Annotated in this window: 103 protein-coding genes (2 of these 103 running past the window's edge); 51 read left to right on the forward strand and 52 right to left on the reverse strand. The window is 67.0% G+C overall.

Annotated elements, in window-relative coordinates:
* The 4 genes in view from QFZ83_RS06635 to QFZ83_RS06650 are tightly spaced (at most 45 nt apart) and all read right to left on the reverse strand, a layout consistent with a single transcriptional unit that may run on beyond the window.
* Positions 1-654 carry the 5' portion of a sensor histidine kinase gene (locus QFZ83_RS06635; RefSeq protein WP_307504113.1) on the reverse strand. It extends 435 nt beyond the left edge of the window, so only the first 654 of its 1,089 coding nucleotides appear in the window; its start codon is at positions 652-654; its stop codon lies beyond the left edge, outside the window.
* The gene (locus QFZ83_RS06640) at positions 651-947 is read right to left on the reverse strand and encodes a 2TM domain-containing protein (RefSeq protein WP_307504116.1); all 297 of its coding nucleotides are present in this window, start codon (positions 945-947) and stop codon (positions 651-653) included. The genes QFZ83_RS06635 and QFZ83_RS06640 overlap by 4 nt, the downstream gene beginning before the upstream one ends.
* Complete coding sequence (locus QFZ83_RS06645; RefSeq protein WP_307504119.1) at positions 944-1,891, reverse strand: sterol desaturase family protein; 948 nt, start codon at positions 1,889-1,891, stop codon at positions 944-946. Before QFZ83_RS06645 ends, QFZ83_RS06640 begins: the two co-directional genes overlap by 4 nt.
* Positions 1,892-1,936: 45 nt before the next feature.
* On the reverse strand, positions 1,937-2,458 hold the full coding sequence (locus QFZ83_RS06650; RefSeq protein WP_307504122.1) for a DUF6622 family protein: 522 nt from the start codon (positions 2,456-2,458) through the stop codon (positions 1,937-1,939).
* A 268-nt stretch (positions 2,459-2,726) separates the two neighbouring features.
* On the opposite strand from QFZ83_RS06650, the gene QFZ83_RS06655 reads away from it, so the two are divergent.
* The 4 genes from QFZ83_RS06655 to QFZ83_RS06670 all read left to right on the forward strand — a co-directional run bounded on the left by QFZ83_RS06655 (position 2,727) and on the right by QFZ83_RS06670 (position 12,537).
* Positions 2,727-4,331: an efflux RND transporter periplasmic adaptor subunit gene (locus QFZ83_RS06655; protein ID WP_307504125.1), complete on the forward strand. Its 1,605-nt coding sequence runs from the start codon at positions 2,727-2,729 to the stop codon at positions 4,329-4,331.
* A gap of 136 nt (positions 4,332-4,467) precedes the next feature.
* Positions 4,468-7,677 carry an efflux RND transporter permease subunit gene (locus tag QFZ83_RS06660; RefSeq protein ID WP_307504128.1) on the forward strand — a complete coding sequence of 1,070 codons (3,210 nt, stop codon included), beginning with the start codon at positions 4,468-4,470 and terminating at the stop codon, positions 7,675-7,677.
* A 67-nt stretch (positions 7,678-7,744) separates the two neighbouring features.
* Complete coding sequence (locus QFZ83_RS06665; protein WP_307504132.1) at positions 7,745-11,017, forward strand: efflux RND transporter permease subunit; 3,273 nt, start codon at positions 7,745-7,747, stop codon at positions 11,015-11,017.
* A 14-nt stretch (positions 11,018-11,031) separates the two neighbouring features.
* A complete protein-coding gene (locus QFZ83_RS06670; protein WP_307504135.1) occupies positions 11,032-12,537 on the forward strand; it encodes an efflux transporter outer membrane subunit in 1,506 nt (501 codons plus the stop codon).
* A 115-nt stretch (positions 12,538-12,652) separates the two neighbouring features.
* On the opposite strand, the gene QFZ83_RS06675 is transcribed toward QFZ83_RS06670, so the two are convergent.
* On the reverse strand, positions 12,653-13,018 hold the full coding sequence (locus QFZ83_RS06675; RefSeq protein WP_306879015.1) for an SPW repeat protein: 366 nt from the start codon (positions 13,016-13,018) through the stop codon (positions 12,653-12,655).
* Positions 13,019-13,193: 175 nt separating this feature from the next.
* Here QFZ83_RS06675 and QFZ83_RS06680 point away from each other — a divergent pair, with 175 nt between their 5' ends.
* Positions 13,194-15,461, forward strand: coding sequence for a xanthine dehydrogenase family protein molybdopterin-binding subunit (locus tag QFZ83_RS06680; RefSeq protein ID WP_307504138.1), 2,268 nt, complete (start codon positions 13,194-13,196; stop codon positions 15,459-15,461).
* 28 nt (positions 15,462-15,489) lie between these two features.
* On the forward strand, positions 15,490-15,954 hold the full coding sequence (locus QFZ83_RS06685) for a (2Fe-2S)-binding protein (protein ID WP_307504143.1): 465 nt from the start codon (positions 15,490-15,492) through the stop codon (positions 15,952-15,954).
* On the opposite strand, the gene QFZ83_RS06690 is transcribed toward QFZ83_RS06685, so the two are convergent.
* Positions 15,951-16,817 carry a MurR/RpiR family transcriptional regulator gene (locus tag QFZ83_RS06690; RefSeq protein WP_307504145.1) on the reverse strand — a complete coding sequence of 289 codons (867 nt, stop codon included), beginning with the start codon at positions 16,815-16,817 and terminating at the stop codon, positions 15,951-15,953. The two genes, QFZ83_RS06685 and QFZ83_RS06690, sit on opposite strands and share 4 nt — an antisense overlap.
* A gap of 137 nt (positions 16,818-16,954) precedes the next feature.
* Between QFZ83_RS06690 and QFZ83_RS06695 the strand changes: the two genes are divergently transcribed.
* The 3 genes from QFZ83_RS06695 to QFZ83_RS06705 are packed head-to-tail and all read left to right on the forward strand — an operon-like array spanning position 16,955 to position 19,936.
* Positions 16,955-18,289 carry an aspartate aminotransferase family protein gene (locus tag QFZ83_RS06695; RefSeq protein WP_307504148.1) on the forward strand — a complete coding sequence of 445 codons (1,335 nt, stop codon included), beginning with the start codon at positions 16,955-16,957 and terminating at the stop codon, positions 18,287-18,289.
* 58 nt (positions 18,290-18,347) lie between these two features.
* Entirely contained in the window at positions 18,348-19,259 is a 912-nt protein-coding gene (locus QFZ83_RS06700; RefSeq protein ID WP_307504151.1) for a transporter substrate-binding domain-containing protein, read from the forward strand.
* Between the two features lie 17 nt (positions 19,260-19,276).
* On the forward strand, positions 19,277-19,936 hold the full coding sequence (locus tag QFZ83_RS06705) for an aspartate/glutamate racemase family protein (RefSeq protein ID WP_307504154.1): 660 nt from the start codon (positions 19,277-19,279) through the stop codon (positions 19,934-19,936).
* Here QFZ83_RS06705 and QFZ83_RS06710 read toward each other — a convergent pair.
* The gene (locus QFZ83_RS06710) at positions 19,928-20,800 is read right to left on the reverse strand and encodes a hypothetical protein (RefSeq protein ID WP_307504157.1); all 873 of its coding nucleotides are present in this window, start codon (positions 20,798-20,800) and stop codon (positions 19,928-19,930) included. The genes QFZ83_RS06705 and QFZ83_RS06710 overlap by 9 nt on opposite strands.
* 168 nt (positions 20,801-20,968) lie before the next feature.
* Here QFZ83_RS06710 and QFZ83_RS06715 point away from each other — a divergent pair, with 168 nt between their 5' ends.
* Complete coding sequence (locus QFZ83_RS06715) at positions 20,969-21,796, forward strand: undecaprenyl-diphosphate phosphatase (RefSeq protein ID WP_306879008.1); 828 nt, start codon at positions 20,969-20,971, stop codon at positions 21,794-21,796.
* A gap of 54 nt (positions 21,797-21,850) precedes the next feature.
* Here QFZ83_RS06715 and QFZ83_RS06720 read toward each other — a convergent pair whose 3' ends face one another.
* On the reverse strand, positions 21,851-22,558 hold the full coding sequence (locus tag QFZ83_RS06720; protein ID WP_307504159.1) for a response regulator transcription factor: 708 nt from the start codon (positions 22,556-22,558) through the stop codon (positions 21,851-21,853).
* Positions 22,559-22,985: 427 nt separating this feature from the next.
* Here QFZ83_RS06720 and QFZ83_RS06725 point away from each other — a divergent pair, with 427 nt between their 5' ends.
* Positions 22,986-23,501, forward strand: coding sequence for an MOSC domain-containing protein (locus tag QFZ83_RS06725; RefSeq protein ID WP_307504162.1), 516 nt, complete (start codon positions 22,986-22,988; stop codon positions 23,499-23,501).
* An 18-nt stretch (positions 23,502-23,519) separates the two neighbouring features.
* Here the strand turns inward: QFZ83_RS06725 and QFZ83_RS06730 are convergent, their stop codons facing one another.
* The 3 genes from QFZ83_RS06730 to mutS are packed head-to-tail and all read right to left on the reverse strand — an operon-like array spanning position 23,520 to position 27,818.
* Positions 23,520-24,338, reverse strand: a complete 819-nt coding sequence (locus QFZ83_RS06730) for an alpha/beta fold hydrolase (RefSeq protein WP_307504166.1) — start codon at positions 24,336-24,338, stop codon at positions 23,520-23,522.
* A 14-nt stretch (positions 24,339-24,352) separates the two neighbouring features.
* Positions 24,353-25,192 carry a proteasome-type protease gene (locus QFZ83_RS06735; protein WP_013542517.1) on the reverse strand — a complete coding sequence of 280 codons (840 nt, stop codon included), beginning with the start codon at positions 25,190-25,192 and terminating at the stop codon, positions 24,353-24,355.
* Between the two features lie 28 nt (positions 25,193-25,220).
* Positions 25,221-27,818: a DNA mismatch repair protein MutS gene (gene mutS / locus QFZ83_RS06740; RefSeq protein ID WP_307512642.1), complete on the reverse strand. Its 2,598-nt coding sequence runs from the start codon at positions 27,816-27,818 to the stop codon at positions 25,221-25,223.
* A 153-nt stretch (positions 27,819-27,971) separates the two neighbouring features.
* On the opposite strand from mutS, the gene QFZ83_RS06745 reads away from it, so the two are divergent.
* Both QFZ83_RS06745 and corA read left to right on the forward strand, forming a co-directional pair.
* On the forward strand, positions 27,972-28,595 hold the full coding sequence (locus tag QFZ83_RS06745; protein WP_307504168.1) for a hypothetical protein: 624 nt from the start codon (positions 27,972-27,974) through the stop codon (positions 28,593-28,595).
* A 43-nt stretch (positions 28,596-28,638) separates the two neighbouring features.
* Positions 28,639-29,616 (forward strand): magnesium/cobalt transporter CorA, encoded by a 978-nt coding sequence (gene corA, locus QFZ83_RS06750; RefSeq protein WP_013542514.1) that lies wholly within the window; start codon positions 28,639-28,641, stop codon positions 29,614-29,616.
* A gap of 135 nt (positions 29,617-29,751) precedes the next feature.
* Here the strand turns inward: corA and QFZ83_RS06755 are convergent, their stop codons facing one another.
* Together QFZ83_RS06755 and QFZ83_RS06760 are read right to left on the reverse strand one after the other, a co-directional pair.
* Positions 29,752-30,594, reverse strand: coding sequence for a siderophore-interacting protein (locus QFZ83_RS06755; RefSeq protein ID WP_307504173.1), 843 nt, complete (start codon positions 30,592-30,594; stop codon positions 29,752-29,754).
* Positions 30,595-30,609: 15 nt separating this feature from the next.
* Positions 30,610-31,239: a PadR family transcriptional regulator gene (locus tag QFZ83_RS06760; RefSeq protein WP_307504176.1), complete on the reverse strand. Its 630-nt coding sequence runs from the start codon at positions 31,237-31,239 to the stop codon at positions 30,610-30,612.
* A 411-nt stretch (positions 31,240-31,650) separates the two neighbouring features.
* Between QFZ83_RS06760 and QFZ83_RS06765 the strand changes: the two genes are divergently transcribed.
* Together QFZ83_RS06765 and QFZ83_RS06770 are read left to right on the forward strand one after the other, a co-directional pair.
* Positions 31,651-33,339, forward strand: coding sequence for an ATP-dependent endonuclease (locus tag QFZ83_RS06765; RefSeq protein ID WP_307504178.1), 1,689 nt, complete (start codon positions 31,651-31,653; stop codon positions 33,337-33,339).
* Entirely contained in the window at positions 33,336-34,208 is an 873-nt protein-coding gene (locus QFZ83_RS06770) for a hypothetical protein (protein ID WP_307504181.1), read from the forward strand. The genes QFZ83_RS06765 and QFZ83_RS06770 overlap by 4 nt, the downstream gene beginning before the upstream one ends.
* A gap of 21 nt (positions 34,209-34,229) precedes the next feature.
* On the opposite strand, the gene QFZ83_RS06775 is transcribed toward QFZ83_RS06770, so the two are convergent.
* The 7 genes from QFZ83_RS06775 to QFZ83_RS06805 all read right to left on the reverse strand — a co-directional run bounded on the left by QFZ83_RS06775 (position 34,230) and on the right by QFZ83_RS06805 (position 42,873).
* Entirely contained in the window at positions 34,230-35,270 is a 1,041-nt protein-coding gene (locus QFZ83_RS06775) for an SLAC1 anion channel family protein (protein WP_307504184.1), read from the reverse strand.
* 127 nt (positions 35,271-35,397) lie between these two features.
* On the reverse strand, positions 35,398-36,807 hold the full coding sequence (locus QFZ83_RS06780) for an ABC transporter ATP-binding protein (RefSeq protein ID WP_307504188.1): 1,410 nt from the start codon (positions 36,805-36,807) through the stop codon (positions 35,398-35,400).
* A complete protein-coding gene (locus tag QFZ83_RS06785) occupies positions 36,804-37,646 on the reverse strand; it encodes an ABC transporter permease (protein ID WP_307504192.1) in 843 nt (280 codons plus the stop codon). Before QFZ83_RS06785 ends, QFZ83_RS06780 begins: the two co-directional genes overlap by 4 nt.
* Positions 37,643-38,635: an ABC transporter permease gene (locus QFZ83_RS06790; protein ID WP_307504195.1), complete on the reverse strand. Its 993-nt coding sequence runs from the start codon at positions 38,633-38,635 to the stop codon at positions 37,643-37,645. The genes QFZ83_RS06785 and QFZ83_RS06790 overlap by 4 nt, the downstream gene beginning before the upstream one ends.
* Positions 38,632-40,194, reverse strand: coding sequence for an ABC transporter substrate-binding protein (locus tag QFZ83_RS06795; RefSeq protein WP_307504198.1), 1,563 nt, complete (start codon positions 40,192-40,194; stop codon positions 38,632-38,634). The genes QFZ83_RS06790 and QFZ83_RS06795 overlap by 4 nt, the downstream gene beginning before the upstream one ends.
* A gap of 1 nt (position 40,195) precedes the next feature.
* Complete coding sequence (locus tag QFZ83_RS06800; protein ID WP_307504201.1) at positions 40,196-42,382, reverse strand: TonB-dependent siderophore receptor; 2,187 nt, start codon at positions 42,380-42,382, stop codon at positions 40,196-40,198.
* A 101-nt stretch (positions 42,383-42,483) separates the two neighbouring features.
* Complete coding sequence (locus tag QFZ83_RS06805) at positions 42,484-42,873, reverse strand: DUF2946 family protein (protein WP_307504203.1); 390 nt, start codon at positions 42,871-42,873, stop codon at positions 42,484-42,486.
* 202 nt (positions 42,874-43,075) lie between these two features.
* On the opposite strand from QFZ83_RS06805, the gene QFZ83_RS06810 reads away from it, so the two are divergent.
* Positions 43,076-43,813, forward strand: a complete 738-nt coding sequence (locus QFZ83_RS06810; protein ID WP_307504205.1) for a type IV toxin-antitoxin system AbiEi family antitoxin domain-containing protein — start codon at positions 43,076-43,078, stop codon at positions 43,811-43,813.
* Positions 43,810-44,742 carry a nucleotidyl transferase AbiEii/AbiGii toxin family protein gene (locus tag QFZ83_RS06815; protein ID WP_307504208.1) on the forward strand — a complete coding sequence of 311 codons (933 nt, stop codon included), beginning with the start codon at positions 43,810-43,812 and terminating at the stop codon, positions 44,740-44,742. Before QFZ83_RS06810 ends, QFZ83_RS06815 begins: the two co-directional genes overlap by 4 nt.
* Positions 44,743-44,762: 20 nt before the next feature.
* Here the strand turns inward: QFZ83_RS06815 and QFZ83_RS06820 are convergent, their stop codons facing one another.
* Genes QFZ83_RS06820 through QFZ83_RS06830 form a run of 3 tightly spaced genes read right to left on the reverse strand, consistent with a single transcriptional unit; the run spans position 44,763 to position 48,158 of the window.
* Complete coding sequence (locus QFZ83_RS06820) at positions 44,763-46,082, reverse strand: sulfatase (RefSeq protein WP_307504211.1); 1,320 nt, start codon at positions 46,080-46,082, stop codon at positions 44,763-44,765.
* 16 nt (positions 46,083-46,098) lie between these two features.
* Positions 46,099-47,109 carry a Bug family tripartite tricarboxylate transporter substrate binding protein gene (locus QFZ83_RS06825; RefSeq protein WP_307504214.1) on the reverse strand — a complete coding sequence of 337 codons (1,011 nt, stop codon included), beginning with the start codon at positions 47,107-47,109 and terminating at the stop codon, positions 46,099-46,101.
* Between the two features lie 47 nt (positions 47,110-47,156).
* Positions 47,157-48,158, reverse strand: coding sequence for a tripartite tricarboxylate transporter substrate binding protein (locus QFZ83_RS06830; RefSeq protein ID WP_307504217.1), 1,002 nt, complete (start codon positions 48,156-48,158; stop codon positions 47,157-47,159).
* Positions 48,159-48,250: 92 nt separating this feature from the next.
* Between QFZ83_RS06830 and QFZ83_RS06835 the strand changes: the two genes are divergently transcribed.
* Positions 48,251-48,796, forward strand: coding sequence for a MarR family winged helix-turn-helix transcriptional regulator (locus QFZ83_RS06835; RefSeq protein ID WP_307504219.1), 546 nt, complete (start codon positions 48,251-48,253; stop codon positions 48,794-48,796).
* 32 nt (positions 48,797-48,828) lie between these two features.
* Here the strand turns inward: QFZ83_RS06835 and QFZ83_RS06840 are convergent, their stop codons facing one another.
* Positions 48,829-49,605, reverse strand: a complete 777-nt coding sequence (locus tag QFZ83_RS06840) for a YoaK family protein (RefSeq protein ID WP_307504222.1) — start codon at positions 49,603-49,605, stop codon at positions 48,829-48,831.
* A 121-nt stretch (positions 49,606-49,726) separates the two neighbouring features.
* On the opposite strand from QFZ83_RS06840, the gene QFZ83_RS06845 reads away from it, so the two are divergent.
* Entirely contained in the window at positions 49,727-50,389 is a 663-nt protein-coding gene (locus tag QFZ83_RS06845; protein ID WP_307504223.1) for a suppressor of fused domain protein, read from the forward strand.
* Between the two features lie 51 nt (positions 50,390-50,440).
* On the opposite strand, the gene QFZ83_RS06850 is transcribed toward QFZ83_RS06845, so the two are convergent.
* Genes QFZ83_RS06850 through QFZ83_RS06860 form a run of 3 tightly spaced genes read right to left on the reverse strand, consistent with a single transcriptional unit; the run spans position 50,441 to position 52,334 of the window.
* The gene (locus QFZ83_RS06850; RefSeq protein ID WP_307504225.1) at positions 50,441-51,148 is read right to left on the reverse strand and encodes an MOSC domain-containing protein; all 708 of its coding nucleotides are present in this window, start codon (positions 51,146-51,148) and stop codon (positions 50,441-50,443) included.
* A 14-nt stretch (positions 51,149-51,162) separates the two neighbouring features.
* A complete protein-coding gene (locus QFZ83_RS06855) occupies positions 51,163-51,732 on the reverse strand; it encodes a redoxin family protein (protein WP_307504227.1) in 570 nt (189 codons plus the stop codon).
* A 56-nt stretch (positions 51,733-51,788) separates the two neighbouring features.
* Complete coding sequence (locus QFZ83_RS06860) at positions 51,789-52,334, reverse strand: carboxymuconolactone decarboxylase family protein (protein ID WP_013542492.1); 546 nt, start codon at positions 52,332-52,334, stop codon at positions 51,789-51,791.
* Between the two features lie 95 nt (positions 52,335-52,429).
* On the opposite strand from QFZ83_RS06860, the gene QFZ83_RS06865 reads away from it, so the two are divergent.
* Positions 52,430-53,308, forward strand: coding sequence for an AraC family transcriptional regulator (locus QFZ83_RS06865; protein WP_307504230.1), 879 nt, complete (start codon positions 52,430-52,432; stop codon positions 53,306-53,308).
* 33 nt (positions 53,309-53,341) lie between these two features.
* On the opposite strand, the gene QFZ83_RS06870 is transcribed toward QFZ83_RS06865, so the two are convergent.
* The 6 genes from QFZ83_RS06870 to QFZ83_RS06895 all read right to left on the reverse strand — a co-directional run bounded on the left by QFZ83_RS06870 (position 53,342) and on the right by QFZ83_RS06895 (position 61,135).
* Complete coding sequence (locus tag QFZ83_RS06870; protein WP_307504233.1) at positions 53,342-55,747, reverse strand: excinuclease ABC subunit UvrA; 2,406 nt, start codon at positions 55,745-55,747, stop codon at positions 53,342-53,344.
* 33 nt (positions 55,748-55,780) lie between these two features.
* Positions 55,781-56,191 (reverse strand): VOC family protein, encoded by a 411-nt coding sequence (locus QFZ83_RS06875; RefSeq protein ID WP_307504235.1) that lies wholly within the window; start codon positions 56,189-56,191, stop codon positions 55,781-55,783.
* 10 nt (positions 56,192-56,201) lie between these two features.
* Positions 56,202-56,669 carry a helix-turn-helix transcriptional regulator gene (locus QFZ83_RS06880; protein ID WP_307504238.1) on the reverse strand — a complete coding sequence of 156 codons (468 nt, stop codon included), beginning with the start codon at positions 56,667-56,669 and terminating at the stop codon, positions 56,202-56,204.
* Between the two features lie 76 nt (positions 56,670-56,745).
* Positions 56,746-57,831 carry a mechanosensitive ion channel family protein gene (locus QFZ83_RS06885; RefSeq protein WP_307504241.1) on the reverse strand — a complete coding sequence of 362 codons (1,086 nt, stop codon included), beginning with the start codon at positions 57,829-57,831 and terminating at the stop codon, positions 56,746-56,748.
* Positions 57,831-60,080, reverse strand: coding sequence for an FUSC family membrane protein (locus QFZ83_RS06890; RefSeq protein WP_307504243.1), 2,250 nt, complete (start codon positions 60,078-60,080; stop codon positions 57,831-57,833). Before QFZ83_RS06890 ends, QFZ83_RS06885 begins: the two co-directional genes overlap by 1 nt.
* Positions 60,080-61,135 (reverse strand): inositol monophosphatase family protein, encoded by a 1,056-nt coding sequence (locus QFZ83_RS06895; protein ID WP_307504247.1) that lies wholly within the window; start codon positions 61,133-61,135, stop codon positions 60,080-60,082. The genes QFZ83_RS06890 and QFZ83_RS06895 overlap by 1 nt, the downstream gene beginning before the upstream one ends.
* 132 nt (positions 61,136-61,267) lie before the next feature.
* On the opposite strand from QFZ83_RS06895, the gene QFZ83_RS06900 reads away from it, so the two are divergent.
* From QFZ83_RS06900 to QFZ83_RS06910, 3 genes are all read left to right on the forward strand, one after another.
* The gene (locus QFZ83_RS06900; protein ID WP_307512644.1) at positions 61,268-62,011 is read left to right on the forward strand and encodes an RNA methyltransferase; all 744 of its coding nucleotides are present in this window, start codon (positions 61,268-61,270) and stop codon (positions 62,009-62,011) included.
* Between the two features lie 57 nt (positions 62,012-62,068).
* Entirely contained in the window at positions 62,069-62,860 is a 792-nt protein-coding gene (gene cysE, locus QFZ83_RS06905; RefSeq protein ID WP_307512645.1) for a serine O-acetyltransferase, read from the forward strand.
* A 123-nt stretch (positions 62,861-62,983) separates the two neighbouring features.
* On the forward strand, positions 62,984-64,231 hold the full coding sequence (locus QFZ83_RS06910) for an MFS transporter (protein WP_307504250.1): 1,248 nt from the start codon (positions 62,984-62,986) through the stop codon (positions 64,229-64,231).
* Between the two features lie 54 nt (positions 64,232-64,285).
* Here the strand turns inward: QFZ83_RS06910 and QFZ83_RS06915 are convergent, their stop codons facing one another.
* Positions 64,286-65,161, reverse strand: coding sequence for a LysR family transcriptional regulator (locus QFZ83_RS06915; RefSeq protein ID WP_307504253.1), 876 nt, complete (start codon positions 65,159-65,161; stop codon positions 64,286-64,288).
* A gap of 102 nt (positions 65,162-65,263) precedes the next feature.
* Between QFZ83_RS06915 and QFZ83_RS06920 the strand changes: the two genes are divergently transcribed.
* Positions 65,264-66,217 (forward strand): NADP-dependent oxidoreductase, encoded by a 954-nt coding sequence (locus QFZ83_RS06920; RefSeq protein WP_307504256.1) that lies wholly within the window; start codon positions 65,264-65,266, stop codon positions 66,215-66,217.
* Positions 66,218-66,287: 70 nt separating this feature from the next.
* Complete coding sequence (locus QFZ83_RS06925) at positions 66,288-67,157, forward strand: NmrA/HSCARG family protein (RefSeq protein ID WP_307504259.1); 870 nt, start codon at positions 66,288-66,290, stop codon at positions 67,155-67,157.
* A 72-nt stretch (positions 67,158-67,229) separates the two neighbouring features.
* Here the strand turns inward: QFZ83_RS06925 and cadR are convergent, their stop codons facing one another.
* Positions 67,230-67,703, reverse strand: coding sequence for a Cd(II)/Pb(II)-responsive transcriptional regulator (gene cadR / locus QFZ83_RS06930; protein ID WP_307504262.1), 474 nt, complete (start codon positions 67,701-67,703; stop codon positions 67,230-67,232).
* Positions 67,704-67,774: 71 nt separating this feature from the next.
* On the opposite strand from cadR, the gene QFZ83_RS06935 reads away from it, so the two are divergent.
* Complete coding sequence (locus QFZ83_RS06935) at positions 67,775-70,069, forward strand: cation-translocating P-type ATPase (protein ID WP_307504265.1); 2,295 nt, start codon at positions 67,775-67,777, stop codon at positions 70,067-70,069.
* Positions 70,070-70,073: 4 nt separating this feature from the next.
* Here QFZ83_RS06935 and QFZ83_RS06940 read toward each other — a convergent pair whose 3' ends face one another.
* Positions 70,074-70,652 (reverse strand): carboxymuconolactone decarboxylase family protein, encoded by a 579-nt coding sequence (locus QFZ83_RS06940; RefSeq protein WP_307504267.1) that lies wholly within the window; start codon positions 70,650-70,652, stop codon positions 70,074-70,076.
* A 118-nt stretch (positions 70,653-70,770) separates the two neighbouring features.
* Here QFZ83_RS06940 and QFZ83_RS06945 point away from each other — a divergent pair, with 118 nt between their 5' ends.
* The 4 genes from QFZ83_RS06945 (at position 70,771) to QFZ83_RS06960 (ending at position 73,752) form a co-directional block, all read left to right on the forward strand.
* Positions 70,771-71,103, forward strand: a complete 333-nt coding sequence (locus QFZ83_RS06945; RefSeq protein WP_307504270.1) for a helix-turn-helix domain-containing protein — start codon at positions 70,771-70,773, stop codon at positions 71,101-71,103.
* 236 nt (positions 71,104-71,339) lie between these two features.
* Entirely contained in the window at positions 71,340-71,822 is a 483-nt protein-coding gene (locus QFZ83_RS06950; RefSeq protein ID WP_307504273.1) for a hypothetical protein, read from the forward strand.
* A complete protein-coding gene (locus QFZ83_RS06955; protein ID WP_307504276.1) occupies positions 71,819-72,298 on the forward strand; it encodes a DUF305 domain-containing protein in 480 nt (159 codons plus the stop codon). The genes QFZ83_RS06950 and QFZ83_RS06955 overlap by 4 nt, the downstream gene beginning before the upstream one ends.
* Positions 72,295-73,752 (forward strand): YncE family protein, encoded by a 1,458-nt coding sequence (locus QFZ83_RS06960; RefSeq protein WP_307504278.1) that lies wholly within the window; start codon positions 72,295-72,297, stop codon positions 73,750-73,752. The genes QFZ83_RS06955 and QFZ83_RS06960 overlap by 4 nt, the downstream gene beginning before the upstream one ends.
* 10 nt (positions 73,753-73,762) lie before the next feature.
* Here QFZ83_RS06960 and QFZ83_RS06965 read toward each other — a convergent pair whose 3' ends face one another.
* Positions 73,763-74,503 (reverse strand): response regulator, encoded by a 741-nt coding sequence (locus QFZ83_RS06965; RefSeq protein ID WP_307504282.1) that lies wholly within the window; start codon positions 74,501-74,503, stop codon positions 73,763-73,765.
* Between the two features lie 192 nt (positions 74,504-74,695).
* Here QFZ83_RS06965 and QFZ83_RS06970 point away from each other — a divergent pair, with 192 nt between their 5' ends.
* The 3 genes from QFZ83_RS06970 (at position 74,696) to QFZ83_RS06980 (ending at position 78,904) form a co-directional block, all read left to right on the forward strand.
* Positions 74,696-75,022 (forward strand): response regulator, encoded by a 327-nt coding sequence (locus QFZ83_RS06970; RefSeq protein ID WP_307504284.1) that lies wholly within the window; start codon positions 74,696-74,698, stop codon positions 75,020-75,022.
* Between the two features lie 8 nt (positions 75,023-75,030).
* Positions 75,031-77,559, forward strand: a complete 2,529-nt coding sequence (locus QFZ83_RS06975; protein WP_307504286.1) for an ATP-binding protein — start codon at positions 75,031-75,033, stop codon at positions 77,557-77,559.
* Between the two features lie 70 nt (positions 77,560-77,629).
* Positions 77,630-78,904, forward strand: coding sequence for a cation:proton antiporter (locus tag QFZ83_RS06980; RefSeq protein ID WP_307504289.1), 1,275 nt, complete (start codon positions 77,630-77,632; stop codon positions 78,902-78,904).
* A 159-nt stretch (positions 78,905-79,063) separates the two neighbouring features.
* Here QFZ83_RS06980 and QFZ83_RS06985 read toward each other — a convergent pair whose 3' ends face one another.
* A complete protein-coding gene (locus tag QFZ83_RS06985) occupies positions 79,064-80,386 on the reverse strand; it encodes a heavy metal sensor histidine kinase (protein WP_307504292.1) in 1,323 nt (440 codons plus the stop codon).
* Complete coding sequence (locus QFZ83_RS06990; protein ID WP_013542466.1) at positions 80,383-81,060, reverse strand: heavy metal response regulator transcription factor; 678 nt, start codon at positions 81,058-81,060, stop codon at positions 80,383-80,385. Before QFZ83_RS06990 ends, QFZ83_RS06985 begins: the two co-directional genes overlap by 4 nt.
* Before the next feature lie 160 nt (positions 81,061-81,220).
* Here QFZ83_RS06990 and QFZ83_RS06995 point away from each other — a divergent pair, with 160 nt between their 5' ends.
* The 6 genes from QFZ83_RS06995 (at position 81,221) to QFZ83_RS07020 (ending at position 88,967) form a co-directional block, all read left to right on the forward strand.
* Positions 81,221-81,595: a hypothetical protein gene (locus QFZ83_RS06995; RefSeq protein ID WP_307504295.1), complete on the forward strand. Its 375-nt coding sequence runs from the start codon at positions 81,221-81,223 to the stop codon at positions 81,593-81,595.
* Between the two features lie 95 nt (positions 81,596-81,690).
* Positions 81,691-83,034, forward strand: coding sequence for a TolC family protein (locus QFZ83_RS07000; RefSeq protein ID WP_307504296.1), 1,344 nt, complete (start codon positions 81,691-81,693; stop codon positions 83,032-83,034).
* 17 nt (positions 83,035-83,051) lie between these two features.
* On the forward strand, positions 83,052-84,416 hold the full coding sequence (locus QFZ83_RS07005; RefSeq protein WP_307504299.1) for an efflux RND transporter periplasmic adaptor subunit: 1,365 nt from the start codon (positions 83,052-83,054) through the stop codon (positions 84,414-84,416).
* A 9-nt stretch (positions 84,417-84,425) separates the two neighbouring features.
* Entirely contained in the window at positions 84,426-87,617 is a 3,192-nt protein-coding gene (locus tag QFZ83_RS07010; RefSeq protein ID WP_307504301.1) for a CusA/CzcA family heavy metal efflux RND transporter, read from the forward strand.
* Between the two features lie 123 nt (positions 87,618-87,740).
* Positions 87,741-88,493, forward strand: a complete 753-nt coding sequence (locus QFZ83_RS07015; RefSeq protein WP_307504304.1) for an SDR family oxidoreductase — start codon at positions 87,741-87,743, stop codon at positions 88,491-88,493.
* 66 nt (positions 88,494-88,559) lie between these two features.
* Positions 88,560-88,967, forward strand: a complete 408-nt coding sequence (locus tag QFZ83_RS07020; protein WP_307504307.1) for a cupin domain-containing protein — start codon at positions 88,560-88,562, stop codon at positions 88,965-88,967.
* Positions 88,968-88,982: 15 nt separating this feature from the next.
* On the opposite strand, the gene mog is transcribed toward QFZ83_RS07020, so the two are convergent.
* A complete protein-coding gene (gene mog, locus QFZ83_RS07025; protein WP_307504310.1) occupies positions 88,983-89,579 on the reverse strand; it encodes a molybdopterin adenylyltransferase in 597 nt (198 codons plus the stop codon).
* A complete protein-coding gene (gene yjgA / locus QFZ83_RS07030) occupies positions 89,576-90,232 on the reverse strand; it encodes a ribosome biogenesis factor YjgA (RefSeq protein WP_013542458.1) in 657 nt (218 codons plus the stop codon). The genes mog and yjgA overlap by 4 nt, the downstream gene beginning before the upstream one ends.
* 117 nt (positions 90,233-90,349) lie before the next feature.
* Here yjgA and pmbA point away from each other — a divergent pair, with 117 nt between their 5' ends.
* The gene (pmbA, locus tag QFZ83_RS07035; RefSeq protein WP_307504314.1) at positions 90,350-91,720 is read left to right on the forward strand and encodes a metalloprotease PmbA; all 1,371 of its coding nucleotides are present in this window, start codon (positions 90,350-90,352) and stop codon (positions 91,718-91,720) included.
* A gap of 63 nt (positions 91,721-91,783) precedes the next feature.
* Positions 91,784-92,737 (forward strand): AraC family transcriptional regulator, encoded by a 954-nt coding sequence (locus QFZ83_RS07040; RefSeq protein ID WP_306878922.1) that lies wholly within the window; start codon positions 91,784-91,786, stop codon positions 92,735-92,737.
* Between the two features lie 4 nt (positions 92,738-92,741).
* Here QFZ83_RS07040 and QFZ83_RS07045 read toward each other — a convergent pair whose 3' ends face one another.
* Positions 92,742-93,998: an MFS transporter gene (locus QFZ83_RS07045; RefSeq protein WP_307504317.1), complete on the reverse strand. Its 1,257-nt coding sequence runs from the start codon at positions 93,996-93,998 to the stop codon at positions 92,742-92,744.
* Between the two features lie 332 nt (positions 93,999-94,330).
* Between QFZ83_RS07045 and QFZ83_RS07050 the strand changes: the two genes are divergently transcribed.
* The 9 genes from QFZ83_RS07050 (at position 94,331) to QFZ83_RS07090 (ending at position 103,729) form a co-directional block, all read left to right on the forward strand.
* Entirely contained in the window at positions 94,331-95,611 is a 1,281-nt protein-coding gene (locus QFZ83_RS07050) for a sugar ABC transporter substrate-binding protein (protein WP_307504320.1), read from the forward strand.
* Positions 95,608-96,492, forward strand: a complete 885-nt coding sequence (locus tag QFZ83_RS07055; RefSeq protein ID WP_307504322.1) for a carbohydrate ABC transporter permease — start codon at positions 95,608-95,610, stop codon at positions 96,490-96,492. The genes QFZ83_RS07050 and QFZ83_RS07055 overlap by 4 nt, the downstream gene beginning before the upstream one ends.
* 20 nt (positions 96,493-96,512) lie before the next feature.
* Positions 96,513-97,325 carry a carbohydrate ABC transporter permease gene (locus QFZ83_RS07060; RefSeq protein WP_307512647.1) on the forward strand — a complete coding sequence of 271 codons (813 nt, stop codon included), beginning with the start codon at positions 96,513-96,515 and terminating at the stop codon, positions 97,323-97,325.
* A gap of 32 nt (positions 97,326-97,357) precedes the next feature.
* A complete protein-coding gene (locus QFZ83_RS07065; RefSeq protein ID WP_307504325.1) occupies positions 97,358-98,461 on the forward strand; it encodes an ABC transporter ATP-binding protein in 1,104 nt (367 codons plus the stop codon).
* 38 nt (positions 98,462-98,499) lie between these two features.
* On the forward strand, positions 98,500-99,549 hold the full coding sequence (locus QFZ83_RS07070; protein ID WP_307512649.1) for an NAD(P)-dependent alcohol dehydrogenase: 1,050 nt from the start codon (positions 98,500-98,502) through the stop codon (positions 99,547-99,549).
* A 127-nt stretch (positions 99,550-99,676) separates the two neighbouring features.
* The gene (locus QFZ83_RS07075) at positions 99,677-100,498 is read left to right on the forward strand and encodes an SDR family oxidoreductase (protein WP_307504329.1); all 822 of its coding nucleotides are present in this window, start codon (positions 99,677-99,679) and stop codon (positions 100,496-100,498) included.
* On the forward strand, positions 100,498-101,835 hold the full coding sequence (locus QFZ83_RS07080; RefSeq protein ID WP_307504332.1) for an NAD(P)/FAD-dependent oxidoreductase: 1,338 nt from the start codon (positions 100,498-100,500) through the stop codon (positions 101,833-101,835). The genes QFZ83_RS07075 and QFZ83_RS07080 overlap by 1 nt, the downstream gene beginning before the upstream one ends.
* Positions 101,836-101,852: 17 nt before the next feature.
* Positions 101,853-102,755, forward strand: coding sequence for a bile acid:sodium symporter family protein (locus QFZ83_RS07085; protein WP_307504335.1), 903 nt, complete (start codon positions 101,853-101,855; stop codon positions 102,753-102,755).
* Positions 102,752-103,729: an SDR family oxidoreductase gene (locus tag QFZ83_RS07090; RefSeq protein ID WP_307504338.1), complete on the forward strand. Its 978-nt coding sequence runs from the start codon at positions 102,752-102,754 to the stop codon at positions 103,727-103,729. The genes QFZ83_RS07085 and QFZ83_RS07090 overlap by 4 nt, the downstream gene beginning before the upstream one ends.
* On the opposite strand, the gene QFZ83_RS07095 is transcribed toward QFZ83_RS07090, so the two are convergent.
* The gene (locus QFZ83_RS07095) at positions 103,716-104,621 is read right to left on the reverse strand and encodes a LysR family transcriptional regulator (protein ID WP_307504342.1); all 906 of its coding nucleotides are present in this window, start codon (positions 104,619-104,621) and stop codon (positions 103,716-103,718) included. The genes QFZ83_RS07090 and QFZ83_RS07095 overlap by 14 nt on opposite strands.
* A gap of 101 nt (positions 104,622-104,722) precedes the next feature.
* Here QFZ83_RS07095 and QFZ83_RS07100 point away from each other — a divergent pair, with 101 nt between their 5' ends.
* Positions 104,723-105,484, forward strand: a complete 762-nt coding sequence (locus QFZ83_RS07100; RefSeq protein WP_307504344.1) for a sulfite exporter TauE/SafE family protein — start codon at positions 104,723-104,725, stop codon at positions 105,482-105,484.
* Between the two features lie 19 nt (positions 105,485-105,503).
* Here QFZ83_RS07100 and QFZ83_RS07105 read toward each other — a convergent pair whose 3' ends face one another.
* From QFZ83_RS07105 to QFZ83_RS07145, 9 genes are all read right to left on the reverse strand, one after another.
* Positions 105,504-105,980 (reverse strand): NUDIX domain-containing protein, encoded by a 477-nt coding sequence (locus QFZ83_RS07105; protein ID WP_307504347.1) that lies wholly within the window; start codon positions 105,978-105,980, stop codon positions 105,504-105,506.
* Positions 105,980-106,429, reverse strand: coding sequence for a GatB/YqeY domain-containing protein (locus tag QFZ83_RS07110; protein WP_013542442.1), 450 nt, complete (start codon positions 106,427-106,429; stop codon positions 105,980-105,982). The genes QFZ83_RS07105 and QFZ83_RS07110 overlap by 1 nt, the downstream gene beginning before the upstream one ends.
* Before the next feature lie 109 nt (positions 106,430-106,538).
* Entirely contained in the window at positions 106,539-106,751 is a 213-nt protein-coding gene (rpsU, locus tag QFZ83_RS07115) for a 30S ribosomal protein S21 (protein ID WP_007833691.1), read from the reverse strand.
* A 110-nt stretch (positions 106,752-106,861) separates the two neighbouring features.
* Entirely contained in the window at positions 106,862-108,094 is a 1,233-nt protein-coding gene (locus tag QFZ83_RS07120) for an NAD(P)/FAD-dependent oxidoreductase (RefSeq protein ID WP_307504352.1), read from the reverse strand.
* A gap of 5 nt (positions 108,095-108,099) precedes the next feature.
* Positions 108,100-108,879 carry a YaeF family permuted papain-like enzyme gene (locus tag QFZ83_RS07125; RefSeq protein ID WP_373457493.1) on the reverse strand — a complete coding sequence of 260 codons (780 nt, stop codon included), beginning with the start codon at positions 108,877-108,879 and terminating at the stop codon, positions 108,100-108,102.
* On the reverse strand, positions 108,876-110,000 hold the full coding sequence (locus QFZ83_RS07130) for a sterol desaturase family protein (RefSeq protein WP_013542439.1): 1,125 nt from the start codon (positions 109,998-110,000) through the stop codon (positions 108,876-108,878). Before QFZ83_RS07130 ends, QFZ83_RS07125 begins: the two co-directional genes overlap by 4 nt.
* 65 nt (positions 110,001-110,065) lie before the next feature.
* Complete coding sequence (locus tag QFZ83_RS07135) at positions 110,066-110,956, reverse strand: ABC transporter permease (protein ID WP_307504360.1); 891 nt, start codon at positions 110,954-110,956, stop codon at positions 110,066-110,068.
* Position 110,957: 1 nt separating this feature from the next.
* Positions 110,958-111,875, reverse strand: a complete 918-nt coding sequence (locus QFZ83_RS07140) for an ABC transporter permease (RefSeq protein ID WP_307504365.1) — start codon at positions 111,873-111,875, stop codon at positions 110,958-110,960.
* 16 nt (positions 111,876-111,891) lie between these two features.
* Positions 111,892-112,148, reverse strand: the final stretch of a protein-coding gene (locus QFZ83_RS07145; protein ID WP_306878862.1) for a PotD/PotF family extracellular solute-binding protein. Its footprint extends 1,012 nt past the window's final position; only the last 257 of its 1,269 coding nucleotides appear in the window; its start codon lies beyond the right edge, outside the window; the stop codon is at positions 111,892-111,894.

Genomic DNA, 112,148 nt, shown 5'->3' on the forward strand with positions numbered 1-112,148 from the left:
GAGCGGATGCGCGAGCGCGCGCGAGCCGCTCAGCGTCATGCGCAGATAGCTGTTGAGGCGGTCGAGCATCGCCACCGCGCGCGGCGGATCGGCGGTGATCAGCACGCGCAGGTTCGCCAGCGTGTTGAACAGCATGTGCGGCTCGAGCTGCGTCTCCAGCAGCTTGAGCCGTGCTTCGGTGGCGTTGCGCTGCGCCAGGTCGAGCTGGCCCTGCATGTGCTTGCTCTTGCCGAGGCTGAAGAAGAAGTAACACATGCCGATGGTGGCAACCAGGGTGATGACGATGGTCGACGTCATCTTGCGCGTGGCGAGATTGCGGAATTCCATCGGCGGCACACCGACCCAGGCGTCGCCTATTGCATTGCCGGCAAGAAAGCCGACGGTGACGCCCAGCGCCACCAGGCCGTAGCCCCAGAGCCCGTGCGGCCACAGCACCTCCTTGCTGCCGCTCAGGATCAGCCGGCCGGTGTCGATGACGAGCCAGCTGATCGTTCCGATCGACAGCGAATACACCATCTGAGATTCCCAACTGCCGTTGCCCGAGATGGCCAACGCCGAGCCGATGAGGCAACAGAAGGCGACGGTGATCAGGCCATGCCGCAGCATGTTGCGGAAGTTCTCCGCGCGAAACCGGGGCAGCGCTTCAGGGGTCACCCGTGCTCCCCGGCGCCCAGTGCACGGCGCTCGCGTGCCACGAGCCGGTCGTAGAAGCCGCCGCCGGGCGCGAGGAACCAGATCACCGCGCCGTGGATGAGGAGGCCGAGGCCCCAGCCCATCAGCGGATACATCGCCCAGCTGTGTCCCTTGGCGGCCGAGAGCCCGACCAGCCCGATGTTGACCAGCACATAGACGAAGGCGTGGATGTACCAGCCCATCTTGGCGCCGGCGCGGCGGCGGGCGAGCTTTTCGAGGTCGGGACGCGAAGCATTGGAGGTGGTGGTGTTCATGACAACTCCTTGATCTGAACGGGAATGAAATCGGGTGCGGAAGGCGGCATTGTGGGCCGGAGGGCCGCGCGCTGCCGCAGTTCCTCGGTGGTGTCGCCGGGCCCATCCGGACGCCAGCCCGGCGGCTTGACGAGGTATCCCACGAACGCACGCACCGAGCGAGCCGAACGCAGGTCGCGCAACAGCGCGCGCCAGTGGGTGAACTCGATCTCCAGGATGTTGTGCGAGGTGATCGGGTTCACCAGCCCGTAGCGGCAGGGCAGGTCGGCGCGTTCGGGAATGTAGGTGCCGAAGAGCCGGTCGAACACGATCAGCACGCCGCCGTAGTTGCCGTCCAGGTATTCGAGATTCGAGGCGTGGTGCACCCGGTGCGCCGAGGGCGTGTTGAGCAACCATTCGAGAGGCCCGAGGCGCGGAATCCACGCCGCATGAATCCAGAACTGGTAGAGCAGGTTCAGCGTGAGCATCAGCAGGATCACCTTGGGCGGCATGCCCAGCAGCGGCGCCAGCATGAAGAACAGCAGCGTGCCGGTGAGCTTGCCGGTCCAGCCGAAGCGGTAGGCGGCCGACAGGTTCAGCTGGTTCGGCGAATGATGGATGGCGTGGGTGCACCAGAACCAGCGCACCCGGTGGGCGGCGCGGTGGTACCAGTAGTAGCAGAACTCCTGGCCGATGAAGCAGGCGACCCAGCCGCTCCAGTGGTCCATCGGCAGGGTGAAGAGGCGGTGGCTCCAGAACCAGTCCATCGCGCCGGTCCAGAAGGCCACCGGCAGCAGCCAGCGCAGCGGGTATTCGCGCACCAGGAAGTCGAACACGGAGACGCCGGCCGCCTTCCAGTCGTAGCTTGCCCAGCCGTTGCGCCAGGAGAGCACCAGCGCCTCGAGGACCGAGGCCACGAGCACCACCGTGACGGAAATCTTGAGGAGCAGAAAGAGCACGGTCATGGCGGTTCCTGGCTGGGCGGGGCGCTCGGGGCTGGGGCTCGGATCTTAGGCCGCGCGGACGCCGGTGGCGACAGCGTCGGTGGCGATGGCCAGCTTCCACAGGCGCACCGCGCGGGCCGCGAAGATGCCGCTGAAGGCGCCGTACAGCGTGGGGATCGCCAGGGCGAAGACCGCCTGATGGCGCAGTTCGGGGTGCATGGCCAGCGCCACGCCCACCACGTACTTGGTGCAGAAGATGCCCATCATCAGCGCGAGCGGCACGGCGCTGCCGGCCAGGTGGAACTGGCGGTTTGCCGCGTCGTAGCGGGTGGTGGCGGGCAGGGGGCGCTGCAGCACCAGCGCGATCAGCACCGCCGCTGCCGCCGCCCAGCCGAGCAGGGCGCCCAGCGAATCGCCAAAGGCCGAGATCACGCCGAAGACCGACAGGCCGCCCATGAGGATGGGCATCAGCGTGACCCGGCTGAGGCTCACGCTGTTCGACAGCAATTGCTTGGCGCCGAGCCAGACGAGCAGCACGAAGACGGCGAACACCCACTTGGGTGTGTGAAGAAGGATCTGCAGCAGCATGGTGGTTCTCCGGTGAAAGGTATGGGTGTTGTGAACGGGGAATCGATGGGCGGACTGTGCCGGCGCTGCCTCTCCCCGGCCACCGCGATGCGACGAAATGCGGGAACGCGGCGCGAGGCGCATCCGGCCGGCGCGAACCGCAGGCGCCCGGTCTCGATCGATCGGGCGGCCCGTCAGCTTTACCGTCGCTTTACGGCGCAGCAAACAGCGGTACTACCATTCGGCGCTGTACTCTAGGCCGCAACCCTGCACCTCCCCACGCATCCCCATGGACCCCAAAACTCCCCCCGAGCCCCTGCCGCCCATCGTGTCGCCGACACATCCTCCGGCACAGAGGCGGCGCTGGCTGGGGTGGTTGCTGACCCTGGCGCTGCTGGTGGCCCTGGGAGGCGGTGCCTGGTACCTGATACAGCGTTCGAAAGCCCCCGCGGCGGGACCGGGCGGTCCCGGTGGTCCAGGTGCCGGGCGTCCGGGTGGCGGGCCGGGCGGACGGGGCGGCGGCGGTGCGTCCGCCAACACGGTCGGTGTCGCCACCGCGCGGCAGGCCGACATTCCGGTGCAGCTCGAGGCGCTGGGCACGGTCACTCCGCTGGCCAACGTCACCGTGCAGCCGCAGGTCTCGGGCGTGCTCACCGAGGTGCTCTTCAAGGAAGGGCAGATGGTCAAGAAGGGCGACGTGCTCGCCACCATCGATCCGGCGCCGTTCCAGAACGCGCTGGCGCAGGCCTCGGGTGCACGCCAGCGCGACGAGGCCCAGTTGGCCGCCGCGCGCGTTACGTTGCAGCGCTACCAGACGCTGCTGACGCAGGACTCCATCGCGCGGCAGGACGTCGACACGCAGGCCGCGCTGGTCAAGCAACTCGAAGGCACGGTTGCCATCGACCGCGCCAACGAAGGCACCGCAAAGCTCAACCTCACTTGGAGCCGCATCACCGCGCCGGTGAGCGGGCGCATCGGCCTCCGGCCGGTGGACGCGGGCAACTACATCTCGACCGGCACGACCGGCGGCGTCGCGGTCATCACGCAGATCGCGCCCATCGACGTCGAGTTCTCCGTGCCGCAAGACCGCGTGCCCGAAGTGCAGGAGCGTCTTGCGCAGGGCGCGCAGCTCGAGGCAACGGCCTTCGACCGCACCCGCACGCGCCAGCTCGCCAAGGGCATGTTCTCCACGCTCGACAACCTCGTTGACACGCAGACCGGCACCGTCAAGTCGAAGGCGCGCTTCTCGAACGCCGACGGCGCGCTGTTCCCGAACCAGTTCGTCAACCTGCGGCTCCTCTTGCGTACCGTGAGCAGCGCGGTGGTGGTGCCGGTGACGGCGCTGCGCCACGGGCCCAACGGCGACTACGTGTACGTGATCAACGAAGACAACACGGTGTCGCAGCGCCCGGTAACGCGCGGCGAATCGAGCGTGGACAACGTGGCCGTCATGTCGGGCCTGAAGGCTGGCGAGCAGGTCGTGACCGAAGGCGGCGACCGGCTGAAGGACGGCGCGCGCGTGCAGACCCAGGCCGACCGGCCGGCCACGCCGGCTTCGGGCGCCGCATCGGGTGCCCATCGGCGCCGTCAGGGTGGCGGCAGCGGCGCGAGGGCGGGAGGCCAAGCGCCTGCTGCCGCTGCGACCGCGCCTGCCACGGCCGCAGCGCCCGCCGGTGTAGCCGCAGCGCCACCGGCCGCAGCAGCAACATCAGCGCCCGCAGCCGCAGCCAAGCCCCCCACCGCCGAGCAGCGCCAGCGCATGCTCGATTCGGTGAAGGACAACCCCGAACAGCTCGAACGCCGCAAGCGTTTCCTCGAAGCGCTCGACAAGGGCGATCCGGCGGCGCTGGAGCGCTGGCAGCGGATGTCGGAACGTCAGGGAAAAACGGAATGAGCGCGTGGGCGGACTTTTCCCTCCCCCGCTGGGGGAGGGTTAGGGTGGGGGCACGGCGGCCGTTGAACAGCCATGGCGTGTTTGGCGCCGCTTGCCCCCATCCCAACCTTCCCCCGGAAGGGGAAGGAGTAAGAGCATGAGTCCCTCACGCCCCTTCATCCTGCGACCGGTGGCGACCTCGCTGCTGATGGTCGCGATCGTGCTGGCCGGCATGGTCGGGTTCCGCTTCCTGCCGCTGTCGGCGCTGCCGCAGGTCGACTACCCCACCATCCAGGTGCAGACGCTCTACCCCGGCGCCAGCCCCGAGGTGATGAGCAACACCGTCACCGCGCCGCTGGAGCGCCAGTTCGGCCAGATGTCGGGCCTGGACCGCATGAGCTCGACCAGCGCGGCGGGCGTGTCGATCATCACGCTGCAGTTCTCGCTCGGACAGACGCTCGACGTCGCCGAGCAGGAAGTGCAGGCCGCCATCAACGCCGGCGGTTCGCTGCTGCCGGCCGATCTGCCCGCGCCGCCGGTGTACGCCAAGGTCAACCCGGCCGACGCGCCGGTGCTCACACTCGCCATCACTTCCGATACGCTGCCGCTCACCGAGGTGCAGAACCTCGTGAACACCCGGCTCGCGCAGAAGATCAGCCAGGTCTCGGGCGTGGGGCTGGTGTCGCTCAGCGGCGGACAGCGCCCGGCCGTGCGCATCCAGGCCAACACGCAGGCGCTCGCTGCCAACGGCATCGGGCTCGATACGCTGCGCACCGCCATCAGCGCGGCCAATTCGAATGGCGCCAAGGGCAGCTTCGACGGCCCCAAGCGCGCCTACACCATCAACTCGAACGACCAGCTGCTCACGGTCGAGGACTACAAGAACCTCATCGTCAGCTACAAGAACGGCGCGCCGATCCGCATGGTCGATGTGGCGCAGGTGGTCAACAGCGCAGAGAACACGCAGCTCGGCGCGTGGGCCGGAACAAAGTGCTCCCCCGAGGTTGCTTCGCAACCTCCCCCCCAGGGGGGCGGCTGCCTTGGGGCGGCCCGGCGGCAGCCTGGGACCGCCGAGAACGGCGAAAGCGCCGAGCCCAAGCTCACGCCCGCCATCATCCTGAACGTGCAGCGCCAGCCCGGCGCGAACGTGATCGCCACCGTCAACGCCATCAAGAAGCAGCTGCCCGAGCTGCAGGCCGGCTTTCCGGCGGGGCTGAAGATCGAGGTGCTCAGCGACCGCACCGCCGGCATCCGCGCCTCGGTGCAGCACGTGGAGATGGAACTGGTGCTGGCCGTGGTGCTGGTGGTGCTGGTGATCTTCGCGTTCCTCGGCAGCCTGCGCGCCACCGTCATCGCGAGCATCGCGGTGCCGATCTCGCTCATCGGCACGCTGGGCTTGATGTACCTCCTGGGCTACAGCCTCAACAACCTGAGCCTGATGGCGCTGACCATCGCCACCGGCTTCGTGGTGGACGACGCGATCGTGATGATCGAAAACATCGCCCGCTACATCGAGGAGGGCGAAAAGCCCTTGCAGGCCGCGTTCAAGGGCGCGACGCAGATCGGCTTCACCATCATCTCGTTGACGGTGTCGCTCATCGCGGTGCTGATTCCGCTGCTCTTCATGGGCGATGTGGTCGGGCGCCTGTTCCGCGAGTTCGCGGTGACGCTGGCGATCACCATCCTGATCTCGGCGGTGGTCTCGCTCACGCTGGTGCCGATGATGTCGGCGCGCTGGCTCAAGCACGAGCCCAAGAAGGAGCCCGGCGGCACGGGTTTCGGCGCACGCGCGCAGCGTTTCTTCGACGGTGTGATGGTGCGCTACGACCGCTCGCTGCACTGGGTGATCGACCACCAGCCGCTCACGCTGCTGGTCGCGCTGCTCACCATGGTGCTCACGGTGGTGCTGTACCTCACGATCCCCAAGGGCCTGTTTCCCACGCAGGACACCGGCCAGCTGCAGGCGCGCATCCAGGCCGCGCAGGACGTGTCGTTCGATCGCATGGCGCAGCTGCAACTGCAGGCGGCACGCGCGGTTCTCGAAGACCCGGACGTGGAGAACCTCAGTTCCTTCGTCGGCGTCGATGCTGCCAACAACACCATGCTGCACACCGGCAGCATGCTCATCAACCTGAAGGGCAGCCACGACAGCCAGCAGGAAGTGATGGACCGGTTGCGCGAACGCGTGCGCCAGGTGGCCGGCGTCACGCTGTACCTGCAGCCCACGCAGGACCTGACCATCGATGCCGAGACCGGCCCGACCGAATACCGCGTGTCGCTCGAAGGCGTGAACAGCGCGCTCATCACCGAGTGGATGCAGAAGCTGGTGGCCAAGCTGCAGGAGTCGGACAAGGTGCGCAACGTGAGCAGCGATGCCGGCGCGCAGGGGCTCGCTGCATTCGTCAACGTGAACCGCGACACGGCGGCGCGGCTGTCGATCACCGCGAGCACGGTGGACGATGCGCTCTACAGCGCCTTCGGCCAGCGCATCGTGTCGACCATTTTTACCGAGACGAACCAGTACCGCGTGATTCTCGAAGCGCGGCCCGGCATGGTGAACACGCCGCAGACGCTGGGGCAGCTGAACCTGATCGCCGGATCGGGCACGGCGACGCCGCTCGCTGCAATCGCAGACATCTCCGAGCAGCCGGCGCCCTTGCAGATCACGCACGTGGCGCAGTACCCGGCGAGCACCTTGAACTTCGACACCGCGCCTGGCGTGTCGCTCGGCCAGTCGGTCGATGCGATTCGGGCGGCGGCCAAGGAGATCGGCATGCCGGGGAGCGTGACGATGACTTTCCTTGGCGCATCGGGTGCCTACGAACGGTCGCTGTCGAATCAGTTGTGGCTGATTCTTGCGGCGGTTGTCTGCGTGTACATCGTGCTGGGGGTGCTGTACGAGAGCTATGTGCATCCGCTGACGATCTTGTCGACGCTGCCTTCTGCGGGGGTGGGGGCGCTGCTTGCCCTGATGCTGACGGGCAATGACCTGGGAGTGATTGGGATCATCGGGATCATTCTGCTGATCGGCATCGTCAAGAAGAACGCGATCATGATGATTGACTTTGCTATTGATGCGGAGCGGACTGAAGGGAAGTCGGCTCGGGAGGCAATTCATCAGGCTGCTCTGTTGCGATTCAGGCCTATCTTGATGACGACTTTGGCTGCTCTGTTTGCAGCTGTGCCTCTGATGCTGAGCTTTGGTGAAGGTGCCGAGTTGCGGCGGCCGCTGGGGCTTGCGATTTTTGGTGGGTTGATCGTTAGCCAACTGCTGACTTTGTTCACTACGCCTGTTATCTATCTGGCGTTTGATCGGCTTGGTGGGGGTAGTTCGCGTCGGGCTGCGGTTGAGGAGGAAGCGGCTTGATCGGTTTTGCTTCCTGTTCTTTGTTTTTTTCCCGAGGCCGGGTCTCGCCCCGGCAGGGGAAGCAGCGATGAACCTCTCGCTCCCCTTCGTCAGAAGACCCATAGGCACAGTCCTGCTGACCATCGGCATCGCGCTGGCCGGCATAGCAGCCTTCTTCGTGCTGCCCGTATCGCCACTGCCGCAGGTCGACTACCCAGTCATCTCCGTAAGAGCCTCGATTCCGGGAGCAAGCCCCGAAACGATGGCCACGAGTGTCGCCACGCCACTCGAACGCCACCTCGGCACCATCGCTGGCGTCAACGAAATGACGTCCACCAGCTCGGTGGGCTCCTCCCGAGTAACTCTGCAATTCGACCTGAGCCGCAACATCGACGGCGCGGCAAGAGAGGTCCAAGCCGCCATCAACGCCAGCCGAGTCGACCTGCCAGCGACCCTCCGAAGCAACCCAACCTACCGCAAGGCCAACCCGGCCGCCTCACCAGTCATCATCCTGGCCCTCACGTCCAAGACGAAGACCCCAGGCCAGATCTACGACGCGGTATCGAACATCGTCAGCCAGCGCCTCTCGCAAGTAGACGGCGTAGGCGACGTGGAAATCGGCGGCGGCTCGCTCCCCGCCGTCCGCATCGAACTGCTCCCGTTCGCCCTCAACCGCTACGGCATCAGCACCGAAGACGTGCGCGCCGCCATCCAGGCCTCCAACGCCAACCGCCCCAAGGGCATGGTGCAGGGCGACGGTCGCAAGCTGCAGATCTACACGCAGACGCCGGCCCTGCGCGCCAGCGACTACGCCTCGATGGTCGTGGCCTGGCGCAACGGCGCGGCGGTGCGGCTGCAGGACGTGGCCGAAGTCATCGACGGCGTGGAAGATACGCGCACGCTGGGCCTCTTCAACGGCGAGCCGGCCATCGTCATCCTCATCACGCGGCAGCCTTCGGCCAACATCATCGAGACCGTCAACAGCGTGCGCGCGCTGCTGCCCGAACTGCAGGCCCAACTGCCGCCCGACGTGACGTTGCAGGTCGCCTCGGACAGCACCAACTCCATCCGCGGCTCGCTGCACGAAGTCGAGCTCACGCTGGTCATTTCGGTGCTGCTCGTGGTGCTGGTGGTCAGCCTCTTCCTGCGCAGCGTGCGGGCGACCATCGTGCCGGCCGTGGCCACGGTGGTCGCACTGCTCGGCACTTTCGGCGTGATGCACTTGCTGGGCTTCAGCCTCAACAACCTGAGTTTGATGGCGCTCACGGTGGCGACCGGCTTCGTGGTGGACGACGCCATCGTGGTGCTGGAGAACACCAGCCGGCACATCGAGGCGGGCATGTCGCGCATGAAGGCGGCGCTGCTGGGGGCCAAGGAGGTGGGCTTCACCGTGCTGTCGATCAGCGTGTCGCTGGTGGCGGTGTTCATTCCGCTGCTCTTCATGGGCGGGCAGGTGGGGCGGCTCTTCCGCGAGTTCGCGATCACGCTGTCGGCGGCGGTGATGATTTCGCTGGTCATCTCGCTGACCACCACGCCGATGATGTGCGCGTGGCTGCTCAAGCCTGGCGGCGAGCACGACAAGAACAAGCCGCAAGGACGCCTGGGGCGCATGGCCGCGCGCAGCTACGACTGGGTGCTCAAGCGCTACGAATACAGCCTCGACTGGGCGCTGGACAGCAAGGCGCTGGTCATGCTGATCCTGGTGGCGGTGGTGGGGCTCAATGTCTATCTCTTCAGCGCCGCGCCCAAGGGGTTCTTTCCGCAGCAGGACAGCGGCCAGCTCAACGGGGGCCTGCGCGCCGACCAGAGCATCTCGTCGCAGGCGCTGGCGGCCAAGCTGCGGCAGGTGATCGACATCATCCGCAAGGACCCGGCGGTAGACACGGTGATCGGCTTCACCGGCGGCTCGCGCGCGGGCGGCGGCTTCATGTTCGTCAACTTGAAGCCGGCCAACCAGCGCACCGAGAGCGGCCTGGCCGTGATCGCGCGCTTGCGGCCCCAGCTCAACGAGGTGACGGGCCTGCGCGTGTTCCTCGGCACCGTGCAGGACGTGCGCTCGGGCGGGCGCTCGAGCAACTCCACCTACCAGTACACGCTCAAGAGCGACAACCTCGCGGACCTGCGCAGCTGGGCCACGAAGCTGTCGGACGAACTGAAGCTGCAGCCGCTGCTCACCGACGTGGACACCGACCAGGACCAGAACGGCGTGGAGACGGTGGCCAAGGTCGACCCCGACAGCGCACGGCGCCTGGGCCTCACCTCCACCGCCATCGACAACGCGCTCTACAACGCCTTCGGCCAGCGGCAGGTGGCGACCATCTACACCGAGCTCAACCAGTACCACGTGGTGATGGAGTGGGCACCGCGCTACACGCGCAGTCCCAATTCGCTGAGCGACGTGTACGTGCCGGCCACCCGCACCTCGGTGATCGGTGGGCAGACGGTGACCACGCAGGTCGCGGCGACAGCCACCACCACCTCGACCACCGGCGGGGCCGCATCGACCGCGACCGCCGCGAGCACCGCCGTGCCGGTCTCGGCCAACGCGGGCCTGCGCGGTGCATCGACCGGCAATGTGCTGAGCAACACGCCCACCACGCTGGTGCCGCTGTCGGCGGTGGCGAAGTTCGAGGAGCAGTCGGTCGCCACCTCGGTGAGCCATGACGACGGCGAGCTCGCGACCACGATCTCGTTCAACCTCGCCGAGGGCGCGAACCTCGGCGATGCGCGCGAAGCCATCGCCAAGGCCGAGGCCAACATCGCGATGCCGACCAACGTGCGCGGCGCGTTCGCCGGTACTGCCGCCAGCGCGCAGCAGTCGCAGGGACAGCAGTTCATGCTGATCCTGGCCGCGCTGGTCGTGATCTACATCGTGCTGGGCATCCTGTACGAAAGCCTGGTGCACCCGATCACGGTGCTGTCGACGCTGCCTTCGGCCGGCGTGGGCGCGGTGCTGGCATTGCTGATGTTCCGCATGGAGTTCTCGATCATTGCGCTGATCGGCGTGTTCCTCTTGATCGGCATCGTGAAGAAGAACGCCATCCTGATCATCGACTTCGCGCTGGAGGCCGAGCGCTCGCGCGGGCTCACGCCGCTGGAGGCGGTGCGCGAGGCATGCCTGCTGCGCTTCCGGCCCATCCTGATGACGACGCTGGCCGCCGCGCTGGGCGCACTGCCGCTGGCCATCGGTTTCGGCGAGGGCGCGGAGCTGCGCCGGCCGCTGGGGGTGGCCATCATCGGCGGGCTGATCGCGAGCCAGCTGCTCACCTTGCTGACAACGCCGGTCGTCTATCTCCTGCTCGACAAGTTGCGCCGCCGTGGCAAGAACGAACACGAACTCAGTCGGATCACGCCCGCTTGAGAGAGAACAACACCATGAACGCACTGCTTTCCCCCTTCCGATCGAGGCGCTTTGCGCTCACGTCGCTCGCGCTTGCCGCGCTGCTCTCAGGGTGCGCGGTCGGTCCGGCCTACAAGGTGCCGAGCTCCGTGGCGTCCACCGCATGGAAGGAGCAGAAGACCGCCGAAGGCTGGCTGCCCGCCGCACCGGCCGATGCGCTCGACCGCGGCGAGTGGTGGAAGCTCTTCGCCGATCCCACGCTCGACGAACTGGCCGGCCGCGTGCAGGTGTCGAACCAGAACATCGCCGCCGCCGTGGCCAACTACACGCAGGCCCAGGCGCTGGTGCGCGGCGAGCGCGCGGCGCTGTTTCCCTCGGTGTCGTTCAGCGGCAGCGGGCGGCGCAGCGGCAACGTGAACAGCAACAGCGAAACGACGAGTCCTTCAAACAGTTTCTCCGCCTCGCTCAATGCCAGCTGGACGCCCGATGTCTGGGGGCGCCTGCGCGAAGCGGTGAGCAGCGCGCAGGCCAATGCGCAAGCGAGCGAGGCCGACCTCGCCGCGGCGCGGCTCTCGGCCATCGGCGATCTCGCGACCAACTACTTTTCGCTGCGCGAGGCCGATGCCGAGATCGTGCTGCTCGACGAAACCATCGCGGGCTACCAGCGCGCCTTCGAGATCACGAGCAACCGCTATGCGGCCGGCATCGCCGCTCAGACCGACGTGCTGCAGGCGCAGACGCAACTGGTCAACGCCAAGGCCGACCGCGTGGGCCTTACGCGCACGCGCGCCACGCTCGAACATGCCATCGCGATGCTGGTGGGCGTGGCGCCCGCCGACTTCACCTTGCCGGCCGCGAAATGGACCCCCACGGTGCCCGGCGTGCCGACCGGCGTGCCCTCGACGCTGCTGCAGCGCCGCCCCGACATAGCGGCGGCGGAGCGCTCGGTCGCGTCCGCCAATGCGCAGATCGGCATCGCACGCGCCGCGTACTTCCCGAACATCCCGCTGACCGCATCGGTCGGCAGCACCAATGCGAGCCGCGTGAAGGACCTGTTCAGTTCGGCCAACACGCTGTGGTCGCTCGGCTTCTCCGTGGCGCAGGTGGTGTTCGATGCGGGCGCGATCAGCGCGAGCGTCGATGCCGCGAAGGCCGGCCACGAAGCCGCCGTGGCGCGCTATCGCCAGACGGTGCTCACCGCGTTCCAGGCGGTCGAAGACCAGTTGACGACGGGCGCCACGCTCGCGCAGCAAGAGGGCTTCCGCCGCGAAGCGACGCTCGCGGCCGACAAGACCGAGCAGCAGTTGCTCAACCGCTATCGCGCGGCGCAGGTGAGCTACACCGAGGTGGTGACGGCGCAGGCCGCTGCCCTCAACGCGCGGCGCGCGCTGGTGCAGCTGCAGGTCAACCGCCAGGCTTCGGCGATCGCGCTCATCCAGGCGATGGGCGGTGGCTGGCAGGCCGACTGGATGAACAACAACCCGGACAGCACCGCGGCCACGGCGCAGCAACAACAACCCACCGCCCCTCGCGCGCAATAAGAAGAAGAACGCGGCGAGGGCGGTTTCGCGGATGGGCATCGTGCCCATCCAGTCGGCTCGCCGCCGGCGTCAAGCCGGACGCGGCGGGCTTCGTTTCACGGCGCAGTGGTTTCGTTCAATGCGCCGGGCGGTTCAGCGAGCTGCCAAGGTAGTCCTTGTCGGTCACCAGCACCCAAAGGGCGAGCACCAGGATCAGCGCGGCCACGAGCACCGCGTTGACCATCGCCGTTTCCATCGCGGCGAAACCGACCAGCCACGGCGATGCGGCAAGCCACACCGCGAGGGCCACTTCGGTCCACTCTTCCCACTGCTTGGGCACGAAGGTCGCGCCCAGTGCCACGGCGCCCAGCACGATGCCGGTCGCCACCATGGTCCACATGGCGGGCGCGATGCCCTGAAAGCCCAGGACCCAGGGCGAGACGATCAGCCAGGCGCCGGCGACGGCGTTGACCGGGTCTTGCCAATGCTTCACTTGCTTCATGGTCATTACCTCCTGTCGCGACAAGGCGCCGCGACAGGGGTTGGACACCCGTCGTCGGGCGCGGTTCCGTCTTGCGGCAGTGCAGCACAGGGGCGCAGCGGTGCGGCCTTCTATCATCGGCCGTCCGGAAATAGCCCCCGATGACCCCGACGTCATCGGTCACAAGAACCCCACCATGCCCCAACTCAAGCGCCGCCACTTCGTTCTCGGCACCCTCGGGGCCGTCGGCGCCCTCGTGGTCGGCTGGTCCGCCACGCCGGCCGCATCGCGCCTTGTGGGTTCCGAGCCGCTGCCCGCGGGTGCGGGTGAGGTCGCGCTCAATGGCTGGGTCAAGGTGGGCAGCGACAACACCGTCACGCTGATGATGTCGCAGTCGGAGATGGGGCAGGGCACGCACACCGGCCTCGCGATGCTGCTGGCCGAGGAGATGGATGCCACGCTCGATCAGGTCCGCATCGAAAGCGCGGGCGCCGACGCCATCTACAACAACCAGGCCGTGATCCTCGATGCGCTGCCTTTCAAGCCCGGTGACGAAGGCAGGGTCAAGCGAGCGACCGAGCACGTGGTGGGCAAGCTGCTGCGTTCGATCCCGGGGCTCTCGGGCACGGGCGGCTCGTCGAGCATCACCGACCAGTGGCTGCCCGTGCGCGAAGCGGGCGCCTCCGCGCGGGCCATGCTGATCGGCGCCGCTGCTGCCGCGTGGAGCGTGCCGGCCGGCGAATGCCGCACCGACGGCGGCCGCGTGCTGCATCCGAATGGCAAGAGCGCGAGCTTCGGCGAACTGGCGGTGCGTGCCGCGCAGCAGCCGCTGGCCACGAACGTCGCGCTGAAGAAGCCGGCCGACTTCAAGCTGATCGGCCAGCCCTCGCGCCGCATCGAGAACAAGGCCAAGCTCGATGGCACAGCGAAGTTCGGCATGGACACGCTGCCGCCCGGCCTGCTGTACGCGAGCATCGCCATGTGCCCGACCATCGGCGGCAAAGTCGCGCGCTTCGACGGCGCTGCCGCGCAGAAGCTGCCCGGTGTGCGCAAGGTGGTGGCGCTGGCGCCGGTGGGCGCGACGCTCATCGGCACCGGCAGCACCTCGGGCGGCGTGGCGGTGATCGCCGACACGCCGTACCACGCGATGCGCGCGCTGAAGGCGGTCGAGGTCGATTGGGACCACGGCCCCGCGGCCAGCCTGTCGAGCAGCGAGATGATCGGGCGCCTCTCGCAGACCCTGCGCACGAGCGCAGGCAACGCGCAGCTCGATGAAGGCGACGTGGCGGCCGCGCTGAAGTCGGCCGCGAAGACGCTCGATGTCGAGTACCGCGTGCCCTTTCTCGCGCACGCCACGATGGAACCGATGAACTGCACGGCGCAGCTCAAGGACGGCGTGGCCACCGTCTGGGCGCCCACGCAGGCGCCGGGCTTCGCGCGCGGCGCGGTGGCTTCGGCGCTGGGCATCGACGCGAAGAAGGTCGACCTGCATGTGACCTTTCTGGGCGGCGGGTTCGGCCGCCGCTATTCCACCGACTTCGTCACGCAGGCCGCGATGCTGGCGCGCGAGGCCGATGGCGCGCCGGTGCAACTGATCTGGTCGCGCGAGGAAGACATGGTGCACGACTACTACCGGCCTGCCTACGTGGCGCGCTGCAAGGCAGGCTTCGATGCGAACGGTGCGCTGGTCGCATGGCAGACCACCACGGCCGGCTCCAGCCTGGGCGCGCCGTCGTTCATGGACACCTCGACCGATGGTGCATGGAACACGGCCTACGACTTCCCCAACGCCCGCGTGGCGCACGAACCCGTCGAATCCGCCATGACCACCGGCGTGTGGCGCTCGGTGGCGCATTCGCAGAACGGCTTCTTCGTCGAGAGCTTCATCGACGAGTGCGCAGCCGCGGCCGGTAAGGACCCGGTCGCCTTCCGCGCCACGTTGCTCGCGAAAGACCCGCGCCATCTGCATGTGCTGAAGCGCGCAGCCGAGTTGTCGGGCTGGGGCCAACCGCTGGCCGCGGGACCCGATGGCGCGAAGCGTGCGCGCGGCATTGCGATCCATCGCGCGTTCGGCAGCATCGTCGCGCAGGTGGCCGAGGTGTCGGTCGATGCGGAGAAAAAGATCCGCGTGCACCGCGTGGTCTGCGTCATCGACTGCGGCGTGCCGGTCAACCCCAACCTCATCCGCCAGCAGATGGAGGGTGGCATCGTCTACGGCCTCTCGGCGGCGCTGCACGGCGAGATCACGATCGAAAAGGGCCAGGTGCAGCAGAGCAATTTCCACGACTACATGCCGCTGCGCATGAACGAGTGCCCGGTCATCGAGACCGAGATCGTCGCGGGCAGCGACCGCCCCGGCGGCGTCGGCGAACCGGGCACGCCGCCCATTGCGCCGGCGGTGGCGAATGCGCTGTTCGCGCTGACTGGCCAGCGACTGCGCAGCCTGCCGCTGAAGCTGGCCTGAACGACAAAAAAAGAAGGAACGCAACCTCATGACCACCACGATCAGGATCAACGGCAAGACCTCCACCGTCAACGCCGAGCCCGATACGCCGCTGCTGTGGGTGCTGCGCGGCGAGATGCAGCTCGTCGGCACCAAGTTCGGCTGCGGCAAGGCGCTGTGCGGCGCCTGCACCGTGCACCTGGACGGCGAGGCGGTGCGCTCCTGCGTCACGCCGCTCGAATCGGTGGGTGTGCGCGAGGTCACCACCATCGAGGGCCTGCAGGGCAAGGAGGCCGATGCGCTGCGCCATGCGTGGACCGAGGTCGATGTCGTGCAGTGCGGCTACTGCCAGAGCGGGCAGTTGATGTCGGCCTGCGCGCTGCTCAAGAAGGTGCCGCAGCCCAGCGACGACGATGTGACGAATGCGATGAGCGGCAACATCTGCCGATGCGGCACCTACCCGCGCATCCGTGCCGCAATCCACATGGCGGCGGGCAGCAAGCCGGCCGCTTAACCGCCGCGCGCGACGGGCGGCAGCAGGTAGGCGCCCGACTCGAACAACTGCGCCTCCGCCTGGTCGATGCGCTTGATGCCCGATTTTCCCGCGCGGCTCGCGAGCAGTTCGACCAGCGCCTCCGTCACCGCCACGCCGGCCGCGACCGAGGGAAAGAACGAGGGGCTGTTGATCGTGAAGAGCAGCGTTTCGTCGGCCAATAGCGAGAGCGGCGAGGTCACGCTGTCGGTGATCGCGACGATGCGGCAGCCGGCCGCCTTGGCGGCTTCGGCGACCTGCAGCGCCTCGCGCGAGTAGGGCGCGAAGCTCGCCACCACCAGCGCATCGCCCTTGGCAAAAGCGCGCTGCTGCATCTCGAGCGATCCGCCCTGGCCATCGACCAGGTGCACGCTGGCGCGGAAGAGCCGGTACACATAGACGAACGAGAACGCGATCGGAAAGCACGCGCGAAACCCCGCGGCATGCACGGCCGGCGCTTTCTCGATCAGCGCGCACGCCTTCTGCAGCGCCTGCTCGCTCTGCTGGTGCGTGGCTTCGAGGTTGCGGCGCTGCACCTCGAACATTTCGCCGGTGAGGCCGCGGTCCTGCGAGCGGCCGACCAGTTGCTTGGCGCGCCCGCCGTAGGTTTCGGTGCCCAGGCCCATGTCGCCCGCGAAGGCCTCCTTGAGCTGCGGCCAGCCCGCGTAGCCGAGGTTCTGCGCGAAACGCACCAGCGTGGCGGGCGTGCTCTGCGAGCGCGTGCCGACGTTGCGCATCGAGGCGGTGACGACTTCGTTGGGGTGGTCGAGCACGTAGCGCGCGACCTGCTGCAGGGCGGGGCTCAGTTCGTTGAAACGCTGGCGGATCTGGTCTCTGGCGCCCATGGCGGTGTCTCTCTTCTGGCTGCTGTTGGAACGAATGTACCGGAGGCGGAACGTCGAAACAGTTGACGGAACAAATGTTCCAAACAATAATCCGGAGGAAACGTTAGTTCCAGAAACTGTTCCAGGTTTTCGCCCCCATGACGCACGTCTTCCATCGCCATCTTCGCCAGACCCCGCCCGTTGCCGCCAGTTCGCAGGGCATGTTCATCCGCGACGCCGAAGGGCGTGAATACCTCGATGCCTCGGGCGGCGCAGCCGTCTCGTCGCTGGGCCATGCGCACCCCGAGGTGCTGGCCGCCATGCACGCGCAGCTCGACAAGCTGGCCTATGCGCACACCAGCTTCTTCACGAGCGAAGTGGCCGAGCAACTGGCCGACGAACTCATCGCCTCCGCCCCCGAAGGCATGAGCCATGTGTACCTGGTGAGCGGCGGTTCGGAAGCGGTGGAGTCGGCGCTCAAGATGGCGCGGCAGTACTTCGTCGAGATCGGCCAGCCGCAGCGCACCCACTTCATCGCGCGCCGCCAGAGCTACCACGGCAACACGCTGGGCGCGCTCGCGGTGGGCGGCAACGCATGGCGCCGCGAGCCGTTCGCGCCGATCCTCGTGCCGGCCACGCACGTGTCGCCGTGCTATCCGTACCGCGAGCAGTGCGACGGCGAAAGCGCTGAGCAATACGGCTTGCGCCTTGCGGCCGAGCTCGAAGCGGCCATCGTCGCGCAGGGGGCGGATCGCGTGATCGCCTTCGTCGCGGAGACGGTGGGCGGCGCCACGGCCGGCGTGTTGACGCCAGTGCCCGGCTACTTCAAGGCGGTGCGCGCCGTGTGCGACAAGTACGGCGTGCTGCTGATCCTCGACGAGGTGATGTGCGGCATGGGCCGCACCGGCTCGCTGCATGCGTGCGAGCAGGAGGGCATCGCGCCCGACCTGATCACCATCGCCAAAGGCCTGGGCGGCGGCTACCAGCCGATCGGCGCGGTTCTGGCGCAGCAGAAGATCGTCGAGGCCATGTCCAAGGGCAGCGGCTTCTTCCAGCACGGCCACACCTACCTCGGCCACCCGATGGCCTGCGCGGCGGCGCTCGCGGTGCAGCAGGTGATCCGCCGCGACGGCCTCGTTGCCAAGGTGCGCGAAGACGGCGTGGCTTTCGGCGCGATGCTGGCCGAGGCGCTGGGCAAGCACGCGCATGTGGGCGACATCCGCGGCCGCGGTTTCTTCTGGGGCATCGAGCTGGTCGCCGACCGCGCGAGCAAGACGCCCTTCGATCCGTCGCTCAAGGTCAACGCGCTCATCAAGAAGGACGCGATGTCGCGCGGCCTCTTGTGCTACCCCTTCGGCGGCACCGTCGATGGCCGCCAGGGCGACCACGTGCTGCTCGCGCCGCCCTTCATCGCGACGCGGCAGGACCTGCAGGAAATCGCCGCCCGTCTCGCGGCCTCCATCGATGCGGTGACGAGCGCCGCCGCGCGCTGACCGCGACCCCGTATTCCTTCGCTGTTTTCTTCAACCCGCCGTTCCGAGGAGCGCTTCCATGCCCAAGCTTCGTCTGCCGATTTCCTTCGGTGCTGCCGCTCTCGCGGTGGCCTGCACCCTGTTGCCGTTCGCCGCCGCGCATGCGCAGGAGAACGACACGCTCGCCAAGATCAAGGCGAGCGGCGCCATCACCTTCGGGTATCGCGAGTCGTCGTTCGGCTTCTCGTACCTGGACGGCAATCTGAAGCCGGTGGGCTACAGCATCGAGATCTGCAACCGCATCGTCGAGGCGGTGAAGGCCGAGCTCAAGCTACCTGCCATCGAGATCAAGTACCAGGCCGTCACCTCGGCCAACCGCATGCCGCTGGTGCAGAACGGCACGGTGGACATCGAGTGCGGCTCCACCACCAACCTGGTCGACCGGCAGAAGCAGGTGGCGTTCTCGCCCGACATCTTTCGCTACAACGTGCGCATGCTGGTGAAGGCCGATTCGGGCATCAGGAGCATCGCCGACCTGCAGGGAAAGACGGTCGCCACCACCAGCGGCACCACCTCGTTCCGCCTCTTGCGCGAGGCCGACCGCGGCCGCAGCCTCGAAGTGACGAATCTCGCCGGCAAGGACCACAGCGACTCGTTCCTGCTGGTGGAAAGCGGCCGCGCGCAGGCCTTCGTGCTCGACGACATCCTGCTGGCCGGGCAGATCGCGAATGCGCGCAACCCGAAGGACTTCGTCATCACCGGCGAGAGCCTTCGCACCGAGAACCAGTCGCTGATGTTCCGCAAGGACGACCCAGCCTTCAAGGCGCTGGTGGACCGCGTGGTGTCGGGCATGATGAAGTCGGGCGAGATGGAAAAGCTCTATGCCAAGTGGTTCATGTCGCCGATTCCGCCGAAGGGCATCAACATCAACTACCCGCTCAATGCCGAGACGAAAGAGGCGTTTGCCAATCCGTCCTCCAAGGGCATCTGAGCCGATTGCCTGACTTCATGACACGCATCGCCCTCATCCACGCGCTCTCGCATTCGGTCGCTCCTATCAACGAAGCCTTCGCGCGCGACTGGCCCGAAGCGGTGCGCATGAACCTGCTCGACGACAGCCTCTCGGCCGACCTCGCGCGCAACAACGGGCGCGGGCTGGATGCGGCGATGCACGAGCGCTTCCAGCGCCTCGCGCAGTACGCGGTGGACACAGGCGCCGAAGGCATTCTCTTCACCTGCTCGGCCTTCGGGCCGTGCATCGAGGCGGTGGCGCGGCGGCACGCGGGCATTCCGGTGCTCAAGCCCAACGAGGCCATGATTGCCGAGGCGATGCAGGTGGAAGGGCGGCTGGGGTTGATCGCGACGTTCGCGCCCACGCTCGCTTCGATGCCGCCTGAATTTCCCGTCGGCGCTGCGTTGGAGTTGGCACTGGCCGACGGCGCCCTCGATGCGCTGAACGCCGGCGACACGCAGCGCCACGACGCATTGATTGCCGCACAGGCCGCGGTGCTGCGCGATCGCGGCTGCACCCGCATCGCGCTCGCGCAGTTCAGCATGGCGTGCGCCCGCGCCGTATGCGAGGAGGCCAGCGGCCTGCCGGTGCTTACGACGGTCGACAGTGCCGTGCGCGCCTTGCGCCGGCGAACCGGACAGCCGCGCTCAGTGTGAGCCGCCGTGGCCGATGGCGGTGACCAGCGTGGTCATCGCGATCTGCGCCGCGTCGCTGCGGCCCAGCATGCGGTGAACGCCGGTCTCGCGGTCGGTCGCTTCCAGGCCTTCGGCCAGGCGCCGGTAGATGTCCGACGAAGGCATCGTGGCCGCGGTGCCGAGCGCATCGCAGTACGTGTCGGTGAGCAGGCCGGTGAGTGCTTCGCTCTGTTCGTTCGAGAGCTTCATCGTGTCGCCGCTGAACACGGCCGCGATGCAGTGCATGAGGTAGGCCTGCGTTTCGAGCGAGAACGCCTGCTGCCGCACGTAGTCTTCGACGGCCGACCAGAAGAGCGGGTCGGAGGTGCGGCGCCAGCTCTCCAGCACCTTGCGCGCCTTGGCCACGAGGTCGGCGTGCGCGTCTTCGGGCTCGCTCGGGCGCAGTGCCAGGCCCTGCAGCGTGAGCGAGGCCACCGGGCCGGCCGCGCCGAGGATGAAGCTCCAGAACTTCCAGCGCGCGTACCACTTCTTGTCGTGCGCGGGGTTCAGTGGTTCGAGCAGGCCGAAGTCGATGCGCTGGCAGGCCTCGGCCTGCTGCCCGGCGATGCAGCCGTCGCCCAGGTCGAGCATCTGGACCTCGGCTTCCATCCGGTCGGCGGCGATGTTGCCCTGCGCGACGATGCCCGCGCTCTTGCCCGAGCGGTCGATGTCGACCAGCCGCTGCATCAAGAGCTTCAATTCATGGGCCGAGGCACCGGTCGCACCGGCCACGCGGCGCATCGATTCGCACTGCTCCCGCTCGATCGCGAGGGAGTTCTTCAGCCGGTCCCGGCCGTGGTCTTCGGCAGTTGATTCGCGCTCGTCCGCGGCAGTCGACGTTCGCATGGCAAGGCTCCTTCGGGGCACATGAATGTTCAGGTTGCAATATGTATCGGCTTCCACAGGGTGAACATCCCCGAAATTAGGTATTCGGTACTCCCGCGCGCCTCTCACCTGAACCGGAGCTGACCGATGCCCTCGCCATAATTGACGCTCTTTGTTGAAGGAGTACGCGTGGATATTGTTTTGCTGGTCAAGGCCGCCATCATGGGCATCGTCGAAGGGCTGACCGAGTTCCTGCCGATCTCGTCGACAGGCCATCTGATTCTTGCGGGCTCGTTGCTCGGCGGCTTCGGCGACAACCGGGGCAAGGTGTTCGAGATCGCCATCCAGACCGGCGCGATCTTCGCGGTGATCCTGGTCTATTGGCAGAAGATCAAGTCGACCGTCGTGGCATTGCCGCGGCAGCCCAAGGCGCGGCGCCTCGCGCTCAACATCCTCATCGGCTTTCTGCCCGCGGTGGTGCTGGGTCTCCTGTTCGGCAAGGTGATCAAGGCGCACCTGTTTATTCCGACCGTGGTGGCGAGCACCTTCATCATCGGCGGCTTCATCATCCTGTGGGCCGAGAAGCGGCCGCCCGGCTCGGTGCGCGTCGAACATGTCGACGACCTCACGGCGTGGGATGCGCTCAAGGTGGGCCTCGTGCAGTGCTTCGCGATGATCCCGGGCACGAGCCGCAGCGGCTCGACCATCATCGGCGGCATGCTGCTGGGCCTCTCGCGGCAGGCGGCGACGGACTTCTCTTTCTTCCTGGCCATTCCGACGCTGATCGGCGCCGGCGTGTACAGCGTCTACAAGGAGCGCGCGCTGCTGTCGATGGCCGACGTGCCGCTGTTCGCGGTGGGCCTCGTGTTCTCGTTCATCAGCGCGTGGCTGTGCGTGCGCTGGCTGCTGAAGTTCATCAGCACCCACAACTTCATTCCGTTCGCCTGGTACCGCATCGCCTTCGGCATCGTGGTGCTGGTGACGGCGTGGACCGGCACGGTGGTCTGGGCAGACTGACCCTGCGGCGCGAGCAAAGCGGCCGGGGGTGAGCCGAAGCCGGCCGCCGGCCGGTCAGCGCAGCAAGCCGTGCCTGCGCCCCTGAAAAACCGCCTCGGTGCGCGAGGTGACGGCCAGCTTGCGGTAGATGTTCTTGGTGTGGCATTCCACCGTAAGCCGCGAGATCGACAGCGATTCGGCCATGTCGCGGTTGCTCAGCCCCTGCGACACGAGTTCGAGGATCTTTCGCTCGCGCGGCGTCAGCGCCACGGGCAGCGGGGACGGCGCATCGCTGGCCAGCACCGCCGACAGCGAAGTCTGCTGCGCCGCGATCCAGCCGAGGATGCGGCGCGCGATGGCTGGATCGATGGGGGCGCCGCCTTGCTCGATGCTGCGCAGCGCGATGCTCAGTTCCAGGTCGTCGCGTTCCTTCAGCAGATAGCCGATGGCGCCGGCCCGCAGTGCCGCGAAGATGACTTCCTCGGTCCGCCAGGCCGAGACCACCACCGCGGGCACCCTGGGGCGATGCGCCTGCATCCAGCCGATCAGCTCGACGCCGCTGCCGTCCGGCAGGCCGATGTCGACCAGTGCAACGCCGAAGTAGCGGTCCTCGAGCAGTTCCTTGGCGGCCGCCACGCTGTCGGCCCAGGCGATCTGCGGCTCGTCGCAACCCAAGGTCGACAGCACGTAGGCGAGCCGCTCGCGCATGGCCGGATCGTCTTCGACCACCAGCGCGGGGCTCAGGGAAACGACTTCGACGTCTTCCAGTTGCGAATTGGACATGTGGGCGGGATTCTGAACGGTGCCTGACTTTGGTAGGACGTTTTTACTTATATATGGGATTGTTGCAGAGTATTGCCATATGTATCCTGGAGTCACCCAACTGAAAACAGGGGGAAACTCCGAATGGGCAGGAACTATCGCTCTATTTGGAATGTTTCGCTTGGAAAACGTGCGGCGGCGCAGTCGACAGGGTAGTCATGGACCCCTGCGCAGCCAGACGGACAGTCCGGCGTGAAGCCGCCGCTCAGGTTAACCATTGCTCCCGTCTTGGCGTCGGCATGCCGGAACGTCACGAATACCGCCGTATTCGCCGGGAGCCCGGCCGGCTTGGACGCGTGCACGGTTCGGCCATAGGGCGGAAGACCTCATGGCCGCGCTATCCCCCGGCAGCGACAGGCGCAAAAAAGTCCCATGGACAATGCCCCGCATGCCCGACCTCCACGAACTGACCCGGCAATTCGCGCGACCCGGCCGCCTCGACGCCATCCTGCTGCGGCCGGCGCGCCGGGCGCCGGTGCTGTCGGTGGACGAGGCCGTGGCGGTGGAAGGGCGCGGGCTGGAGGGCGACCGCATCGCCGCCGCGCGCCCCGGCGGCAAGCGGCAGGTCTCGCTGATCCAGCAGGAGCACCTGCCGGTGATCGCCGCGCTCACCGGCCATGCGCGTGTCGACGCCGAAGGGCTGCGGCGCAACCTCGTCGTCTCGGGCCTGAACCTGCTGGCGGCGCGCTCGCTCTTTCGCGACCAGCCGCTGGTGCTGGCCATCGGCGCCGAGGTGCTGCTCGAAATCAGCGGCCCCTGCGAGCCCTGTTCACGGATGGAAGAGCTGCTCGGCCCCGGCGGCTACAACGCCATGCGCGGCCATGGGGGCGTGACGGCGCGGGTCTTGCGCGGCGGCGTGCTGCGCATCGGCGACGGCATCGAATGCCGTCCCGCTTCCGCCTGAGACCTGACGCTTGAGGCCTTACAGCAGGTTGCGCAGCGCCGCCTCGAGGGCAGCCGCGGTGGCCAGCGGCTTTTCCATCGGGAACAGGTGCGTGCCGTCGAGCATCGTGATGCGCCCCTTGGTCACCTGCTCGGTCATTGCCATGCCCACGCGCTTCATCTCGGCCGACTGCCGCCCGCCGATGAACGCCGCCTTGCACTTGAGCGGGTGCTTGCGCAGCAGCGCGCCCAGGTTGTGGGGCAGGGTGTTGTAGATCGCGGTTTCCACGTCGCGGTCGAAGCTCAGCTCGCGGCTGTCTTCTCCCGCGGCCATGCCGTCGAAGGTGCCGTGGTCGATGTAGTCGTGCAGCATCTGCTCGTCCCACTTCGCAAACGCCTTCTTGCTGCGGAAATGCTCGAACACCGCCTCGCGGTGCGCCCAGCTGTTCTTGCGCTTTTGGCTGATGGCGCCGGGCGAAATGCTCTTCATGAGCGGCGTGCGCTTGACCACATTGAGCGTGTTCGCGCGCCAGCCGCCGAGGATCGGCGAATCGATCAGCACCACGCCGCGCGCGAGCGCCGGATGCAGCGCCGCGCACATCAGGCTGAGAAACCCGCCGAGCGAATGGCCGACCAGGAACACCGGCCCGCCCGCGCGGTCGGCGCGCACCTGGGCGAAATCGGCCAGCTGCTGCACCAGGTGCGGCCAGTTGTCGGTGACGGGGTACTTCGGGTCGTGCCCGAATTTCTCGATGGCATCGACTTCGAAGCCTCGGTTGCGCAGACTGTCGAGGACGACGCGGTAGGTGCTCGCGGGAAAGCTGTTGCCGTGCGAGAAGACGACGGGCGGCATGGCCATGGCCGATGCCGCGCTCAGATGAGCTTTTCGTCGGGGGTCGAGATCTTGCGCAACGCGCCGTGCCGCGTGGCCGGCATCTTCAGCGGATGCTCGGTATGGCTGTCGTCCCACACCGGGTCTTCGATGCTGTCGAACACCTCGCGCAGCTTCTGGCCCCAGCTGTTGTGCATCATGCGGTAGTAGGGGTTGTCGGCGTCGATGCAGATCACCCGGTCGGTCTCGAACTTGTTGGCTTCGTACACCACCAGGTCGAGTGGCAGGCCCACCGAGAGGTTCGACTTCATGGTCGAGTCCATCGACACCAGCGCGCACTTGGCGGCTTCGTCCAGCGGCGTTTCGGGCGTGAGCACACGGTCGAGCACGGGCTTGCCGTACTTCGATTCGCCGACCTGGAAATAAGGCGTCTCGGTCGTCGCCTCGATGAAGTTGCCCGCGGCGTAGACCAGGAAGAGGCGCATGCCCTCGCCCTTGACCTGCCCGCCGAAGATGAAGGACACGTTGAAATCGAGCCCCGCGTGCTTCAGCGCCTCGGCATCGCGGTCGTACACATGGCGCACCGCCGAGCCCAGCACGCGGGCGGCGTCGAACATGCTCTTGGCGTTCCAGATGGTGATCGGATCGCCCTGTGAGCCGTCTTCACGGGTTTCGCGCAATTCCTCGATCTGCAGGATTTCGCGCACCGACTGCGAGATGCTCAGGTTGCCCGAGGACAGCAGCACCATCACGCGGTCGCCCGGCTGCTCGTAGACGATCATCTTGCGGAAGGTGCTGATGTGGTCCACGCCCGCGTTCGTGCGCGAATCGGAGAGAAACACCAGGCCGGCGTTGAGTTTGATGCCTACGCAATAAGTCATGAGTTCGTCTCGCATGAATCAGGCCCGCTCAGGCGGCACTGCGTTCACGCGTGTTCAGTTTTTGGAGGGCATAGAGCGCGTCGAGGGCCTCGCGCGGGCTCATGGTGTCGGGGTCTAGCGCGGCCAGCGCGGATTCTACGGCGCTGGACAGCGGCGTCTCGGCCACGGGCGGGGGGGCGAACAGGTCCACCTGCGCCCGCGTTTGGGCATGCTGCGATTCGAGCGCTTCCAGCGCCTGCCGCGCATGGTTGACCACCGCCGCCGGCATGCCCGCAAGCCGCGCCACCTGGATGCCGTAGCTCTTGCTCGCCGGTCCGGGCTGCATTTCGTGCAGGAACACGATGTCGCGGCCCGCCTCGGTGGCGCTCACGTGCATGTTCACCGCGCCGTGGTGCGTGGCCGGAAACTCGGTCAGCTCGAAGTAGTGCGTCGCGAACAGCGTGAAGGCCTTGCTGCGGTCATGCAGCTGCGCTGCAATGCCCGCGGCCAACGCCAGTCCGTCGAAGGTGCTGGTACCGCGGCCGATTTCGTCCATCAGCACCAGCGATTGCGCGGTGGCGCTGTGCAGGATCTGCGCGGCCTCGGTCATCTCCAGCATGAAGGTCGACTGCGCATTCGCCAGGTCGTCCGCCGCGCCGATGCGCGTGTGGATCGCATCGATCGGCCCGAGCCGGCATGCCGCCGCCGGCACGTGCGAGCCGATGGAGGCGAGCAGCACGATGATCGCCACCTGCCGCATGTACGTCGACTTGCCGCCCATGTTCGGCCCGGTGATGACCTGCATGCGCTGCTGCGGTCCGAGCTGCGTGTCGTTGGCGATGAAGCCGCCCGACGACTTCTCGGCGAGGCGCGCTTCCACCACCGGATGCCGCCCCTGCTGGATCTCGATGCACGGGTGCGACACGAACGTCGGCGCGCGCCAGTGCAGCGTGTGCGAACGCTCGGCCAGCGCGCACAGCGCATCGAGCGTCGCGATGCCGCCGGCCAGTTGCGTGAGCGCATGCACCGAGGGCTGCAGCGCATCGAGCAGCTGTTCGTAGAGCCACTTCTCGCGGGCCAGCGCGCGGTCTTGCGCGCTCAGCGCCTTGTCTTCGAATGCCTTCAGCTCGGGCGTGATGAAGCGCTCGGCGTTCTTCAGCGTCTGGCGGCGGCGGTAGTTGTCGGGCACCTTCGAGAGCGCGCTCTGCGTCACCTCGATGTAGAAGCCGTGCACCCGGTTGAACTGCACCCGCAGGTTGCTGATGCCGGTGCGCTCGCGCTCGCTGATTTCGAGCTTCAGCAGAAAGTCGTCGCAGTTGTCGCTGATGGCGCGCAGCTCGTCGAGTTCCGCGTCGTGGCCGGTGGCGATCACACCGCCGTCGCGAACCAGCGCCGACGGGTCGGGCTTGATCGCGCTCACCAGCAGGTCGGCACAGCCCGGCGGCGGCGCGAGCCGCTCGGCGATGCGCGCCAGCAGCGGGGCGGAAGCGGGCAGCAGCGGCGCCAGTTGCTCCGCCTTCGCAAGCGCGAGGCGCAGTGCCAGCAGTTCGCGCGGACGCACCTGGCGCAGCGCGATGCGCGCCGCGATGCGCTCGACGTCGCTCGTGTTCTTCAGTTGCTCCCGCAGCGTGCGCCATGGCGCGGCTGTGCCGCCGAGCACCGTGGACTGCAGCGCGGCGATCGCCTCGAGCCGCGCCTGCGCTTCACTGCGGTCACGACGTGGCGAGAGCAGCCAGCGCTTCACGAGCCGGCTGCCCATGCCCGTCATGCAGGTGTCGAGCAGCGAGAACATCGTGGGCGAGTCTTCGCCGCGCAGCGTCTGCACCAGTTCGAGGTTGCGCCGCGTGGTGGGCGGCAGCTCGATCAGGTCGCCGTCGCGTTCGACGGAAAGCCGCTGCACGTGCGAGAGCGCGCGGCCCTGCGTGTGTTCGGCGTAACCCAGCAGCGCGGCCGCCGCGGCATGCGCATTGGTGAGCGATTCGGCGTTCCACGCGGCAAGGCTGTTGCTGCCCATCTGTTCGCTGAGCTTGCGCTCGCCGAGGCCGCCGTCGAACTGCCACGCGGGACGGATCGAGAGCGTGAACGGCGTTGCGGTGCGAGCGGCTTTCAGGCGCTGCTCGAAAGCCGGCGTCACCTCGGCGCTGTAGAGCAGTTCGCTCGGCGCGATGCGCGCGATCCACGCTTCGAGCGCATCGGCCGGGCACTCGGCCAGCCGAAGCTCCGCACCCGTCACGCTCAGCCACGCGAGCCCGCAGAAATTGCGCGTGCCCGCATGCACCGCGAGCAGCAGCGATTCGCTCTTGTCGCTGAGCAGTTCCGAATCGGTCAGCGTGCCGGGCGTGACCACGCGCATCACCTTGCGCTCCACCGGCCCCTTGCTCGCGCCGACCTCGCCCACCTGTTCGCAGATAGCGACAGATTCGCCCAGCTTGATGAGCCGCGCGAGGTACGTATCGACCGCATGGAAAGGCACGCCGCACATCACCACGGGCTGGCCGGCCGACTGGCCGCGCTGGGTGAGGGTGATGTCGAGCAGGCGCGCGGCCTTTTCGGCATCGGCCCAGAACAGCTCGTAGAAATCGCCCATCCGGTAGAACAGCAGGGTGTCCGGATGGTCCGCCTTGAGGCCTAAATATTGCGCCATCATGGGCGTGTGCCCGGAGAGGTCGCTGGTCGAGGGGGTGGGTTGGGCAGTCGTCGTTTTCACTCGGGGATTATCGGGGACGGGAGGGAGGGGCTTTCTGTCCCCCGCCCTAAAATCCCCCCGCGCAAACCCCGCGTGAAGAACAACAAGGCGCCCATGGCCCCCCCGGAAGAATTCAAAGGCCCTGAAGCGAACGCGCTGCCGGACACCGCCACCTTGCCTGCGGAACTCGCGGCGCTCTATCTCTGCATGCCGCCGGCCCAACTTGCCGACCTGCGCAAATCGAAGCGGCCGGAGAAGGGCGGAAGCGCTGGCCCGTCCACCATCAGGCCCGTGGAAGGCGGACCGTCCGGGCCCAAGGACCCGGTGCTCTATCAACTCGGCACCCTGCGTGACTACGCAAAGGCGCACACCGCACCCTCCGATTTCGACACCGCATTGAACAGCGGCATGCTCGGCTGGGTCTCCGCCAAGCTGCCTTTCTTCGCCGAGCGCGAACCCCGCATCAAGCGCGGCAAGCGCGTGCTCATCGGCGGTGCCTGGGACCGTGCGGACCCGCTGCGCGAGAAGCGCTTCATCGACTTGGCGAAGGGCCGCATCCGCTTCACGTCGCTCACATGCGCCGAAGCCGCGACGAGCCTCTGGGCCGACACCGCAAGCCACGCCGCATTCGCCGAAAAGGGCCTCGCCTTGCTCAAGGCCGAGACCCAAGCCATCGAGGCCTCGCTGGCTGCCACCCGCGACCTGGCCGCGGCTTCGACGCCCGACGCGGCCGCCTGACCGCCGCGCCTCGAACTTCACGATCGACCCTGGACGAGCACCGATGCTGATCAACTGCGTGGCCTACGAAAACGGCGCCAAGCTCGCCGACATTCCCGTCGAGGACATCAGCGACTACATCACCCGCCCCGGCTGCTTCGTGTGGGTGGCGCTGAGCGATCCCTCGCCCGAGGAGCTCGCCGAGATGCAGGCGGAATTCAACCTGCACCCGCTCGCCGTCGAAGACGCTCACCACGGCCATCAGCGCCCCAAGGTCGAGGAGTACGGCGATTCGCTCTTCGTCGTCATGCACCTCGTGGAGCCCTCGGCCGAGGGCGAGCACTGCGTCAACGTGGGTGAGGTCGACGTGTTCGTGGGCCGCAACTACGTGCTCTCGGTACGCAACCGCAGCCAGCAGGGCTTTCTGGGCGTGCGCGAACGCTGCGAGCGCGAGCCCGACCTGCTGCGCAACGGCGCGGGCTTCGTGCTCTATGCGCTGATGGATGCGGTGGTCGACCGCTACTTTCCCGTCATCGATGCGCTCGAGGTCGAGCTCGAAACCATCGAGCAGCAGATCTTCGGACACAGCGGCGCGGCGCGCGACAAGATCAAGCAGCTCTACGACCTGAAGCGCCGCAGCATGACCTTGAAGCGCGCGGTGGCGCCGCTCGTGGAGGCGGCGGGCAAGCTGTACGGCGGGCGCGTGCCGCAGGTCTGCATGGGCACGCAGGAGTACTTTCGGGACGTGGGCGACCACCTGGGCCGCATCAACGGTTCGATCGACGCGATGCGCGACACCATCGGCACCGCCATCGCGGTGAACCTGTCGATGGTGACCATCGAAGACAGCGAGGTGACCAAGCGGCTCGCCGCCTGGGCCAGCATCTTCGCGGTGTGCACCGCGTTCGCCGGCATCTGGGGCATGAACTTCGAGAACATGCCCGAGCTGAAATTCAAGTACGGCTATGCGGTGGCGCTGGGGCTCATCGTCAGCACCTGCGGGTATCTTTACTACCGCTTCAGGCGCGCCGGCTGGCTCTGAGTTTTGTGTTGCTCCCTCCCCTTCCGGGGGAGGGCAGGGGTGGGGGCTCGCGGCGTTCGATGAAGCACTGCGCCTGACAAGCGCCGCGTGCCCCCATCCCAACCTTCCCCCGGGAGGGGAAGGAGCAAGACCCGATCACTCGTCGTGCGAATCGTGCGTGGCCGCAGCGCCGCGCCGCCAGTAGCCCGACGCCCGCGTCCACTTCGGGTTCGCGCCGCGCTCGCTCACCAGGTGCGCGCGCAGTGCCTTCGCAATGCCCGACTCGCACCCGACCCACGCATGAAAGTCGCCGGCCGGCAGCTTCGCGGCCTTCAGCGCATCGACCAGCACCGTGCTCACGCCCGCCTCGGCGCCGCGGCGATGCACCCACTGCAGCGTGAGCTCGGCCTCGGTCTCGAACGTGATCTCGTCCGCTTCGCTGTCGACTTCCGCCAGCACCACCATCCGCGCACCGGCCGGCAGTTCGGCCAGCCGCCGCGAGATCGCGGGCAGGGCGGTGTCGTCGCCGATGAGCAGGTGCCAGTCGAACTCGGTCGGCACGATGAACGAGCCGCGCGGCCCGCCCACGCCCAGCGTGTCGCCGGGCTTGGCGTTCTCGGCCCATTGCGTGGCGGGGCCGGCGTCGTGCAGGGCGAAGTCGATCTCCAGCGTGTTCGCCTTCGCGTCGTGGCGGCGCGGCGTGTAGTCGCGCATCGTCGGGCGGCCACTCGCGGGCCAGATCGGACCCTCGGGCCCGGCCGTCGGCAGCGTGAGCTTGCCCGTGGTCGCGTCGGGGAAAAAGATCTTTGCGTGGTCGTCGAACCCCAGGCTCGTGAAGCCCGCGAGGTCGTCGCCCGTCAGCACGATGCGGATGAGGTGCGGCGTCACGCGCTGCACCGTCTTCACCGTGAGCTGGCGAAAGCGAAGGTCGTGGCGCACGCGGCGCGGCGTGCGGTCGGGCGTATGGGAGGAGGAAGTGGTGGTTGTGAAGTCGGTCATGTCAAAAGAAGAAGTTCAGATGCGCTCTAACTGTTGAGCGGCGCTGTCGAGCACCGCGGCGAAATCGTGGGCTTGTTGTTCTGTGAGGGGCGTGCCCGACAGGCGCATGCGCATGGCGAGCTTCAGGTTTTCGATGGCGCGCGTGACCTGCGGCGGGCGCCCGCCGCGCGGACCCGCGCCGTCCACGCCGCCCGTCATGCGGGCCATCATGGCGTCGGCCGTTTCGCGGTTGGCGGCCAGAAACTCCTGGCCGCCCGGGGTGATGCTGTAGCGCTTGCGGCCGCCGGTGTCGGCCGTTTCCACGCTCAGATGACCCATCTCTTCGAGCAGCGTGAGGGTCGGGTAGACCACGCCGGGGCTCGGCGCATAGCTGCCGCCCAGGCGGTCTTCGATGGCCTTGATGAGCTCGTAGCCGTGCGAAGGCTTGTCGGCGATGAGCTGCAGCAGCACGAAGCGCAGGCCGCCGTGGCCGAACACGCGCCCGCCGCCGCGACCACCGCGGCCTCCGGGCATGCGCTCTTCGCCGAGGTCGCCCTCGCCATGACCGTGCCGGCCACGGCCGCCGGAGAAGCCATCTCCATGCTCGCCGCGGGGGGCGTGGCAGTGGTGGTTGTGGTGGTGATGGCCGAAGTGGGGGTGTCTCATGTCGAAGTCCTTGATGGATGTATCGAAACGATTTTAGATATATATCTAAAACTAAGTCAAACAGGGGCTTGGTCTGCCGAAAACGAGACTTCTGCTCCTTCCGATGTATCTGATATCGGGCGTGACCACGCATGAAGCTCTCAAAGGATGTGCTGTTCCCCGCCAGCTTTGAGGCCTTCACTCGGGACGGGTCCACCTTGCGCGCTTCGTGGGGATAGACGTGCAGTAGTTCCTGTGGCAACACAGCAGACTCACTCGAGAGCGCCTTGCACTCGCCGTTGTGGTGCTGCAATGACAACGGCCACAATTCCGTCTCGCCGGGGTCTTGGCGAAGCCGCCGCAAGACACAAAAAATACGGGTTATCTCTTCGAGCTGGCTGATGAAATATGGATCGCAACAAGGGAATGTGAATGCCTGAAAAATTCTTTTTTTCGAAAAACCTGGAAATCAATCAGATCGACGGATTCCATTTATTGCAAGACCATATTGGTACGCCATATGCCAACCCATGGAATGACTACGACTACATCGTAACTTTCCAAGTTCATCGGGTAAATGGCGGTAAACGCCATAGTTTTGGAAAGGTGAAGATTCTGGCGAGAGACTATAAAAATACTTCTAGGTATTTTGAAGAAAAAGGCCGGCCAGTCGGTAGTAGCATTGAAGTTACTGATGCCCTCAAGTCCGGCAATGTGGTGTCTATGGCCAACGAGATCGATTATTACCGGCGGCTACATAAGGTTCTGGGTTCAAACGCGTTGCAGTATTTGCGAGGAATTTGTGATGCCAGCTATTTTTATACAAATTATTCGAGCTATAAGAATTGGCCGGGTTTCTCCGGTTCGATTTTTCGCGATGGCGCGGCTTCGCGGGCAATTTTGAAAGCTGGCGCCCAGGTTGCGATGGGTCGACATGTCCCGGAAAAAAAGTTTGAACTGATCATCAATGACTTGCCTGAAACTTTCGAATCCATAACTTTTCACTTCGACAATAAAAGATCGTTGGGGCGCACAAATATAAATCTTGTAATCGGAAAAAATGGTGTTGGAAAAAGTCATATTCTTCATCATCTGATCGAAATTGTTGTAGGCCTCAAGGAAAATAGCGAAAGCTGGCCTTATTTCCACAAAGTCATCGTTGCTGCATATTCACCATTCGAAACTTTCGATACCAAGAACAGAATTCTCGAAAAACTCGATGCGTATTACGCCTCTGGTGTTAGTTCCCTGCAAGATTTGGAAAAAAGTACAGAGCGCCGCCAACTTCAGGTGAATGAATATTCTTATGTGGGATTCAAAAGCTTCGAAGGAGATTTTTCTTTGTCTTGGCCCAAAATCCACAGTGCCCGGTCGCTCCTGAAAGTCATCGAATACGACATAGAAAATTTCTGGTGGACAGACGACAGTCGGTTCAAAACACTATTTGACACCTTGAGGCTTTCTATCGATTTCGATCATATTGCGCTGACCTGCAAAGACGGGACAACGGTAGAATTTGGTGCAGACGACAAAAAGGTCAGAGAAGACGGAAAAAAACAAGACGTCGAGTTTGATTTCGAAGAAGGCATATCTTTCATCAAAGGTGGAAATCTTCTGCAATTGAGTTCGGGTCAAAATATATATTCTTATCTTTTGCCTTGCCTAGTGGCCGAAATCGAAGACGAAAGTCTTCTCATCATTGACGAGCCCGAGCTGTACCTGCATCCGACAATGGAAGTGGGGCTGATCAACATGCTCAAGAGCCTGCTTGCTAAAACGTCGTCCAACGCCATCATTGCGACTCATTCGTCGGTGATGGTCCGTGAGGTGGAGCGTGAGGGGGTAACTATTCTGAGAAATCCAAAGGGCACCACTCAGTCATCACACCCGGGTTTCGAAACATTCGGGCAGTCTATTGATTTGATAATTGGCGAGGCCTTTGACGATTACTGCACCACAAAACCTTACGAGCAGACAATCGATGAGGCAATCAAAAAGTATGGCTCGGCGGAAGATGCCATGAAGGAGATCGGGCCGAAAGTCGGGGATGAAGCGTTGGCATATATCGTTTCAAAGTTCGAAGATAATTCAGAAATCATTTTTGAAAATCCTCAAGAATGAAACATCTGAGCTCGATGCTAGTTAAGAACGGCGCCGATTGGCTGAAATTGGCCGTCGATTCGGCCAAAGATGACGTCGAAGATTTGGCCGATGAAGCCTGTCGTTTGGCTTATCAATATCAATATTATCCGGGCATCGTCACTGATTTTTCGACCATGCCGCGGTACAGTCGTTTTCTTGGAATTCGGAAACTGATGGTGGAATTTTATGAATCTCCGCCCACCAAATTAAGAGCTGTTTTGCAGCTTCGAAGAAATAATCATGCTCTTCAGGAATGCCCCTCCTGCGGCTATCCGTTTGCTCCGGACACGCTCGATCATTTCATGCCAAAGGACGACTGGCCTGAATTTTCCATATTCCCGAATAATTTAACTCCTCAATGTCGTGGATGCCAGTCACAAAAGGGAAGTTTTTTCTACTCAGTAAAGGATAATCAGGCTTTTTTCATACATCCGATTTTCAGTGATGCGCTTTCAAAAATCGGATTCAAGGTGAATATAGAAATTGAAGGCAATAACCCGAGGTTTGAAGCCAAATTCACCCGGCTGGCGGCGCTTGAAAGCGCCGAGGAGCAGCGACTGAAAATTCATATCGAAAAGCTAGAAATCAGAAAAAGAATCTTGAAGTTCTGCTGGGCGGAATACTCAAAATGGAAAAATATGATCTCGGATAAAAAATTCGACATCAAGGCCGCTTTGCAGCAGCGAATCGACGAGCAACCTTATTCGAACAGCGATGTCGCGCGAAATTGGCAAGTGGCGTTCTATCGGGGTGTGTTGAAAAATCAGCAGGTCATGGACCATCTCAACAGCTTCGCACCCTCAGCTCCGCTCCCGCTTACTGAAGTTGTCAGCGAATTGAATTTTTAGCATGTACCTGCGGCGGATCGCTCAGTTGGTCAGTAACCGCCCGCTGAGCAAAACCTGCACCGTTCGAACCGTCAATACCACCAGCACTGCAGTCAGTACCACCAGCATCCCCCCAGCCAATAGCGGCAACCCCCACCCCCCCCGCACCCCCGCATACACCACCCCCGCATTCACCATCGCAGCCAGCGGAAAACTAACCGCCCACCACCCCGCCCCAAACGGCACGCTCCGCCTGAACACCTTCGGCGCCAGCACCACAAACAAAAACACCCCGAAGTAAAACAACAGCCCCGCGAACAGATCCACCCGCCCCGTGAGGTTCACGTACGTCGTGAATCCCACCTTGAACGGCGCGACAAGGATCAGCAGCGAGGGCGTCATCGCGGGGGCGAGCGGTTCGTGCTGGATCAATCGCGTGACGATCATCGTGAACAGCACGAGCGCCATCACCGCGCCCACGGCCGCCGACAGCAGCAGCACCTCGCCGGCCCAGGGCATGGGCATGTGGCTGCCGGTGACGGGAATGTCCAGCGCGGCGACGCCCGGAATGATCCACGCGGGCACCGCGTGCGCAGGGTGGCAGTTGCCGCCCAGCAAGCGCGAGACCACATGCGCAGCCAGCAGCAGCGTGGCGATGGTGCCGGCGATCCACATCACCTGGCCGAGCGTGCCGTTGTAGTGGCCGAGCACGGCCGATTGCAGCAGCAATGCAATGGCGATGGTGCCGAAGAAGTTGCCGGCGATCGGATGGTTGAACTCCGCCTTCACGGCCGCCGGGTGCCGCAGCAGCTTGGCGCCGTAGGCGATGGCGAGCACGACAAAAACGAAGGTGGCGAAGAGGCCGATCACGTCCGACACCACAAGGGGGACGACCGCGCCGAACTCGGTGTGCGCAAGGCGCCAGCCCATCGACAGGCCCGAGAGGCCCATCACCGCGGCGAACAGGCTGACGGGGAGGTTCTTGATGGACGCCCTGGAAGCAGCAGTTGCAGCAGTACTGCTGGCCGCAGCGGCAGGGCGGGTGTCCATTGCGGTGAGGACGGAGGTAGCGGAATTTGTCATGCGCGCCAGTCTCGGGCGCATCGGCTTGGGCTGTTACGGCCGTGGGCGGCGATTTCTGCCAAATCCTTGCGTTGTCTGACGTGCGCGCGTGCGTGCGTGCGGTCCGCGGCCTTTCTCGTGCCGGGGCTCAACCCGCCGCAAGCCTCCACCGCTGCGTCGCCACCGCATCCGCAATGTCGTCGTCGTGCGTCACCAGCATCAGCGCCGCGCCGCGTTCGTCGAGCGCATCGAGCAAAACGGCCATGGCTTCCTGCTGGGAGACCGGGTCCAGCCGCGACGTCGGCTCGTCGGCGAACACCAGCGCGGGCTGCACGGTGAGCACCCGCGCGAGCGCAACGCGCTGCAGTTCGCCGCCGGACACCTGCGAGGGGCGGCGCGCGAGCAGGTCGTGCGGCACGCCCATGCGGCTGAGGTGTTGCAGCACGGCGGGCCATGCGCAGCGATGCCTTGCCGCCACGTCGCGCAGCGACTGCCCCAGGGTGACGTGCGGCGCGAAAGAAGCGACGGGGTCCTGGTAGAGCTTCTGGAAGGCGGTGGCGTGCAGGCCTTCCGCGCGCCGCACCACGCCGCGGTCGGCGGGCATGAGCCCGAGCAGCACATTGCCGAGCGTGCTCTTGCCGGTGCCGCTCGGGCCCTGCACCACGAAGCGGTCGCCGGCGCGAATCTGCAGATCGACGCCGTCGAACAGCGGCTTGCCGCCGAAGCCCTTGGACAGGCCCTGCGCGCTGAGCACCGGCGCGCCTGCCGAAGCCGAGGCTGCTGCACGTCGGGGCCAGCGCGCGGGGTCGGCCGCGACGAGCCGCCGCGTGAACGCATGCTGCGGGTCGGCCAGCACGGTGCGGGCATCGCCGCGCTCCACGACCTGGCCGGCGCACAGCACGATGAGTTGTCCGCCCAGCGCCTCGGCCACGCGCAGGTCGTGCGTGATGACCACGACGCATCCGCCGCCGCGCTGCACGCCCTGCAGCATCGCGACGGTGTGGTCGCGCCAATGCGCATCGAGGCCCTTGGTGGGTTCGTCCGCCAGCAGGATGCGCGCGCCGCCCGCGCAGGCCACGGCGGCGGCGGCGCGCTGCGCCATGCCGCCGGAAAGCTGCCACGGGTACTGCCGCGCGGATGCCGCGAGGCCTGCGGCTTCGAGGTCGTGCAATGCAGCGGCTTCTGCTTGGTCGAACGCGGCACCGCGCACCAGTTCGTGCGTTTCCGAAAGCTGCGGCGCGATGCGCATCAGCGGGGCGAGCGCGAGGCTCGGCTCCTGGGGCAGCAGCGTGACCGTGCGGCCCCAGCGCGGCCGCCGCGCGCGGGCGTCGTCGGCGCGGCTCGTCGTGCCGTCGAGGGTGACGCTGCCGCTGGCGCGCAGCGCGGCCGGCAGGTTGCCCATCACGGCCTGCGCGAGCAGCGATTTGCCGGCGCCGCTTTCTCCGAGCAGGGTCAGCACTTCGCCGGGGCGCAGGCTGAAGGACACGTCGCGCAGCAAGGCGCGGGTGCCGACGTGAACGCCGAGGTTGTCGGCTGCGAGCAGAACGGAAGCGGTCATGTCGTTTCTCCATCGCCGGCCACGAGCATCATGCCGAGCACCACCGCCATCAGCAGCGCGACGGGCGCGGCAATGAGCCAGGGCGCCTCTTCGTAGTGGGGAAGAAACTCCGTCATCATCAATCCCAGTTCGGGCGTGGGCGGCTGCAGCCCCACGCCGATGAAGCCGAGCGCGGCCAGTGCCAGCACCGCCTGCGCCGCACTGAAGGCGAGCAAGGTGCCCAGCACGGGCGCGAGCGCGGGCAGCAAGTGCCTGCGCAGCACGTAGCCCGTACCGAAGCCGAGCAGGCGCGAGGCCTGCACCGCATCGCCCGCGAGCACCTGCCGGCTGGCGGCGCGGCACACGCGGAAGTACTCGACCCACAGCGACAGCGAGAGGCCGATGTACAGCGCCCAGTGCCGCCCCGGCGCCAGTGCGGCGAACAGCAGCACCAAGAGCAGGCCGGGCACCGAGAGCACGGCATCGGCCAGCATGACCAGCGCGCGTTCGATGCGCCCGCCGCGCCAGCTCGCGGCCACGCCCAGCAGCACGCCGGGGACGGCCGCGGTCAAGGCCGCGAGCAAGGCCAGGCCCAGCGAGAGCCGGGCCGCATGCGCGAGGCGTGCGAGCACGCTGCGGCCCAGCACGTCGGTGCCGAGCCAGTGGGCGGCGCCGGGCGGCAGCAGCGTGTCGGCGAGCGTCTGGCGGGCGGGGTCGATGCCGATCAGCTCGGGGCCGAACAGCGAGAACGCCGCGACCAGCGCGAGGATGCCGAGACCCGCGCGGCGGCGGAGGGTCGTGCGGCGAGCGCTGCGGCCGGCGAGGTCGAGTGCGGGCATGTCGATGACGCTGCCGTTCATGCCGCCGCTCCCATGCGCCGGCGGGGATCGAGCGCGAGGCAGGCCGCATCCACCAGCAGGTTGAACACCACGAACAGCAGGCCCATGCACAGGGCCGCGCCCTGGATCATCGGCACGTCGCGCCCGAACACCGCATGCACCAGCGCATGGCCGATGCCGGGCCAGGCGAAGAGGGCTTCGACGACGACCGCGCCTTCGACCAGGAACACCGCATGCACGCCGAGGTAAGCGACCACCGGCGTGGCCGCCTGGCGCAGGCCGTGGCGCACGAGCGCCTGCCTGTCCGACAGGCCCTTGGTGCGGGCGAATTCGAAAGACGCGGAGGCGGCCGCCTCGCGCATGGCGGAGCGGGCCACGCGCGCCAGCCCCGCGGCGAGCCCGAGGCCGAGCGTCAACGCGGGCAGCAGCAGGCTGGCGCCGTGGTCGTCGCCCGCAACCGGCACGGCGCCGAGCTGCACCGCCACCACCACCATCAGCAGCACGGCGAGCAGAAAGGGCGGCAGTGCGCGCAGCACCACGGCCAGCGCCAGCGTGAAGCGGTCGACCCATCCACCCGCATGCAGGCCCGACCAGATGCCCAGTGGTAAGCCGACGAGGGCAGCGACGAACACCGAGGCGGCCGCCAGTTCGATGGTCGCTGCGAGTTGATGCGCCACTTCGCGCCACACGGCATGGCCGCTGACCAGCGAGGTGCCGAGATCGAGCCGCGCGATGTCTCCCCACCAGTGCAGCAGCGCGAGCCACAGGGGCCGGTCGAGCCCGAGTTCGAGGCGCACGGCATCGGCCGCCGCGTTGCTCACGAGGTCGTAGCCGTAGCGCCCCGCGGCGATGCGGGTGGCCATGTCGCCCGGGAGCGAGCGGGCCATGAAGAAGCACACGGTGCCCACCAGGAGGCCGAGCGCGAAGATCTGGATGGCGCGGCGCAGCAGCATCGCGGTCCAGGCGGTGCGGGTGATGTCGGGGGTCATGGTCTTGAGGGTTTTGTTCATGTCGCCCACCTCATCGCGGTGAGCCGGTAGGAGCGTTCCAGCGGATCGAGGCTCACGCCCTCCAGACGCCGGCCCACGGCCACCTGCTGGCGATACCAGGTGATGGGGATCACCGGCAGCTCGGCGTGAAGCACCGCCGTGACCTGCGTTCGCAACGCCGCCGCGCGTTCTGCCGACGAAGTGCCGCGCGACAGTTCGGCCAGCGCGCGCACGACTGCATCGCTGCGCCAGCCCATGGCACCCCAGTCGCCGCCCGAGGTGCCGAAGTCCTGCATCAGCGTGCCGGTGGGGTCGGGCACGGTGGCGTAGTTGCGCGCGGCCAGGCCGAGCTGCAGGCTGCCGTCGCGGTGGCCCAGGGGTATGTCGCCCGAGTTGCCGATGCTGACCTGCACGGCGATGCCCGCCTGCCGCCATTGCTCCTGCAGCGCCGAGGCGATGAGCGGGAGCTCGGGCCGGTCAGGAAAGGTGCGCAGCGACAGGCGAAGCGGCTGGCCCGATGCGTCGCGCAGGCCATCGGGCGCACGTCGCCAGCCGGCTTCGGTCAGCAGCCTTGCCGCGGCGTCGGGGTCTTGCTTCAACGGTGGCAGCGCGTTGTTGTGCCAGGCCGCCATCGTGGGCGGAAAGAGCTGCGTGGCCGCCAGTTCGGGGTCGCGCAGCAGCGCCTTGGCGATGCCGGCCCGGTCGATCGCGAGGCTCAGCGCCTGCCGCACGCGCACATCCTTCAACGCGGGCAGTCCGGCGTTGACCTTGAGGATCACGGTGCGCGGCAGCGTGACGGTGTCCACCTGAACCCGGCCGCGCTTGCGCAGCCGCACCAGGCTCGCCGGATCGAGGCCGTAGGCCAGGTCGGCTTGCCCGCCTTCGGCCATGAGCGCGCGGGTTTCTGAGCGGCCGGCCGCGAGATACCGCACGCGCTCTATGGCGGGCCGGGGTCCGTCGTAGCCGTCGAAGACGGCTGCTTCCACATGCTGCGGCGGCGCCATCGACACCACGCGGTAGGGGCCGCTGCCGACGATGCTTCGCACGGCGCCGTCCGCCGCATAGCTCGCGGGCGCGAGCACCATCGTGCTGCTGTGCGCGAGCAGTGCAGGCAGTGCGCCGTAGGGGTGGGTGAGCCGGATCACGATCACGCCCGCACCCTCGGCCTCCACCGAGCGGATCGGCGCCTGGCTCAGCAGGGCAGGCGCCACGCGCGCGGCCTGCAGGCAGCGCACGACGGCTGCGGCCGTGACGGCCGCACCGTCATGAAAACGCGCGGCCGCGCGCAGCGTGAAGTGCCACGCGAGACCGTCGTCCGACACACGCCAGCGCTCGGCCAGGCCCGGCAGCGGCAAGCCGTCGTCGCTCGCGTTCATCAGCGTTTCGGTGATCTGCATGCGCGTGAACACGTGGCCGCTGCTGGCGGGGGACAAGCCCGCGATCTCCCAGGGGCCGACGATCTGCAGCGGCGCGCGCGCCGTGGCCGGCTGCGCCAGCAGGGCCGTCGATGCGGCGGTGACCGGGCCGGCCGCAAGGAACTGGAGCGCGCGGCGGCGCGTGAAGTCGGGTGGCAATGTCATTTCAGAACTTGGCCTGCAGGCCGACGGTGACGGTGCGCGGTGTGCCGGGCGTGACCCAGACGCGGCTGTACGAGCTCGCGTAGTAGGTCTTGTCGAACAGGTTGTCGACGTCCAGCGTCAGGCGCAGCGTGGGGTTGATTCGCCAGTACGCGACCAGCTTGGCGGTGGTGTAGGCCGGCAGGTCGAACGCGGGCTTGCCGGCCTTGGCCTCGGCCTGCGTGCGCGCTTCGCCCAGGCGCCTGCCCACGTGCGTGACCCCGCCGCCGATGCCGTAGCGCTGGCCGTTGGCCAGGCCGTCTTCGTACACCGCGAGCACGCTGCCGTTGACGCGCGGCACGTTGAGGAGGCGCCCGCCCGCCTCCAGGGTGTTGTCCTGCGTGATCTCCACATCGTTGAGCACCAGGCTGGCGGTGAGGCGCCAGTGCTTCGAGATCTGGCCCGAGAAGTCGAACTCCAGGCCACGGCTGCGTATTTCTCCCGCCGCCACCGAGTAGCCCGCGTTGGCGGGGTCGGAGGTGAGCACGTTGCGCTTGCGGATGTCGAACAGCGCGGCGGTAGCGCCCATGCGCTGGTCGGCGCTCTCCCACTTGGTGCCCAGCTCCAGCGAGCGGCCGGTCTCGGGCGCGAAGCCGTTGGCAGAGACGTCCGAGCCGGTGTTCGGCCTGAACGAGCGGCCTGCGTTGGCGTACACGGTCCATTGCGGTGTCGGCAGCCAGCTCAGGCCGATGCGCGGCGAGGTCGACGAGGGCTCCTGGCGGGCCGTGGTGGCGTTTCTGCGGTTCAGGAGCGACTGGCTGTAGTTGTCCGCGCGCACGCCCGCCACCAGCCGCCATTCGGGCGACAGCTTGATCGCGTCCTGCACATAGAACGCGGTGTTCTTCTGGTGCTCCAGCGTGTCGGTGTTGGCGGTGGGCACTGGCTGGCGCTGGCCATACACCGGGCTGTAGATGTTGATGGCGTAGGGCCTGGCGGCGGTGGGATTCGCGCGCAGCATCAGCGTGTCCATGTCGAAGCGGAAGCTCTCCACGCCGAACAGCAGTTCGTGCTCGATGCCGCCGGTCTTCAGGTTGCCCTGCAATTCGGCCTGCAGCGCGATGTCGTTGGAGCTGAAGTCGCGAAAGCGCCGCTGCCGCGTGAGGCTGCCGTCGGCCCGCAAGGCGGTGGGCTCGGTGGCGAAGCCGTTCACCGAAGTCTCGCGGTACGACACGCCCACGCGGCTGCGCCACGCGGAATTCCATTCGTGCGACAGGATGAACTGGTGCGTCTGGTTCTTCACTGTCACATCGCCGTCCGCCGGCTCGCCGAAGAACCGGCTGCGCGGCACGGCGCCCAGACGGTTATTGACGGCCACCACGCCCCGGTCCAGCGGCGTGGCATGGCGCAGGTACTCGCCGGAATACTCCAGCACCGTGTCGCGGCCCAGCTTCCAGGTGAAGGCGGGCGCGACCACTTCGCGCCGGGCGCCCACGTGGTCGCGAAAGCTGTCTCGGTCTTCGGCCGCCACGTTCAGGCGATAGGCGAAGTTCCCGCCGATCGGCCCGGCGAGGTCGAGCGCACCGCGCTTGAGGCCCTGGCTGCCGGCGTACACCTCGACGGCGTTGGCCGATGTCCACAAGGGCCGCTTGGACACGATGTTGAGCGTGCCGCCGGGTTCGCTGCTGCCGTAGAGCGCGGCGGCCGTGCCCTTGAGGAATTCGATGCGCTCCACGCCGGCGAGATCGCGCGGCGCATTGAAGCCGCGGTTCGAGGAGAAGCCGTTGAACAGCGTCGCCATGCCGGTGTTCTCGTTGCCCGGAAGCCCGCGGATGGCGATGTTGTCCCAGAGCCCGCCGAAGTTGTTCTGGCGCGAGACGCCGCCCACGTAGTCGAGCACATCGTCCAGCTTGGTGGCGCCCAGGTCGTCGATGGCCTGCCGCGTGACGATGCGCACGGACTGCGGCAGCTCGCGCAGTGGCAGGTCGCTCTTGGCGCCGGCCGCTTCGTCCGCGTGATAGGCGCCGGACTCGGTGCGGCCGACGACTTCGACGGTGGTGAGTTGCCCCTGTGCGGCTGCGGAAGGTGCAGGAGGTGCATCCGCGGACTGGGCCATGGCTTGCCCGGAGAAAAGCGCCGAGGCCGCCAGTGCGAGCGGTAGGCGACGAAACAGAAAGACGCGGCTGTTCGCGCGTGCGAGATCAAAGGAAGTCATGAATGGCAATCGACTGCACGCCGCCGCCGTGCATTCGAAGAGCCGGGCGCCGCGCAAAAAACAAACGAGCCGCTGCCCTTCAGGTCAAGGGCGGCGGAATGTCAGGTCGATGCGTTCGGAGGCGCGCGCGAAGCGAAGGGCCAGCGGCCCGCAAAGGGCTCGAAGGCCGTGCCGGGCGGAGCGCGCGGCAGTGCGGTGGTCTGCACCACCTCGAGCGCGGCCGGCAACCGCGCGGGCGCCGCCGCAAAGTGCACATGGGCCAGGCAGCATTCGCAGACCCTGTGATTTTCCTGGTCGCCATGCGCAGGGGAGTCCGCTTCCGAGGCTGCGTCGTCTGCGATGGTGTCGAGGCCGGCCGCCTGCGCCATGCCCTCGACGGCCTCCCGCATATGGCCGGCCTCGTGCAAAGGCATGCCGATGGCCGCGTTGAAGAACACGGCCAGCAGCAGGAAACGGAGGAGGCGTTGAAGCGGGAGGGGGCGAAGCGGCATGACGGGGGCGCTGAATCATACCGGCGCGAAAAACCGCTGAAACCCGCAGCAACGTAAGGCGCGCACGGATGGCGCGGCATTGATGCCGGGTAGCGGGGGGCGTTGTGTGATTTCGTTTTATTCGACTTGTCGTAGTGAGACTACGACAAGTCGATCAAATCAAAACCTTGCGGCGGTTTGAAATTGTCTGAATAATCGTAGTGTGACTACGACAAGTCGATCAAAAATAATTTCGCTGATGGCTCAAGTGCCGGGCGGAACACCTGTCACCAGCGAAGACCTGGCGCTGGAGGGCATCTCCGCCGACCTGGCCGTTCACTACGTGCGGGCGGGGTGGCTCCGGCGCCTGGCGCGCGGCGTGTATTGCCGTCCTGACGCTCCCTTGCAGCGAGACCCCAGCTTGCTGCTGCTCCAACGCCAGATACCGGGGCTCCACGTGGGCGGCAAGTCCGCGCTGGACTGGCATGGCATACGCCACTACGTCTCGCAGGCGCCAAGGCTGCACCTCTATGGCCTCAAATCGGCCAAGCTGCCGGAGTGGTTCACCGAGGTCTTTCCCGCGGAGTACCACCGCAAGCAACTCTTTCGCAGCGACACGTCGGGCATGCAGTACGCACGCCCGTTCGAAGGGCGTGCGAATGCACCGAATGTCTCGGCCCCGGAGCGCGCATTTCTGGAGATGCTGAGTGAGGTGGGCACGCGCCAGCCGTTGTCGGAGGCGCGCGAATTGGCGGAGGGCACGTACAGCTTGCGATCCTCTGTGCTCGGCGAACTTCTGCGCGATTGCAGCAACGTGAAAACGGTTCGCCTATGCCTTCACCTCGGCCGCGAATTGTCCTTGCCATGGGCGAAGAAGCTGGACCCGGCGAGCCTGCCCACCGGCGGCAGTCGGCCATGGGTCTCCAGAACTAACGACGGACTGCTGATCCTCAAATCGTGAACGACCTCTATCTCAAGACGGCGCGCCTGCTGACCCAGGTTGCGCCCTTCGTCTTCGCCGACGAAACCTTTGCGCTCAAGGGCGGCACCGCCATCAACCTCTTCGTGCGAGACATGCCGCGGCTGTCGGTCGATCTGGATCTTGTGTTGCCGGATCACACGCTGTCGCGCGATGCGGCGCTCAGGAAGATCAAGGATTCGCTTGGCAAGGCTGCCGATGCACTCAAGGCCAAGGGATTCCGGGCGCATCTCTCCGGCGTGCCGGCTGCTGACGAAACCAAGCTCTTCGTGAAACGCGACGACGCTGAGGTCAAAGTGGAAGTCAACTACGTGATGCGAGGGACCGTGAAGCCCGTCTCGGTGATGGGGCTCGCACCCAGAGCCCAGGAAGTACTTCAGGCGGAGTTGGATATCCCGGTGGTGTCGCTCGACGATGTTTATGGCGGCAAGCTCGTCGCAGCCATGGACCGGCAGCACCCGCGGGATTTGTTCGACGTGATGCAGTTGCTGGAAAACGAAGGCATCACGAGCGGCATCCGGCGCGCCTTCGTGGTCTACCTCGCAAGCCACAAGAGGCCGATTCATGAGGTCTTGTTTCCACGGCTGCGCGATGTGAGCACCGAATTTCAGGCCAACTTCCAGGGCATGACCACCGAGCCTGTCGAACTGGATGCACTGCTCGCAGCGCGAGACCAGATGATTGCCACGCTCCACAAGGAACTTGATGCCGAGGAGCGCGCATTTCTCGTGACCCTTGCCAACGCTGCGCCGGAATGGCACCGCATGGGCATCGCGCACCTTGGCGCGATGCCCGCGATTCAATGGAAGCTGCAGAACCTGGCGAAGCTGAAAGAGTTGAACCCGGCCAAGTTCGAGGAGCAATCGCGCGAACTTGCCGAGAAAATTTCAGGCCTCGGAGAGGCCAGGTAGCTCCCGGTTGGGTGTGAAGTTCAGCGCTGCGGCATGTCCTTCACCGAATACCCCAAGCTCACCGTCGCATCCTCCGGAATCGCCGGCATCGTCGCATTCCACGCGAGCCAGTCTTCACGCATTGCGGCCAGCCGCTCGGGCTCTTTCTTGCCGAGGTTCGCGCGCTCGCGCTCGTCCGCCGGAATGTTGAACAGGTACTCGTTGCCGTCGACCTTCAGGTACTTCCAGTCGCCGTCGCGCATCGCCTGCTGGGCGCGGTGGTTCATGCGCCAGTGCAGCGGGCGGCGGAAGCTCTGCTTCGCGTCTTTCAGTACGGGCATCAGCGACACGCCATCGAGCGGATAGTTCGCATCGGCCTTCACGCCGGCGGCTTCGAGCATGGTCGCGGACCAGTCCATGGTCATGCACAGCTGCGTGCTCTCGCCGCCCTTGGCGATCACCGCGGGCCAGTGCGCGATCCATGGCACGCGGATGCCGCCTTCGGTCAGGTCCATCTTGCCGCCGACCAGCGGCCAGTTGTCCGAGAAGCGCTCGCCGCCGTTGTCGCTGGTGAAGACCACGAGCGTGTTGTCGGCCATGCCGTGCTTCTGCAGCGCGGCCATGATCCAGCCGATGCCTTCGTCCATGTGATGGATCATGCGGCGGTACACATGAATGTTGCCGCCGGCCAGGTCGAAGAGGTTGTCCTTGATGGCGGGCGCCTTCTCGGCGTCGTCACGCGTTTCCCAGGGCCAGTGCGGGGCGGTGTAGTGCAGGCTCAGGAAGAACGGTTGCTCCTGCTTTGCCATGCGCTCCACGTAGTCGACGGCGCGCTTGGAGAGCATGTCGGTGAGGTAGCCGTCTTCCTTCTTGTCCTCTTCGCCGAACCACAGGTCGTGCTGGCCGGCGGAGTCGCAGTGGGTGAAGTAGTCGACGCCGCCCGACATGGGCCCGAAGAATTCGTCATACCCCGAGCGCAGCGGACCGAAGTGCGGCGGATAGCCCAGGTGCCACTTGCCGATGAGCGCGGTCTGGTAGCCGCTGGCCTTGAGCAGCGAGGGCAGCGTGGGGTGGTCGGTCGGCAGGCCCAGCGTGGTGCTGCCGCGGCTGCTGCTGCGGATGGGCTCTTCGGCCGCGCCGCGCAGGCGGTACTGATACCGCGCGGTGATCATCGCGAAGCGCGTGGGCGAGCACACGGGCGAGTTCGCGTAGCCCTGCGTGAGCTTCAGCCCGTTCGCGGCCAGGCCGTCGAGCACGGGCGAGACGGGGCCGAACGCGGCGTCGCGGCCGCCGTAGCAGCCGAGGTCGGCATAGCCGAGGTCGTCGGCGACGATGAAGATGATGTTGGGTCTGCTGGTCATGGGTAACGAATGAGGTTCAGGGCTGGTAGCCCGACTTCTGGACGACGGGCGCCCACTGCGTCTTGTAGGCCTTGAGCATCGCGATGGTCTGCGCCTGCGAGCTCACCACGGGCGTCATGCCCGAGTCCTTGAACTTGCGCTGCGTGTCCGGGTCCTGCATCACGTCGCGGATGGTCGCGGCGAGGCGCTCGACCTTGTCCTTGGGCATGGTGGCGGGCGCGAAGAAGGTGTTCCAGCCGGTGGCGGCGAGGTCCAGGCCCGCTTCCTTGAAGGTCGGGATGTTCGGCGCGAACGGCGAGCGCTTTTCGCCCGAGAGCGCGAGGATGCGCAGCTTGCCCGCGTTGTGCTGCGGGATCACCACGTCTTCGGTGTCGACGGCGATGGGCACCTGGCCGCCGATGAGGTCGTTCAACAGCGGTGCGGAGCCGCGGTAGCCGATCACCTGCGTCTGCACCCTGGCCTTCTCGCCGACCATCAGGCCGAAGAAGTGCGGCAGGCTGCCGGTGGCGGGCACGCCCACGTTGGCCTGCTGCGGATTGGCGCGCATCCACGCGAGCAGGTGGGGGAGTTCGCGCACGGGCAGGGTGGGCGAGACGGCCAGCGCGAAGTCGTAGGCGTTGACGTGCGACACGGGCACGAAGTCGCGCTCGGCGTCGTAGTTGTTGTCCTTGAAGACCAGGGGCGCGACCACCATCACGGCGGGGTTGGCGAGCATCAGCACGTTCTGGTGGGCTGGCGTGAGCTTGACCTGCTGCGCGGCGAGACGGCCGCCCGCACCGGGCTTGTTGTCGACGATGACGGGCACGCCGAGCTTGGCGCCGAGCTTCTCACCCACGATGCGCGCCACGCGGTCGGTGGCGCCGCCGGGGGCGTAGCCGACGACGATGTGCAGGGGACTGTCGAGCGTCTGGGCGTTCGCGCCGATCGCAATGGTCGCCATGAGGCCGGCTGCGGTCAGCAGGCCGACAGCGCGGCGGGTGACACCGCGGGTAAGGCCGCGAGTGATGGGTTGGTTGGGGTTCAGCATGGTCTAGGTTCCTCCTCGTTCAGTTGTTCGGTCGTCGTCAATCGTCTTCAGTCGTTCGCCTGGAAGTTCACGGCCTTCATGATGCCGGCCCAGCGTGTCGTGTCTTCGCGCATGGTCTTCAAAAGCGCGTCGCTGCCATCGGCGAGGGGGTACATGCCGTTCTGCAGCAGGAGTTGCCGCACCTCGCGCGTGTTCACGGCGCGGGTGAGTTCGGCGCGCAGCTTGTCGACGGTGGCAGGCGGTGTCTTCAGCGGTGCGTAGTAAGCGAACCATGCGGTCGCGACCACGTCCTTGTAGCCGGCCTCCACGAAGCACGGCAGGTTGGGCATGAGCGGCGAGCGCTTCTCGCCGCTGGTGGCCAGCACCTTCACGCGGCCCGAAGGCAGCATCTGCTGCGCGCCGCCGACGGTGTCGAAGTACACGGGCACGGTGCCGCCCATCAGGTCCTGCCGCGCGGGCGTGGAGCCGCGATAGGGCACGTGCACCATCTTCAAGCCGGCCGCGCGGTTGAGCATTTCGCCGAGAAAGTGCGAGGGCGTGCCCGCGCCGTAGGAGCCGAAGCTCAGCTTGTCGCCCTGTGCCTTGGCCCAGATGATGAATTCGGGAAGCGTGTTGGCGGGCACGTCCTTGTGCACGGTGAGCGCGAGTTCGAACCGGGCCGCGTTCAAGAGCGGAATGAAGTCCTTCACCGGGTCGTACGAGAGGTTGCGGTACGCGCTCGGGAACATCGTCATCATGCTGGCCGTGCCCAGCAGCAGCGTGTGGCCGTCGGGCGGCGCGGTCTTCACCGCTTCCACGGCGATGCGGCCCGCCGCGCCCGAACGGTTGTCGATGATGAGCGGGCCGAGCGAGTCGCGCACCTGCTGCGCGATGGCGCGGGTCAGCACGTCCTGCGTGCCGCCGGCCGGCACGCCGATCAGCACCTTGATCGGCTGGCCGGGCACGAAGGCTGGCTGCGCATGCGCAAGGTCGGCCAGCGGTGCGAGCGCCAGGCCGCCCAATGCGGCGAGTGCATGGCGGCGGTCGAAGGCAAGGCTGCTGCTGGGCATGGGCGGTTCTCCGGGTTCTCGGTCGATGGCGAACGACTTTAGAGACGCTACAGTCGATTGATCTAATCAACCATACCCCGGACTAACCCCAGATGCCCGCCGCCGCCACAGTCGATGCTGCCGCGCCACGCCGCCCGCTCGACGACCTGCTGCTCTACCGGATGTCGCGGCTGCTTTCGGTGGCGGGAAGCATGGTGATCCGGCTGTGCGAAGGGCGCTTCGGCATCACGCGGCGCGAGTGGCGGTTGATCGCGGTGCTGGCCAGCCGAGGCGAACTGAGCTCGTCGCAACTGGCCGAGCATGCGCAACTGGACCGGGCGCGCACCTCGAAGGCGGTGGGCTCGCTGGTCGCAAAGCAACTGATCTCGCGGGTGGCCAAGGCCGGCGATCGGCGGCAGGTGCAACTGGGCCTCACGGAAGCGGGGCAGGCGCTGTACGACGCGCTCTTTCCGCTGGTGACGAAGATCAATGGCGACCTGATGAAGGCGCTGGATGCGGACGATGCGGCGCGATTCGATGCCTCGCTTAATCTGCTGCAGGCCAAGGCCGAGCGGATGGTGCAGGAGGCCGTTTTGCCCAAGGCGGATCGGGGGCGGCGAGGGGCGAGCAGCAGCCCATCTTCATCCCGGTCGCCGTGACGTGACGCTTGAACCGGTCGCGATCCACTCGGCTAAGGCGTCTTGCCGAACCGAACCCGCAACCCGCTGCGCGGAAGATCCCGCATGAACGGCGGCACCGACAGCGCGAGCAGCAGCGCCGCCAACGGCACCACGCACACGAACCCCACGTGCGTGAAGCCGAGCGCGCCGACCACGCCGCCGAGCACGAACATGGCGATGAGCCCCGCGGCCCTGCGCATGCGGCTGCGGTCGTGTCGCACGGCGGGGGTGGTCGTGGAAGTGCTGTCGGGCTTGCGGTTCCAGTAGAGCAGCTTGCCGATTTCCATCCCCAGGTCGGTGATGTTGCCGGTCATGTGCGTGGTGCGGATGCTGCCTCCGGAGGTCTTGGAGGCGACAGCGTTCTGCAGGCCCATGATGAAGGAAAGCAGCAGCACGGTGAGCGGCACAGCGAAGGGCGTGGCCCAGGTGAGGGTCACGGCGCCCATGAGGCCGAAGGGAAGCATCAACGCGGCCTCCAGCAGCAGCGGCAGCGCATACACGCTGTGCAGGCGCTGCTGCCGCCCCCAGTTCACCAGCACCGCGCACACGGCCGCGCCCGAGAGAAACGCCAGCACGGCTCCCAGCGCATTGAGCAGCAGCCGGGTGTTGCCCAGCACGAGCCCATCGGCCAGTTGAGAGGCGAAGCCGGTCATGTGCGAGGTGTACATGTGCAGCACCAGGAACCCGCCCGCGTTCACCGCGCCGGCATTGAAGGCCAGCAGCAGGCCCAGCGCCCGGTTGGTCGAGGGCGTGCGGTGCCGGCTGGTGAGAAAGCGCAGTCTTCGCATGGGGATGGGGCGCTGGGGTGGAGGCTTCCATTGTCGGCCTTCGGTCCGGTTCTCAGCCTATGCTCTGGCCGGCCCGGACAGGGCACTGCCCGGACAGGGCACTGACAAGAAGGAGAAGCCGATGAGTTCCATGGAAGAAGTCTGGGCGTACCGCGAGGAGACGCTCTATCCGCAGCTGTTCGGCGACAAGCGCAGCGGCATCTACGTGCTGGACTTCGATGTGTTCTCGTCGCTCGGCGCCGAGGACATCGACCCGGCCTGGCTGCACCTGGGCGTGTTCGAGTTCGAGCCGACGCCCGCGCGCAACTCGTGGCTCTACGTCACCTCCGGTGGGTCGACACCTTGGGGAACGGAGCCCGACGAATACGACCCCGAGGACTATTCATGGCTCGGCTCCGAACTGGTCATCGAGGTGGCGGAGCAGCCCGAGGACCAGTGGACGATCAAGCTCCTGCGCCGGGTGCTGGCCTTCAACGTGCTGCTCGCACACGGGCGCTTCGGCGAAGACAAGCCGCTGCTCGACTACGGCGACCGCATTCCGATGGGCGATGTGATCCGCGCGAAGGGGGCAGTGGGCCTGCGGAACATCGTGCTGGCCGAGCCGAAGCACTACCCCGCCACGGCGCAGCTGGCTTCGGGCAAGTTCGACTTTCTGCATGTGGTCGGCATCACAGATTCCGAGAAAGATTGGGCCAAGGCGCACAGCTCCGAAGCGCTGGTGCGGCTGCTCGAAGTGCACGGCGGCTTTCCAGTGACGGACCCGGGGCGCAAGGCCGTCGCCTGAAGCCAACCGGTTGCCGGCGTACGCCGCGAGTTGCTTGCCGCCGAGCGGAGATCACGCCTCCGGCGGTGGCGTGCGCAGCCGGGGCTCCCAGTCTTCCACGCTGCTGGACGCCACGCGCTTGCCGAACGTTCGCCGCCAGCGCTCGGCGAGCGCCGGCAATTCGGCGGCCAGTGCCCATTCGGGCGCAAAGCGCGCATCGCGCGAGAACAGCAGCGCGATGAGGCGGGACAAGGGCCACTGCGGATGGGGCCTCTCGACCAACGTCGCCTCTGCGCCGCTGCGCACCCAGCCGGGCTCCAGGGTGCGGTAGTACCAGCCCGTGCGGCCGCTCGCCTGCATTTCGCGCGCCGTGCCGGGCTCGCCGAAATGCACATCGAGTTTCCAGCAAGGCTGGCGGCCTTGCGACACCTGCACCAGTGCCTCGCCCAGGCGCACCACATCGCCGATGCAGACATTCGATTCGTCCCAGCCGCGCGTGGAGACGTTCTCGCCGAATGCACCGGCGTTGGCGAGCAGGTCGGCGCGGCCGCTGCGCGAAGCCCAATGCGCGTAGTGCTCCCGCGGGTAGTGGTGCACGGCTTTCTCGGGGCCGCCGTGAACGCGCAGGTCGGCCTGCGCATCGCCTTGCAGGCCGGTCGGCGAGAGCCACAGCGCACGGTCGGTGGCGGACTTGCGGATGCCGCTTGGCGAGCGGCCATCGGGCAGCGGGGCCACGGCGCCAACGAGCAGCGCGTCGATGGGGCAAGCGGACAGCGTCATGCGTTCGGGCTCCTTCAGGTGGCGCCGGTGGGGCACCCATCGTCGTCGCAACGTCCGGCGGCCTGCAAGGCGGACGGCGCCTGGTTCGACGGGTCTGCCGCCAGCGCCGTGGGTGCATCCTCCGCCGCCAACTGTCCGATGGCGCCGCCGAGCGCCATGTCATCCAGCAGCCCGAAGTGGCTCAGCCGGATGCGGCCGCGCCTGTCGATGAGCACGGTGCTCGGCGTGCCCTGCAGCTGGTATTCGCGCATCGTGGCCGGAATGCTGCCTTGCGAAGGGGTGTCGATGCCGATCGGAAAGGTGTAGCGGTATTCGTGCACGAACGCGTCCAGCGCCGCGGCCGTCATGACGTCGTGGTGCTCGAAGACCGTGTGCAGCCCGATCACGGCCACGTCGCTGGCCGCGAAGAGCTGGCGCGTCTTCTTCGCTTGCGGCAGCGCGTGCGACACGCAGGCCGGGCACAGCATCTGGAAGGCATGCAGCACCACCACCCGGCCGCGCAGCGATTCAAGCGTGAGGGGCACCTCGGTGTTGAGCCAGCGGCTGACCTGCAGGGCCGGTGCTTCGGCGAAGGTTGTGAACATGTCGGGGCTCCTTTCTTCGAGGCCGGGGGCGCAGTGGATCAGTGGACCAGTGGATGTCAGGCGGCCGTGCGCAGCTTCACGCCCGGAAAATCGACCGGCACCTCGAGCGCCACGTTCACATAGTTGGTGAAGAGATTCAAGGCCACGTGCGCCACGATCTCCACGATGTGCGCGTCGTCGAAGCCCGCTGCGCGCAGTGCCTGCACGTCGGCCGCATCGACCTGGCCGCGCGCGTCGACGAGCTTCAGCGCAAAGCGCAGCGCCGCGGCCGTGCGCGGGTCGGCCGATTCACCGGCCTGCGCGGCCGCCATGTCCGCCGCCGACGCGCCGGCCTTGCGGCCCAGCGCGGTGTGCGCCGCCAGGCAGTAGTGGCAGGCGTTGCGGTCGGCCACGGCCACGGCGATCTGCTCGCCCAGTTGCGCGGGGATCACGCCGCCGCCGAGTGCGCCGAACGCGCCCCACATGCTCTTGAGCGCCGCCGGTGAATTGGCAACGGCGCGGAACATGTTGGGCGTTGCGCCGAAGGCGCCGTGGATCTGCGAGAGCAGGGCCTTGGCTTCGCCGGTGGCTGCGGTGTCGGAGACGAGTTCGATGCGAGACATGGTGCGGTCCTTTGAAGTGATGTGATGGAACGAGTGTCTGCGCGGGCGGCGTATGATTTGGATGATTTTGTCCATATAAGATACCTTTTCGTCCAATGCCAAACGTCGCTGCCGCCGCCGCCGCACCGCCTCTCGATCGTCTGTCAGCCTTGCTGGAGCGCTTTCATGTGCGCGCGCACCTGTTCCATGCCGGTCCGTTGTGCGGCGTGACGACCTTCGCCGCCAAGGAAGGGCGCGGCTTCCTGCATGTGCTGCGCCGCGGCGAGATGGTCGTCACGCATCGGGCGCGCGCGGGCGTGCCGCGCAAGGTGGTCGTGAAGGAGCCGACCCTGCTTTTCTACCCGCGGCCGCTCGCGCACGATTTCCACAACGCCCCATCCGAAGGATCGGATTTCGTCTGCGCCACGCTCGACTTCGAGGGCGGCGGCGCGCATCCGCTGGTGCGTGCGCTGCCCGCGCTGATCCGGCTTCCGCTGCACGCAGTCGATGGCCTCGAACAGTCGCTCGCACTGCTTTTCGCGGAGACCACCCGGGTGCAGTGCGGGCACCGGCTGCTGGCGGACCGGCTCTTCGAGGTGGTGCTGATCCAGTTGCTGCGCTGGCTGCTCGATCATCCGGAGCGCGCCGACTTGCCCCCGGGGCTGCTCACGGGGCTGGGCGACCCGCCACTCGCGCGCGTGCTCGTCGCGCTGCACGAGCAACCCGGCGAGCCCTGGATGCTCGAGCAGATGGCCGCGAAGGCGGGCATGTCGCGCAGCGCCTTCGCCGCCCGCTTCAAGGCGGTGGTGGGCGCCACGCCGGCGGACTACCTCGCCAACTGGCGCCTGACCATTGCGCAGGCCGCACTGGTCGGCGGCGCATCGGTGAAGACGGTGGCCGACGAACTCGGCTATGCCAACGCATCGGCGCTGTCCCGGCTCTTTGCGCAGAAGCTGGGCGCATCGCCGCGCGAGTGGCTGGCGCGGCAGTCCTAGCCAGGCCAGCGCGCCCGTGCCGTTGCTGCGGAGTCAGCCGCCCACGTACGCCGCGAGGTGCTTGCCCGTCAACGTCGCACGCGCCTTCACCAGATCCGCCGGCGTGCCTTCGAACACGACCTTCCCGCCGTCATGCCCCGCGCCGGGCCCGAGGTCGATGATCCAGTCCGCATGCGCCATCACCGCCTGGTGGTGCTCCACCACGATGACCGACTTGCCCGCATCGACCAGCCGGTCGAGCAGGCCGAGCAGTTGCTCGACATCGGCCAGGTGCAGGCCGGCGGTCGGCTCGTCGAGCACGTAGATGCCGCCTTTCTCGGCCATGTGCGTGGCGAGCTTCAGGCGCTGGCGCTCGCCGCCCGAAAGCGTGGTGAGCGGCTGGCCGAGGCTCAAGTAACCGAGGCCGACGTCGGCGAGCCGTTCGAGGATGGCGTGCGCGGCCGGGGTGTGCGCATCGCCCGCGCCGAAGAACTCGGTGGCCTCGGTGACGGACATGGCGAGCACTTCGCTGATGTCGCGCTTGCCGAGCTTGTGCTCGAGCACCGAGGCGTGAAAGCGCTTGCCTTCGCACTCCTCGCAGACCGTGGCGACGCCGGCCATCATCGCGAGGTCGGTGTAGATGACGCCCGCGCCGTTGCACGCGGGGCAGGCGCCTTCGGAGTTGGCGCTGAAGAGCGCGGGCTTCACGCCGTTGGCCTTGGCGAAGGCGTTGCGGATCGGATCGAGCAGCCCGGTGTAGGTCGCGGGGTTGCTGCGCCGCGAGCCGCGGATCGAACCCTGGTCGACCGACACCACGCCCGCGCCTGCGGGAATGGACCCATGCACCAGCGAGCTCTTGCCCGAGCCCGCCACGCCGGTCACGACGACGAGCACGCCGAGCGGCACGTCGACGCTGACGTTGCGCAGGTTGTGCGCCTTTGCGCCACGGATCGGCAGCTTGCCGCTGGGCGTGCGCACCTTCTTCTTGAGCGTGGCGCGGTCATCGAGATGCCGGCCGGTGAGGGTGGTGCTCGCGCGGAGTTCATCGACCGTGCCCTCGAAGCAGATGGTGCCGCCCGCTGAGCCCGCGCCAGGGCCGAGGTCCACCACATGGTCCGCGATCGCGATGGCCTCGGGCTTGTGCTCCACCACGAGCACGGTGTTGCCCTTGTCGCGCAGCCGCAGCAGCAAATTGTTCATGCGCTGGATGTCGTGCGGATGCAGGCCGATGGTCGGCTCGTCGAAAACGTAGGTCACGTCGGTGAGCGAGGAGCCGAGGTGGCGGATCATCTTCGTGCGCTGCGCCTCGCCGCCCGAGAGCGTGCCCGAGGGGCGGTCGAGACTCAGGTAGCCGAGACCGATTTCCACGAACGAGTCGAGCGTGTGCGCGAGCTTCTCGAGCAGCGGCGCGACCGAGGGTTCGTCGAGGCCGCGCACCCATTCGGCGAGGTTGCTGATCTGCATCGCGCAGGCGTCGGCGATGTTGATCTTCTTGATCTTGGAAGACCGCGCGCCTTCGCTCAGCCGCGTGCCGTTGCATTCGGGGCAGGTGCTGAAGGTGACGGCGCGCTCCACGAAGGCGCGGATATGCGGCTGCATCGCATCGACGTCCTTCGCGAGGAATGATTTCTGCACCTGCGGAATCAGCCCCTGGTAGGTGAGGTTGATGCCATCGACCTTGATCTTGGTCGGCTCCATGCGAAGCAGCGCATCGAGCTCTTTCTTGGTGAACTTGCGGATCGGCTTGTCGGGGTCGAAGAAGCCGCAGCCGTTGAAGATGCGGCCGTACCAGCCCTCCATGCTGAAGCCCGGAATGGTGAGCGCGCCTTCGTTGAGCGATTTGCTGTCGTCGTAGAACGCCGTCAGGTCGAAGTCCGTCACGGCGCCCCGGCCCTCGCAGCGCGGGCACATGCCGCCGGTGCGGTTGAAGGTCTGCTTCACCGTCTTGCTGGCGCCGCGCTCCACGGTGATGGCGCCGGTCGCCTTCACCGAGGGCACGTTGAAGGCAAAGGCGCTCTGCGGGCCGATGTGCGGCTTGCCGAGGCGGCTGAAGAGAATGCGCAGCATCGCGTTGGCATCGGTCGCGGTGCCGACGGTGGAGCGCGGGTCGCCGCCCATGCGCTCCTGGTCCACGATGATCGCGGTCGTGAGGCCGTCGAGCACATCGACCTCGGGCCGCGCGAGCGTCGGCATGAAGCCCTGCACGAAGGCGCTGTAGGTTTCGTTGATGAGCCGCTGCGACTCCGCGGCGATGGTGCCAAAGACCAATGAGCTTTTGCCCGAGCCCGAGACGCCGGTGAACACGGTGAGCCGGCGCTTGGGCAACTCGACGCTGATGTCCTTCAGGTTGTTCACGCGCGCGCCCTGCACGCGGATCATGTCGTGGTGGTCGGCGGGGTGGGGCGTGGTCTTCGGCGTTTGCTTCGGCGTGTCCTTCTTCGGGGCTTTGCTGCTGCTCATCAGGTCTCCATCGTTTTCTTTTTGTCGGGCGGTTCAGCGCAGTTGCTGGATGCGGATCATGTTGCCCGCCGGATCGCGCACCGCGCAATCGCGCACGCCGTACGGCTGCTCGGTCGGTTCCTCGACGATCTCTGCGTCGGCGGCCTGCAGTTTCGCGAAGGCGGCGTCCAGGTCCTGGGTGGCCAGCAGCATCGTGGCGTAGGTGCCCTTGGCCATCATCTGGGTGATGGTGCGGCGCTCTTCGTCGGTGATGCCGGGTGTGGCGGCCGGCGGGTACAGCACGATGGAAACGCCGGGCTGGCCCACGGGGCCGACGGTGATCCAGCGCATGCCGCCGTAGCCGACGTCCTTGCGGATCTCGAAGCCGAGGGTGTCGCGGTAGAAGGCCAGCGAGCTCTCTGCGTCGCTGTGGGGAAGAAAGGTCGAGTGGATGGTGATGTCCATGGCAATGGTGCTAGTTGGGTTCGGCCCGCGATGCTAATTCCGGCTGTGGCGCCGGCGCTTCTCGATTCCTGATCGGTCGCGTCACCTGCCTCGCCACGCACGACGGCATGCCCTCGGTCGTGTTCGCGTCCTGCCGGCGGTAGACGCCGGGCGGCACGCCGACCAGTTCGGTGAAGCGGGTGGTGAAGGTGCCCAGCGACCCGCAGCCGACCGCGAAGCACACCTCGGTCACGCTCATGTCGCCGCGGCGCAGCAGGGCCATCGCGCGCTCGATGCGCCGGGTCATGAGGTAGGCGTAGGGCGGCTCGCCGTAGGCGATGCGGAACTGGCGGCTCAGGTGGCCGGCGGACATGCCCGCATGGCGCGCGAGCGTCTCGACGTCCAGCGGCTGCGTGTATTCGCGATCGATGCGGTCGCGCACGCGGCGCAGCGTGGCGAGGTCGCGCAGTTGCTGCGCTTCGGTGGGTCTGCCGGTCATCCGCGGGATCGTGCCACGGTGCGCCGGCGCGCTCAAGCCGCCCGCGAGGCGGCTACGAATCTTCGGAGTCGGCCGGTCAGGCGCCGGCCAAGGCAGGCGAAGTGGCCGAGCTGGGAGCCATCGGCGGATCGGCCTCGACGCGCATCTTCGGCAGGAACTGCGGGTACTCGCGCTGCATGAATTCGATGAGCCCCTCGCGCACGCTGCAGCGCAGATCGAAGGCCAGGCCCGAGGTGGCGGCGGTGCAGAGCACGCGGACCTGCATCGTGCGCTCGGTGGTGTCGGTCACGCGCAGGTTGAAGAAGCGGCCATCCCATTCGGGCGCGGCCTTCACGATGCGCTCGACCTCGGCGCGCAGAGGCGCGAGCGGCATGCCGTAGTCGAGGTAGATGAACACCGAGCCGAGCAGCTGCGCCGAGTGGCGCGTCCAGTTCTGGAACGGTTTCTCGATGAAATAGCTGAGCGGCAGGATGAGGCGCCGCTCGTCCCAGATCTTGAGCACGACGAAGGTGCCGGTGATCTCTTCCACGCGGCCCCATTCGCCTTCGACCACCAGCACGTCGTCGATGCGGATCGGCTGCGCGAGCGCGATCTGCAGGCCCGCGATGAGGTTGCTGAAGACCGGCTTGGCCGCAAGGCCGGCCACGATGCCGATCACGCCGGCCGAGGCCAAAAGGCTCGCGCCGACCTGGCGTGCGCCCGGAAAGGTCATGAGCATCATCGCGCCGCCGGCCACCATGACCACCGTCATCGCGGTGCGCGCGAGCACGCGCGTTTGCGTGAGCACGCGGCGCGCCTGCAGGTTGTCGGCCACGTCCGAGGGGTGCTGCGCGAGCACGCCGTCGGCAAAGCCGCTGATGGCGCGCACCAGCAGCCATGTGGTGGCCGCGATGAGCAGCAGGCCGGTGAGGTGCCGCACGTTCGCGATGAAGCGCAGGTCGTCGGGGGCGGCCTGGAACACCAGCAGCAGCGCCAGGAGCGGCAGCGCCAGCCTTGCCGCCGGCTGGATGTTGACGACCATCGCATGCACCGCGGGCACGGGCCGGGTGATGCGGCGCAGCACAAGGCCGCCGATGCGGTGGACAAGAAGGGCGAGCGGAACGGCGACGAGGACGGCAAGCCAGGTGCCGAACCAGGGGTGGGCAAGGATCTCGTGGGTCATCAGGCGGTGGTGGTAGCTGTTGCTTCTGTTGTCTCGTTCAGAGGTTGAAGAATCCGCGCCGCGTCGTCGCGCAGCTGCGTGGCAAGGGCCGTCGCCAGGTCGAGTCGGCGCAGCAGCCAGGGGCTGATGTCGTTGTCGAACGGATCGGGCAGGGGAATCGGGCCGCCCACCGTGGTGGAGCCCGGACTCTCGGGTTGAGAGGGGCCGGTGGTCGGCATAGTTCCGATGGCGGCCTCGATTCGTTGCGCAGTGCGCGCGAGCGGGCCCTCGACCTCGCCCGGCGTGAGGCGGTCGCGCCGCAGCACAAGCATCGATTTGACGGCGCTCAGCTGCGCGAGCATCTGGTAGCTGTGGGCCTGCAGGTGCTCCAGCGGTTCCAGCGGCGGCTGCACCGCGCGCGGCTCGGAGAGGGCGCGCTGCGTGGCCTGAACCAGCGCCGAGAGGCTGTCGAAGGCCTCGCGGCGCGCGAGCCGCCATTCGAGCTCGGGGCTGCTGTCGATGGCCTGCAGTTGGCCGAGGCCGAGCGCAAGGCGCGCATGCCGGGCCTGCGCGGTGAGCACGCGCGCCACCAGCGCGGGGATCTGCGTGCGCTCCCACGAGGGCAGCACGTAGCAGAAGCCCCAGGCGAGCGCGGCGCCGATGAGCGTGTCTGCGATGCGCTCGAACAGCGCGAAGATGGGCGCGGTGCCGGTGTTCAGCATGTGCGCCTGCACGAGGCCGAGGACCGTGGCCGCCACCGCGGTGATGAGGTAGCGCCGCACCGCGAAGCTGTGCGCAATGGCCTGCGCGACAGTCACGATGACCAGCAGCCACAGCGCTGACGGGTGCGCCGAAAGCAGACCCACCGCGAGCACGCAACCGAGCAGCGTGCCGGCCACGCGGGCGTTGCGCCGCTCCAGCGTCTGCGAGAGGCTGCCGCGCAGCACCACGACGATGGTCAGCAATATCCAGTAATCGTGCGAGCCCCAGGGCATCGACACCGCGATGGCATAGCCGGCGGCAATGGCCAGCGCGGCACGGATCGCGTGGCGCAGCGGCGGCTGGTCCCAGCGCCACAGCGTGAAGAAGGGGCGCCAGGTCCAGTCGGTCGGGCTCACGAAGAGCTGCCAGTTGGCGCGCACCACGGCGAGGTTGGGCTCGGCATCGCCGCGCGCCATGGCCGACAGGCGCAGCACCTCGTCGTTGATGTGGCCGATGCGGCTCGCAAGGCCGCGCGCGAGCATCGCGGCGGTCGGGCCCGACAGATTCGGATGGCCGTGGTGGTGCTCGTCGTCCGCAGTCACGTGGATGGCCGCGAGGCGCGGGCGGCGGTCGGTCACCGGGTCGGGGTGGCGGCCCAGCATGAGCGCGTCCGCGAGGGCGATGGTTTCGTCGGAAAGCTCTTCGAGCACGCGGCGCATTTCGATCAGCGCATCGGCGTGAGCGGGGTGGGCCAGCAGCGCGTCGAGGTCGAGTTCGCTTGCGAGCAACTGGTCGCGCATCTCGAGCACGATCACCAGCATGGCCGCGAGGCGCTGGCGGCGCGGCGTGCGGGGCGATTCAAGGACGATGTCGCGCGTGGCCTGTAGTTGGTCGGCCAATGCGGCCTGTTCTCGCAGCAACTGGCCCAGCACCGGAGCGGGCGTGTCGCGGATGTCGCGGGTTTCGTCCTGCGGGGTGAACTGGCCGGCCTCCGTGCGCATGAGCGCGGCCAGCGAATAGAGCACGTCGGCCACCGACTGGGTGCGAAAGCGCCCGTTCAGCGCGAGGTTCGCGAGCGTCGCCCAGATCACGTACAGCCCCGCGCCCAGCCCGAAATGCCAGGTGCGCAGGATGGCCTCGGCCATGTCGACCGGCGCGGGCGTGGCCATCGAGAAGATCATCGAGAACATCACCGCGATGGCGATGGGAATGCCGCGCTTGCCCCAGGCCATGGCGAGGAACGCCATGAAGGTGGCCGGCACCAGCAGCAGGCCAAGGCGGATGGGCGCGGTGTGCAGCATCTGCACCGCGAAGAACAGCGGCAGGCCGATGAGCGGCGCCGGCAGCATCTGGAAGAACTTGCCGCGGCGCGGGCCGGGCAGGTCGGGCGGCGCGGTGACGATCACGCCGGTGGCCGCGGCCGACGCGGCGATGGTGCCGAGCCAGAGGTGCACGCCACCCGAAATGAACAGGAGGCCGAGCGCGACGGTGAGCCCGCTCGCCACGTAGTGGCTGAGCGCAATGCGCAACGCGGCTCGGACCCGGACGGCTGCGCTGGGCCCCGTCATCACTTGGCGGGAGCGTCGCCCTCGGAGGGGCTACCGGCGGCAGGGGCGTCGCGGCGGATGCGGGTGAGCTTGCGCTGCACTGGCTTGGGTGCCACGGCAGGTGCTTCACCCTCGGCCGCCTCGTCGGCGAAATCGGCCACCGTGCTGCGGGCGTAGAGATCGACCGAGGCGTCGTCGGCATTCGACTTGGTCGAGGCCGAGACGGCGCGCACGCGGTCGCTGGCGCGCAGCTTGTCGTCCACGTTGGCGAACTTCGAGTACTTGGCGAGCAGCGGCACGATCTGGCCGTAGATGCGCGGGGCGCCGGCCAGGCACTCGCGCTGCTCGAGGAATTCGGGCTCGCCGGTGAAGTTGCCGATCAGGCCGCCGGCCTCGGTGACCAGCAGCGAACCCGCGGCCACGTCCCAGGGATTGAGGCCGGTTTCGAAGAAGGCGTCGGTGAAGCCGGCGGCCACGTAGGCGAGGTCCAGGGCCGCAGCGCCGGGGCGGCGCAGGCCGGCCATGCGGGGCATCATGTCCGCCATGATGGCCAGGTACTGCTTGAAGTTGTCGCCCGAGCGGAATGGGAAGCCGGTGGACACCAGGCACTCGCTCAGCTTGGTGCGCTTGGAGACGCGGATGCGCCGGTCGTTCATGTAGGCGCCGCGGCCCTTGGTGGCGGTGAAGAGGTCGTTGCGGCTCGGGTCATAGATGACCGCCTGCTCGATCTTGCCGCGCACCGACAGCGCGATCGACACGCAGTAGACCGGGAAGCCGTGAATGAAATTGGTGGTGCCGTCGAGCGGATCGATGATCCAGACGTAGTCGGAATCTTTTGCACCGTGTTCGGTGCCCGATTCTTCGGCCAGGATGCCGTGCCCCGGGTATGCGCCAAGCAGCGTTTCGATGATGACCTTCTCGCTGGCGTGATCGACTTCGGTGACGAAGTCGTTGACGTGCTTTTGCGAGACGCGGACCGATTCGACGTCGAGGGCGGCGCGGTTGATGATGGCGCCGGCGGCGCGTGCGGCCTTGACGGCCACATTGAGCATGGGATGCAGGTTGGGGGACGACATTCTGGATTGTGAGAAGAACGGTGGGAATGGTCCCCAAAATGCGAGCTCTTGGTGACCCTGCGACCCGGCGATGCGGGCGGCGAGAATCGGGCATTTTACCGGCTCTGCCCCGTTAGTGTCTCCAAACCCCCCATGCGCACCCGTTTCATCCTGATCCAAACCAGCCACGCCGGCAACGTGGGCGCCGCCGCCCGCGCCATGAAAACCATGGGTTTCGACGACCTCGTGCTGGTGGCGCCGCGCTGGGCCAACGTGCTGCGGCGGGAAGAAACCATCCAGCGCGCGAGCGGCGCGCTCGACGTGCTGACCAACGCCCGCGTCGTCGAGACGCTGGACGAAGCGCTCGACGGCGTGACCCATCTGTGCGCCACCGCCATGATCCCGCGCGACTTCGGTCCGCCCACGCGCACGCCGCGTGAACACCTGGAGCCGCTGGCGAAAGCGGGCGATGCGCAGCATGTGGCCTTCCTGTTCGGCTCCGAGCGTTTCGGGATGCGCAATGAGGATGTCTACCGCTGCAATGTGGCCCTGAGCATTCCGACCGACCCGAAATTCGGCTCGCTGAACCTGGGCGCGGCCATCCAAGTGGTGGCCTATGAATGGCGGCTGGCGCTCGGCGGGTATGAGGTGCGCGACGCCACGGCACCCGCGCAGGCGGCCGATGCGCAATCGGTGGCGGGCATGCTCGATCACTGGGAGCGCTCGCTGGTGGACATCGGCTTTCTCGATCCGGCCGCACCGAAGAAACTGATGCCGCGGCTGCAGCAGTTGTTCAACCGGGCCCAGCCGACACCCGAGGAAATCCACATCCTGCGCGGCATCGCCAAGGCCATGACTGACACCGCCAAAGGCCCAAAGGGCGGTTCTTCGAGTTAAAACCCCATCGAAAGTACGCGAAGACACCGGGCTTTAGACTGCCCGCCCACTATCGATATAACGACAACAAGGGCAGCGATGTTCTCTCGACTGCGCGCCGACATCCGGTGCATCCTCGAACGCGACCCGGCGGCCCGCAGCGCCTGGGAAGTGATGACGGTCTACCCGGGCTTCCATGCCGTGGTGCTGCATCGCTGGGCGCATGCCTGCTGGACGCACGGATTCAAGTGGCCTGCCCGCTTCATCGCGCACTGGGCGCGCTGGATGACCGGCATCGAGATCCATCCCGCAGCCAAGATCGGCGAGCGCGTGTTCTTCGACCATGCGATGGGCGTGGTGGTCGGCGAGACGGCCGAAATCGGCGACGGCTGCACCATCTACCAGGGCGTGACGCTGGGCGGCACCTCGCTCTACAAGGGCACCAAGCGCCATCCGACGCTGGGAAAGAACGTGGTCGTGAGCGCGGGCGCCAAGGTGCTGGGCGGCTTCGTCGTCGGCGATGGCGCCAAGATCGGCAGCAACGCGGTGGTCATCAAGCCGGTGCCGGCCGGGGCGACGGCGGTGGGCATTCCCGCACGCATCATTCCGTCGAAGGCGGGCGAGAGCGCCGATGTGTCCGCGCCGCAGAAGTTCTCCGCCTATGGCATCACGCAGGAAGACGATCCGCTGAGCCAGGCCATGCGCGGGCTGATCGACAACGCGTCGAGCCAGGAGCACCAGATCGCGCTGCTGTGGCAGGCGATCGAGAAGCTCTCGGCGCAGCCGGGCAGCAAGGACTGCGTGCCCGGCGATGCGGCGCGGGGTGAGTGCTTCGAGGCGGAGAAGCTGACGCAGTTGGTGGGGAAGTAGCGGGGCTCTCGGAGGATTGCCGAGTTCCCGAGCGCCTGCAGACATCAGGCATCGGCGAGACAATCGCGGCGCTTTTGCTTTGACCACCCGGCGCGCGGTGGCAAGAAACCGAGCTCTCTCCCCATGTCATCCCCGCCCGCCGCTTCGACTTCCACGTCTTCCCCCACGCCCCCTTTCTCCCTGTGGCGCATCGCCATACCGGCTTTTGCCCCCTCGCTTTTGTTCGGCTTGGGCGAGGGCGCCATCCTGCCGATCGTGCCGCTGACGGCGCGCGACCTGGGTGCTTCCGTGCCCATGGCCGCGCTGGTGATCGCGATGATCGGCATCGGCTCGCTCTTCAACAACATCCCCGCCTCGATGATCACCATGCGCTGGGGCGAGCGCTGGGCCATCGTCGCGGCGGGTGTGTGGAGCGGCCTTGGCATGCTCCTTTGCGTGCTGACCTCGCACCTGGGCCTGTTCGCCACGGGCTGCTTCATGGTGGGCATGTCGCAGGCGGTCTACAACCTCGCGCGCCAGAGCTACATGACCGAGGCGGTGCCCATCGAATACCGTGCGCGGGCCTTGTCGACACTGGGCGGCGTCATGCGCATCGGCATGTTCGCTGGGCCGTTTCTCGCGGCTGCGGCCGTGCATGCGTTCGGCCTCTGGGCGGCCTATGTGGTCGGCATCGTGGCGGTGATGGCGGCCGCGGCCATCGGCGCGCGCATCCCCGACCTGGAAGCTCCGCCGGTCCCTGCCGGGCAGGCCACGCCGGCTTCGACCTCCATCGTCTCGACGCTGCGCGATCACCGCCGTGTGTTCCTCACGCTCGGTATCGGCGTGGTGCTGGTGAGCGCGGTGCGCGCTTCGCGCCAGGCCGTGATTCCGCTGTGGGCCGACCACCTGATGCTCGCGCCCTCGGTGGCGTCGCTGATCTACGGCCTGGCGGGCGGCATCGACATGCTGGTGTTCTATCCGGCCGGCAAGGTGATGGACAGGAAAGGCAGGCGCTGGGTCGCAGTGCCGTCGATGCTGATCATGGGGCTGGCCATGCTGCTGATGCCCCTCACGACTGGCGTCGTGACGCTGCTGATCGCTTCCCTCGCAATCGGGTTCGGCAACGGCATCGGCTCGGGGATGATCATGACCTTGGGCGCCGACCACTCGCCGCGCCACGGGCGCGCGCACTTTCTCGGCATCTGGCGGTTGATGTCCGACATCGGGTCTTCATGCGGGCCGGCGCTGCTGTCTCTCCTGGCGGGTGGCTTGTCGCTTGCGGCGGGGATCGCGGCGACCGGGCTGATCGCCTTTGCTGCGGCGGGGATGCTGGGGTATTGGATTCCGCGGCATGGGAGTGCGGGTGGCAAGGGGCGGGGAGTGGCGAGGTAGTCCCGCTCGACAACGAACACGGGTGAAGGACGAGCCAGTGCAACCTGCCGTCTGTTAGCCGTTCAGTACCAGCGACCCCTGCGGATACTGCGCGCACATGAAGTCGACGAACGCCCGAACCTTCGGCGCCGGCAGTCGCCTCGATGTATGCAGCACCCAGAGCGCGACCTCCGCGCCTGAAACCATGCCCCACTGAACCAGTTCTCCGCGCGTCAACTGGTTCCACGCAATGGACTGCGGTATCAGGGCAGCGCCCGCACCGGCGATAGCAGCGTCGCGAATCATCAGGAACGACGAAAGCCTCAGCCGCGGGATCGGCTCCAGGACCAGGCGTCCGTCGTCGAGCGTCCAGTTCCCGTCTTGAAAGCTCGTTGAAACGATGCCGGGAACCGGGCTTACCTTGCCTGGTTTCGGCATGGGCACCGAGGGCGCGGCCACGACCACCAGCCGGTCCTTGGCAAAGCACCGGCCCACGAGGCTGCTGTCCGGCGCTGGATTGATCCGGATCGCAGCATCGAACTGCTCCTCGACGAGGTCGACCAGGCGATCGTCCGCCACCACCTCGCAGCTGACCTCCGGGTAGGCGGTGCAGAACTCGGCGGAGATGCGGCCCATCGCGAGCTGCGAGAACAGCACCGGCGAAGCGACACGCAAGCGCCCGCGCGGCACCGACAAGCCCTCGCGCGCGGACGTCATGGCGTCGGCCACTTCGTGCATCGGTCCTTCGGTGCGGTCCATCAGCATCTGCCCGGCCTCCGTGAGCTTGAGCCCGCGGGCGCTGCGCTCGATGAGCCGCACGCCGAGTTGCTCTTCCAGGTCGGCGATGCGCCGGGACAGCGTCGCCTTCGATCTGCCGCTCGCGCGGCTTGCTTTGCCGAGCCCGCCGTTCATGGCGACAAGCGCGAAGTCGCTCAATGCATTCAGGTCCATGGTGTTCCGAATTTGAAACGAGGTGTCTTCATTTTCGGGTCTTCGTTTTAGCAATGCAACGGCCTATCTTCTACCCATCGCAACTCAACTGGAGAAACTGAAATGACCACCACCCTCAACAACGACACGCAACGCGCTGTGCTGATCCGGGCCTATGGCGGCGCTGCCGCCGCCGAGATCGCCGACATCGCAAGGCCCACGGCCGGGCGGCAGGGCCAAGTCTTGGTCCGCGTCCGGGCTGCCGGCGTGAACGGCATCGACTGGAAGATTCGCGAAGGCTTCGTCCGGGACGCGTTCCCGCTGCAACTGCCCGCCGTGCTGGGCATCGAACTGGCCGGCGTCGTCGAAGCGCTCGGCGCCGGCGCCTCGCGTTTTCGCGTCGGCGATCGTGTGATGGGACCGCTCGGCGGCCTGGGCGCCTATGCCGAGTTCGTGGCGGTCGACGAGGCGAAGCTCGTGCGCACGCCGCAGGGCCTGGACGATGTGCACGCGGCCGCCATCCCTGTTGCGGCGGTGGCAGCCTGGCAAAGCCTGCACCACGCAGGTCCGATTGCCGCAGGCCAGCGAATCCTGATCCACGGCGCGGCGGGCGGGCTGGGCGGCTATGCCGTGCAGTACGCCAGGCAGGCAGGCGCCGAAGTCTTCGCGACGGCCTCGACCGCGCACCTCGACTACGTTCGCAGCCTGGGCGCGGACCACGTCATCGACTACCGCACCGAGCGCTTCGAATCGATTGCGCAAGACATCGACCTGGTGCTCGACTACGTCGGCGGCGAAGTGCTCGATCGCTCGTGGCAGGTGCTGAAGAAGGACGGCGCGATCGTCGGCACGTCATCGCCAGACATCCTTGCCCGCACGCCCGCCGGCCGCCGCGGGCTGTGGTTCATGAACCAGCCGGACACCGCGCTCCTGGAGCGGCTGGCGGCAGAGATCGCCCAAGGCACGCTGATCTCGAAGCTCGACGAAGTCGTGGGCTTCGACGACATCCCCGCGGCCATCGAACGCAATCGCACCGATCCGCGCATCGGCAAGGTCGTTGCGGACTTCTCGCGCTGATCGACCGAGTGACCTCCATTCCCTGTTTTCCCCTCAACCCGTTTTCCTTCAACCACCTGGAGATTTTTCCATGAGCATTCTTGTCACCGGTGCCACCGGCACCATCGGTTCCCTCGTCGTCCAAGGCCTGGCCAGTGCCGGCGCCGAAGTCAGCGCCTTCGTTCGCACGCCCGGAAAGCAGAGCTTCCCGGCCGGCGTCAAGGAGGTCGTCGGCGACCTGACCGACGTGCCTTCGATGCGCGCGGCACTGTCGTCGGTGCGCACGCTGTTCCTGCTGAACGCCGTCACGCCCGATGAAGTGACGCAGGCTCTCGTCGCGCTGAGCCTGGCGCGCGAGGCCGGCATCGAGCGCATCGTCTACCTGTCGGTCATCCATGCGGACAAGTTCACCGACGTGCCGCACTTCACCGGCAAGCACACGGTCGAGCGAATGATCGAGAGCCTCGACATCCCCGCGACCATCCTTCGGCCGGCCTACTTCATGCAGAACGATCGCATGGTCCAGCAGGTGATCCAGGGCTACTGCATCTACCCGATGCCGATCGGCTCGTCGGGCGTCGCGATGATCGATGCGCGAGACATCGCGGACGTTGCCGTCGCCGAATTGCTGCGCCGCGATCGCGCGCCCGCACCGTTGCCGCGCGTGACGCTGGAACTGGTCGGGCCCGAGCGGTTGACCGGCGAATCGGTGGCCAAGCTGTGGAGTGCGGCGCTCGGTCGCGACGTGACTTACAGCGGCGACGACGTGGCGGCCTTCGAAGCGCAGATGGCCTCATCGGGACCGTCCTGGCTTGCGTACGACATGCGCCTGATGATGGCCGGGATCCAGAAGTTCGGCATGCACGGCGCGGACGGCGCAGCGGATCGCCTGCAGGCCATGCTCGGGCGTCCCTTGCGCAACTACGCCGACTTCGTCAAGGAGGCTGTTGCTGCGGCGTAGGCGGAGCGGCTTGCGACCGGCCGCTGCTGAGCACCGGGGCAATGTCCGAAGCAGCGCCCTGGATTCACCCCCTCAACCCGACCGCTTCCCCGCCGTGTTGTGCAGCGACCCATGCACATGCCCCGCGTGCTGCCCGAAGGTCTCCGGCGCGAGGGCGGCGGTGTCCAGTTCCTGCAGGATGCCGCAGGCATTCGCGGACTCTGGCCCGCAGCATTGCAGGCGCAGCGCCGTCAATTGCTTTTCGAGGGTCTTCAGTTCCGCGATGCGCGCGGCGACGTGGCCGATGTGGTCGTCGAGCAGCTGGTTGACCTGGCCGCAGTCGTCCTGCGGCGCATCGCGGAATTTCAGCAGGCTGCGGATCTCGTCGAGCGTCATGTCCAGCGAGCGACAGCGCCGGATGAAGCCCAGGCGCTGGGCGTGTTCGTCGTCGTAGATGCGGTAGTTGCCGTCGGTGCGCGCGGGCTCGGGCAGCAACTGCTCGCGCTCGTAATACCGGATGGTTTCGACCGGCGTGTTCGCGGCCTTGGCGAGTTCACCGATTTTCATGATGCGGCAAATCCAGAAGTGGAAATTCAGCGTTTGACTCTACACCTGCTTCAGGGTTTCCAATTGCTTTCATGACGAACCAGAACGCCTTGAAGCCCGTGACGCCGGCCCTCCATCACGACCACGACCATGGTCACGATCACTCGCACGGACCTTCGCACTCCCATGCCCACGCGCATGCCGAAACCGCCTGCTGCGGCAACCCGGTCTGCGGTTCGTCACCTGCCGTAGACACCACCGACATTCCCAAGGGCGCCTTGCTCTTTCGCATTCCCACGATGGACTGCGCGGTCGAGGAATCCGAAATCCGCCGCGCCCTCGAACCGGTGGCCGGCATCCAGGGCCTGCGCTTTCGCCTCGGCGAGCGCACGATGGCCATCACTGCCGACGATGGCGCGTTGCCCCAGGCGCTCGATGCGATCCGCAAGGCCGGCTTCAAGCCCGAGCCTGTCGGCGACACGGCTGCCCCGGCCGCCCCTGCACGCATCGCGGGAATGAGCGCCGGCCTCGCGCGCCTCGTCGCCGCACTGGTGCTGGCCATCGCGGCCGAATCGATCTCCTTCCTGGCCCTCGACGGCAAGGGCTTCATGGCCGCCGAGATGGTGCTCGCGCTCGCGGCCATCGGCCTGGCCGGCCTCGATACCTACAAGAAGGGCTTCGGCGCACTGGTACGCGGGCGTCTCAACATCAACGCGCTGATGGCCGTTGCCGTGACCGGTGCCTTCGTCATCGGCCAGTGGCCCGAGGCGGCGATGGTGATGGCGCTCTATGCGATTGCCGAGCTGATCGAAGCCCGCGCCGTCGACCGCGCCCGCAATGCGATCCAGAGCCTGCTCGCGCTCGCGCCCGAACAGGCCGAGGTGAAGCAACCCGACGGCAGCTGGCAGACCGTGAGGGCCGACGCCGTGGCGCTCGATGCCGTCGCACGCATCCGCCCCGGCGAGCGCGTGCCGCTCGACGGCGTGGTGACCGCGGGCCTGAGCGCCATCGACCAGGCGCCGGTCACGGGCGAAAGCATTCCGGTCGACAAGACCGTGGGCGACCTGGTCTTCGCGGGCACCATCAACCAGACCGCCGCGCTGGAATTCCGCGTCACGGCGGTGGCGGCCAACACCACGCTCGCGCGCATCATCCACGCGGTTGAAGAGGCGCAGGGCACGCGCGCGCCCACGCAGCGGTTCGTCGACAAATTCGCGTCCATCTACACGCCCGCGGTCTTCGTGCTGGCGCTGGCGATCGCGCTGTTCACGCCACTCTTCATGGACTGGACCTGGCTGCAGGCCATCTACAAGGCACTGGTGCTGCTGGTCATCGCCTGCCCGTGCGCGCTGGTGATCTCGACGCCCGTCACGGTGGTGAGCGCGCTCGCATCGGCCGCGCGGCGCGGCATCCTCATCAAGGGCGGCACTTACCTCGAAGAGGCTCGAAAGCTGAAGGCCGTGGCGCTCGACAAGACGGGCACCATCACCGAAGGCAAGCCGAAGCTGGTCGAGTCCAGCCTGCTCGATGCGTCGGCCAACGAGGCGGCGGTGTTCGCGATTGCCGCGAGCATCGCGGGCCGCTCGGACCATCCCGTGTCGAAGGCCATCGCCGAGGGCCTGAAGGGCCAGCGCGAAGAAGTCGGCGACTTCACCGCGCTGCCGGGCCGCGGCGTGCAGGCCGTGCTTTCAGGCCAGACCTACATGCTCGGCAACCACCGGCTGATCGAAGAGAAGGGCTTGTGCACTCCGGCACTCGAAGCCGAACTCAAGCGCCACGAGGAAGCCGGCCGCACCGTGACCCTGCTCGCATCAAGCCAAGCCGTGCTCGCGCTGTTCGCCGTGGCCGACACGATCAAGGCATCGTCGCAAGCCGCAGTGGCCGAACTGCGCGCCCTCGGCGTCGTGCCCGTGATGCTCACCGGCGACAACGCGGCCACGGCCAGGACCATCGGCGGCCACGCCGGCATCGAGGACGTGCGCGGCAACCTGCTGCCCGAGGAAAAGCTCGGCGCCATCAAGGCGATGCAGGAACGCTATGGCGCGGTGGCGATGACCGGCGACGGCATCAACGATGCACCGGCGCTCGCGCAGGCCGACATCGGTTTCGCCATGGGCGGCGCGGGCACCGACACCGCGATGGAAGCGGCCGACGTGGTCATCATGAACGACGACCTGCGCCGCATTCCCGAGACCATCCGCCTCTCGCGCCGCGCGCATGCGGTGCTGTGGCAGAACATCACGCTGGCACTCGGCATCAAGGGCGTGTTCTTCGTGCTCGCGGTGTTCGGCAGCGCGACGATGTGGATGGCGGTGTTCGCGGACATGGGCGCGAGCCTCCTGGTGGTGGCGAACGGGCTGCGGTTGATGCGAAGCGAGAAGGGCTGAGGCGCTACCAGCGCGTCGCCCATTTCTCCAGCGGCACGCGCGCCGCATTGCACACGTAGCTCACCGCGTGGTACCAACCCGCGATCATCATCAGCTCGATCAGTTGCGCATGGCTCCAGTGTTCGCCGAGCGATTGCCAGAGCGCGTCGTCGATGTCGCTGCGGTCGTGCAGCTGGTCGACCATCTGCACCAGCAGCCGGTCGCGCGGCGCGAGCTGTGCCACGTCTTCGATCACCGACGCCATCACGCGCCGGTCGACTGCGCTGAACCCGGCCGCATCGGCGAAGGCCGCAACGTGCACGCCCCATTCGTACTCGGCGCCGCAGCGGGCGCAGGCGCGGGTGATCACCACCTCGCGGTCGCGCAGGCTCACGGCTGCCTTGCGACCCAGCAGATAGCGACCCAGCCCCAGCGTTCGCTCCGCGAGTTCGGGGTTGATGGCCAGCACGCGGAAGAGCGCGAGGATCTCGGGCCTTCCGGGCGGATTCATGCGCGCCAGCAGGTCGGCAATCGGTTCGGGAAAGGGCGCTTCGAGCGGTGGAATGCGAGGCGTGCGAGCGCTTGGCATGGTGGCAGTCGTCATGGTCGGGATCCTTCGTAGAATGCGTTGAAATCGCTACGAAAATCGTAGCGATCCGGCGCAGTCTATCGCTACGCAATCCGTAGCGCAACAGCGGCCATCCGATCACCGAAAGCACGACATGGACAACAACGAAGAAGACGCATCGGTCTCGCAGCCCGCGGGTGCAGCAGCAGCGCGGCGGCCCATCATGCGGCTGCTGGAGCAACTGGGCCGCAAGGGCACGCTGCGCATCCTGTGGGAGCTGCGCGATGGCGCGCCGCAGAGCTTCAGGGCGCTGCGCACGAGCACGGAGGACATGTCGCCCTCGGTACTGAACGACCGGCTTAAGGAGTTGCGCGCAGCCGGCATCGTGGAGCTCTCGGGCGCGGGCTACGTGCTCACCGAGGCGGGCGGCGAGCTCGTCAAACGACTGACGCCGCTCAACCAGTGGGCCAATCGCTGGTTCGAATAGCCCGAAAGGCCAGCGCTAAAACGGCCGAGTATTTCATCTGCAATCGTTCCCGCTTCATCTGAATCGGCCGCGCCGCGCGCGCAATTCGTGCGCAACGCGCGCTTTGCAAAGTAGAGCCCGAGACAAGCACCGCCCCCGGTGCCTGACTCACCCAGTGTTGGCTCGGGGCCTGCCGGACGCGTGTCTGTCGGCGACCCCTTCTACTTTTTCAGATGCGCATCTAGAAGGAAACGATCATGAAGAAACTCAATGCCGCCATGGCTGCCCTTGCCGCCACCGTGATGCTCACCGCCGCCGGCACCGCCTCGGCCCAGAGCCTGACCCGCGCCGAAGTCGTCGCGCAACTGAAGGCGGCCCAGGCCAGCGGCCAACTGGCTGCACTGACGGGCGAAGACAGCGGCTCGGCCTACCTGTCGCGCCACTTCCAGTCGAGCGAACCGCGCGCCGAGGTGAAGGCCGAACTGGCACAGGCCAAGGCCGACGGCTCGCTCGGCGTGCTGGTCGCCACCGACAGCGGCTCGGCTTATCTCTCGCGCAACTTCAAGTCGACCGAGCCGCGCGCCGAGGTCAAGGCCGAGCTGGCCACGGCCGAGAAGAGCGGTCACTTCGACGCGCTCTACGGCGAAGACAGCGGCTCGTTCTTCCTCGCGCATGGCGGCAACGCCGTGGCGACGAACAGCGCCGTCGCGATGGCCACGCCACAAAGCGCAGGCGAGTGAGCGCGACGACACCGCGCCGGAAGCGCGGCATCGCGCTGGCGGCCGTCGTGGGCGCAGCGCTGGTCGCTGCCGTGGGCGTGCTGCCCGCGGCGGCCGACTCGATCGCCGCCGCCTTCGCCGCCGAGAACGACGCTGCCATGAACCGGATGATGGCTGCGATGGAGATCAAGCCCTCCGGCGACGTCGATCGCGATTTCGCCGCGATGATGATTCCGCACCACCAGGGCGCGATCGAGATGGCAGAGGCCGAGTTGCGCTACGGCCGCAACGAGCAACTGCGCCGCATCGCGCAGGAAATCATCGTCGAGCAGCAGCAGGAGATCGCCGCGATGCATCTCGCGCTCGGCCAGCCGCTGCCGCCCTCGGCACCTGCGCCCACGCAGGGCCTTTTCTCCGCCACCGACACAACAACAAATTCCTTGCCGCATCCACACACGATGCCCGGCATGCACATGGAGCACAGAGACACCCCATGACCCCCGTTCGCCACGCCGCCGCGCTGCTGTGCGCATCGCTCGCTATTGCCACCTCGTTCGCTCATGCAGGCCAGGCCCCCGGTGCCGCCGCGTCAGCCGACATTCCGGTGAGCCACCGCGACCGCCTCTACGCCGCCGAGCAGTTCTCCAACACCGTCTCGGTGACCGATCCGGTCGACAACAAGCTGCTGGGCGTGATCCGCCTGGGCGATCCGTCGCCCGGCAATTTCAGCCCGCTCTACAAGGGCCAGGTGCTGGTGCACGGCATGGGCTTCTCGCCCGACCACCGCACGCTCGCCGTCGTGTCGATCGGCTCGAACTCGGTGACCTTCATCGACACCGCGACCAACGCCGTCAAGCACACGACCTACGTCGGCCGCTCGCCGCACGAGGCCTTCTTCACGCCCGACGGCAAGGAGGTGTGGGTCACGGTGCGTGGCGAGAACTATGTGTCGGTGATCGATGCGGCCACCTTCGAGGAAAAGACCCGCATCGTCACGCCCGCCGGGCCCGGCATGCAGATCTTCTCGCCCGACGGCAAGTACGGCTACGTGTGCTCGTCGTTCAACCCCGAGACCGTGGTGATCGACACCGCGACGAAACAGATCGTCGGCCGCGTGAAGCAGGACAGCCCGTTCTGCCCCAACATCGCCGCCACGCCCGATGGCAGGCAGGTGTGGTTCACCCTCAAGGACGTGGGCCGCACGATGGTGTTCGATGCGACGCCGCCGTTCGCGGCGATCAAGTCGTTCGACACCGGGCCGATCACCAACCACGTCAACTTCGCCGCCACGAAGAAGGGCACTTTCGCCTATGTGACCGTCGGTGGGCTCAACCAGGTGAAGGTGTTCCGCACCGACGATTTCTCGCAGGTCGCGACCATCCCGGTCGGCAAGTTGCCGCACGGCATCTGGCCTTCGGGCGACGGCTCGCGCATCTACGTGGGGCTGGAGAACGCCGACGCGCTCGCAGTCATCGACACCGGGACGAACAAGGTCGTGGGCGAAGTGCCCATCGGCCAGGCGCCGCAGGCGATTGCCTATGTGCCGAATGCGGTGCCGGAAGGTGATGGCATGCAGGGCCTGCAGCCGCTCGGCGTGGCGGGGCAGGCCGCGCACCTGACGCTCGCGGCCGTGCAGGGCGACAAGGCGGGTGCGCCCACCAGCGTGACGTTGTTCGACCAAGGCTTGACGCAGGTGCTGCAAGCGTCTGCGACGGGGCTCGAGCCGAAGTCGCCCTATGTGCTGGCGCTCGCGGAGCAGGCTGACGGCAGCGGCGCACTGCAGCCGCTCGCCAACTTCATGACCAACCCCGCGGGCTCGGCCATCGTGAATGCCATCGGACCGATCCGGCAGATCGTGCAGTCGAATGCGGAGGCTTCGCGGCGCTATCTGGTGATCGCGCCTCAGGTGGCGGGCCTGCCGGGCAAGCCGGTACAGGTGCAGGGCCTCTGAAGCTGCTGCTTCAGTTCAGCGCGTCGACCTGCGTGTCGAACACGTAGCCCGCACCGCGCTCGGTGCGGATGAACTGCGGCGTCGAGGCATCGGCCTCGATCTTTCGCCTGAGGCGCAGGATCTGCACGTCGATCGACCGGTCGTACACCTCCGCACCGTGCAGGCGCGAAAGCTCGAGCAGCTGGTCGCGCGAGAGCACGCGCTGCGGCGCCTCGCACAGCGCCAGCAGCAGGTTGAATTCGCCGTTGCTCAGCTCCACCCGCCGGCCGTCCGGCGCGGTGAGGCGGCGCACCAGCACGTTCAGTTCCCAGCCTGCGAAGCGGTAGGCCCGCCGTTCGGTGCCGCCCTTGGCGGGCGCGGCCGCGGTGGCGTCGCGCTGCACCTGGTAGCGCCGCAGCACCGCGCGGATGCGCGCGAGCAGCTCGCGGTTGCTGAAGGGCTTGGTGATGTAGTCGTCGGCCGCGATTTCCAGGCCCATGACGCGGTCGGCCTCGTCGCGCTTGCCGGTCACGATGATGACGGGAATGGCGCTGCTCTCGCGCAGGTGGCGCGCCAGGTGCATGCCGTCTTCGCCGCCCAGGCGCAGGTCGAGCACCACCAGGTCGATGACCGATTCGGCGAGCGCCTTTTTCATCTCGGCGCCCGAGACGGCGGTGGTCACGCGCAGCTCGTTCTCGGTGAGGTACTCGGCCATCAGTTCGCGGATGGCCGGGTCGTCGTCGACGACAAGGATGTGGTGGCTGGCGCTCATGGAGCCGAAGGGTAATGCAACTTCGCTGCGCGCGGCGTACCGCCGGATTACAGATGAAATGCCCGCGCCGCGGCCGACATGAGGGCGGCATGTGCAGCAGCGCCAATAGCGTCATGGCGGGCAACTTGCGCCGCCCGCACCGAACAGAGAGAGGCCATGCCGACCGTCGTAGTGATCGAGGAAGATAGCGCCATGCGAACACTGATTTGCGAATGGCTGCTGGGCGAGGGCTACGCAGTGCAGGCGCTGCCCGCGCAGGGCGCGTCCGGCGGTGCCGATGCGGACCTCGTGATTGTCGATGTGCCCGATTTGCGAGGCGGCGGCGCCGATACCGTGCGCGCCGTGCGGGCCGGCTACCCGCGGGCGGCGCTCATCGGCCTTTCGACCCGCCTCGGTCGCAGCCTGCACAGCGATTCGAACCCGGCCCGCGCGCTCGGCCTGCGCCGCCTCGTCGCCAAGCCCTGCGCGCGCGGCGAATTGCTGCAGGCCGTGGCCGACACCCTCGGCACCGCCCACTGATTGCCCCCATGAAATCCGCCGACCGCCTCCGCCGCCGCATCGTTGCCGCCGGCGTGCTGCTGATCGCCGCGTGCATCGGTTCGGCGGGCTACGACGGCTGGCGGCTGCACCAGCAGATCATGCTGGCCAACGAGCGCGAACTCGGCAACCTGGCCAAGGCGCTGGCCGAGCAGTCGCTGCGCAGCATGCAGGCGGTCGATGTGGTGCTGCGCGACACCGCGAGCTGGTATGGAGCTGCCAGCGGCGACTTTGGCCCCGGCGAGGTGTCGCCGGGCCTGGCCTCGCGCACGGTCGGCGTGCCGCAGGTGAGCGTGCTGACCGTCGTCGATGCCCACGGCATGCAGCGCCACCGCTCGCGCGACACCAGCGGGCCGCTGTCCGACGTGTCCGACCGGCCGTACTTCACCGCGCAGCGCGATTCGCGCGACACGGGGCTTTTCATCAGTGAGCCCATGACCACGCGCACGGAAGGCATGCCGGGGCTGGTGGTGTCGCGCCGCATCGACGGGCCGAACGGCGCGTTCGCCGGCGTGGTCACCGCCATCGTCACGCTGCAGCACATGGAAGGCATGTACTCGGCGATCCAGCTCGGCGACCGCAGTTCGCTGCTGCTCACGCTGAGCGACGGCACGCTGGTGGTGCGCCAGCCGGGGCCCACCGATCCGGCGAAGAAGCTGAGCTTTCCCGAACTCGCGGCGCTGAAAGAAGGCGGCAAGGTGGCGCGCGCCATCAACCCGATGGACGGCCGGCCCAAGCTGATCGCCGCGGTGGGTGTCGGCAAGCGGCCCCTGATCCTGGCCGTCATGCGCGACGAGGAAGAGGCGCTGCGGCCCTGGTACGACGAGATGTGGAGCTCGGGCATCCGCACGGTGCTCTTGATCCTGCTGGTGGTGCTCACCATCGTCGGCCTCCTGCGCCAGTTGCGCCGGCAGGAGCGCGGCGAGCTCGCGCTGCGCCAGAGCGAGGAGCGCTACGCCATGGCCATGGAGGCCGCGAACGAAGGCCATGCCGAATGGAACGTCGCACAAGACTCGGTGTTCGTCTCCGACAAGTGGCGCGCGCTGCACGGGGTCGATGCGTCGGCGCCGCTGGGTACCTCGGCCGACGTGTTGCGCCATGTGCACCTGCACCCCGAGGACGCGCTGCACGCCAAGGCCGCCATCGACGACCACCTGGCCGGCCGCACGCACGCGGTCGAGCTCGAATATCGCGTGCGCCACGCCGACGGCGACTGGCGCTGGATTCACGCGCGCGGCCGCTGCGTGCGCGACGACGCCGGCGCGGCGCTGCGCCTCTTCGGCGCCGCCACCGACGTGAGCGACCGCAAGCTCGCCGAGGCCGACAAGACCCGGCTCGAAGCGCGCCTGCAGCAGACGCAGCGCCTGGAGGCGCTGGGCACCTTGTCGGGCGGCATCGCGCACGACTTCAACAACATCCTGGGCGCCATCCTCGGCTTCGGCGAAATGGCGCAGCAGCAGGCCGAGGCCGGCAGCGCCATGCGCCGCCACATCGACCGCGTGATGCAGGCCGGCGCCCGCGCGCGCCTCCTGGTGCGGCGGATTCTCGATTTCAGCCGCAGCGGCATCGCCGAGCGTGTGCCGGTCAACATGCAGGCGCTGGTGGAAGAGGTGATCTCGATGCTCGTGCCCACGCTGCCGCCGGGCCTGCGCGTGGACGCGCGGCTGCAGTCCGGCAGCGCGGCCGTGGTGGGCGACGGCACGCAGCTCTACCAGGTGGTGATGAACCTCTGCACGAACGCCGTGCAGGCCATGGGCAAGGTGAGCGAGGTGGGCGTGGTGAGCCTCAGGCTCGACCGCGTGGACATCGCAGAAAAGCGTGCGCTGCTGCACGGCGACATCGCGGCCGGTTCGTACGTGCGCCTGGATGTGGGCGACACCGGCCCGGGCATTTCACCCGAGGTGCTGCAGCGCATGTTCGACCCGTTCTTCACCACCAAGAAGGTGGGCGAGGGCACCGGCCTCGGCCTCTCGGTGGTGCACGGCATCGTGGCCGACATCGGCGGCGCGATCGACGTGGCGACCGGCAACGGCCGGCCGACGGTCGTGTCGGTGTGGCTGCCGGTGCTGCAAGGGCAGGCGGCGGAGGGCGGGCCGGCGCAGGCACCGCTGGACACCGTGCCCGGCTGCCCGCGCGGCAACGGCGAGGTCGTGATGATCGTGGACGACGAGCAGCCGCTGCTCGAACTGGCCGAGGAACTGCTCGCGAGCCTGGGCTACGAGCCGGTGGGCTTCGGCACCAGCGAGCGCGCGCTGGCCGCGTTCGAGGCCGATCCGCGGCGCTTCGACGCGGTGCTCACCGACGAGATGCTGCCCGGCATGCCCGGCAGCGAACTGGCCCGGCTGCTGCGGTCGAAGCGCCCGGAGCTGCCGGTGGCGCTGGTGAGCGGCAACGTCAACGTGGCGCTGGAACAGCGGGCGCGCGATGCGGGGGTGGCAGAGGTGCTGCACAAACCGCTGGGGCTGCAGGAGCTGGCCGAGTGCCTTGCGCGCATCCTGGTGGCCAGGCGGCCGGATTGAACCGGGCTACGTGCGGCACTAACATCGGCGGCCACGCCCCGCCGGCTTTCGCGTTCCGAACCGATCTCCCATGTCCGTCACAACCCTGCTGCTGCAACTCGTCGTCATCCTCACCACCGCGCGCCTCTGCGGGTGGGTGCTGCGCTACCTGGGGCAGCCCAGCGTGGTGGGCGAGATGGCCGCGGGCCTGATGCTCGGCCCCGCCGTGATGGGCGCGCTCTTTCCTTCGCTGCATGCGCAGCTCTTCGCCAAGGACCTGCTGCAGGGCCTGTCGTCGCTGTCGACAGTGGGGCTGGTGCTGTTCATGTTCGTCGTCGGGCTGGAGCTTCGGTCCTCGCAGAACATGCGCTCACAGATCAAGGCGGCCGGCGCCGTGGGCGTGCTCAGCGTGATCGTGCCGCTGGCGCTGGGCCTGGCGATCTCGCCGGCGCTGTACCCCACGCTCGCACCGGCCGGCGTCGCGTTCTGGCCGTTCGCGCTCTTCATGGCGGCAGCGCTTTCCATCACGGCCTTTCCCGTCATGGCGCGCATCCTGAAGGACCGCGGCATGACGCGCACCTCCTTCGGCCAGCTGTCGCTGAGCGCCGCGGCGGTGGTCGACGTGTTCGCCTGGGTCCTGCTCGCCTTCGTGGTGGCGATGGTGGGCGCGGGCGAGGGCTATGCGGGGCTCATCAAGATCACGGTCGGCGTGGTGGTGATGTTGGCCTTCCTGTTCTTCGGCCTGAAGCCGGCCTTTGCCTGGCTGCTGCGCGTGAAGGCGCCCGATGGCGAGCCTTCGACCACGGTGATGGCCTCGCTGATGATCGGCCTGCTGGTCACCGCGCTGCTCACCGAATGGCTGCACCTGCATGCGGTGTTCGGCGCCTTCCTCTTCGGCGCCTGTCTGCCGCGCGACGACCGCCTCTTGCGCTCGCTGAGCGAGCGCATCGAGCCCATTTCCATCGTCGTGCTGATGCCGCTGTTCTTCGCGCTCGCCGGGCTGGGCACCACCGCCAGCGCCTTCACCGGCACGAGCCTCGGCGCGATGCTGCTGATCATCGGCGTCGCCACCATCGGCAAGATCGCCGGCGGCGCGGCCGGTGCGCGTCTAGCGGGCTACAGCTGGCGCGACAGCATGGCCACGGGTTCGTTGATGAATGCGCGCGGGTTGATGGAGCTGATCGTCATCAAGATCGGTTTCGACGTGGGCCTGATCGGTGCCGAGCTCTTCACGATGCTGCTGGTGATGGCGCTCGCCACCACTGCGATGACCGGGCCGCTCATGACGCTGTGCCTCGGCCGCAAGGCAAAACCTGTTGCGGACGCGGCGCCTCCTGCCGAAGCCGAGGCGCACGCCAAGCCCTGAAGAGAAAAAAACCGTTCACGCTGAGCTTGTCGAAGCGCCGCGCAAGGCTTCGACAAGCTCAGCCCGAACGGTGGTGATGGCCTCCACCCGAACGGTTGGGATGGCCTCCACCCGAACGGTTGTGATGGCCTTGTCCCGAACTGTTGTGGTGGCCTTGCCTCAGCCGCTGCGGCGCACCGTGAAGCCGATGCGCGTTTCTCCACCCTCGCTCGACGCGAACACGCGTCCGCCGTGCATGCGCGCGATGGCCTCGACGATGGCCAGGCCCAGCCCGTGGTGCCGGGTCGATCCGTCGCGGGCCTGCGCGGCGCGGTAGAAGCGCTCGAACAGGCGGGGAAGGGCGGCCGGATCGATCGGCTCCCCGCGGTTCACGACCGAGAGCACGAATTCCTCGCGCTCCTCTTTCAGCTCGATGCGAATGGCCGACGCCGGCGCGGCGAAACGGATCGCATTGCCCAGCAGGTTGGAGAGCGCGCGCCGAACGAGCGAGGCGTCCACATCGGCCATCGCATCGCCGGCCACTTCGGCCTTCAAGCCGGCCTCGTCGAGCATCGCGTCGTAGAAGTCGATCACGTCGCGCGCCTGCGCCGCGAGGCTCACGACGGCGCGCGAGCGCGTCGAGGTGCCGCGGTCGGCCTTGGAGAGAAACAGCATGTCGGTGACGATGCCCGAGAGCCGGCCGATCTCCTCCAGGTTGGAGGTCAGCACGCCCTGCAGTTCCTCGTTGGAGCGTTGCCGCGTGAGCGCGAGTTCGGTGGAGCCGATGAGGTTGGCGAGCGGCGTGCGCAGCTCGTGCGCCACGTCGGCGTTGAAGGATTCGAGCTGCACATAGGCCCGCTGCACGCGCAGCAGCAGTGCGTTGAACTGGGTGATCCACGGACGAAGCTCTTCGGCGAAGGCCAGTGCATCGATCGGCTGGTTGGCCTTGTCCGGCGCCATGGCCGCGGTGCGGTCGGCAAGCGCTTTCAACGGACGCAGTCCGCACCGCACCAGCCACATGCCGGTGAGCGATACCAGCGCGGTGCCCAGCACCACGGCGCCGAGCAGCGTCCATGCGAGCCGTTCGAGCAGGCGCGCTTCCTGCGCCACGTTCACGCCGAGCTGCACCTGCAGGTCGGTTGTCAGCCCGCCTTGCTGCCAGGGCACCGTCAGGTCGCGGCGCAGCCAGCGGCCACCGGTGGTCGGCCGCGATTCGAAGAGGCGTTTGCCCGCATGCGAGATCGACAGGCTCACGTCGTCCTGCAGCGAAAAGAAGTCGTCGAGCTTGTGCTTGAGAAAGACGAGGTCGCCGCCTTTCTCGGCCTCCTTCAGCAGGTGCTGCACGAGCACCGCCTTCTGGTCGAGTTCGTCATCCTGCTTCTCGCCGAAGTTCCAGGCGGTGACGAGGTAGATGGCCAGGCAGATGACGCTGAGGCCGAAGATCGTCTGCGCGGCGATCCAGAGCGAGAGCCGGCTCTGGATCGATTGCGGGCGCGGGCTCATGCCCAGGAGCGGTCTTCCAGCACGTAGCCCATGCCGCGCACCGTGTGCAGCAGCTTCACCTCGAACGGATCGTCGATCTTGCTGCGCAGGCGCCGGATGGCCACTTCCACCACGTTGGTGTCGCTGTCGAAGTTCATGTCCCAGACCTGCTCGGCGAGCGTGGTGCGCGAGAGGATCTGGCCGCGCCGGCGCAGCAGCACCACCAGCAGGGTGAACTCCTTGGCCGTGAGGTCGAGCCGCACGCGGTTGCGAAACACCTTGCGGCTCGCCATGTCGAGTTCGAGGTCGGCAAGGCGCAGCACGGTGGAATCTTGTGCCTTGCCGCGCCGAAGCAGCGCCTGCACGCGCGCCAGCAACTCGGAGAAGGAGAAGGGCTTGACGAGGTAATCGTCGGCGCCTTGCTGCAGACCCTGCACGCGGTCTTCGACCTTGTCGCGTGCGGTAAGCACCAGTACGGGGACGTTCTTCGTGCGGCGTATCGCCTGGAGCACGGTGAAGCCGTCGATGCCGGGCAGCATCACGTCGAGCAGGACCAGTGCGTACTCTCCCTCGGTGGCGAGGTATCGGCCCTCGATGCCGTCGCGGGCGATGTCGACGACGTATCCGTTTTCCTCCAGCCCTTTTTTGAGGTAATCGCCCAGTTTGGGTTCGTCTTCTATGACAAGGATTCTCATTGTCGGATCGTACCCAATAGCTCTCAAAACACTGGTTACGATTTAGTAATCCTATTGACGGACGAAGCGCCGTCTGCAGGTCGTACATTGCGCCGGGCCCTCTGTTCGCAGGGCTTTTTGCGGAGGGGGCTCTGCACCCCGTCGATATACTTTTTGGCTCATGCGTCGCTGGCTCCTCATCTTTCTGCTGCTCCTCTTTCCGTTCCAGCTCAGCTGGGCGGCGTCGGCGGCGTATTGCCAGCACGAGCGCGACACGCAGACCGAGCACTGGGGCCACCACCAGGACGAGCCCAACAGCACCGACCGCACGCACAACGCCGGCGGCGCGAAGCAGGACACCAGCACGCAGCCGAACGGCGCGGTCGGCCACTGCGTCGTCAGCCACTTCGGCGCTGCGCAGCATGTGGACATGACGACCGGCGATGCCATCGGCGCGCTGCAGTTGCCCCAGGTGCTGCATGCGAAAACGGAAGATCGTTTCATCTCGCATGTCTCCGAAGTCCCCGTGCGACCCGCACGGACTCTCGCCCTCTGATTCGGCGAGAGAACACCACCCACCACTGATCCCTTTCATCAGCTGAGCTCTCGCCGAATTCGTCCGTCCGTTGTTTCGCAACCCAGGAGAATTCGATGCGCACGCTCTTCGTGCCGCTGGCCGTCTTGGCCTTGGCGGTGCCCCCGGCCTATTCACAGCAATTGCAGCAGTCGCAGACCGCTGCGGGCCTTCCGACTTCATCATCCCGCCCGGCCGCCAGAACGCTGGAGCCCGCCGGTCCGCTGACCCTTCGCAGCGCCATCGCGATGGTGCTGCAGTCCAACCCCAGCCTGTCCGCTGCCTCGCGCGAGCAGGAAGCCACCGAGGGCGCGATCGTCCAGGCCGGCGCCTGGCCCAACCCCGTGCTCGGTGCGCAACTGGAAGACCTGCGGCGCGACAACCGCACCACCACGCTGCAACTGAGCCAGCCCATCGAGCTGGGCGGCAAGCGCGCGGCCCGCGTGACCGCCGCCGAGCGCGCACGCGACCAGGCCGCCTCGGCACTGGTCGCGCGCCGCTCGGAACTGCGGGCCTCGACCGTCACGCTGTTCTTCGAAGTGCTGACGGCGCAAGAGCGCCTGCGACTCGCGCAGGACTCGGTCGGCCTCGCGCAGATCGCGACGAAGGCGGCCGCCAACCGTGTCACGGCCGGCAAGGTCTCGCCGCTGGAGGAAACCCGCGCGCGCGTGGCCGAGGCCGGTGTGCGCGTCGAGCTGCTGCAGGCCGAGGGCACGCTGCGCTCCGCGCGCCAGCAGTTGGCCGCGCTGTGGGGCAACCCCGTGCCGCGCTTCACGCAGGTGGACGGCGCGGTTGACCAATTGCCGACGCTCGCTTCGCCTCAAGATGTAGAAGGCCGGCTCTTCGCCGCGCCAGTGCTGCGGCAGGCACGGCTCGAAGTCGAAAGGCGCGAGGCGCTCTCCAGCCTGGAGCGGGCCAAGCGCATTCCCGACGTCACCGTGTCGCTCGGCGCCAAGCGCGTGCCCGCGTCCACCGACGCCGAAGGTGCGAGCAGCCGCCGCAACCAAGTGGTTGTCGGCCTCTCGGTGCCGCTGCCGATCTTCGACATCAACCGCGGCAACCTCGCCGAAGCCCTGAGCCGAGAGGAGAAAGCGCGCGACGACCTTGCATCGGCCGAACTGCAACTGGGCGCCGACATAGCGCAGGCCACCGAGCGCCTGCGCTCGGCACGCGCCACCGCCGAGACGCTGCAGCGCGATGCGCTCCCCGGCGCCGAGACCGCCTACAAGGCCGCGACCAAGGGCTTCGAGCTGGGCAAGTTCAGCTTTCTCGAAGCGCTCGACGCGCAACGCACGCTGTTCCAGGTGCGGAACCAATACCTCGTGGCGCTGGCCGATGCGCACCGCGCGGCCGGCGAACTCGACCGCCTGCTCGGCACCGACGGAGAAGAAACCCTGCATGCGACGCCGGTCGCACGCTGACAAGGACACCCCAGATCATGAACACGCAACAAGAACGCAAGACTTTCACCGAGCGCACCAGCAAGAAGCAGTGGATGGCCGTCGTGGCCATCCTGGTCCTGGGTTTTGCGGCCGGGGCGCTGATCCTGCGCACCGACCCGGCCAAGCCCCAGGCAGCCGGCCATTCGGAGGCCGGCGGGCATGCCGACGGCGAGCATCACGAGGAAGGAAAAGCCGAGGGCAAGGACCACGGCCACGAGCACGGCCATGAAGAGGCCAAGGGCCATGGCGACAAGGAGCACCACGGCGAGGAGTCCAAGGAGAAGGGCGCTTCCGCTGAGGCGAAAGCTGAATCGAAAGAGCACAAGGAGGACGAAGAAAAGATCCCCTTCACCGACGAGCAGGTGAAGGCGGCCGGCATGGCCATCGAAAGCGCCGGCCCCGCGCGCATCAAGACCTCGCTGCAACTGCCCGGCGAGATCAAGTTCAACGAAGACCGCACCGCCCACGTGGTGCCGCGCGTGGCGGGCGTGGTCGACAGCGTGTCGGCCAACCTGGGGCAAGAGGTGAAGCGCGGGCAGGTGCTCGCGGTGCTGTCGAGCCCGGGGCTCTCGGAGCAGCGCAGCGCGTTGCAATCGGCGCAGCGCCGGCTGGAACTGGCGCGCACCACCTACGAGCGCGAGAAGAAACTCTGGGAAGAAAAGATCTCGCCCCAGCAGGACTACCTGCAGGCGCAGCAAGCGATGCAGGAAGCGCAGATCGCCGTGGCCAATGCCAACCAGAAGCTGCTGGCGCTGGGCGCCACGCCGGGCTCGGCCGCGCTCGGCCGCTACGAGCTGCGCGCGCCTTTCGACGGCATGGTGGTCGAGAAGCACATCTCGCTCGGCGAATCGGTGGGCGAGGCGGTCAACGTCTTCACCATCTCCGACCTCTCGACCGTGTGGGCCGAGATCAGCGTGGCGGCCAACAACCTGAACCTGGTGCGCATCGGCGAGCCGGTGACCATCCGTTCCAGCGCCTTCGACCAGACGGCCAGCGGCACCGTGTCGTACGTGGGCTCGCTCATCGGTGCGCAGACGCGCACGGCCACGGCGCGCGTCACGCTGACCAATCCGCAGCGCGTGTGGCGTCCGGGCCTGTTCGTGAACGTGGAGCTGGTGTCGTCCGAGGCGGATGCACCCGTCACCGTGGCGGCCGAGGCGGTGCAGACGGTGGAAGAAAAACCCACCGTCTTCCTCAAGGTGCCCGGCGGCTTCATGCCGCAGCACGTGGAGACCGGCCGCAGCGACGGCAAGCGCATCGAGATCGTGGGCGGCCTGAAGCCCGGCGCGGCCTACGCTGCAAGCGGCAGCTTCGTCATCAAGTCGCAGCAGGGCAAGAGCTCCGCCACGCACACCCACTGAGGACGCCGCATGTTCGAACGCATCATCGGCTTCTCCATCGCGCAGCGCTGGCTCGTGCTGCTCGCCGTGCTCGGCATGGCCGCGCTCGGCGTCTTCAGCTACCAGAAGCTGCCCATCGACGCAGTGCCCGACATCACCAACGTGCAGGTGCAGATCAACACCTCCGCACCCGGCTACTCGCCGCTCGAAGCCGAGCAGCGCGTGACCTACCCCATCGAGACGGTGATGGCCGGCCTGCCGGGCCTGCAGCAGACCCGCTCGCTCTCGCGCTACGGCCTCTCACAGGTGACGGTGATCTTCGAGGACGGCACCGACATCTACTTCGCGCGGCAGCTGGTGAACGAGCGCATCCAGTCGGCGCGCGAGAGCATGCCCAGCGGCATCTCGCCGGTGATCGGGCCGATCTCCACGGGCCTGGGCGAAATCTATCTCTGGACGGTGGAAGCGGAAGAGCGCGCGAAGAAGCCCGACGGCAAGCCCTACACGCCCACGGACCTCCGCGAGATTCAGGACTGGATCATCAAGCCGCAACTGCGCAACGTGAAGGGCGTGACCGAGATCAATTCCATCGGCGGCTACGACAAGGAGTACCAGATCGCGCCCGACCCCGCGAAGCTGCTGGCGCACGGCCTCACGATGACCGACCTGGTCACCGCGCTGGAGCGCAACAACGCCAACGTGGGCGCGGGCTACATCGAGAAGCGCGGCGAGCAGTACCTCATTCGCGCGCCGGGCCAGGTGAAGTCGGTGGAGGACATCGGCAACGTGATCCTCGGCAACGCGGGCGGCATTCCGCTGCGCGTGCAGGACGTGGCGGAGGTCGGCATTGGCCAGGAGCTGCGCACGGGCGCGGCCACCGACAACGGCCGCGAGGTGGTGCTGGGCACCGTCTTCATGCTGATCGGCGAGAACAGCCGCACCGTGTCGCAGGCCGTCGACAAGAAGATGCAGGAGGTCAACCGCACGCTGCCCGCGGGCGTGAAGGCGGTGACGGTGTACGACCGCACGGTGCTGGTCGACAAGGCCATCGCGACGGTGAAGAAGAACCTCTTCGAGGGCGCGGTGCTGGTGATCGCGATTCTGTTCCTCTTTCTCGGCAACATCCGCGCGGCGCTCATCACCGCGCTGGTGATTCCGCTGTCGATGCTCTTCACCTTCACCGGCATGGTGAACCAGAAGGTCAGCGCCAACCTCATGAGCCTGGGCGCGCTGGACTTCGGGATCATCATCGACGGGGCGGTGGTGATCGTGGAGAACTGCGTGCGAAGGCTCGCGCATGCGCAGGCGAAACATGGGCGGCCGCTGACGCGCAGCGAGCGCTTTCATGAAGTGTTCGCCGCCTCGCAGGAGGCGCGGCGCCCACTGCTGTTCGGGCAGCTGATCATCATGATCGTGTACCTGCCGATCTTTGCGCTCACGGGTGTGGAGGGGAAGCTCTTCCATCCGATGGCCTTCACCGTGGTGATTGCGCTGGTGGGCGCGATGATCCTGTCGATCACCTTCATTCCCGCGGCCGTGGCGCTGTTCATCGGCAACAAGGTCAGCGAGAAGGAGAGCCGGCTGATGGTGTGGGCCAAGCGCGGTTACGAGCCGCTGCTCGCACGCGTGATGACGGCCAAGCCGCTGGTGATCACGATGGCTGCGGTGGCGGTGGTGCTGTCGGGTTTGCTGGCGACTCGGCTGGGCACCGAGTTCGTGCCGAGCCTGAGCGAAGGAGATTTCGCGATCCAGGCGCTGCGCATTCCGGGCACCAGCCTCACGCAATCGGTCGAGATGCAGAAGCAGCTCGAACGCACGCTGAAGGCGAAATTCCCGGAGATCGAGCGCGTGTTCGCGCGCACCGGCACGGCCGAGATTGCCTCGGACCCGATGCCGCCGAACATCTCCGACGGCTACATCATGTTGAAGCCCGAGAGCGGGTGGCCCACGCCGAGGCGCACGCGCGCCGAGCTGCTGGCGGCGGTGCAGGAAGAGGTCGAGAAGCTGCCGGGCAACAACTACGAGTTCTCGCAACCGATCCAGTTGCGCTTCAACGAGCTGATCTCCGGCGTGCGCAGCGACGTGGCGGTGAAGATCTTCGGCGACGACATGGCGGTGCTCGACAAGACCGCAGCCGAGGTCTCGAAGGTGCTCACCGGCATCTCCGGCGCGGCCGAGGTGAAGGTCGAGCAGACCACGGGCTTGCCGATGCTCACGGTGAACATCGACCGCCAGAAGACCGCACGCTACGGCCTCAACGTCGGCGACGTGCAGGACGCGATTTCCATCGCGGTCGGCGGCCGCGAGGCGGGCACGCTGTTCGACGGCGACCGGCGCTTCGACATCCTCGTGCGGCTGCCCGAGAACCTGCGCACCGACCTGGAGGCGATCAAGCGGCTGCCGGTCGCACTGCCCAAGGGCGCGGGCGCCGAGGGATTGCGCACCAGCTTCATCCCGCTCGGCGAAGTCGCCACGCTGGAACTCGCGCCCGGGCCGAACCAGGTGAGCCGCGAGAACGGAAAACGCCGCATCGTCGTGAGCGCCAACGTGCGCGGCCGCGACCTCGGCTCCTTCGTGGCCGAGGCCGAAGCGGCGATGCGCAAGGTGACCATTCCCACCGGTTACTGGACCGTGTGGGGCGGCCAGTACGAGAACCTCGCCTCGGCCACGCAGCGGCTGCAGGTGGTGGTGCCGGTGTCGCTGCTGCTGGTGTTCACGCTGCTGTTCGCGATGTTCGGCAACCTGAAGGACGGCCTCTTGGTGTTCACCGGCATCCCGTTCGCGCTCACCGGCGGCATCGTGGCGCTTTGGCTGCGCGACATTCCGCTGTCGATCTCGGCGGCGGTGGGTTTCATCGCGCTCTCGGGCGTGGCGGTGCTCAACGGGCTGGTGATGATCTCGTTCATCCGCAACCTGCGCGAGGGCGGGCTGCCGCTGGACGAGGCCATCCGCGAAGGCGCGCTCACCCGGCTGCGGCCGGTGCTGATGACGGCGCTGGTCGCGTCGCTGGGCTTCGTGCCGATGGCGATCGCCACCGGCACCGGCGCCGAGGTGCAGCGGCCGCTGGCGACGGTGGTGATCGGCGGTATCCTTTCTTCGACCGCGCTGACACTGCTGGTGCTTCCGCTGCTCTATCGCATTGCCCACCGGCGCGATGAGGACAAAGCGTTAGAGGAGGCCCGCAGGCGCGAGGCCCGACCCATGTCGATGGGGCTGCCCTAGGAGCGCAGCGGGTCGATTTCCTGGTTTTTCGCCTGGCCTGTCACAAACCCGTGACGCCGGACGTCTAAGGAACAGGCGCCTCCGGACAGAGGTGCTTCTTTCGCCATTCACCAGGAATCGATCATGAAAATCGTCATCATCGGAGGCTCCGGCCTCATCGGCTCGAAGCTTGCAGTGCTGCTGCGCCAAGCGGGCCACGAGGTCGTTGCGGCCTCGCCATCCACCGGCGTCAACACGCTCACCGGAGAGGGCCTGAGGGAAGCGCTCGCGGGTGCGCGCATCGTCGTCGACGTGGCGAATTCGCCGTCGTTCGCGGACGAGCCCGCCCTGCATTTTTTCGACACCGCAGGCCGCAACCTGCTCGCCGCCGAGGCGGAAGCCGGCATCGCGCACCACATCGCGCTGTCGGTGGTCGGCACCGACCGTCTGCTGGCCAGCGGCTATTTCCGCGCCAAGCAGCGGCAGGAAGAGCTGATCGAGGCCTCGCCCGTGCCCTGGACCATCGTGCAGGCCACGCAGTTCTTCGAGTTCGTGGCCGGCATCGCCGACGGGAGCGTGCAGGGCGGCGAGGTGCGGTTGTCGAACGCGTTGATCCAGCCGATGGCGGCTGACGACGTCGCTGCCGCACTCGCCGTGGTGGTGGGCGAATCGCCCGCACGGCGGCGCATCGAGATCGCGGGACCGGAGGCGCTGCCGCTCGACGCGCTGGTGCGCCGCCTGTTCGCGGCGACCGGCGACAAGCGTCCGGTCGTCACCGACACACAGGCCAGCTACTTCGGCGTGCAACTCGACGACCGCTCGCTGACGCCCGGAACCGGTCCGCGCCTCGGGACGACCCGCTTCGCGGATTGGCTTGCGCAGCGTGCGCGCGCCTGAGCCGCCGGCGACCTGCTTATCCATTCATTGATTCGAGGCCCGCCACACGGGCCAGAAAGACAGCCCATGACCCGCTTCCAGAAGACCTGCATCTCCCTCGGTCTCGCACTCGGCATGTTCGCCGCGGTGCCCGCCGTGGCCGCACCCGAAGCCGCCGCGACCGTCCTCATGACGAAGGACCTGGCGGACATGCCCGGCAAGGAGGCGATCTCGTTCATCGTCGACTTTCCGCCGGGCTCCGTCGATCCGGTCCATCGCCACGACGCCCACGCCTTCATCTACGTCCTCGAAGGATCGATCGTGATGGGCGTGAAGGGCGGCAAGGAGGTCACGCTGACCCCCGGCCAGACTTTCTACGAAGGCCCGGGCGATATCCACACCGTCGGCCGCAACGCCAGCAAGACCAAGCCTGCGAAGTTCCTGGTGACGATGGTCAAGGACAAGGGCGCGCCGTTGCTGACGCTGGTCAAGTAGCCAGCGGGAAAGCGTTCAGCGCGCGGGGCGGATCGCCGACTTCGGCCGGAACGCCTTGCAGACCGCGTCGTCGGTTTCCAGGTACGGCCCGCCGATCAGGTCGATGCAGTAGGGCACGGCCGCGAAGATGCCGGGCACGAGCTGCGCGCCGTCGGCGTCCTTCAGTCCTTCGAGCGTTTCTGCAATCGACTTCGGTTGCCCCGGCAGGTTGATGACGAGGCTCTTGTCGCGGATCACCGCCACCTGGCGCGACAGGATCGCGGTCGGTACGAAGCGCAGGCTGATCTGGCGCATCTGCTCGCCGAAGCCGGGCATTTCCTTGTGGGCGACGGCCAGGGTGGCTTCGGGGGTCACGTCCCGGAGGGCCGGGCCGGTGCCGCCGGTGGTCAGCACCAGCGAGCAGCCGGCGTCGACCAGTTCGATCAGCGTGGCGCTGATCAGAGCGGCTTCGTCAGGGATCAGCCGGGCCTCGAATTCGATGGGATTCTTCAGCGCTCGGGCCAGCCATTCCTTCAGCGCGGGGAGGCCCTTGTCTTCGTAGGTGCCGCTGGAGGCGCGGTCGCTGACGGAGACGATGCCGATGCGGACCGGATCGAACGGCGACGAACTCATGCGTCCTCTTCCCGGTCCTGCGCGGCGGCGGCCGCGGCGTGGTCGTCACCGCCGTGCACTGCCAGTTGCTCCCGCACCAGTTGGAAGATTTCCCGGTAGGCCTTGCCCTGGCGGGGCGCTTCGCCGGCCGGGCCGGTCTTCATGTCCTTGCGAGCCTGGCGCACCAGGGCGCGCAGTTGCTGGGAGTCGGTGGCGGGGTGGGTTTCGATCCAGCCGCCGAGGGCGTCGTCGTCGGCGATCAGGCGGTCGCGCCAGCGTTCGGCCTCGTGCAGGGCGGCGGTTTCGGCGGCCGGCGTGCTGTTCTGCTCGGTCAACGCGAGCTTCACGGCTTCCAGCGTGGGCTCGTCGAGCTTGCGCATCAGCTTGCCGATGAACTGCATCTGGCGGCGCTTGCCCTCGAAGTTGGTGATGCGCTTGGCCTCGGCGATGGCGTCGACCAGCTTTTCGTCCAGTTGGAGGGCGTCGAACAGGGCGGCGCGCAGCGTGAGCAGCTCGGTGCCGAGCTTCTGCAGTTCGTCGCTTTCGCGCTTGAGATCGGTGCGGCTGGCATCGTCGGTGCCCTTGAGCTCGCGCTTGAGCTCCAGGTCGAGTTCGCTGCCTTCGGCAACGAACTGGCCACGGACGAAATAGCCTTTTTTGGGTTTGCGGGACATGTGGGTGGATTCTGGGCCGCGACGTGCGGCGTTGCAATGCGTGCAACAGGACAGCGAAGACAGCGGGAAGCTGGGGGAAAACCGGGAAATGGGGGGCGCAAGTATCATAGCCACCACATGACGACATCCTCCTCGCGCGCCGATTCCGGCTTCGCCTACAGCCGCTCCTTCTTCGAAAACCTGGTCGACACGGCCCTGGCCCACGCCAAAAAGCTCGGTGCGACCGATGCCGGCGCCGAGGCCTCCGAGGGCTGCGGCCTCAGCGTCTCGGTCCGCAAGGGCGAGCTCGAGAACGTCGAGCGAAACCGGGACAAGTCGCTCGGAATCACGGTCTACGTGGGCCACCGCCGCGGCAACGCGAGCACCTCCGACTTTTCCGAGGCCGCCATCAAGCAGACCGTGCAGGCCGCCTACGACATCGCCCGCTTCACCGCCGAAGACCCGGTCAGCGGCCTTCCCGACGAGGAAGACATCGCCAAGGAACACCCCGAGCTGGACCTGTTCCACCCCTGGGACGTGACCAGCGAGCAGGCCGCCAAGCTGGCGCTGGAATGCGAAGCGGCAGCCCTCTCGACCGACAAGCGCATCACCAACAGCGAAGGCGCGGGCGTCTCGGCCCAGCAGAGCCATTTCTTCAGCGCCCACACGCACGGTTTCCGCGGCGGCTACGCCAGCTCGCGGCACTCGATTTCGGTGGCGCCCATCGCCGGCAAGGGCGACAACATGCAGCGCGACGCCTGGTACAGCTCCATGCGCGCGGCCGACGAACTCGCGAGCCCGCAGGCCGTCGGCCGCTACGCCGCCGAACGGGCCTTGAGCCGCCTGAAGTCGCGCAAGATCAAGACCACCGAATGCGCGGTGCTGTTTGAGTCGCCGCTGGCCGTGGGCCTCCTGGGCGGGCTGGTGCAGGCGGTGAGCGGCGGGGCGCTGTACCGCAAGAGCACCTTCCTGCTCGATTCGCTCGGCAAGCCGGTGCTGCCAAAGCACATCGACATTGCCGAAGACCCGCATGTGATGCGCGGCAAGGGCAGCTCCCCCTTCGACGACGAAGGCGTGACCACGCGCGCCCGCAAGGTGGTCGATGCCGGCCGGCTCGAGGGCTATTTCCTCTCCACCTATTCGGCCCGCAAGCTCGGCATGAAGACCACCGGCAACGCCGGCGGTTCGCACAACCTGACGCTGAGTTCGCGCCTGACGAAGCACGGCGACGACCTCGACGCCATGCTCGCCAAGCTGGGCACCGGCCTTTTCGTGATCGAGCTGATGGGTCAGGGCGTCAACTACGTGACCGGCGACTATTCGCGCGGCGCCAGCGGCTTCTGGGTCGAGAAGGGCCGCATCGCCTTCCCCGTGCAGGAGATCACCATCGCCGGCAACTTGAAGGACATGCTGATGGGCATTGAAGCCATCGGCGCGGATGCCTACACTTTCGGCGCCAAGACCACGGGGTCGATTCTGGTCAACCGCATGAAGGTGGCTGGCGCCTGACAGGCCGCCGCCGGCAACGTCGCATGCTCGGAAGCAACCCGTGGTCACATCCAGGGAGACGCCATGAGCAAATACAACAATGCGAGAAAGCCGGAACTCGAGCATGAACTGATGCGCGACCCCCGGCTCGGTTTCGAGCCGGCGGGCGGCAGTTCGGTGCGCTGCCTGCAGCACGGCGTGCCCTGGCCGTTCGACTGCTGGCACTACCACGACGAATACGAGCTGCAGATCATCAACCGCAGCAGCGGCGATGCCTACGTCGGCAATCACATCGGACGCTTCGAGCCGGGGTATGTGGCCCTCGTCGGCGGGCGGTTGCCGCACACCTGGATCTCGCACGACGTGCCGCCCGAGGGCATCGCCGACCGCAGCATGGTCATTCATTTCCGCGACGAGCCGCTGCGCAAGGCCTCGGGCCTGTTCCCCGAACTGGAAGCGGTGCTGCCCATGCTCGACCGCGCACGGCTGGGCATCGAGTTCTTCGGCATCAGTGCGCGGATGCGGGAGCGCTTCGCGCGGGTGCAGGGCCAAGAGGGCATGGCCCGGCTCTCGGAGTTCATCGGGGTGCTGCACGAGCTCGCGAACTGGGAAGACTGGCGCCAGATATCCAGCGCGGCCGGCCCGCTGGACGATGACCCGAGCGCCAACACCCGCATGCGCCGCGTGCTCGACTACCTCGACGCGCACCTGACCGAAGAGCTCTCGCTGCCGGCCGTGTGCGCGGTGGCCAACATGGCCGAGAGCAGCTTCTCGCGCTACTTCCACAAGCACATGGGCAGCACCTTCACCGACTTCGTCACGCGCCTGCGCATCACGAAGGCCTGCGAGATGCTGCAGACCTCCGACCGGTTGGTGAGCGACATCTGCTACGAGGTCGGCTTCGCGAACCTCGCGAATTTCAACCGCCGCTTCCTGCATCTCAAGGGCATGACGCCCTCTGCCTACCGCCAGCAGGCGCAGGACCGCTTCGGCCTGCGCACCGCGCAGAACACGCCGCTAGCAGCGACCACGGCCTGAGTCTTCAGCGCGGTGAATCCGCCGGCGTCAGGTGCCGGGTCAGGGCCCAGAATGCCAATGCAATGCCGCTGGTAATTGCGCCCGCAATGCAGACGCCGTTCCAGCCGGCATGGGCGTACACCATCGTCGAGGCGATTGATCCCGTGGCGGAACCGATCGAATAGAAGATCATGTAGCCGGCCGTGAGCCGGCTCTGCGCTTCGGGGCGCACGCGATAGATGAGGCTCTGGTTCGAGACGTGCACCGACTGCAGGCCGAAGTCGATCGTGACCACGCCGATCACCATCGCCCAGATCGACCATGGCAGCAGCGCGATCAGCGCCCACGACAGCAGCATGACCACGAGCCCGATGCCGGTGGTGCGCTGCGCCCGTCCGCGGTCCGCTCGGCGACCCGCCCGCGCAGCACCCAGCGCACCGGCCGCGCCCGCCAGGCCGAACAGCCCCACCTGTGTGTGCGAGAGCGAGAACGGCGGCGCCGTCAGCGGCAGCACCATCGGCGTGAGCAGCATCGTGATGGCCATGAAGATCAGCATCGCGAGCACCGCGCGGATGCGCAGCACGGGCTCCTCCGCGAAGAGCGTGAACACCGAGCGGATCAGCTGCGGATACGGAATGCGCACTGCCGGCCGTACGTTGCGCGGCAGTGCCTTCCACAGCAGGCCGGCGACGACCAGCGTGGCCGCGGCCGACACCAGGTACACCGAGCGCCAGCCGAAGAGATCCGACAGCGTGCCCGACACCGCCCGGGCGAGCAGGATGCCGACGATGATCCCGCTCGTCACGATGCCCACCACGCGGCCGCGCTCGCCCGGCGGCGCCATGATCGCGGCGTAGGCGACCAGCACCTGCGTCACGACGGCCAGCACGCCGACGGCCGCCATCGCCGGCAGCAGCATCGAGGCACTGGGCGCCAGCGCGACGCAGAGCAGGGCGATCACCGACAGCAGCGACTGCCCCACGATCAGCCGTCGCCGGTCGACGAGGTCGCCCAGCGGAACGACCAGCAGCAGCCCGAGGCCGTAGCCGACCTGGGTGATCGTGACGACGATGCCGACCGTCGCGGGGCGGATGCCGAAGGTGGCAGCGAGCGTGTCCAGCAGCGGCTGGGCGTAGTAGACGTTGGCCACCGCAAGCCCGCAGGCGACCGCGAACAGCAGCGCCATCGCGGCGGAGATGACGGGCGCGGCGGCGCCTCGCGCTGCAGCCGAATCGATGTTCGGTTCCAGCCGCCCGGTGGTGGCGGTTCGATAGTGGGTCATGGCGCTTCCGGAAAAAGGACAGTCGGGTAGAACGTCAAATCTGGTTTTAAAAAAATACCAAAAAATTCTAGCATTCGAGTTTTAACTTGCAACTGATCAGGGCGCGCCGAATGGAAGCCGCTGCCTTATGCGTCGGAGCGAGGGATACCCAGTCGCCCAGCGGGGCAGCCGCCTTTTTCCACTTGTTGCCGGACTTGGTGCCACCTGTCTCCGGCTAAACCCCAAGTCCGCTGGTCATCGAAATACCAGTCCCCCGGCGCGCGTGTACGCGGGGTGGGGCCTTGGCTGCATACGCTTCGTCACCCTCACAAGGAACCCAAGGAGACGAACAAATGACCCACCGAAACACCCGCCGCATCACCGCTGGCGCACTGCTGCTGGCGGCACTGGCCGCAACCGGCCAGGTTCAGGCCCAGCAGGCCTGCAAGGACGATGTGCGCGTGCTCTCCCAGCCGCGCGACGGGCTCACCCTGCTCGAAAAGTACAAGGACGAATTCAAGGCGCTGAGCGGCGCCTCGTTCACCATCGACAACCTCAACGAAAACGACCGCCGCACCAAGACGCGCGCCGATGCATCGACGGTGGGCAAGTACAACGTGTACTACGTCGACGAGGCCAACGTGCCCCTGTTCGCGCAGTCGAAATGGATCGTGCCGCTCGCCAAGTACTACCCCGCCGACTACGACTACGCCGACTTCGACCCTGGCCGCCAGAAGGTCGCGACCTTCGCGGGCGAGGCCTGGTTCGCGCCGCTCACCGGCGGTGGCGACCTGCTGGTCTACCGCAAGGACCTGCTGGAAAAAGCCGGCGTCAAGCCGCCCACCACGCTCGACGAATTCGTCGCTGCAGCAAAGAAGCTCAACGACCCGGCCAACGGCATCTACGGCGTGGCCCTGCGCGGCCAGCGCGGCTCCGGTGCCAACGTGTGGCGCTGGATGCCGTTCTTCCGCGGCAACGGCGGCCAGTGGTTCGATGGCGACAAGCCCGTCTTCAACTCGCCCGCCGCGGTGAAGGCCACGCAGACCTACCTGGAGCTCTTCAAGTACTCGGCACCCGGCACCAAGACCGGCAGCTGGGACGAATCCACCGGCGCCTTCCTTGCGGGCAAGGTCGCGCTGCTGGTCGAGTCGACGCCGCTCGCGGGCAATGCGCTCGATCCGAAGATGTCCACCGTCATCGGCAAGGTCGCCTACCTGCCGCCGCCCACGCCACTCACCGGCGGCGGCTACGGCCACGGCCTGGCCATCGGCTCCAAGGCCAACAAGACCGAAGAAGCGAAGAAGTGCGCGGGCCTCTTCGTCGCCTGGGCCACCTCCAAGAAGCAGGAGCAGCGCCGTCTGGCCGAAGGCCAGTTCAGCGAACTCAACCGCACCAGCGTGCTCGGCAGCCCCGAGTTCGCCAAGCGCTACGGCGCCGATCTGGGCAAGGCCCTGGCCGACACCGGCAAGGTGACCGCGGTGAACTTCTGGCAGGACCCGGCATGGCCTGATCTCGGCGATCGCTGGGGGATCATTCTCGAAGAGCTGGTCACCGGCTCGCGCACCGACATCCAGGGCGGGCTCGATGAACTCGATGCCTACGCGAAGCAGCTGATCGCACGGCGCAAGAAGTGAAGACGACGCGAAGCAACAACAAGACCCGGCTGCCGGTCGTCTTCATCGGACCGGGCCTCCTGGTGCTGGCGGTCCTCGCCCTGGTGCCGACGATCTTCGCGATCGTCATCTCGCTGCAGGACCGGGAACTGGGCCAGACCGATATCGGCTGGGTCTGGTTCTCGAACTATGTGCAGCTCTTCTCCGACCGGCGCTTCCTGAACTCGGTGAGCGTCTCGCTCATCTGGGAAGTGCTGACGGTCACTTCGACCATGGCCGTCGCGGTGTTGCTGGGCGTGCTGCTGTTCCAGAACACCACGCCGCGCTGGCGCAACGCGCTGTGCATGCTGTTCATCGTGCCGGTGCTGTTGCCTCGCGTGTCGGCGGCCTTCGTCTGGAAGTTCGCATTCCATCCGCTGTTCGGCCTGCTCACGTATCCGTACAAGGCGATCACGGGCGAACCGCTGGACCTGCTGGCCAATCCGCTCACGGCGCTGCTCACCGTCGCTTTCGTGGACGTGTGGCAGTGGGGCCTGTTCTTCGCCGTCATCGTGCTCAAGCTGCTCGAAACCCTGCCGCCCCAGCCCTTCGAGGCCGCGCGCATGGACCACGCCAAGACCTGGGAGGTCTACACCTACGTCGCGCTGCCGATGCTCAAGGCGCCGCTCATCAGCCTCACCTTCGTAAAGATGGTCGAGTCGCTGCGGGCCTTCGACCTCATCTACGTGATGACGCGCGGCGGCCCCGGCATCTCGACCGAGACGCTGGACATGTACGCCTTCTCGCAGGGCTTCATCGAGTCGGGGCGCATCTCGTACGCATCGAGCATGGCGGTGCTGATGATGGTCGCCTCGACCGTGGCCTTCACCTACATCTGGAAATGGACGAGGCCTTCGTCATGAAAAAGCAATCGTCTCTGTCCGTGGGCACGCTGCTCGCACGGCTGGTGCTCTTCGTCGCGGGCCTCTCCGCACTGGTGCCGGTGCTCTGGACCTTCCTCAATTCGTTCAAGAACCGGGTCGACATCGTCTCGGCCGTGCCGAAGTTCTTCTTCACGCCCACGCTGGAGAACTACGCCTACGTGCTGGGCCGCGAGGCGGTGGCGCAGGGGCTCATCAACTCGATCCTGGTGGTCGGCGCGGCCGTCGTCATCGGCGCGGTGCTGGGGTTGCCGGCCGCCTATGCGCTGGCCCGCTACCCGCTGCGCTGGGCTGACGACATCCAGTTCTTCGTGCTGTCGATGCGCTTCCTGCCGCCGGTGGCGGTGGCGATTCCGCTCATGGTCATCTGGCTGCAACTGGAGCTCTACGACACGCGCCTGGCGCTCATCGTCACCTACACGCTGCTCACGCTCTCCACCGTGATCTGGCTCGCGATTCCGGCCTTCAAGGCGGTGCCCAAGGAAGTGGAAGAAGCAGGGCGCGTCGATGGCTACGGGCCCTACGCGATCTTCTTTCGCGTGTCGCTGCCGATTGCCGCGCGCTCGCTGGTCGGTGCCATCGCCTTCGGCTTCGTGCTGGTGTGGAACGAGTTCCTCATCGCGTTGATGCTCACCACGTCCGATGCCAAGACGCTGCCCATCGTCGCCTCCGAACTCAGCCAGCTCGGGCGCGACGTGCCCTGGGGCATCTTGAATGCCTCGGTCATCCTGCTGTCGGTGCCGCCGCTCCTGATGGTCGGCGTGCTCAGCGGCTTTCTCAATGCCGCGTTCAAGCGCAAGCGGGAGGCCGCATGAGCCGCATCCATTCCTCTTCTCCAGAACAAAAAATGTCTGCAATCAGCTGTCACAACATCATCAAGCGCTACGGGGAAACGCAGGTCGTCCATGCGTTCGACCTCGACGTGGCCGACAACGAGTTCGTCGTGTTCCTCGGCCCCTCGGGCTGCGGCAAGTCGACCATCCTGCGCATGCTCGCGGGCCTGGAAGACATCAGCGGCGGCGACCTGCACATCGGCGGCCGGCGCGTCAACGATCTGCCGCCGCAGGAGCGCGGCATCGCCATGGTGTTCCAGAACTACGCGCTCTACCCGCACATGACGGTGCGCGACAACATCGCGTTCGGACTCAAGCGCCTGAAGGTGCCCAAGGCCGAGATCGACAGCCGCATCAAGGAGGTGTCGGACACGCTGGGCCTGGAGCGCTACCTGCAGCGCAAGCCCGCCGAACTCTCGGGCGGCCAGCAGCAGCGCGTGGCGATTGCGCGCGCGATGATCAAGACGCCCAAGGTGTTTTTGTTCGACGAGCCGCTGTCGAACCTCGACGCCAAGCTGCGCAACCACATGCGCATCGAGATCGCCAAGCTGCACCAGACGCTGAAGACCACCACGGTCTACGTCACGCACGACCAGCACGAAGCGATGACGCTGGCCGACCGCATCGTGCTGTTGCGCGACGGGCGCATCGAGCAGGTCGGCTCGCCCAAGGAAATCTTCGAGCGCCCGCGCTCGGCCTTCGTGGCCGGCTTCATCGGCACGCCGCCGATGAACCTGGTGGAAATGTCGGTGAAGGACGAGGGCAGCCATTTCGAACTGAGGGGACGAGGCGACGTGGTGCATGTGAACGCGCGCCGGTTCGCGCTCGAAGGACGCGAGCGCGTGACGCTGGGCATCCGGCCGGCGCACCTGCAGGTGGACACGAACAGTGGTCGCGACGGCGGCTTCTCAGGCGAAGTGCAGCTCGTCGAATACCTCGGCAACGAAGTGCTGGTGAGCTTTGGCGGAGACGACAACGAAATCTCCGCGCTCATGCCATCGGCCCAAAGCCCGCGGCTGCACGAGCGCGTGAGCTTCGTGGCCGATCCCGAGCAGGTGCATCTGTTCGACATTGACACCGGCGCATCGCTGCGCGTCGACCGCGCGCCTTTGCACTGAATACAGACAACCGAACCACACTCGAGCGAAAGATGGAAATGAAAGCACTGGTCCTGGAAAAGGCGCACGAACTCACGCTGCGCGACGTCGACGTCTCCCTTGAGATGGGGCCGCGCGACGTGAAGATCCGCATGCACACCGTGGGCGTCTGCGGCAGCGACGTTCATTACTACCAGCATGGCGGCATCGGCCCCTACATCGTCAACGAGCCGATGATCCTCGGCCACGAGGCCTCCGGCGTGGTCGCCGAGGTGGGCGCCGAAGTCACGCACCTCAAACCCGGCGACCGCGTCTGCATGGAGCCCGGCATTCCCGAGATGGATTCGCGTGCGACGCTCGAAGGCCTCTACAACCTCGACCCTGCCGTGCGCTTCTGGGCCACACCGCCGATCCATGGCTGCCTGACGCCTTTCGTGGTGCACCCGGCCGCCTTCACCTTCCGCATGCCCGACAACGTGAGTTTTGGCGAAGGCGCCATCGTCGAGCCGCTGGCCATCGGCCTGCAGGCGGCGAAGAAGGCGGCATTGAAGCCGGGCGATGTGGCTGTCGTGATCGGCGCCGGCACCATCGGCGCGATGACCGCATTGGCCGCGCTCGCGGGCGGCGCGGCGCGCGTGATCCTGGCGGACCTCGTGCCCGAGAAGCTGGCGCTGTTCGCCGACAACCCGGCCGTGACCACCGTCAACGTGCGCGACGCCGATCTCGCCGAGACCGTGAAGGCCCTGACCGATGGCTGGGGCGCCAACGTGGTGTTCGAGGCCAGTGGCAACGCGCGCGCGTTCGACAACATCTTCGATCTGCTGTGTCCCGGTGGTTGTCTCGTGCTGGTGGGCATGCCCGGCAACAAGGTGCCCCTGGACATCGTGGCGATCCAGGCCAAGGAGATTCGCATCGAGTCGGTGTTCCGCTACGCCAACATCTTCCCGCGCGCACTCGCGCTGATCGCTTCGGGGCAGGTGAACGTGAAGCCCTTCATCTCGCGCACCTTCGCATTCGAGGACGGCATCAAGGCTTTCGAGGAAGCGGCTGCGGGCCGGGCGAGCGATGTGAAGATCCAGATCGAGTTTCCGGCGACCCTGCCGGCTTGATTTCGAGGGGCGCAAAGGCCCGCCGACCGGCTGGCCGAGCGCTTCTTCGCAAGGGAAAATGCCGGGGAGCGCGATGGCGATGCGCGGCTAAAGTGGCTGCGCCTTGCCACTCGCCGATCCGTCGCCCATGCCCTTGGTCTTTCGCAATGTCGTCCTCACCGGAGCCTGTGGTGGTCTCGGCCAGGCACTGGCGCGAGAGTTGATCGGTGGCGGTGCGCAGGTGGCGCTGGTCGGGCTCGATCGGGCGAAGCTCGAGTCGCTCGCTGCGATGGCGCCCGAGCGATGCACGGTCTACACGCCCGATGTATCGAACAGCCCTGCGATGCAGTCCATGGCCATCGACTGGATGGCCAAGGCCGGTGTGCCCGAACTCGTGATTGCCAATGCGGGCGTGGCGGGCGGCTTCGACACCGCCGAGGCCGATGACCTTGCGGTGCTGCGCCGCATGCTGGAGATCAACCTCCTCGGCGCGGCGACCACCTTCCAGCCTTTCTTGAAGCCGATGCGTGTGCAGCAACGTGGCGCATTGGTCGGCGTGGCCAGCATCGCCGGTTGGCGCGGCATGCCGGGCAATGGCGCCTACTGCGCGAGCAAGGCGGGGCTGATCCGCTATCTCGAAAGCCTGCGCGCCGAGCTGCGCGAGACGGGCATCACGGTGCACACCATCAGCCCTGGTTACATCCGCACGGCTTTGACGGCGGGCAACCGCTTCGCGATGCCAGGCCTGCTCGAAGCCGACGAGGCTGCGCGCCAACTGCTTGCCGGTGTGCACGCCGGACGCGAGCAGATCGTGTTGCCTCGCCGCATCGGCTGGCTCTCGAAGCTGCTGAACCTGCTGCCCGAGAAACTGCACGACCGCGTGCTGCGCGGGCAACCGCGCAAGCCGCGCGTGGGCGAGGCCGGCGCCACGGTCATCCCCGGTCTTTCCGACAAACATCCACCGACCTGATGGCAGACGACGCACCCACCCACGAGAAGATCGCCCTCATCGGCGCCGGCCCTTCCGGCCTCGCCGGGGCGCGCAACCTGCAGAAGCACGGTGTTCCCTTTCAGGGCTTCGAGGCGCACAGCGATGTGGGTGGCCTCTGGGATATCGACAATCCGCGCTCCACGGTCTACCACTCGGCGCACCTGATCTCCAGCAAACGCACGACCGAGTTCGCCGAATTCCCGATGGCAGACACGGTGGCCGACTACCCGAGCCACCGCGAGTTGCGCCGCTACTTCAGCGACTTCGCCGACCGCTTCGGGCTGCGGGAACACTTCCGCTTCAACACGCGCGTGCTGCGCGTGGAGCCGGTGAGCGATGCGCCGGACACGCGCTGGCGGGTGAGCGTCGATGCGGCCAATGAGGCCGGTGGCCGCATCGAGACGGCCGAATACAAGGGCGTGGTCATCGCCAACGGCACGCTCGCCGAACCCAAGCGCCCGCAGTTCGAAGGCTACTTCAATGGCGAGCTGCTGCACACCAGCGACTACAAGCACGCCGAGCTCTTCAAGGACAAGCGGGTGCTGATCGTCGGCGCGGGCAACTCGGGCTGCGACATCGCGGTCGATGCGGTGCACTACGCGCAGAGCGTCGACATCTCGGTGCGGCGCGGCTATTACTTCGTGCCGAAATACGTGTTCGGCAAGCCGGCCGACACGCTGGGCGGCAAGCGGCCGCTGCCGCCGTGGCTCAAGCAGCGGGTCGATGCGACGGTGCTCAAGTGGTTCACCGGCGATCCGGTGCGCTTCGGGTTTCCGAAGCCCGACTACCGGATGTACGAGTCGCACCCCATCGTGAATTCGCTGGTGCTGCACCACGTGGGGCACGGCGACATCGGCGTGCGCGGCGACATCGCGCGGCTCGACGGGCACACGGTGCATTTCAAGGACGGCAGCGCGCGCGACTACGACCTGATCCTGGCCGCGACCGGCTATGCGCTGCACTACCCGTTCATCGACCGCGAGTTGCTCAACTGGCAGGGCATGGCGCCGCGCCTGTACCTCAACATCTTCTCGCCGCGCTTCGAAAACATCGGCGTGCTCGGGATGATCGAGGCGAGCGGCATCGGATGGCAGGGGCGTTACGAGCAGGCCGAGTTGCTGGCGCGCTACTTCCGCGCGAAGGCGGCCGGATCGCCCAAGGCCGCGGCGTTGCGCGCGGCGGTGCAGGGGCCGCCACCCGACCTGTCGGGCGGCTACAAGTACCTGCAGCTCGAGCGCATGGCGTACTACGTGCACAAGGACACCTACCGTGCGGCGGTGCGCAGCGCCTCGGCGGCGCTGGCCGACTCACCCTGAACGAGGCTTTCACATCCATGCTGCCCGTCGACGAAATCCGCCTGCACTTCAACCCGGCCTCACTGGTGCTGCTCAACGTGGTGCTGGGCTTCCTGATGTTCGGCATTGCGCTGGACACGCGCATCGACGACTTCAAGCGCGTGGCGCGCATGCCGGGCGCGATGGCGGTGGGCATCGGTGCGCAGTTCATCGTGCTGCCGGCCGTGACCTTCGCGCTCACGCTCATCCTGAAGCCGGGGCCGAGCATCGCGCTGGGCATGATCCTGGTGGCGTGCTGCCCGCCCGGGAACATCTCGCAGATCCTCACGCACCGTGCGGGTGGCAACGTGGCGCTGTCGGTGTCGATGACGGCGATCTCGAATGCGCTTTCCATCGTCGTCATGCCGCTGAATTTCGCGTTCTGGGGCGGGCTGCATCCCACGGCCTCGGCGCTGCTCAAGACGATTGCGCTCGACCCGCTGGACATGCTGGGTCACATCGTGATGATCATCGGCATTCCGTTCGTGCTGGGCGTGGCCTGCGCGCACCAGCTGCCGAGGTTCACGGCGCGCATCAAGAAGCCGGCGCGCATCCTGAGTTTTCTTGCGCTGATCGTTTTCATCGTCGGCGCTATCGCGGGCAACTGGCGCTATTTTCTGGACTATGTGGGGCTGGTGCTGATGGCTGTGGTCATCCACGATGCGCTGGCGTTCGGCACGGGTTACCTCTGCGCGCGGCTTTCTGGGCTGGGCGACTACGACCGGCGGGCGGTGTCGATCGAGGTGGGCATCCGCAACGCAGGGCTCGGGCTGGTGCTGATCTTCAGCTTCTTCGGCGGGCTCGGCGGCATGGCGGTGGTGGCGGGCGTCTGGGGCTTCTGGGACATCATCGCGGGCCTTGCGCTGGCGAGCTGGTGGGGGCGCAAGCCCGCGACGCCATGAGCGCGAGCCGTGTGCTCGTGACGGGTGGCGATGGGTTCCTGGGGCGCGGCGTGCTGGCTGCGCTGGCGGGGAAATCGCTCGAAGCTCTGGTGGCGCTCGATGTGCGCGAGGTGCCTGCGGAGCGTCAGCTGCCGGGCGTGGTCTATCGCCAGCAGGACGTGCGCGATGCGGGCATCGGCGACACGCTTGCAGCGCACGCCATCGACACGGTCGTGCACCTGGCCTCCATCGTCACGCCAGGCAAGGATTCGAACCGCGCCTTCGAGCATTCGGTCGATGTGGGCGGCACGCGCAATGTGCTCGAAGCCTGCGTGGCGCAAGGCGTGCGGCACATCGTGGTGTCGTCCAGCGGCGCGGCCTATGGCTATCACGCGGACAACCCGGCGTGGATCACCGAATCGCAGCCGCTGCGGGGCAACCCGGTGTTCGCGTACGCCGACCACAAGCGGCAGGTGGAAGAGATGCTCGCGGACTATCGCGCCGCGCATCCTGCGCTCGCGCAGACGGTGCTGCGCATCGGCACCATCCTCGGCGAGCGGGTCGACAACCAGATCACCGCGCTGTTCGAGAAGAAGCGGCTGATCGCCATCCGCGGCAGCGCGAGCCCGTTCGTTTTCGTGTGGGACGAGGACGTGACGGGCGCCATCGCGCATGCATTGGGCGATGCGCCGCCCGGTTGCTACAACCTCGCGGGCGACGGCGCGCTCACCATCCACGAGATCGCATCGCGCCTCGGCAAGCAGGCGATCGACTGGCCGGCCGGCGTGCTCAAGGCGACGCTCGCGGTGGGGTCTGCATTGGGTGTGAGCCGATACGGCCCGGAGCAACTGGACTTCCTGCGCTACCGGCCGGTGCTGCTCAACACCGCGCTGAAAGAGCGCTTCGGCTACGTGCCGAGCAAGACCAGCAGCGAAGCCTTCGACGCCTTCGTGGCGGCGCGTGCGCGGCAGGGGCGGCCGGTCACTTCTTCCTGATTTCTTCCACCGGTGCGATCAGGTGCTCGAGCATGCGCCGGGCGTTGATCGGCAAGTCTTCCGACGAGCGCACGCAGGCCATCAGCGTGCGCTCGGCCCAGGCGTCGGCGAGCGAGGCGCGCGCGATCTTCATCGAGCGGGCGCAGCGCTCGGCCGCGGTCTGCGGCACGATGCCCACGCCGATGCCGTACTCGACCATGCGGCACACGGCCTCGAAGTTGCGCACGCGCACGCGATAGGCCAGGTGCTTGCCGAGGGCACGGACGTGGCCGGTCAGCAGTTGCTGCAGCGCGGTGTCCGCGGGCAAGCCGACGAACTCGTTGTCGACCACCTCTGCCAGCTTCACACGCCGGCGCCCGGCCAGCGCATGGCCGCGCGGCATCACGAGCACGAGGTCGTCACGGCGGAAGGGGTGGCATTCGAGGCCTTCGCTGTCGATGGCATCCGAGACGATGCCGATGTCGCACAGGCCCGCGCGCAGCGCATCGACGGTGTCGGGGCTCGGGCGTTCCTCGAGGTCGACCGAGATGCGCGGATGCTGCGCGAGAAAGCGGCTCAGCACCTCGGGCAGGTGCTCGGTGAGCGCCGAGGTGCCGCACATGAAGCGCACGTGGCCCTTCAAGCCTTGGCCGTATTCGCCGAGCTCGCCGCGCAGCCGCTCCATCTGCTGGAGCACGACGCGCGCATGGTGCAGCAGCGTACGGCCGGCCTCGGTGGGGCGCACGCCTTGCGCGTGCCGGGTGAGCAAGGGGCTGCCGAGCGCGTCTTCCATGCCGCGCACGCGCTGGCTGGCCGAGGCGAGCGTTATGTGCGAGCGCTCGGCGCCGGCCGTGAGGCTGCCGGCTTCGACGACGTGGATGAACAGGCGCAGGTCGGTCAGATCGAATCGCATGGTGGGCCGCAAGTTAGCACGCCAGCCTCAGTCTGTGCCTGAGGCTGGGTGCGCGAATGCCGCATTTTCAGTGGCGCGCCTGGTCTGCAGACTCGGCCGCCATGACGATTTTTTCCAACGAATTGACTGCGAGCCACTGGGCCGCGGCTGCCGCCGTATTTCTTCTGGCCGGGGTGATCAAGGGCGTGATCGGGCTCGGCCTGCCAACGGTGTCGATGGCGCTGCTCGCGCTGTGGATGCCGCCGGTGCGGGCCGCGGCCCTGCTGATCGTGCCCTCCCTCGTCACGAACATCTGGCAGACGGGGCCGCGCGCGAGCTTCGGCGCGGTGCTGCGGCGCATCGGCGGCATGCAGGCGGGGATCGTGGTGGGCACGCTGGGCGGGGCGCTGTGGCTCGGTGCGCCGGGGGGCGCATGGGCTTCGGTGGCACTAGGCGTGGCGCTGGTGGCCTATGCGCTCTGGGGGCTTACCGGGCGGCAGCTGCACGCGCCCCCTGCGCATGAATGGTGGCTGGGGCCGCTGGTGGGTGTTGCGACGGGGTTGGTGACGGCGGTGACCGGCGTGTTCGCGGTGCCGGCCGTGCCCTATCTGCAAGCGCTGGGCTTCCAGCGCGATTCGCTGATCCAGGCGATGGGGATCTCGTTCACCACCTCGACCATCGTGCTGGGCATCGGACTGGCGGGGAACGGGGGCTATCCGATGGCGGCGGTGGGAAGTTCGGTCGCAATGCTGGTGCCGGCCATCGGCGGCATGGTCATCGGGACGTGGCTGCGGCAGAAGCTGCCGGTGGCGGTGTTCAAGCGCTGCTTCCTGATCGGGCTGGCGCTGCTGGGCGGGTACATGACGGTTCGGGCTATCGCTTGACCGGCGACCGATCAATCAATCAGGCGACGGGCAGCAGGGCGGCGCGCACGCGCTCGATGGTCTGGCGGTAGGGCAGGGCGAAGTCGTCGAGCGCGTCGTCGGCGTCGAGCCAGCGGAAGGAAAACACCAGCCCCTCTTCTTCGGGGCTGCCCGTGGCCATGTGCTCGAAGGTCTCGGGCAACGGTGCCTCGGCGCGCATCAGGAACAAGTGCCAGAGCTGCGGATGGCGGTGCGTGTTGCCCTCGACGCCGGCTTCGCATTCGCGGTCCAGCGTGCCGAGCGGCTGCAGCGCGCCCGTGAAGTCAATGCCCGATTCCTCGAGCAGTTCGCGCCGCACCGCCGCTTCGGGCGATTCGCCGGGCTCGATCGTGCCCTTGGGCAGTTGCGTGTTGCCATCCCCGGGGTGGCGGAACACCAGCAGCCGGCCCCGTGCGTCGACCAGGCAGGCGCAGGCCTTGAGGATCGGATCGGAGGGGCTCGCGCCGCTGTCGCTCATCAGGCGCCCGTCAGTGCGGCCTTGACCGCTGCGCTGACCTGGCCCATGTCGGCCTTGCCGGCCAGGCGGGTCTTGACCACGCCCATCACCTTGCCCATGTCGCCGGGGCCGCTGGCGCCCAGCTCGGCCACGATGGCTTTGACGGCGGCGGTGGTTTCCTCGGCACTCATGCGCTGGGGCAGGTAGCCCTCGATCACCTTGATTTCGGCGGCCTCCTTGTCGGCCAGGTCGGGGCGGCCGCCGGTGGTGAATGCGGCGATCGAATCCTTGCGCTGCTTGACCATCTTGTCGACGATGGCCACGACCATGGCGTCGTCCAGCTCCACGCGCTCGTCGACTTCCTTTTGCTTCATGGCGGCGAGCAGCAGGCGGATGGTGGCCAGGCGCTCGGAATCCTTGGCGCGCATCGCCGTCTTCATGTCTTCGGTGATCTGTTCTTTGAGTGTCATGTCAGCCTTTCGGAAAAAACAAAAGCCGCGGCAGGTTTCCCTGGCGCGGCTGAGGCAACGGGGCGCGGGCGGTGACTTTCGTCGAGGGCCGGCTGCCCGCAGGTGTTGCTTAGTACAGCTTCTTGGGCAGCTGCATGCTGCGCACGCGCTTGTAGTGGCGCTTGACGGCGGCTGCCTTCTTGCGCTTGCGCTCGGCGGTCGGCTTTTCGTAGAACTCGCGGGCGCGCAGGTCGGTCAGCAGGCCGAGCTTTTCGATGGTGCGCTTGAAGCGACGCAGAGCGACGTCGAAGGGCTCGTTTTCTTTAACGCGGATGGTGGTCATTGATGAATCGTTGAACTGAAGTTGGCTCGGGGAGATCGAGGCCCAAAGCCGGGGTTCCTCAACTGAAATCTTTGGTGGCCGTTGAGGGAAGGCCAAAAGTTAGCCCGCGATTATAGCGCGGTTGCGCACGCATGAGCGCTCGCCCAGGCCCATTGGAAGTTGTATCCGCCCAACCAACCCGTCACATCGACCACTTCGCCGATGAAATACAGGCCCGGCTGCTTGGATTCCATGGTCTGCGAGGACAAATCGCGGGTGTCGACGCCCCCGGCGGTAACTTCGGCCTTCTTGTAGCCCTCGGTCCCGCTCGGGGTGATCTGCCAGCGGGCGATGCGCTCCGATAGCTGGGCCAGCGCCTTGTCGGCCGCCTCGTTGACGGGCCGCTGCAGAGCGGGGTTCTGCCCGATCCAGGCGTCCGCCAGCCGCGAGGGCACCAGCGCCGCCAGTTCGTTGGCGATGCGCTTCTTCGACCGCAGCTTGGCCTCGCCCAGCGCCTCGGCCACGTCCGTGCCGGGTGCGAAATCGATGGTGAGCGGGGCGCCCGGCTTCCAGTAGCTCGAAATCTGCAGCACCGCCGGGCCCGAGAGGCCGCGGTGGGTGAAGAGCAGGTCTTCGAGGAAAGCCATCTTTTCCTTCTTGGCCCCGGTTTCGATCCGCACCGGCAGCGCCAGCCCCGCCAACTCGGCATACGGCGCCCAGCCGTCTCCGCCGAAAGTCAGCGGCACGAGGGCCGGACGGGGCGTGACCACGCGCAGGCCGAACTGCTCCGCGAGCCGGTAGCCGAAGTCGCTGGCGCCGATCTGGGGGATCGACAGGCCGCCGGTCGCAACCACCAGCTTCGGTGTCTCGATCACGCCACGATCGCTATCAATTCGATAGCTTCCAGTGCCCATTGCATCGGCGACTGCTGGCGAAAAAGCAATATTCCCCAGCTTGCACGGCTGCCATCGCGTCACCCCGCCGGCTTCGCATTCGGCCAGCAGCATGTCCACGATCTGCTGCGACGAACCGTCGCAAAAAAGCTGCCCCTTGTGCTTCTCGTGAAAGGCGATGCCGTGTTTCTGCACCAGGTCGATGAACTGCTGCGGCGCATAGCGCGACAGTGCCGAGCGGCAGAAATTCGGGTTGTCGCCGATGAAGTGGCGCTGCGGGGCGCGCACGTCGAGGTCGCGATTGGTGAAATTGGCCCGCCCGCCGCCCGAGATGCGGATCTTCTCGCCCACCTTCTCGCTGTGATCGACCAGCAGCACCTTGAGCCCGCGCTGGCCCGCCACCCCGGCGCAGAACAGCCCGGCCGCGCCGGCGCCGACCACGACGACATCGAACTGGAAAGTAGTGCTCAAAACGGTCAGGGCCCATCCGCCGCCAGGATCGGCGGCGCGTTGTATTTCAGGTGCCCGATGTAGCGCAGCGGCTGCGTCGCGGCGATGGAGGGCACGTCGCCCTCGCGCATGTGCAGCAGGTCGGCCGGGCTCACCCAGCGCGGATCGGCGGCGGTGATCGGCAGGCCCGCCTGGCGGTAGGCCTCCAGCACGAACTGCGAGCAGAAGAACTGGTCGTCGCGGCTCGCGCCCAACTGCACCATGGCCATGCCGCTGATGCAGAAATTGCTCACCGAGGATGGAATCAACGGCAGTTCGCAGAGGCGCCGGTTCAGCACGAAGGGCGCGTTCAGCAGCACGCCGGTGGTGTTGTAGCGCGTACCGACCTGCGAATTGGCCCAGGTGCGCAGCTTCGCGACGCCCGCGTCGTCCAGGCCGGGCACGCGAAAGGCAACCACCATCTGTTCCTCGGCCACCACATCGGCCAGCGGCCGTGCGCGCACGCCGGTGCCCACGGCTTCGGCGATCAGCCCGTCGCCCAGGTACAGCAGCGCGTGGCTCACCGGCGAAAAAGTGCCCAGCCGGATGCCGAACGAATTGACCGTGGCGATCGAGCTCAGCAGGATGTCGCCGGGTTCCAGCGCACTGGCGGTGATGAGCTCGCCGCCGTTGCCCGGCGCGATGACCGAGCTCTGCACCCTCAGGCGCAGGCCCGAGTCCTTGGAGGGCAGGTCGACCCGGGTGGCGCAGGCGGCGAGCAGCAGCGCGGCACCCGCCGCGGCGGCACGAAGAGCGGCCCGCATCATCCCTTCCAGACGAACGGAAACTTCAACTGCTTGAAGAAGCCGTTGGGCACGTAGTCGCCCAGCACGCCGTACTTCTCGGGCCAGAGCTTGGTGCTTTTCACCGCGGTGCCGAAGATGTAGTCGAGGAAGGCGTAGTGCGCCGAATAGTTCTTGTCGAGCGCCTCGATGTCCTGGCTGTGGTGCCAGTGGTGGAAGTTGGGCGTCACGATGATGTAGCGCAGCGGGCCGAGCCGCACGCTCACATTGCAGTGGTTGAACACCGCCTGGAAGCCGACCACCACGATGTAGGCGTCGATCACTTCCTTGCTGAAGCCCAGCACGTAGATCGGCGCCAGCACCAGCGTGCGGGTGATCAAGAGTTCCAGGATGTGCTGGCGCGAGCCGGCCATCCAGTCCATGCTCTTGACGCTGTGGTGCACCGCGTGCAGGCGCCAGAGCACGGGCACCTCGTGGTACGCGCGATGCGTCCAGTACTGCACGAGGTCGGCCACCAGAATGATCAGCAGGATGCCCGCCCAGAACGGCAGATTCCCCACCCAACCGCGGATGCCGTCGTTGGCCGCCCAGCCGAAGAGCTTGTGCACCATGAGGTTGGTGGCCAGCAGCACGAAGCCCACGATCATGTGGTTCACCACGAAGTGATGAAAGTCGGTCTGCCACTCTTCGCGGAACACCGGCTGGTCTTTCCGCAGCGCGAACAGCTTCTCGATGAAGATGAAGATCAGCGACGACCCCAAGAGGTCGAGGATGAACCAATCGAGGCCGATGTACGGCGTGTTGTCCGCGAAGTCATGCACCGGCACCTTGTGCCCGCCGAGCAGCGCCGAGGCCACCACCAGCAGGAACGCGGCCGACGAAAGCCAGCGCGAGCGGTTGAAGATGATGTTGACCAGCGAGAGCCCGCCCGAGACCACCAGGGCCACGAGAAGGATGTAGCGCATCACGTCGACGTTGTAGCTCTTGCGCAGCTCGGGCGTCGTGAGGTACTGGGGGAAGTGGAAGGCCAGCACCCCGAGGAAGCACAGGATGGCCAGGCTCAAGGCAATGGTTCCGGTGACGAGGCCACGGCCGCGCTGCAGCTCGCCGTGGCTCGCCGTGAAGTCGTTCAGTTTGTCGAGCATGTCCGCCTCTCTCTCTATCGCTTGTGCTTTGTTGGAGCGCGATTTTAGGCGGCGTAGGATGAATCTCACATAGGCCGAACGGCCCGCCGTCTCAACAACGCCGCGGCACCCAGCGCGATTGCCATGACCAGCAGCGAAACGACGGTGGTCACCGTTCCCAGCGCATAGATCGACGGCGTGGTGACGGTCGAGGTCAGCCCCTGCAATTCGAGCGGCAGCGTGTTGACGTCGCCGATGGCCTGCGAGGTGCGGGCGATCTCGTCCCATGAGAGCGTGAAGCCGAACATCCCGATGCCGACGATCGAGGGGCCGATCAGCGGCAGCACCACGAAGCGGAAGGTCTGCCACGGCGTGGCGCCGAGGTCGCGCGCGGCCTCTTCGTACGCCGGGTTGAAGCGGTTGAACACGGCGAACATGATGAGCAGGCCGAAGGGCAGGGTCCACGTCAGGTGCGCGCCGAGGGCGGAGCTGAAGAGGCCGAGCGCCGTGCCATAGCCTTCGAGCAGCGTGGTGGCGTCCATCGCCGTGAGCACGCCCTTGATGCCGGTGTCGAGCAGCCGGAACTGCAGTCCGATGCCGAGCGAAATGATGATCGACGGCATGATCAGGCTCGCGACCGTCACGAAGAAGAGCGCATTGCCGCCCTTGAGCTTCTTGCGAAATGCGAGCCCGGCCAGCACCGACAGCACCACGGTGAAGGCCATCACCACCGCGCCCAGTGCCAGCGAGCGCCTGAAAGCCGCGCCGATGTCGACGGTGCCCAGGCCCTCGGCCAGCTTGTAGAACCAGTGCAGCGACAACCCGCGCAGCGGAAAGGTCAGGCCACCTTCAGGGCCCTGGAAGCTCAGCACGACGATCGTGATCATCGGGCCGTAGAGAAACAGCACGAACAAGGCGAACACGATCGCAAGGGGCCAGAAGCCGGGGGCACGCTGAGCGCCGATCGGTGTCTGCATGTCAGAGCTCCTTGCGAATATCGACCAGCCGGGTCAGCCCCCAGATGATCATCAGCACCACCGCCAGCAAAATCATCGCGTTGGCCGCGGCCAGCGGAAACTGCAGGTACGAGGTCTGCACCTGGATGATCTTGCCGATCGATGCGATCTGCTGGCCACCCATCACGCCGATGGTCACGAAGTCGCCCATCACGATGGTGATGACGAAGATCGAGCCGATCAGGATGCCGGTGCGCGACAGCGGCACCACCACGTTCCAGAGCGTCTGCCAGCCCGAGGCGCCCGCGTCGTTCGCCGCTTCGAGCAGCGACCGGTCGATGCGCATCATGCTGTTGAAGATCGGCACGATCATGAACATCGTGTAGAGGTGCACGAAGGCCAGCACCACCGAGAAATCGGAGAACAGCAGCCACTCGACCGGCTGGTTCACGAGGCCCGTGCCCATCAGCGCCTGGTTGACCAGGCCGTTCCGCCCCAGCAGCGGCACCCACGAGATCATGCGGATCACGTTCGATGTCCAGAAGGGCACGGTGCACAGCACGAACAGCACCGTCTGCATGGTCGACGAGCGCACATGGAACGCCAGGAAGTACGCGACCGAAAACCCGATGAGCAGCGTGATGCCCCACACCAGCAGGCAGAACTTGAAGGTGCTGAGGTACGTGTTGAGCGTGACGCACAGGTCGCCGTTGTCGGTGAGGTGCGAGCACCCCTCGAACAGGCTCAGGTAGTTGCGCAGCGTGATCGCGGGGATCAGCTCGTACTCGTTGAAATTCCACAGGCTGACCATCGCGACCAGCGCCAGCGGAATCAAGAAGAACAGAAGAAACACCAGCGCAAAAGGCGCCGCCTGCCACCACGCCTTCACGGTGTGAAGCGGGTTGGCGGCGGCGGATGCGCGGGTGGCGGGAGCGCTCACGGAATCGAAAAGGAAGTCAGGCCGCGACGAACTCGTTCCACTTGCGCACCATGTACTCGTTCTCGTCCATCACCGCGTTCCAGCACGCGATGCCGCCCATGCGCTGCTCGTAGCTGCCGCCGTCGCGCACCGCGCCGGCCTTGGCGATCACGTCACCCTGCGGGCTCTTGATGTCCTGCGCGGCGGGCTTGCCTTCCATCCAGTAGGCCCACTCGTAGGCTTCCATCTTGGTCTTGGCGGTGTCGAGCACGGCGCTGTAGTAGCCCTGGCGAT

It is taken from the genome of Variovorax sp. W1I1, assembly GCF_030815625.1.
GTDB classification, from domain to species: domain Bacteria; phylum Pseudomonadota; class Gammaproteobacteria; order Burkholderiales; family Burkholderiaceae_C; genus Variovorax; species Variovorax paradoxus_C.

Coding starts and splice junctions, on each gene's coding strand:
- QFZ83_RS06640 (WP_307504116.1), bottom strand. CDS start 947: ATGAACACCACCACCTCCAATGCTTCGCGTCCCGACCTCGAAAAGCTC.
- QFZ83_RS06645 (WP_307504119.1), bottom strand. CDS start 1,891: ATGACCGTGCTCTTTCTGCTCCTCAAGATTTCCGTCACGGTGGTGCTC.
- QFZ83_RS06650 (WP_307504122.1), bottom strand. CDS start 2,458: ATGCTGCTGCAGATCCTTCTTCACACACCCAAGTGGGTGTTCGCCGTC.
- QFZ83_RS06655 (WP_307504125.1), top strand. CDS start 2,727: ATGGACCCCAAAACTCCCCCCGAGCCCCTGCCGCCCATCGTGTCGCCG.
- QFZ83_RS06660 (WP_307504128.1), top strand. CDS start 4,468: ATGAGTCCCTCACGCCCCTTCATCCTGCGACCGGTGGCGACCTCGCTG.
- QFZ83_RS06665 (WP_307504132.1), top strand. CDS start 7,745: ATGAACCTCTCGCTCCCCTTCGTCAGAAGACCCATAGGCACAGTCCTG.
- QFZ83_RS06670 (WP_307504135.1), top strand. CDS start 11,032: ATGAACGCACTGCTTTCCCCCTTCCGATCGAGGCGCTTTGCGCTCACG.
- QFZ83_RS06675 (WP_306879015.1), bottom strand. CDS start 13,018: ATGAAGCAAGTGAAGCATTGGCAAGACCCGGTCAACGCCGTCGCCGGC.
- QFZ83_RS06680 (WP_307504138.1), top strand. CDS start 13,194: ATGCCCCAACTCAAGCGCCGCCACTTCGTTCTCGGCACCCTCGGGGCC.
- QFZ83_RS06685 (WP_307504143.1), top strand. CDS start 15,490: ATGACCACCACGATCAGGATCAACGGCAAGACCTCCACCGTCAACGCC.
- QFZ83_RS06690 (WP_307504145.1), bottom strand. CDS start 16,817: ATGGGCGCCAGAGACCAGATCCGCCAGCGTTTCAACGAACTGAGCCCC.
- QFZ83_RS06695 (WP_307504148.1), top strand. CDS start 16,955: ATGACGCACGTCTTCCATCGCCATCTTCGCCAGACCCCGCCCGTTGCC.
- QFZ83_RS06700 (WP_307504151.1), top strand. CDS start 18,348: ATGCCCAAGCTTCGTCTGCCGATTTCCTTCGGTGCTGCCGCTCTCGCG.
- QFZ83_RS06705 (WP_307504154.1), top strand. CDS start 19,277: ATGACACGCATCGCCCTCATCCACGCGCTCTCGCATTCGGTCGCTCCT.
- QFZ83_RS06710 (WP_307504157.1), bottom strand. CDS start 20,800: ATGCGAACGTCGACTGCCGCGGACGAGCGCGAATCAACTGCCGAAGAC.
- QFZ83_RS06720 (WP_307504159.1), bottom strand. CDS start 22,558: ATGTCCAATTCGCAACTGGAAGACGTCGAAGTCGTTTCCCTGAGCCCC.
- QFZ83_RS06725 (WP_307504162.1), top strand. CDS start 22,986: ATGCCCGACCTCCACGAACTGACCCGGCAATTCGCGCGACCCGGCCGC.
- QFZ83_RS06730 (WP_307504166.1), bottom strand. CDS start 24,338: ATGGCCATGCCGCCCGTCGTCTTCTCGCACGGCAACAGCTTTCCCGCG.
- QFZ83_RS06735 (WP_013542517.1), bottom strand. CDS start 25,192: ATGACTTATTGCGTAGGCATCAAACTCAACGCCGGCCTGGTGTTTCTC.
- mutS (WP_307512642.1), bottom strand. CDS start 27,818: ATGATGGCGCAATATTTAGGCCTCAAGGCGGACCATCCGGACACCCTG.
- QFZ83_RS06745 (WP_307504168.1), top strand. CDS start 27,972: ATGGCCCCCCCGGAAGAATTCAAAGGCCCTGAAGCGAACGCGCTGCCG.
- corA (WP_013542514.1), top strand. CDS start 28,639: ATGCTGATCAACTGCGTGGCCTACGAAAACGGCGCCAAGCTCGCCGAC.
- QFZ83_RS06755 (WP_307504173.1), bottom strand. CDS start 30,594: ATGACCGACTTCACAACCACCACTTCCTCCTCCCATACGCCCGACCGC.
- QFZ83_RS06760 (WP_307504176.1), bottom strand. CDS start 31,239: ATGAGACACCCCCACTTCGGCCATCACCACCACAACCACCACTGCCAC.
- QFZ83_RS06765 (WP_307504178.1), top strand. CDS start 31,651: ATGCCTGAAAAATTCTTTTTTTCGAAAAACCTGGAAATCAATCAGATC.
- QFZ83_RS06770 (WP_307504181.1), top strand. CDS start 33,336: ATGAAACATCTGAGCTCGATGCTAGTTAAGAACGGCGCCGATTGGCTG.
- QFZ83_RS06775 (WP_307504184.1), bottom strand. CDS start 35,270: ATGACAAATTCCGCTACCTCCGTCCTCACCGCAATGGACACCCGCCCT.
- QFZ83_RS06780 (WP_307504188.1), bottom strand. CDS start 36,807: ATGACCGCTTCCGTTCTGCTCGCAGCCGACAACCTCGGCGTTCACGTC.
- QFZ83_RS06785 (WP_307504192.1), bottom strand. CDS start 37,646: ATGAACGGCAGCGTCATCGACATGCCCGCACTCGACCTCGCCGGCCGC.
- QFZ83_RS06790 (WP_307504195.1), bottom strand. CDS start 38,635: ATGAACAAAACCCTCAAGACCATGACCCCCGACATCACCCGCACCGCC.
- QFZ83_RS06795 (WP_307504198.1), bottom strand. CDS start 40,194: ATGACATTGCCACCCGACTTCACGCGCCGCCGCGCGCTCCAGTTCCTT.
- QFZ83_RS06800 (WP_307504201.1), bottom strand. CDS start 42,382: ATGACTTCCTTTGATCTCGCACGCGCGAACAGCCGCGTCTTTCTGTTT.
- QFZ83_RS06805 (WP_307504203.1), bottom strand. CDS start 42,873: ATGCCGCTTCGCCCCCTCCCGCTTCAACGCCTCCTCCGTTTCCTGCTG.
- QFZ83_RS06820 (WP_307504211.1), bottom strand. CDS start 46,082: ATGACCAGCAGACCCAACATCATCTTCATCGTCGCCGACGACCTCGGC.
- QFZ83_RS06825 (WP_307504214.1), bottom strand. CDS start 47,109: ATGCTGAACCCCAACCAACCCATCACTCGCGGCCTTACCCGCGGTGTC.
- QFZ83_RS06830 (WP_307504217.1), bottom strand. CDS start 48,158: ATGCCCAGCAGCAGCCTTGCCTTCGACCGCCGCCATGCACTCGCCGCA.
- QFZ83_RS06835 (WP_307504219.1), top strand. CDS start 48,251: ATGCCCGCCGCCGCCACAGTCGATGCTGCCGCGCCACGCCGCCCGCTC.
- QFZ83_RS06840 (WP_307504222.1), bottom strand. CDS start 49,605: ATGCGAAGACTGCGCTTTCTCACCAGCCGGCACCGCACGCCCTCGACC.
- QFZ83_RS06845 (WP_307504223.1), top strand. CDS start 49,727: ATGAGTTCCATGGAAGAAGTCTGGGCGTACCGCGAGGAGACGCTCTAT.
- QFZ83_RS06850 (WP_307504225.1), bottom strand. CDS start 51,148: ATGACGCTGTCCGCTTGCCCCATCGACGCGCTGCTCGTTGGCGCCGTG.
- QFZ83_RS06855 (WP_307504227.1), bottom strand. CDS start 51,732: ATGTTCACAACCTTCGCCGAAGCACCGGCCCTGCAGGTCAGCCGCTGG.
- QFZ83_RS06860 (WP_013542492.1), bottom strand. CDS start 52,334: ATGTCTCGCATCGAACTCGTCTCCGACACCGCAGCCACCGGCGAAGCC.
- QFZ83_RS06865 (WP_307504230.1), top strand. CDS start 52,430: ATGCCAAACGTCGCTGCCGCCGCCGCCGCACCGCCTCTCGATCGTCTG.
- QFZ83_RS06870 (WP_307504233.1), bottom strand. CDS start 55,747: ATGAGCAGCAGCAAAGCCCCGAAGAAGGACACGCCGAAGCAAACGCCG.
- QFZ83_RS06875 (WP_307504235.1), bottom strand. CDS start 56,191: ATGGACATCACCATCCACTCGACCTTTCTTCCCCACAGCGACGCAGAG.
- QFZ83_RS06880 (WP_307504238.1), bottom strand. CDS start 56,669: ATGACCGGCAGACCCACCGAAGCGCAGCAACTGCGCGACCTCGCCACG.
- QFZ83_RS06885 (WP_307504241.1), bottom strand. CDS start 57,831: ATGACCCACGAGATCCTTGCCCACCCCTGGTTCGGCACCTGGCTTGCC.
- QFZ83_RS06890 (WP_307504243.1), bottom strand. CDS start 60,080: ATGACGGGGCCCAGCGCAGCCGTCCGGGTCCGAGCCGCGTTGCGCATT.
- QFZ83_RS06895 (WP_307504247.1), bottom strand. CDS start 61,135: ATGTCGTCCCCCAACCTGCATCCCATGCTCAATGTGGCCGTCAAGGCC.
- QFZ83_RS06900 (WP_307512644.1), top strand. CDS start 61,268: ATGCGCACCCGTTTCATCCTGATCCAAACCAGCCACGCCGGCAACGTG.
- QFZ83_RS06910 (WP_307504250.1), top strand. CDS start 62,984: ATGTCATCCCCGCCCGCCGCTTCGACTTCCACGTCTTCCCCCACGCCC.
- QFZ83_RS06915 (WP_307504253.1), bottom strand. CDS start 65,161: ATGGACCTGAATGCATTGAGCGACTTCGCGCTTGTCGCCATGAACGGC.
- QFZ83_RS06920 (WP_307504256.1), top strand. CDS start 65,264: ATGACCACCACCCTCAACAACGACACGCAACGCGCTGTGCTGATCCGG.
- QFZ83_RS06925 (WP_307504259.1), top strand. CDS start 66,288: ATGAGCATTCTTGTCACCGGTGCCACCGGCACCATCGGTTCCCTCGTC.
- cadR (WP_307504262.1), bottom strand. CDS start 67,703: ATGAAAATCGGTGAACTCGCCAAGGCCGCGAACACGCCGGTCGAAACC.
- QFZ83_RS06935 (WP_307504265.1), top strand. CDS start 67,775: ATGACGAACCAGAACGCCTTGAAGCCCGTGACGCCGGCCCTCCATCAC.
- QFZ83_RS06940 (WP_307504267.1), bottom strand. CDS start 70,652: ATGACGACTGCCACCATGCCAAGCGCTCGCACGCCTCGCATTCCACCG.
- QFZ83_RS06945 (WP_307504270.1), top strand. CDS start 70,771: ATGGACAACAACGAAGAAGACGCATCGGTCTCGCAGCCCGCGGGTGCA.
- QFZ83_RS06950 (WP_307504273.1), top strand. CDS start 71,340: ATGAAGAAACTCAATGCCGCCATGGCTGCCCTTGCCGCCACCGTGATG.
- QFZ83_RS06960 (WP_307504278.1), top strand. CDS start 72,295: ATGACCCCCGTTCGCCACGCCGCCGCGCTGCTGTGCGCATCGCTCGCT.
- QFZ83_RS06965 (WP_307504282.1), bottom strand. CDS start 74,503: ATGAGCGCCAGCCACCACATCCTTGTCGTCGACGACGACCCGGCCATC.
- QFZ83_RS06970 (WP_307504284.1), top strand. CDS start 74,696: ATGCGAACACTGATTTGCGAATGGCTGCTGGGCGAGGGCTACGCAGTG.
- QFZ83_RS06975 (WP_307504286.1), top strand. CDS start 75,031: ATGAAATCCGCCGACCGCCTCCGCCGCCGCATCGTTGCCGCCGGCGTG.
- QFZ83_RS06980 (WP_307504289.1), top strand. CDS start 77,630: ATGTCCGTCACAACCCTGCTGCTGCAACTCGTCGTCATCCTCACCACC.
- QFZ83_RS06985 (WP_307504292.1), bottom strand. CDS start 80,386: ATGAGCCCGCGCCCGCAATCGATCCAGAGCCGGCTCTCGCTCTGGATC.
- QFZ83_RS06990 (WP_013542466.1), bottom strand. CDS start 81,060: ATGAGAATCCTTGTCATAGAAGACGAACCCAAACTGGGCGATTACCTC.
- QFZ83_RS06995 (WP_307504295.1), top strand. CDS start 81,221: ATGCGTCGCTGGCTCCTCATCTTTCTGCTGCTCCTCTTTCCGTTCCAG.
- QFZ83_RS07000 (WP_307504296.1), top strand. CDS start 81,691: ATGCGCACGCTCTTCGTGCCGCTGGCCGTCTTGGCCTTGGCGGTGCCC.
- QFZ83_RS07005 (WP_307504299.1), top strand. CDS start 83,052: ATGAACACGCAACAAGAACGCAAGACTTTCACCGAGCGCACCAGCAAG.
- QFZ83_RS07010 (WP_307504301.1), top strand. CDS start 84,426: ATGTTCGAACGCATCATCGGCTTCTCCATCGCGCAGCGCTGGCTCGTG.
- QFZ83_RS07015 (WP_307504304.1), top strand. CDS start 87,741: ATGAAAATCGTCATCATCGGAGGCTCCGGCCTCATCGGCTCGAAGCTT.
- QFZ83_RS07020 (WP_307504307.1), top strand. CDS start 88,560: ATGACCCGCTTCCAGAAGACCTGCATCTCCCTCGGTCTCGCACTCGGC.
- mog (WP_307504310.1), bottom strand. CDS start 89,579: ATGAGTTCGTCGCCGTTCGATCCGGTCCGCATCGGCATCGTCTCCGTC.
- yjgA (WP_013542458.1), bottom strand. CDS start 90,232: ATGTCCCGCAAACCCAAAAAAGGCTATTTCGTCCGTGGCCAGTTCGTT.
- pmbA (WP_307504314.1), top strand. CDS start 90,350: ATGACGACATCCTCCTCGCGCGCCGATTCCGGCTTCGCCTACAGCCGC.
- QFZ83_RS07040 (WP_306878922.1), top strand. CDS start 91,784: ATGAGCAAATACAACAATGCGAGAAAGCCGGAACTCGAGCATGAACTG.
- QFZ83_RS07045 (WP_307504317.1), bottom strand. CDS start 93,998: ATGACCCACTATCGAACCGCCACCACCGGGCGGCTGGAACCGAACATC.
- QFZ83_RS07050 (WP_307504320.1), top strand. CDS start 94,331: ATGACCCACCGAAACACCCGCCGCATCACCGCTGGCGCACTGCTGCTG.
- QFZ83_RS07065 (WP_307504325.1), top strand. CDS start 97,358: ATGTCTGCAATCAGCTGTCACAACATCATCAAGCGCTACGGGGAAACG.
- QFZ83_RS07070 (WP_307512649.1), top strand. CDS start 98,500: ATGAAAGCACTGGTCCTGGAAAAGGCGCACGAACTCACGCTGCGCGAC.
- QFZ83_RS07075 (WP_307504329.1), top strand. CDS start 99,677: ATGCCCTTGGTCTTTCGCAATGTCGTCCTCACCGGAGCCTGTGGTGGT.
- QFZ83_RS07080 (WP_307504332.1), top strand. CDS start 100,498: ATGGCAGACGACGCACCCACCCACGAGAAGATCGCCCTCATCGGCGCC.
- QFZ83_RS07085 (WP_307504335.1), top strand. CDS start 101,853: ATGCTGCCCGTCGACGAAATCCGCCTGCACTTCAACCCGGCCTCACTG.
- QFZ83_RS07090 (WP_307504338.1), top strand. CDS start 102,752: ATGAGCGCGAGCCGTGTGCTCGTGACGGGTGGCGATGGGTTCCTGGGG.
- QFZ83_RS07095 (WP_307504342.1), bottom strand. CDS start 104,621: ATGCGATTCGATCTGACCGACCTGCGCCTGTTCATCCACGTCGTCGAA.
- QFZ83_RS07100 (WP_307504344.1), top strand. CDS start 104,723: ATGACGATTTTTTCCAACGAATTGACTGCGAGCCACTGGGCCGCGGCT.
- QFZ83_RS07105 (WP_307504347.1), bottom strand. CDS start 105,980: ATGAGCGACAGCGGCGCGAGCCCCTCCGATCCGATCCTCAAGGCCTGC.
- QFZ83_RS07110 (WP_013542442.1), bottom strand. CDS start 106,429: ATGACACTCAAAGAACAGATCACCGAAGACATGAAGACGGCGATGCGC.
- rpsU (WP_007833691.1), bottom strand. CDS start 106,751: ATGACCACCATCCGCGTTAAAGAAAACGAGCCCTTCGACGTCGCTCTG.
- QFZ83_RS07125 (WP_373457493.1), bottom strand. CDS start 108,879: ATGATGCGGGCCGCTCTTCGTGCCGCCGCGGCGGGTGCCGCGCTGCTG.
- QFZ83_RS07130 (WP_013542439.1), bottom strand. CDS start 110,000: ATGCTCGACAAACTGAACGACTTCACGGCGAGCCACGGCGAGCTGCAG.
- QFZ83_RS07135 (WP_307504360.1), bottom strand. CDS start 110,956: ATGCAGACACCGATCGGCGCTCAGCGTGCCCCCGGCTTCTGGCCCCTT.